Source organism: Candidatus Planktophila sulfonica (assembly GCF_002288065.1).
Taxonomy (GTDB): domain Bacteria; phylum Actinomycetota; class Actinomycetes; order Nanopelagicales; family Nanopelagicaceae; genus Planktophila; species Planktophila sulfonica.
Map to the genome: position 1 here is coordinate 227863 of NZ_CP016773.1, position 112061 is coordinate 339923.

At 48.7% G+C, this 112061-nt stretch carries 118 protein-coding genes, 2 tRNA genes and 1 other RNA gene (2 of these 121 only partly in view); 77 read left to right on the forward strand and 44 right to left on the reverse strand.

Annotated features, from left to right (window positions below; genetic code table 11):
* The 7 genes in view from A1sIA56_RS01110 to A1sIA56_RS01140 are tightly spaced (at most 46 nt apart) and all read left to right on the forward strand, a layout consistent with a single transcriptional unit that may run on beyond the window.
* On the forward strand, positions 1-381 hold the 3' portion of the coding sequence (locus A1sIA56_RS01110) for a M67 family metallopeptidase (RefSeq protein ID WP_095673130.1). 36 nt of this gene lie to the left of the window's left edge; 381 of the gene's 417 nt are visible here — the last part of the coding sequence; its start codon lies beyond the left edge, outside the window; its stop codon occupies positions 379-381.
* 46 nt (positions 382-427) lie between these two features.
* Complete coding sequence (locus A1sIA56_RS01115) at positions 428-700, forward strand: MoaD/ThiS family protein (RefSeq protein ID WP_095673131.1); 273 nt, start codon at positions 428-430, stop codon at positions 698-700.
* 2 nt (positions 701-702) lie between these two features.
* Positions 703-1653 (forward strand): PLP-dependent cysteine synthase family protein, encoded by a 951-nt coding sequence (locus A1sIA56_RS01120; RefSeq protein ID WP_095673132.1) that lies wholly within the window; start codon positions 703-705, stop codon positions 1651-1653.
* A gap of 26 nt (positions 1654-1679) precedes the next feature.
* Entirely contained in the window at positions 1680-2477 is a 798-nt protein-coding gene (murI, locus tag A1sIA56_RS01125) for a glutamate racemase (protein ID WP_095673133.1), read from the forward strand.
* 30 nt (positions 2478-2507) lie between these two features.
* Positions 2508-3233, forward strand: a complete 726-nt coding sequence (gene rph / locus A1sIA56_RS01130; RefSeq protein WP_095673134.1) for a ribonuclease PH — start codon at positions 2508-2510, stop codon at positions 3231-3233.
* Complete coding sequence (gene rdgB, locus A1sIA56_RS01135) at positions 3234-3851, forward strand: RdgB/HAM1 family non-canonical purine NTP pyrophosphatase (RefSeq protein ID WP_095673135.1); 618 nt, start codon at positions 3234-3236, stop codon at positions 3849-3851.
* 44 nt (positions 3852-3895) lie between these two features.
* Positions 3896-4792 (forward strand): histone H1-like repetitive region-containing protein, encoded by an 897-nt coding sequence (locus A1sIA56_RS01140; RefSeq protein WP_095673136.1) that lies wholly within the window; start codon positions 3896-3898, stop codon positions 4790-4792.
* 57 nt (positions 4793-4849) lie between these two features.
* Here the strand turns inward: A1sIA56_RS01140 and A1sIA56_RS01145 are convergent, their stop codons facing one another.
* The 4 genes from A1sIA56_RS01145 to A1sIA56_RS01160 form a co-directional block, all read right to left on the reverse strand.
* Positions 4850-6595 (reverse strand): acyltransferase family protein, encoded by a 1746-nt coding sequence (locus A1sIA56_RS01145; RefSeq protein WP_095673137.1) that lies wholly within the window; start codon positions 6593-6595, stop codon positions 4850-4852.
* 5 nt (positions 6596-6600) lie between these two features.
* Positions 6601-7452, reverse strand: coding sequence for a hypothetical protein (locus A1sIA56_RS01150; protein WP_095673138.1), 852 nt, complete (start codon positions 7450-7452; stop codon positions 6601-6603).
* 62 nt (positions 7453-7514) lie between these two features.
* Complete coding sequence (gene trhA, locus A1sIA56_RS01155) at positions 7515-8177, reverse strand: PAQR family membrane homeostasis protein TrhA (RefSeq protein WP_223298448.1); 663 nt, start codon at positions 8175-8177, stop codon at positions 7515-7517.
* A gap of 10 nt (positions 8178-8187) precedes the next feature.
* Positions 8188-9399 (reverse strand): MFS transporter, encoded by a 1212-nt coding sequence (locus A1sIA56_RS01160; protein ID WP_095673140.1) that lies wholly within the window; start codon positions 9397-9399, stop codon positions 8188-8190.
* A 224-nt stretch (positions 9400-9623) separates the two neighbouring features.
* Here A1sIA56_RS01160 and A1sIA56_RS01165 point away from each other — a divergent pair, with 224 nt between their 5' ends.
* The gene (locus A1sIA56_RS01165) at positions 9624-10385 is read left to right on the forward strand and encodes a bacteriorhodopsin-like (protein WP_095673141.1); all 762 of its coding nucleotides are present in this window, start codon (positions 9624-9626) and stop codon (positions 10383-10385) included.
* Between the two features lie 63 nt (positions 10386-10448).
* Positions 10449-10700, forward strand: a complete 252-nt coding sequence (locus tag A1sIA56_RS01170) for a hypothetical protein (RefSeq protein WP_223298449.1) — start codon at positions 10449-10451, stop codon at positions 10698-10700.
* Between the two features lie 5 nt (positions 10701-10705).
* On the opposite strand, the gene A1sIA56_RS01175 is transcribed toward A1sIA56_RS01170, so the two are convergent.
* The 5 genes from A1sIA56_RS01175 to A1sIA56_RS01195 form a co-directional block, all read right to left on the reverse strand.
* The gene (locus A1sIA56_RS01175) at positions 10706-11038 is read right to left on the reverse strand and encodes a helix-hairpin-helix domain-containing protein (protein WP_095673142.1); all 333 of its coding nucleotides are present in this window, start codon (positions 11036-11038) and stop codon (positions 10706-10708) included.
* Between the two features lie 17 nt (positions 11039-11055).
* A tRNA-Leu gene (locus A1sIA56_RS01180) sits at positions 11056-11137 on the reverse strand.
* A gap of 72 nt (positions 11138-11209) precedes the next feature.
* On the reverse strand, positions 11210-12433 hold the full coding sequence (locus tag A1sIA56_RS01185) for a sugar ABC transporter permease (RefSeq protein WP_095673143.1): 1224 nt from the start codon (positions 12431-12433) through the stop codon (positions 11210-11212).
* On the reverse strand, positions 12433-13182 hold the full coding sequence (locus A1sIA56_RS01190) for an ATP-binding cassette domain-containing protein (protein ID WP_095673144.1): 750 nt from the start codon (positions 13180-13182) through the stop codon (positions 12433-12435). Before A1sIA56_RS01190 ends, A1sIA56_RS01185 begins: the two co-directional genes overlap by 1 nt.
* 144 nt (positions 13183-13326) lie before the next feature.
* Positions 13327-14403 carry a sugar ABC transporter substrate-binding protein gene (locus A1sIA56_RS01195; RefSeq protein ID WP_095674161.1) on the reverse strand — a complete coding sequence of 359 codons (1077 nt, stop codon included), beginning with the start codon at positions 14401-14403 and terminating at the stop codon, positions 13327-13329.
* Positions 14404-14594: 191 nt separating this feature from the next.
* On the opposite strand from A1sIA56_RS01195, the gene argS reads away from it, so the two are divergent.
* The 22 genes from argS (at position 14595) to A1sIA56_RS01305 (ending at position 35587) form a co-directional block, all read left to right on the forward strand.
* Complete coding sequence (gene argS / locus A1sIA56_RS01200; protein WP_095673145.1) at positions 14595-16241, forward strand: arginine--tRNA ligase; 1647 nt, start codon at positions 14595-14597, stop codon at positions 16239-16241.
* Positions 16242-16243: 2 nt separating this feature from the next.
* Positions 16244-17584 carry a diaminopimelate decarboxylase gene (gene lysA / locus A1sIA56_RS01205; RefSeq protein WP_190277017.1) on the forward strand — a complete coding sequence of 447 codons (1341 nt, stop codon included), beginning with the start codon at positions 16244-16246 and terminating at the stop codon, positions 17582-17584.
* Between the two features lie 4 nt (positions 17585-17588).
* The gene (locus tag A1sIA56_RS01210) at positions 17589-18884 is read left to right on the forward strand and encodes a homoserine dehydrogenase (protein WP_095673146.1); all 1296 of its coding nucleotides are present in this window, start codon (positions 17589-17591) and stop codon (positions 18882-18884) included.
* Positions 18884-19978 carry a threonine synthase gene (thrC, locus tag A1sIA56_RS01215; RefSeq protein WP_095673147.1) on the forward strand — a complete coding sequence of 365 codons (1095 nt, stop codon included), beginning with the start codon at positions 18884-18886 and terminating at the stop codon, positions 19976-19978. The genes A1sIA56_RS01210 and thrC overlap by 1 nt, the downstream gene beginning before the upstream one ends.
* A gap of 26 nt (positions 19979-20004) precedes the next feature.
* On the forward strand, positions 20005-20931 hold the full coding sequence (gene thrB / locus A1sIA56_RS01220; protein ID WP_095673148.1) for a homoserine kinase: 927 nt from the start codon (positions 20005-20007) through the stop codon (positions 20929-20931).
* Between the two features lie 142 nt (positions 20932-21073).
* Positions 21074-22642: a transcription termination factor Rho gene (rho, locus tag A1sIA56_RS01225; protein ID WP_095673149.1), complete on the forward strand. Its 1569-nt coding sequence runs from the start codon at positions 21074-21076 to the stop codon at positions 22640-22642.
* A gap of 130 nt (positions 22643-22772) precedes the next feature.
* On the forward strand, positions 22773-22982 hold the full coding sequence (gene rpmE, locus A1sIA56_RS01230) for a 50S ribosomal protein L31 (protein WP_095673150.1): 210 nt from the start codon (positions 22773-22775) through the stop codon (positions 22980-22982).
* A gap of 103 nt (positions 22983-23085) precedes the next feature.
* A complete protein-coding gene (gene prfA / locus A1sIA56_RS01235; RefSeq protein WP_095673151.1) occupies positions 23086-24168 on the forward strand; it encodes a peptide chain release factor 1 in 1083 nt (360 codons plus the stop codon).
* A gap of 9 nt (positions 24169-24177) precedes the next feature.
* The gene (prmC, locus tag A1sIA56_RS01240) at positions 24178-25032 is read left to right on the forward strand and encodes a peptide chain release factor N(5)-glutamine methyltransferase (protein WP_095673152.1); all 855 of its coding nucleotides are present in this window, start codon (positions 24178-24180) and stop codon (positions 25030-25032) included.
* A gap of 2 nt (positions 25033-25034) precedes the next feature.
* The gene (locus tag A1sIA56_RS01245) at positions 25035-25676 is read left to right on the forward strand and encodes an L-threonylcarbamoyladenylate synthase (RefSeq protein ID WP_095673153.1); all 642 of its coding nucleotides are present in this window, start codon (positions 25035-25037) and stop codon (positions 25674-25676) included.
* Between the two features lie 34 nt (positions 25677-25710).
* On the forward strand, positions 25711-26973 hold the full coding sequence (locus A1sIA56_RS01250) for a serine hydroxymethyltransferase (RefSeq protein ID WP_095673154.1): 1263 nt from the start codon (positions 25711-25713) through the stop codon (positions 26971-26973).
* 16 nt (positions 26974-26989) lie between these two features.
* Positions 26990-28078: an MraY family glycosyltransferase gene (locus A1sIA56_RS01255; protein ID WP_095673155.1), complete on the forward strand. Its 1089-nt coding sequence runs from the start codon at positions 26990-26992 to the stop codon at positions 28076-28078.
* Positions 28062-28496 (forward strand): Cg1360 family ATP-synthase-associated protein, encoded by a 435-nt coding sequence (locus A1sIA56_RS01260; RefSeq protein ID WP_095673156.1) that lies wholly within the window; start codon positions 28062-28064, stop codon positions 28494-28496. Before A1sIA56_RS01255 ends, A1sIA56_RS01260 begins: the two co-directional genes overlap by 17 nt.
* Entirely contained in the window at positions 28477-28680 is a 204-nt protein-coding gene (locus tag A1sIA56_RS01265; RefSeq protein ID WP_095673157.1) for a hypothetical protein, read from the forward strand. The genes A1sIA56_RS01260 and A1sIA56_RS01265 overlap by 20 nt, the downstream gene beginning before the upstream one ends.
* A 178-nt stretch (positions 28681-28858) precedes the next feature.
* Positions 28859-29647: a F0F1 ATP synthase subunit A gene (atpB, locus tag A1sIA56_RS01270; RefSeq protein ID WP_095673158.1), complete on the forward strand. Its 789-nt coding sequence runs from the start codon at positions 28859-28861 to the stop codon at positions 29645-29647.
* Between the two features lie 46 nt (positions 29648-29693).
* Positions 29694-29903 carry an ATP synthase F0 subunit C gene (locus A1sIA56_RS01275; RefSeq protein ID WP_190277026.1) on the forward strand — a complete coding sequence of 70 codons (210 nt, stop codon included), beginning with the start codon at positions 29694-29696 and terminating at the stop codon, positions 29901-29903.
* A 47-nt stretch (positions 29904-29950) separates the two neighbouring features.
* On the forward strand, positions 29951-30487 hold the full coding sequence (locus tag A1sIA56_RS01280; protein ID WP_190277027.1) for a F0F1 ATP synthase subunit B: 537 nt from the start codon (positions 29951-29953) through the stop codon (positions 30485-30487).
* 27 nt (positions 30488-30514) lie between these two features.
* Positions 30515-31348 carry a F0F1 ATP synthase subunit delta gene (locus tag A1sIA56_RS01285; protein WP_095673160.1) on the forward strand — a complete coding sequence of 278 codons (834 nt, stop codon included), beginning with the start codon at positions 30515-30517 and terminating at the stop codon, positions 31346-31348.
* An 11-nt stretch (positions 31349-31359) separates the two neighbouring features.
* Positions 31360-33000, forward strand: a complete 1641-nt coding sequence (gene atpA, locus A1sIA56_RS01290) for a F0F1 ATP synthase subunit alpha (protein WP_095673161.1) — start codon at positions 31360-31362, stop codon at positions 32998-33000.
* Between the two features lie 3 nt (positions 33001-33003).
* Entirely contained in the window at positions 33004-33915 is a 912-nt protein-coding gene (locus A1sIA56_RS01295; protein ID WP_095673162.1) for a F0F1 ATP synthase subunit gamma, read from the forward strand.
* Positions 33915-35333, forward strand: coding sequence for a F0F1 ATP synthase subunit beta (gene atpD / locus A1sIA56_RS01300; protein WP_095673163.1), 1419 nt, complete (start codon positions 33915-33917; stop codon positions 35331-35333). Before A1sIA56_RS01295 ends, atpD begins: the two co-directional genes overlap by 1 nt.
* 2 nt (positions 35334-35335) lie before the next feature.
* On the forward strand, positions 35336-35587 hold the full coding sequence (locus tag A1sIA56_RS01305; protein WP_095673164.1) for a F0F1 ATP synthase subunit epsilon: 252 nt from the start codon (positions 35336-35338) through the stop codon (positions 35585-35587).
* Here the strand turns inward: A1sIA56_RS01305 and murA are convergent, their stop codons facing one another.
* On the reverse strand, positions 35588-36853 hold the full coding sequence (murA, locus tag A1sIA56_RS01310; protein ID WP_095673165.1) for a UDP-N-acetylglucosamine 1-carboxyvinyltransferase: 1266 nt from the start codon (positions 36851-36853) through the stop codon (positions 35588-35590).
* Positions 36854-36881: 28 nt separating this feature from the next.
* On the opposite strand from murA, the gene A1sIA56_RS01315 reads away from it, so the two are divergent.
* Positions 36882-37454 carry a cob(I)yrinic acid a,c-diamide adenosyltransferase gene (locus A1sIA56_RS01315; RefSeq protein WP_095673166.1) on the forward strand — a complete coding sequence of 191 codons (573 nt, stop codon included), beginning with the start codon at positions 36882-36884 and terminating at the stop codon, positions 37452-37454.
* Here A1sIA56_RS01315 and A1sIA56_RS01320 read toward each other — a convergent pair whose 3' ends face one another.
* From A1sIA56_RS01320 to A1sIA56_RS01335, 4 genes are read right to left on the reverse strand one after another with little or no spacing between them, the layout of a single operon-like run.
* Positions 37455-37745: a hypothetical protein gene (locus A1sIA56_RS01320; protein WP_223298452.1), complete on the reverse strand. Its 291-nt coding sequence runs from the start codon at positions 37743-37745 to the stop codon at positions 37455-37457.
* 32 nt (positions 37746-37777) lie between these two features.
* Complete coding sequence (locus tag A1sIA56_RS01325; RefSeq protein WP_223298453.1) at positions 37778-38593, reverse strand: PT domain-containing protein; 816 nt, start codon at positions 38591-38593, stop codon at positions 37778-37780.
* Positions 38536-39327 carry an ABC transporter permease gene (locus A1sIA56_RS01330; protein ID WP_095673168.1) on the reverse strand — a complete coding sequence of 264 codons (792 nt, stop codon included), beginning with the start codon at positions 39325-39327 and terminating at the stop codon, positions 38536-38538. The genes A1sIA56_RS01325 and A1sIA56_RS01330 overlap by 58 nt, the downstream gene beginning before the upstream one ends.
* The gene (locus A1sIA56_RS01335; protein WP_095673169.1) at positions 39320-40174 is read right to left on the reverse strand and encodes an ABC transporter ATP-binding protein; all 855 of its coding nucleotides are present in this window, start codon (positions 40172-40174) and stop codon (positions 39320-39322) included. The genes A1sIA56_RS01330 and A1sIA56_RS01335 overlap by 8 nt, the downstream gene beginning before the upstream one ends.
* A 47-nt stretch (positions 40175-40221) precedes the next feature.
* Here A1sIA56_RS01335 and A1sIA56_RS01340 point away from each other — a divergent pair, with 47 nt between their 5' ends.
* Positions 40222-40539 carry a hypothetical protein gene (locus tag A1sIA56_RS01340; RefSeq protein ID WP_095673170.1) on the forward strand — a complete coding sequence of 106 codons (318 nt, stop codon included), beginning with the start codon at positions 40222-40224 and terminating at the stop codon, positions 40537-40539.
* Here A1sIA56_RS01340 and A1sIA56_RS01345 read toward each other — a convergent pair.
* The gene (locus A1sIA56_RS01345; protein ID WP_095673171.1) at positions 40536-42014 is read right to left on the reverse strand and encodes an aldehyde dehydrogenase family protein; all 1479 of its coding nucleotides are present in this window, start codon (positions 42012-42014) and stop codon (positions 40536-40538) included. The two genes, A1sIA56_RS01340 and A1sIA56_RS01345, sit on opposite strands and share 4 nt — an antisense overlap.
* Before the next feature lie 23 nt (positions 42015-42037).
* Here A1sIA56_RS01345 and A1sIA56_RS01350 point away from each other — a divergent pair, with 23 nt between their 5' ends.
* Positions 42038-42748, forward strand: a complete 711-nt coding sequence (locus A1sIA56_RS01350) for an alpha/beta hydrolase (protein WP_095673172.1) — start codon at positions 42038-42040, stop codon at positions 42746-42748.
* Between the two features lie 14 nt (positions 42749-42762).
* On the opposite strand, the gene A1sIA56_RS01355 is transcribed toward A1sIA56_RS01350, so the two are convergent.
* Positions 42763-43878 carry an AI-2E family transporter gene (locus A1sIA56_RS01355; protein WP_095673173.1) on the reverse strand — a complete coding sequence of 372 codons (1116 nt, stop codon included), beginning with the start codon at positions 43876-43878 and terminating at the stop codon, positions 42763-42765.
* A gap of 32 nt (positions 43879-43910) precedes the next feature.
* Here A1sIA56_RS01355 and A1sIA56_RS01360 point away from each other — a divergent pair, with 32 nt between their 5' ends.
* The 3 genes from A1sIA56_RS01360 to A1sIA56_RS01370 are packed head-to-tail and all read left to right on the forward strand — an operon-like array spanning position 43911 to position 47237.
* The gene (locus A1sIA56_RS01360) at positions 43911-45158 is read left to right on the forward strand and encodes a DUF4032 domain-containing protein (protein ID WP_095673174.1); all 1248 of its coding nucleotides are present in this window, start codon (positions 43911-43913) and stop codon (positions 45156-45158) included.
* Positions 45159-45171: 13 nt separating this feature from the next.
* On the forward strand, positions 45172-46032 hold the full coding sequence (locus tag A1sIA56_RS01365) for a tetratricopeptide repeat protein (RefSeq protein ID WP_095674164.1): 861 nt from the start codon (positions 45172-45174) through the stop codon (positions 46030-46032).
* Positions 46032-47237 carry an MFS transporter gene (locus A1sIA56_RS01370; RefSeq protein WP_095673175.1) on the forward strand — a complete coding sequence of 402 codons (1206 nt, stop codon included), beginning with the start codon at positions 46032-46034 and terminating at the stop codon, positions 47235-47237. The genes A1sIA56_RS01365 and A1sIA56_RS01370 overlap by 1 nt, the downstream gene beginning before the upstream one ends.
* Here the strand turns inward: A1sIA56_RS01370 and glgB are convergent.
* From glgB to aceE, 3 genes are read right to left on the reverse strand one after another with little or no spacing between them, the layout of a single operon-like run.
* On the reverse strand, positions 47234-49171 hold the full coding sequence (gene glgB, locus A1sIA56_RS01375; protein ID WP_095673176.1) for a 1,4-alpha-glucan branching protein GlgB: 1938 nt from the start codon (positions 49169-49171) through the stop codon (positions 47234-47236). The genes A1sIA56_RS01370 and glgB overlap by 4 nt on opposite strands.
* Positions 49172-49179: 8 nt before the next feature.
* Complete coding sequence (locus A1sIA56_RS01380; RefSeq protein ID WP_095673177.1) at positions 49180-51144, reverse strand: alpha-1,4-glucan--maltose-1-phosphate maltosyltransferase; 1965 nt, start codon at positions 51142-51144, stop codon at positions 49180-49182.
* Positions 51141-53861 (reverse strand): pyruvate dehydrogenase (acetyl-transferring), homodimeric type, encoded by a 2721-nt coding sequence (gene aceE, locus A1sIA56_RS01385; protein ID WP_095673178.1) that lies wholly within the window; start codon positions 53859-53861, stop codon positions 51141-51143. The genes A1sIA56_RS01380 and aceE overlap by 4 nt, the downstream gene beginning before the upstream one ends.
* Before the next feature lie 111 nt (positions 53862-53972).
* On the opposite strand from aceE, the gene A1sIA56_RS01390 reads away from it, so the two are divergent.
* From A1sIA56_RS01390 to A1sIA56_RS01400, 3 genes are all read left to right on the forward strand, one after another.
* On the forward strand, positions 53973-54353 hold the full coding sequence (locus tag A1sIA56_RS01390; protein WP_095674165.1) for a DUF3052 domain-containing protein: 381 nt from the start codon (positions 53973-53975) through the stop codon (positions 54351-54353).
* Between the two features lie 9 nt (positions 54354-54362).
* Positions 54363-54821: a peroxiredoxin gene (locus tag A1sIA56_RS01395; protein WP_095673179.1), complete on the forward strand. Its 459-nt coding sequence runs from the start codon at positions 54363-54365 to the stop codon at positions 54819-54821.
* An 85-nt stretch (positions 54822-54906) separates the two neighbouring features.
* Positions 54907-54978, forward strand: a tRNA-Val gene (locus A1sIA56_RS01400).
* On the opposite strand, the gene A1sIA56_RS07040 is transcribed toward A1sIA56_RS01400, so the two are convergent.
* The 3 genes from A1sIA56_RS07040 to A1sIA56_RS01410 are packed head-to-tail and all read right to left on the reverse strand — an operon-like array spanning position 54938 to position 56437.
* Positions 54938-55573 (reverse strand): HEAT repeat domain-containing protein, encoded by a 636-nt coding sequence (locus tag A1sIA56_RS07040; RefSeq protein ID WP_474116971.1) that lies wholly within the window; start codon positions 55571-55573, stop codon positions 54938-54940. The genes A1sIA56_RS01400 and A1sIA56_RS07040 overlap by 41 nt on opposite strands.
* A gap of 15 nt (positions 55574-55588) precedes the next feature.
* Positions 55589-56065, reverse strand: a complete 477-nt coding sequence (locus A1sIA56_RS01405; RefSeq protein ID WP_095673180.1) for a VOC family protein — start codon at positions 56063-56065, stop codon at positions 55589-55591.
* A gap of 21 nt (positions 56066-56086) precedes the next feature.
* The gene (locus tag A1sIA56_RS01410) at positions 56087-56437 is read right to left on the reverse strand and encodes an iron chaperone (protein WP_095673181.1); all 351 of its coding nucleotides are present in this window, start codon (positions 56435-56437) and stop codon (positions 56087-56089) included.
* An 85-nt stretch (positions 56438-56522) separates the two neighbouring features.
* Between A1sIA56_RS01410 and A1sIA56_RS01415 the strand changes: the two genes are divergently transcribed.
* The 4 genes from A1sIA56_RS01415 to rnpB all read left to right on the forward strand — a co-directional run bounded on the left by A1sIA56_RS01415 (position 56523) and on the right by rnpB (position 59583).
* On the forward strand, positions 56523-57251 hold the full coding sequence (locus tag A1sIA56_RS01415) for a zinc ribbon domain-containing protein (RefSeq protein ID WP_095673182.1): 729 nt from the start codon (positions 56523-56525) through the stop codon (positions 57249-57251).
* A complete protein-coding gene (locus A1sIA56_RS01420) occupies positions 57251-58336 on the forward strand; it encodes a bifunctional RNase H/acid phosphatase (RefSeq protein ID WP_095673183.1) in 1086 nt (361 codons plus the stop codon). Before A1sIA56_RS01415 ends, A1sIA56_RS01420 begins: the two co-directional genes overlap by 1 nt.
* Entirely contained in the window at positions 58333-59211 is an 879-nt protein-coding gene (locus A1sIA56_RS01425; RefSeq protein WP_223298454.1) for a TerC family protein, read from the forward strand. Before A1sIA56_RS01420 ends, A1sIA56_RS01425 begins: the two co-directional genes overlap by 4 nt.
* 23 nt (positions 59212-59234) lie before the next feature.
* Positions 59235-59583, forward strand: an RNA gene (gene rnpB / locus A1sIA56_RS01430) — RNase P RNA component class A.
* Here the strand turns inward: rnpB and A1sIA56_RS01435 are convergent.
* Together A1sIA56_RS01435 and A1sIA56_RS01440 are read right to left on the reverse strand one after the other, a co-directional pair.
* The gene (locus tag A1sIA56_RS01435) at positions 59581-60129 is read right to left on the reverse strand and encodes a hypothetical protein (protein ID WP_095673184.1); all 549 of its coding nucleotides are present in this window, start codon (positions 60127-60129) and stop codon (positions 59581-59583) included. The genes rnpB and A1sIA56_RS01435 overlap by 3 nt on opposite strands.
* Positions 60130-60144: 15 nt before the next feature.
* Complete coding sequence (locus A1sIA56_RS01440; RefSeq protein WP_095673185.1) at positions 60145-60612, reverse strand: SRPBCC family protein; 468 nt, start codon at positions 60610-60612, stop codon at positions 60145-60147.
* Between the two features lie 61 nt (positions 60613-60673).
* Between A1sIA56_RS01440 and A1sIA56_RS01445 the strand changes: the two genes are divergently transcribed.
* From A1sIA56_RS01445 to A1sIA56_RS01470, 6 genes are all read left to right on the forward strand, one after another.
* Positions 60674-60886: a DUF4287 domain-containing protein gene (locus A1sIA56_RS01445; RefSeq protein ID WP_095671791.1), complete on the forward strand. Its 213-nt coding sequence runs from the start codon at positions 60674-60676 to the stop codon at positions 60884-60886.
* A gap of 32 nt (positions 60887-60918) precedes the next feature.
* Positions 60919-61245 (forward strand): DUF2200 domain-containing protein, encoded by a 327-nt coding sequence (locus A1sIA56_RS01450; RefSeq protein WP_095673186.1) that lies wholly within the window; start codon positions 60919-60921, stop codon positions 61243-61245.
* Between the two features lie 13 nt (positions 61246-61258).
* The gene (locus A1sIA56_RS01455) at positions 61259-61591 is read left to right on the forward strand and encodes a YciI family protein (protein WP_095673187.1); all 333 of its coding nucleotides are present in this window, start codon (positions 61259-61261) and stop codon (positions 61589-61591) included.
* Between the two features lie 18 nt (positions 61592-61609).
* Entirely contained in the window at positions 61610-61954 is a 345-nt protein-coding gene (locus tag A1sIA56_RS01460) for a zinc ribbon domain-containing protein YjdM (protein ID WP_095673188.1), read from the forward strand.
* A 3-nt stretch (positions 61955-61957) separates the two neighbouring features.
* Positions 61958-62446, forward strand: a complete 489-nt coding sequence (locus tag A1sIA56_RS01465; protein WP_095673189.1) for an SRPBCC family protein — start codon at positions 61958-61960, stop codon at positions 62444-62446.
* A 185-nt stretch (positions 62447-62631) separates the two neighbouring features.
* Positions 62632-62955 (forward strand): YciI family protein, encoded by a 324-nt coding sequence (locus A1sIA56_RS01470; protein ID WP_095673190.1) that lies wholly within the window; start codon positions 62632-62634, stop codon positions 62953-62955.
* 34 nt (positions 62956-62989) lie between these two features.
* Here the strand turns inward: A1sIA56_RS01470 and A1sIA56_RS01475 are convergent, their stop codons facing one another.
* Genes A1sIA56_RS01475 through A1sIA56_RS01515 form a run of 9 tightly spaced genes read right to left on the reverse strand, consistent with a single transcriptional unit; the run spans position 62990 to position 72695 of the window.
* Positions 62990-63352, reverse strand: a complete 363-nt coding sequence (locus tag A1sIA56_RS01475; RefSeq protein ID WP_095673191.1) for a TipAS antibiotic-recognition domain-containing protein — start codon at positions 63350-63352, stop codon at positions 62990-62992.
* Between the two features lie 10 nt (positions 63353-63362).
* Positions 63363-64259, reverse strand: coding sequence for a DMT family transporter (locus A1sIA56_RS01480; RefSeq protein WP_095673192.1), 897 nt, complete (start codon positions 64257-64259; stop codon positions 63363-63365).
* Positions 64260-64263: 4 nt separating this feature from the next.
* Positions 64264-65271, reverse strand: coding sequence for an inositol 2-dehydrogenase (gene iolG, locus A1sIA56_RS01485; protein ID WP_095673193.1), 1008 nt, complete (start codon positions 65269-65271; stop codon positions 64264-64266).
* Between the two features lie 36 nt (positions 65272-65307).
* Entirely contained in the window at positions 65308-66330 is a 1023-nt protein-coding gene (locus tag A1sIA56_RS01490; RefSeq protein ID WP_095673194.1) for a Gfo/Idh/MocA family protein, read from the reverse strand.
* A gap of 9 nt (positions 66331-66339) precedes the next feature.
* Positions 66340-67392 (reverse strand): transaldolase family protein, encoded by a 1053-nt coding sequence (locus A1sIA56_RS01495; protein WP_223298456.1) that lies wholly within the window; start codon positions 67390-67392, stop codon positions 66340-66342.
* A 29-nt stretch (positions 67393-67421) separates the two neighbouring features.
* The gene (locus A1sIA56_RS01500) at positions 67422-68336 is read right to left on the reverse strand and encodes a sugar phosphate isomerase/epimerase family protein (RefSeq protein WP_095673196.1); all 915 of its coding nucleotides are present in this window, start codon (positions 68334-68336) and stop codon (positions 67422-67424) included.
* A 10-nt stretch (positions 68337-68346) separates the two neighbouring features.
* Positions 68347-70260 carry a 3D-(3,5/4)-trihydroxycyclohexane-1,2-dione acylhydrolase (decyclizing) gene (gene iolD, locus A1sIA56_RS01505; protein WP_095673197.1) on the reverse strand — a complete coding sequence of 638 codons (1914 nt, stop codon included), beginning with the start codon at positions 70258-70260 and terminating at the stop codon, positions 68347-68349.
* Between the two features lie 12 nt (positions 70261-70272).
* Positions 70273-71181: a 5-deoxy-glucuronate isomerase gene (gene iolB, locus A1sIA56_RS01510; RefSeq protein WP_095673198.1), complete on the reverse strand. Its 909-nt coding sequence runs from the start codon at positions 71179-71181 to the stop codon at positions 70273-70275.
* A 23-nt stretch (positions 71182-71204) separates the two neighbouring features.
* The gene (locus tag A1sIA56_RS01515; protein WP_095673199.1) at positions 71205-72695 is read right to left on the reverse strand and encodes a CoA-acylating methylmalonate-semialdehyde dehydrogenase; all 1491 of its coding nucleotides are present in this window, start codon (positions 72693-72695) and stop codon (positions 71205-71207) included.
* Between the two features lie 202 nt (positions 72696-72897).
* Between A1sIA56_RS01515 and A1sIA56_RS01520 the strand changes: the two genes are divergently transcribed.
* The 3 genes from A1sIA56_RS01520 to A1sIA56_RS01530 are packed head-to-tail and all read left to right on the forward strand — an operon-like array spanning position 72898 to position 74634.
* On the forward strand, positions 72898-73896 hold the full coding sequence (locus tag A1sIA56_RS01520; protein WP_095673200.1) for a TerC family protein: 999 nt from the start codon (positions 72898-72900) through the stop codon (positions 73894-73896).
* Positions 73877-74128, forward strand: coding sequence for a PGPGW domain-containing protein (locus A1sIA56_RS01525; protein ID WP_095673201.1), 252 nt, complete (start codon positions 73877-73879; stop codon positions 74126-74128). The genes A1sIA56_RS01520 and A1sIA56_RS01525 overlap by 20 nt, the downstream gene beginning before the upstream one ends.
* Positions 74129-74136: 8 nt before the next feature.
* Positions 74137-74634 (forward strand): GNAT family N-acetyltransferase, encoded by a 498-nt coding sequence (locus A1sIA56_RS01530; protein WP_095673202.1) that lies wholly within the window; start codon positions 74137-74139, stop codon positions 74632-74634.
* Here A1sIA56_RS01530 and A1sIA56_RS01535 read toward each other — a convergent pair whose 3' ends face one another.
* Complete coding sequence (locus A1sIA56_RS01535) at positions 74635-75081, reverse strand: GNAT family N-acetyltransferase (RefSeq protein ID WP_095673203.1); 447 nt, start codon at positions 75079-75081, stop codon at positions 74635-74637.
* The gene (locus A1sIA56_RS01540) at positions 75082-75666 is read right to left on the reverse strand and encodes a DUF4389 domain-containing protein (protein WP_095673204.1); all 585 of its coding nucleotides are present in this window, start codon (positions 75664-75666) and stop codon (positions 75082-75084) included.
* Between the two features lie 34 nt (positions 75667-75700).
* Here A1sIA56_RS01540 and A1sIA56_RS01545 point away from each other — a divergent pair, with 34 nt between their 5' ends.
* Both A1sIA56_RS01545 and A1sIA56_RS01550 read left to right on the forward strand, forming a co-directional pair.
* Positions 75701-76459, forward strand: coding sequence for an SDR family oxidoreductase (locus A1sIA56_RS01545; protein ID WP_095673205.1), 759 nt, complete (start codon positions 75701-75703; stop codon positions 76457-76459).
* 15 nt (positions 76460-76474) lie between these two features.
* The gene (locus A1sIA56_RS01550) at positions 76475-77644 is read left to right on the forward strand and encodes an MFS transporter (RefSeq protein ID WP_095673206.1); all 1170 of its coding nucleotides are present in this window, start codon (positions 76475-76477) and stop codon (positions 77642-77644) included.
* Here the strand turns inward: A1sIA56_RS01550 and A1sIA56_RS01555 are convergent.
* Positions 77631-79067, reverse strand: coding sequence for an aminotransferase class I/II-fold pyridoxal phosphate-dependent enzyme (locus tag A1sIA56_RS01555; RefSeq protein ID WP_095673207.1), 1437 nt, complete (start codon positions 79065-79067; stop codon positions 77631-77633). The genes A1sIA56_RS01550 and A1sIA56_RS01555 overlap by 14 nt on opposite strands.
* Positions 79068-79137: 70 nt before the next feature.
* Here A1sIA56_RS01555 and gabT point away from each other — a divergent pair, with 70 nt between their 5' ends.
* From gabT to zwf, 6 genes are all read left to right on the forward strand, one after another.
* Positions 79138-80478 carry a 4-aminobutyrate--2-oxoglutarate transaminase gene (gene gabT, locus A1sIA56_RS01560; RefSeq protein WP_095673208.1) on the forward strand — a complete coding sequence of 447 codons (1341 nt, stop codon included), beginning with the start codon at positions 79138-79140 and terminating at the stop codon, positions 80476-80478.
* An 87-nt stretch (positions 80479-80565) separates the two neighbouring features.
* Entirely contained in the window at positions 80566-83172 is a 2607-nt protein-coding gene (locus A1sIA56_RS01565; RefSeq protein ID WP_095673209.1) for a LuxR C-terminal-related transcriptional regulator, read from the forward strand.
* A gap of 20 nt (positions 83173-83192) precedes the next feature.
* Complete coding sequence (locus A1sIA56_RS01570; RefSeq protein ID WP_095673210.1) at positions 83193-83750, forward strand: GNAT family N-acetyltransferase; 558 nt, start codon at positions 83193-83195, stop codon at positions 83748-83750.
* Positions 83747-84478, forward strand: a complete 732-nt coding sequence (pgl, locus tag A1sIA56_RS01575) for a 6-phosphogluconolactonase (protein ID WP_190277018.1) — start codon at positions 83747-83749, stop codon at positions 84476-84478. Before A1sIA56_RS01570 ends, pgl begins: the two co-directional genes overlap by 4 nt.
* A gap of 98 nt (positions 84479-84576) precedes the next feature.
* Positions 84577-85569: a phosphogluconate dehydrogenase (NAD(+)-dependent, decarboxylating) gene (gene gnd, locus A1sIA56_RS01580; protein ID WP_095673212.1), complete on the forward strand. Its 993-nt coding sequence runs from the start codon at positions 84577-84579 to the stop codon at positions 85567-85569.
* Positions 85569-86957: a glucose-6-phosphate dehydrogenase gene (gene zwf, locus A1sIA56_RS01585; RefSeq protein WP_095673213.1), complete on the forward strand. Its 1389-nt coding sequence runs from the start codon at positions 85569-85571 to the stop codon at positions 86955-86957. The genes gnd and zwf overlap by 1 nt, the downstream gene beginning before the upstream one ends.
* Here zwf and tgt read toward each other — a convergent pair whose 3' ends face one another.
* Positions 86958-88214, reverse strand: coding sequence for a tRNA guanosine(34) transglycosylase Tgt (gene tgt / locus A1sIA56_RS01590; protein ID WP_223298457.1), 1257 nt, complete (start codon positions 88212-88214; stop codon positions 86958-86960).
* A gap of 34 nt (positions 88215-88248) precedes the next feature.
* On the opposite strand from tgt, the gene A1sIA56_RS01595 reads away from it, so the two are divergent.
* The 7 genes from A1sIA56_RS01595 (at position 88249) to A1sIA56_RS01625 (ending at position 96435) form a co-directional block, all read left to right on the forward strand.
* Entirely contained in the window at positions 88249-89115 is an 867-nt protein-coding gene (locus A1sIA56_RS01595; protein WP_095673214.1) for an alpha/beta fold hydrolase, read from the forward strand.
* Positions 89116-90336, forward strand: a complete 1221-nt coding sequence (locus A1sIA56_RS01600; protein ID WP_095673215.1) for an MFS transporter — start codon at positions 89116-89118, stop codon at positions 90334-90336.
* A gap of 107 nt (positions 90337-90443) precedes the next feature.
* Positions 90444-91406: an ABC transporter permease gene (locus A1sIA56_RS01605; protein WP_095673216.1), complete on the forward strand. Its 963-nt coding sequence runs from the start codon at positions 90444-90446 to the stop codon at positions 91404-91406.
* A 132-nt stretch (positions 91407-91538) separates the two neighbouring features.
* Positions 91539-93293, forward strand: coding sequence for an ABC transporter substrate-binding protein (locus A1sIA56_RS01610; RefSeq protein WP_095673217.1), 1755 nt, complete (start codon positions 91539-91541; stop codon positions 93291-93293).
* Positions 93294-93419: 126 nt separating this feature from the next.
* The gene (locus tag A1sIA56_RS01615; protein WP_095673218.1) at positions 93420-94424 is read left to right on the forward strand and encodes an ABC transporter permease; all 1005 of its coding nucleotides are present in this window, start codon (positions 93420-93422) and stop codon (positions 94422-94424) included.
* Positions 94421-95455, forward strand: coding sequence for an ABC transporter ATP-binding protein (locus A1sIA56_RS01620; protein ID WP_095673219.1), 1035 nt, complete (start codon positions 94421-94423; stop codon positions 95453-95455). The genes A1sIA56_RS01615 and A1sIA56_RS01620 overlap by 4 nt, the downstream gene beginning before the upstream one ends.
* Positions 95455-96435 (forward strand): ABC transporter ATP-binding protein, encoded by a 981-nt coding sequence (locus A1sIA56_RS01625; protein WP_095673220.1) that lies wholly within the window; start codon positions 95455-95457, stop codon positions 96433-96435. Before A1sIA56_RS01620 ends, A1sIA56_RS01625 begins: the two co-directional genes overlap by 1 nt.
* 59 nt (positions 96436-96494) lie before the next feature.
* Here A1sIA56_RS01625 and A1sIA56_RS01630 read toward each other — a convergent pair whose 3' ends face one another.
* Together A1sIA56_RS01630 and A1sIA56_RS01635 are read right to left on the reverse strand one after the other, a co-directional pair.
* Positions 96495-97025, reverse strand: a complete 531-nt coding sequence (locus A1sIA56_RS01630) for a hypothetical protein (protein WP_095673221.1) — start codon at positions 97023-97025, stop codon at positions 96495-96497.
* A 16-nt stretch (positions 97026-97041) separates the two neighbouring features.
* On the reverse strand, positions 97042-98994 hold the full coding sequence (locus A1sIA56_RS01635) for a M13 family metallopeptidase (protein ID WP_095673222.1): 1953 nt from the start codon (positions 98992-98994) through the stop codon (positions 97042-97044).
* A 72-nt stretch (positions 98995-99066) separates the two neighbouring features.
* Here A1sIA56_RS01635 and A1sIA56_RS01640 point away from each other — a divergent pair, with 72 nt between their 5' ends.
* Positions 99067-99549 (forward strand): MarR family winged helix-turn-helix transcriptional regulator, encoded by a 483-nt coding sequence (locus tag A1sIA56_RS01640; protein WP_095673223.1) that lies wholly within the window; start codon positions 99067-99069, stop codon positions 99547-99549.
* 84 nt (positions 99550-99633) lie between these two features.
* On the opposite strand, the gene A1sIA56_RS01645 is transcribed toward A1sIA56_RS01640, so the two are convergent.
* From A1sIA56_RS01645 to panB, 3 genes are all read right to left on the reverse strand, one after another.
* A complete protein-coding gene (locus A1sIA56_RS01645; protein WP_095673224.1) occupies positions 99634-100095 on the reverse strand; it encodes a hypothetical protein in 462 nt (153 codons plus the stop codon).
* Positions 100096-100319: 224 nt separating this feature from the next.
* Positions 100320-101588, reverse strand: a complete 1269-nt coding sequence (locus A1sIA56_RS01650; protein WP_095673225.1) for an MFS transporter — start codon at positions 101586-101588, stop codon at positions 100320-100322.
* 85 nt (positions 101589-101673) lie between these two features.
* Positions 101674-102495, reverse strand: a complete 822-nt coding sequence (panB, locus tag A1sIA56_RS01655; RefSeq protein ID WP_095673226.1) for a 3-methyl-2-oxobutanoate hydroxymethyltransferase — start codon at positions 102493-102495, stop codon at positions 101674-101676.
* Between the two features lie 77 nt (positions 102496-102572).
* Here panB and A1sIA56_RS01660 point away from each other — a divergent pair, with 77 nt between their 5' ends.
* From A1sIA56_RS01660 to A1sIA56_RS01685, 6 genes are all read left to right on the forward strand, one after another.
* Positions 102573-104240 carry an NAD+ synthase gene (locus A1sIA56_RS01660; protein ID WP_095673227.1) on the forward strand — a complete coding sequence of 556 codons (1668 nt, stop codon included), beginning with the start codon at positions 102573-102575 and terminating at the stop codon, positions 104238-104240.
* 61 nt (positions 104241-104301) lie between these two features.
* On the forward strand, positions 104302-105594 hold the full coding sequence (locus A1sIA56_RS01665; protein ID WP_095673228.1) for a glutamine synthetase family protein: 1293 nt from the start codon (positions 104302-104304) through the stop codon (positions 105592-105594).
* Between the two features lie 36 nt (positions 105595-105630).
* The gene (gene heR, locus A1sIA56_RS01670; protein ID WP_095673229.1) at positions 105631-106395 is read left to right on the forward strand and encodes a heliorhodopsin HeR; all 765 of its coding nucleotides are present in this window, start codon (positions 105631-105633) and stop codon (positions 106393-106395) included.
* A 146-nt stretch (positions 106396-106541) separates the two neighbouring features.
* Positions 106542-108257: a 2-isopropylmalate synthase gene (gene leuA / locus A1sIA56_RS01675; RefSeq protein ID WP_095673230.1), complete on the forward strand. Its 1716-nt coding sequence runs from the start codon at positions 106542-106544 to the stop codon at positions 108255-108257.
* Positions 108258-108271: 14 nt separating this feature from the next.
* Positions 108272-109018, forward strand: coding sequence for a DNA repair protein RecO (gene recO / locus A1sIA56_RS01680; protein WP_095673231.1), 747 nt, complete (start codon positions 108272-108274; stop codon positions 109016-109018).
* 10 nt (positions 109019-109028) lie between these two features.
* Positions 109029-109739, forward strand: coding sequence for an isoprenyl transferase (locus tag A1sIA56_RS01685; protein ID WP_095673232.1), 711 nt, complete (start codon positions 109029-109031; stop codon positions 109737-109739).
* Positions 109740-109779: 40 nt separating this feature from the next.
* Here A1sIA56_RS01685 and A1sIA56_RS01690 read toward each other — a convergent pair whose 3' ends face one another.
* Positions 109780-110145: a Fur family transcriptional regulator gene (locus A1sIA56_RS01690; protein WP_095673233.1), complete on the reverse strand. Its 366-nt coding sequence runs from the start codon at positions 110143-110145 to the stop codon at positions 109780-109782.
* Between the two features lie 2 nt (positions 110146-110147).
* Positions 110148-110897, reverse strand: a complete 750-nt coding sequence (locus A1sIA56_RS01695; protein ID WP_095673234.1) for a ZIP family metal transporter — start codon at positions 110895-110897, stop codon at positions 110148-110150.
* Positions 110898-110962: 65 nt separating this feature from the next.
* On the opposite strand from A1sIA56_RS01695, the gene A1sIA56_RS01700 reads away from it, so the two are divergent.
* Together A1sIA56_RS01700 and A1sIA56_RS01705 are read left to right on the forward strand one after the other, a co-directional pair.
* Positions 110963-111232: an antibiotic biosynthesis monooxygenase gene (locus A1sIA56_RS01700; RefSeq protein ID WP_095673235.1), complete on the forward strand. Its 270-nt coding sequence runs from the start codon at positions 110963-110965 to the stop codon at positions 111230-111232.
* Positions 111233-111332: 100 nt separating this feature from the next.
* A protein-coding gene (locus tag A1sIA56_RS01705; RefSeq protein ID WP_095673236.1) for a glycine--tRNA ligase crosses the window boundary here: on the forward strand, positions 111333-112061 show its 5' portion. 651 nt of this gene lie beyond the right edge of the window; the window shows 729 of its 1380 coding nt (coding positions 1-729); the start codon lies at positions 111333-111335; its stop codon lies off the right edge, out of view.

Below are 112061 nucleotides of genomic sequence, written 5' to 3' on the forward strand. Positions count from 1 at the left end.
ATTCTCGAACAGTCACGCGCTGAATATCCTGATGAATGCTGCGGAGTAATCCTTGGACCAGCTGGTTCAGATAAAGCTCTTCGCCATAAGCCGATGCTTAATGCAGCGCACTCACCAACATTTTATGAATTTGATCCGAAGGATCTCCTTGCGCTCTATCGCGAAGTCGATGACAACGATGAAGAGATTGTCGTCATCTATCACTCACACACTGAGACTGAGGCCTACCCATCTCGCACAGATATTGCCTATGCCGGAGAACCAGGTGCGCATTATGTGCTGGTCTCTACACGCGAAGAGATTGCACCTGCAACAGAGTTTCGTTCATATCGCATCATTGACGGCGTAGTTACCGAGGAACCCGTCACAATTACCGACTGATATTTTCAATTAGAGTTCACGGCTCTTTTTCGACATAATTACCACTATGCCAATCGACGTACGTATCCCAACAATTTTGCGCCCATATACCAAGGACCAAAAGTCCGTTGAGGCATCCGGTGCAACCCTCTCCGCAGTTATTGCAGATCTCGATGCGCAGTACGCCGGTCTCGGAGAACGCCTTCTTGAAAACGGAGCACTCCGTCGCTTCATCAACGTCTACGTCAACGATGAAGATGTTCGTTTTCTTGGTGGACTTGAAGCGCAGATTAAAGATGGCGATTCCATAACAATTTTGCCTGCAGTCGCTGGCGGATAATTTTGGCTCGCTACGACTCTCTCGAATCGTCGGTAGGTAACACACCACTTATTGGCCTTCCTCGACTCTCACCAGCTCCCAATGTTCGTCTCTGGGCAAAGATGGAAGATCGAAATCCAACTGGTTCAATTAAAGATCGCACAGCAATCTCAATGATTCAGGCTGCAGAGAAAGATGGCTTACTCAAGCCTGGCTCAACAATTCTTGAACCAACAAGTGGCAACACAGGAATCTCACTCGCCATGGCGGCAAAGGTGCGAGGTTACAAACTCATCTGTGTGATGCCAGAGAACACAAGCCCTGAACGTCGCCAACTGCTTGAGATGTGGGGAGCAGAGATCATCTCTTCACCTGCAGCTGGCGGTTCAAATGAAGCGGTCCGTGTTGCAAAAGAAATTGCAGCGCAGAATCCAAGCTACGTATTCCTGTATCAATATGGAAACCCTGCAAATACAGCAGCGCATTACAACGGCACTGGCCCGGAAATTTTCAAAGATCTTCCAACAATCACTCACTTTGTTGCAGGTCTTGGTACCACCGGAACTCTTATGGGCGCAGGTCGCTATCTTCGCGAACAGAATCCAGATGTTCAGATCATTGCAGCTGAACCTCGTTATGGAGAACTTGTATACGGACTTCGCAATATTGATGAAGGCTTTGTTCCAGAACTTTATGATGCAACTGTATTAACTCGTCGCTTCTCTGTGGGCGCAGAAGATTCAGTGAAGCGCGTACGTGAATTACTTGAAGTTGAAGGAATTTTTGCAGGCATTTCAACAGGTGCAATTCTTCATGCAGCTATTGCTATGGGCAAGGAAGCAATTCGCGATGGACGAGATGCAGATATCGCATTCATCGTCTGCGATGCAGGCTGGAAGTACTTATCTACAGGCGTTTATGGCTCGCAGATCGAAGAGGCAACCGAAGGGCTCGACGGCACTCTTTGGGCTTAACGCCTTCTCGCGGTTAGACTTATTCCATGAGTAACGCGCCAATCGGTATCTTCGATTCAGGCGTCGGCGGACTCACGGTAGCTCGCGCAATTCTCGATCAACTTCCCAACGAATCAACTCTCTACATCGGCGATACCGCTCGCGGACCATATGGCCCTCGTCCCCTTGCTGAAGTTCGTGACTTTGCACTCGAGACTCTCGACTTCTTGGTTGATCAAGGCGTGAAAGCTCTGGTTATTGCTTGCAACACTGCAAGTGCTGCGATGTTGCGCGATGCACGCGAGCGTTACTCGGTTCCAGTTGTTGAAGTTATTCAGCCTGCTGTTCGTCGAGCTGTAGCGGCTACTCGCTCAGGGAAGGTTGGAGTAATCGGAACTAGAGCAACTATTGAATCAAAGGCTTATCTCGATGCATTTGCTGCAGCGCCCCAGCTATCTATTGAATCGATTGCCTGCCCACTCTTTGTTGAATATGTCGAACGCGGTGAAACATCCGGAGATGCAATCACCAAGGTTGCCCGCGAATACTTGCAGCCGATGATTGATGCCGAAGTAGATACCTTGGTTCTAGGATGTACTCACTATCCACTCCTTACCGGTGTCATTTCTTATGTAATGGGTAATGGAGTTTCACTCGTTTCCAGCGCCGAAGAGACGGCAAAAGATCTTTACCGGGTTCTTGTTGAAAATTCACTCTTGCGTCAGCCATCGGAGACTCCTGCTACACACCGTTTTCTCGCTACTGGCGATGCCAAAGCTTTTGAAGTACTTGCACGACGCTTCTTAGGACCTGAAGTAGGTTCTGTTCAACATCAAGTTCTCTAATATCAATACATTCAGAAAATGGGGCATGACATGGCACGCAACGACGGACGATCAGTAGATCAGCTTCGCGACATCAAGATCACACGAGGTTGGCTCGATCATGCCGAAGGTTCTGTGCTTGTTGAATTTGGAAAGACTCGCGTTCTCTGTGTTGCATCCTTTACTCCTGGTGTTCCTCGCTGGCTTAAGGATTCAGGCAATGGTTGGGTTACATCTGAATATTCAATGCTCCCACGCGCAACACACACTCGTTCAGATCGTGAAAGCGTAAAGGGCAAGTTGGGCGGACGCACACAAGAAATTTCTCGCCTCATTGGACGTTCATTGCGCGGCATCGTGGATATGAAGGAACTTGGCGAAAATACAATTGTTATTGACTGCGATGTTTTGCAGGCAGATGGCGGAACTCGCACAGCAGCAATTACAGGTGCATACGTTGCACTGGCTGACGCAATTTCATGGGCGCAAAAAGAAGGCCATGTGAAGGCAGGGGCAAAGCCACTTGCTGATTCAGTTGCAGCAGTAAGCGTTGGCATTATTGATGGAGTTCCAATGCTTGATCTCTGTTACGAAGAAGATGTTCGCGCTGAAACAGATATGAACGTTGTCTGTTCAGGCGATGGTCGCTTTATTGAAGTACAAGGAACTGCAGAAGGTGCACCATTTGATCGCGCCCTCCTTGACTCACTACTTAACTTGGCAGTTGCAGGATCTGCAACCCTTACAGAACTCCAGAAGCAAGCTCTCGCGAAGTAAATGGCACATAAGCTCTTACTTGCAACGCGCAATAAAGGAAAGATCGAAGAGTTCCGCCGCATCCTTGATGCTGTTGCTCCTGGAGAGATAGATCTAGTAGGTCTTGATCAATTCCCAGATTTACATGATGTCGTCGAAGATGGAACAACCTTCGAAGCTAACGCTTTGAAGAAGGCACGCGAAATGTCTATTGCAACCGGAATTCCTGCAATTGCTGATGACAGCGGACTCTGTGTCGATGCACTTAATGGAGATCCTGGAATTTTCTCAGCTCGATGGGCTGGAAACCATGGCGATGATGCAGCCAATACTGCGAAGGTATTAGAACAATTAGCAGATATTCCAGATGAGAAGCGAAGCGCTCACTTCACCTGCGTCGCTGCTCTCTATCTTCCTGATGGCAGAAGCCATTGCGAAGAAGCCCACTTCGATGGCTGGATTCTGCGCGCACCAATTGGCGAACAAGGATTTGGCTACGACCCAATATTTAGACCAGATGGATTGCAGCTCTCCAGCGCACAAATGAGCGCAGAAGAGAAGGATGCGATTAGCCATCGAGGGAAATCACTCCGAGCAATAGCACCGCATGTGATCACTTTGCTCAAATCCCTAGGTTAAACTTTCCTTATATTCCACCGTTTCATAACTCAAGGAGATATACCGTGGCAGTAAAGAAGAAGTCAGCAGCCAAGAAAGCTGCACCTAAGAAGGTTGCTAAGAAGTCTGTAGCCAAGAAGTCTCCTGCAAAGAAGACGGCTGCGAAGAAGAAGTCAGTGGCCAAGAAGACCACAGCTAAGAAGTCAGTAGCGAAGAAGTCGACTGCGAAGAAGGCAGTTGCAAAGAAATCTGTAGCGAAGAAGAAGACCACAACCAAGAAGGCAGTTGCGAAGAAGGCAACAGTTAAGAAGGCTGTGAAGAAGTCTCCTGCGAAGAAGGCAGCGACAAAGCTTGTTGTTCCTCCAGTTCCAGCAACTGGTTCAGCACGCGTCAATGTTTCAACAACACCAACTCCAGCTAAGCCTGCTGCTGCAAAGGCGCCAGCAAAGCCATCTGCAGCACCACGCCAAGGATCTTCAAGTAAGACTCTCCTTGCAGTACTTGTCGGAGTAGTTCTTCTTGCAGCGATCGTTATCTCTAACTCAAGCAAAGATTCTGATGATGCAGCACCTGCTGTAGAGCCTTCGATTGAAGCATCTGCAGAGCCAATGGCGACAGAGTCTGCAGAAGCTACAGATCCAGAAGCGACTTCAACAGAAGCAGCTCAGGTTGCATCAGGTGAAGCTCCATCACGTTTCATTGGAAATTGGAAAGATAGCTCGAAGTCAGTAATGGTCATTACATGGAAGGCGCCAGCTGGAGATGTAAAGGGCTACAAGGTTGAGACTCGCTCAAACATGGGCGCATGGAACGTTATTTCAGAAGTTTCAGCTACAACACTTTCATCTGAGTTTGCGAAGACTTCAGAAGATGGTTCAACATCATTCCGTGTCACTGCAGTTTATGCAGATGGCGCTGAAGGTGCTGCGAAGGCATTTGGATTCGCAGGTCAGTTCGAATAATTCAAAAGAAAAAATCCCCATCCGATGACCGGGTGGGGATTTTTCTTTGCATCAAAATTACTTGAGCGACTTCACTATCTCTGCTACATAAACAGAAACACCTGTCGGCACGAGGTGCACTCCATCAGGAGCGAAATATTCAGGATGGCCATCAGAGATTGCACTCCAATCAACAACAGTTGCATTTGAGTATTGAGAAGCAACCTCATTGATGAGCTCGTTATTGGCCTCACGCCATGGGCGTGGAACTGCCGTATTTACAACGATAATTTGAGGCTGGTTCTTTACTAGTTCAAATATCTCACGTACCTGTTCGCGGCCTAGAGCATTGTTATTGCCAAGATTGAAGATAACGGGGGAGTCAGCTGCGTTGGCTAGATCAACCTTCATCACCTCAAGAAGCTCGCCAGCTTGCCTACCGATGCGAGCATTCATAATGGCAATCGGAGCGTTCTCACCAAGTGATGCGCGAATACCCAGGATCACTGAGTCACCTGTCACCCAGAGCCCGCCTGTATTTACTTGTTCTGTTGCGATGGGTTCTGAAGTCAGTGAAGCTTCTAGCTTTTCACGCTGATCATTGGCGATACCGATTGCACGGACGCTAATGACTGCAGCAATAGCAATGACTACAACGGTGAGAATCGCAAAAGAGCGAGTTTGTACTGTTCGCTCTTTCTTGGTTCGATACTTAAGACCTTTATACCAATATTGAATAACGCCACGTCGAATTGGAAGTTCGACATAGCGAAGCGAGATATCACTGAGCGCAAAGACAATCAAAATGCGCAGTGCGTAGAGAGCCCACTCTTGTCCTGCAAGATCGACAGATGGTCGAGTTACTTGGAAGATTACCCAGTGCCATAAGTAGATTGCATAAGAACGTTCACCGATCCAGAGAAATACTGGGTTCTGCAATACCGGTGCAAAGCGTGATGCAGGGTGAACGACCGACATCACAATTGCAGCACCGCAGATACCTGCAAGTGGGAAGGCAATTTTGTAGAGCGTTGGCTGACTCTCATCAATCAATAGGAACGCTGCGATGATTCCGAAGAATCCAAGAAACCCAACTGCATCGATAAAGTCTTGGGCCTTCTTCGATACGGACTTTGTGAAGTTCTGAGGAATCCAGCTCACTGCAAGGGCGGCGCCCAAGAAGAGTCCGATGCTATGTGTATCTGTTCCAAAGTAGACATGGCTTACCTTCGAAGCGTTTGATGCATCGAGTGAGAAAGAGACAAGGAGAAGTGCGGCACCAGATGCCGCAGCAATAATGAGAGATGCAGCAGGAATGTGTTTCTTCCCAAATTTTTTAAGTATGAAATAGAGAATCAGCGGCCAGAACAGATAGAACTGTGCTTCAACTGCAAGTGACCATGTGTGCTGCAAGAGCGGAGGTCGACCGATACTTTCAAAGTAATCCTGATGGCGGGCAACAAGCCACCAATTCATAGTGCCGGTTAATGAGAATGGGGTATCAGTCAGAAGTCTCTTGATCGTATCGGGCGCCCAAATTCCAATAGCAATTGTCGTTGAAACAATCATGAAAATGAGAGCGGGCAACAAGCGACGAGCGCGGGCTAGATAGAAGCCCCGCAAATCAAGGCCACCGCTTTGTGCGATGGAATCAAGTAATAGGCGCGTGATGACGTAGCCAGAGATAACGAAGAAGAGATCAACGCCGAGGAAGCCACCTGGAATCCAAGGGAAGCCCAAGTGATAGAACATCACTGCAATTACAGCTATGGCGCGAAGGCCATCGATTGCAGGAATGTATTGGATACCGCGATTGGTAGCCATAGAAATTACTTACGCTTTGCGGCCGGCTTTTTAGAGGCTGACTTCTTTGCAATCGCTTTCTTCTTCGCCGGCTTCTTTGGCGCTGCGATTGCAGGACGAGTGCGCTTGCTTTCGACTTTAATGGGAGCAGATTTCTTGACTGTTCCATCTGAATTGAGTGAATCGTTAACAACAGCTTGCATCTTGTTGAGTCGCGCAAATGCCGAATCCAACTTTTCGCGAGATGCTGCTATGGCGGTTTCAGCAGCTGTGAGCGCACTTGCTTGCGAACGGTAAAGGCGCTCAGATTCAGCGATGATATCTGCAAGCCATGCTCGGTATTCGACAACATCTTCTGCAGCTTCTGAAATCACGCGCTCTGCTTCGCGGCGAGCGGCTGTAGTAAGTGCAACTGCTTCGCGGCGCTTACCATCAACAACGGATTCAGCTTCGCGGACCTTTGCATCTGCAATTGTTGATGCTTCACGACTTGCATCTCGAACAATCTCAGAGGCTTCGACTTCAGCAGCTGAAATGTATTTGCGTCCACGAGATTCGGCACCGGCAAGAATGCTGCGAGCTTTATTCTCAGCACTTTCAATCGCGTCTTGAGCCGTGCGGGTGGTTTCATTAACGAGTCGTTCGGCTGCAGCATGAGCTTTAGCTTCACGCGCTTGCGCCGACTTGATCATCGACATAGCCGTTTCGGTAGCTAGGATTTCAAATTCTTCGCGGCTTAAGCCGGTGATATCGCGGCGAGACTTGAGGTCAGCAAGTTGAGATTCGAGTTCGCGAATGCGATCGACAGGGTTAGCTATTGGTGCGCGCTCTGCTTCATCGCGAAAACCAACCCAGTTGCGGAAGCTCTTCTCAGCCATTGTCTAACTCTCAATCAAATCTCGGGGATATTGGTGCAAGAGCCCAAGATTAGAGCATCAGGCTACTTTCGGTAAATGGCGAATGAGACCGCTAAGTACTGCGATATCCATGCGGCAAGCACAAAGATATGAAAGAGCTCGTGGAAGCCGAAGTACTTTGCATTACGCCCCGGCAATTTAAGCGCATAGAAGATGGCGCCAATTGAGTAGAGAAGGCCACCGATGAGAATAGGCAGAATCACCCACAGTCCACCCTCTTTATAGAGCTGTGGTGTGTAGATGACTGCGACCCAGCCAAGTAGTAGATAGTTGGCGACATAGAGAAAACGTGGGGCTCCAACCCAGAAAACGCGAAGCGCTACTCCGATCAGAGCTCCTGTCCAAACAACTGCAAGAAGAACGTTGCGATCTCGGTCATCAAGGAGTGCGACAGCAAATGGTGTGTAAGAACCTGCAATCAGCAAATTGATGTTTGCATGATCCCAGCGTCGCCAAATTTTTTTCTTACGTGGAACCCACGGAACGCGGTGATAAATCGCAGAGACGCTAAAGAGCATGATTGCAGTGAGTGAGTAGAGAGCCACAGCCCACTTAAATGATTCACCGCTAAGAATGAAGAGTACGAGTGAAGCGATGATCACTAGAGGTGTTGCAGCTAAGTGAAACCAGCCACGCAACTTCGGAGGCAACTGGTTTGGTTCGATGGGCATTGGCTCCGTACTCATGCCCGTAAGCCTAATCGTTTCTTAGGTTTCGAACCGACGGAACCAAAAGAGATGCAATAGATGCCACCAGTGTCACGCCTCCGGTAACGAAGAGAATCGTATTAACGCCAAAGTGCATAGCTAGAGGGCCGGCAAAGACAATGCCAAGCGGAGCTATTCCATATGAGCCCAAAGTGTCATAAGAGCTGACACGTGAGTAAGACTCTTCCGGGACATGACTTTGAAGTGAGGTATTCCAAGTAACCATAAATACTTCAAGGCTGATACCTGAAATAACTGATGCCAGAACAGAAAAGATGATGTGCGAATCAAAGGCGAGAGTGAAATCCCAAACAGCGGATAACGCAATCAAAATCATGGCAAGAAAGAGTGGGCGTCCAATCTTTACCTTCAGCACCCAGATACCACCAATGAGCATGCCGACCGAAAGTCCGGCAAGGTTGTAAGACCATTGCTTAGGACCGCTGACTGGATCATTAAAGTTAAGTGGACCTAGTACCGAGAGCATGGATTCAAATGCCATATTGATGAGCGCGAATGAAAGCACCATTGCAATAACCCAAGAGCGCGAGATGAATTCTTTCCACCCTGCTGCAAGATCGTGAATGATTCCTGGGCTCTTATCTTTCACTTTTCCGATGATGGGTAAGTTCCAAACAATCGCACCAGCAATAAAGAATGAAATTGCATCAACAAGTAAGCCCCAACCAGCGCCCACTGTTGATACGAGAATTCCGCCGCCAAGCGTTCCGAGGATGTATCCAAAGTTGGTAGTTAATCCAATTACCGCATTACCTTCTTGCAACTTCTCTTTCGGCAATATTTCTGGCAGAACTCCAGACATCGCGGGCCACCAGATAGCGTTAAGAATTCCAAAGAGCGCTCCCATCAGCGCAAGCAACCAGGTACTTGAGAAACCAACAATGAGCGAGATCGCGCTAAGCGCTGCAAGGAAGCTACCAATCATGTCGCTTCCACCAACTAGACGATTGCGTTGGAATCTATCGGCGATGACTCCACCAAAGAGCATGAATGCAAGCAGTGGAACAAAACGTGCAGCCATGACGATAGAGAGATCTTTACCGGTTGAGTTAGGAAGGCTGAGTACTCCGTAGGCAAGTGCAATGGGGGAGACGCCATTTCCTACATTCGAAATAAATCGAGAGATGGCCAAACTGGTGAAGCCCGGATACCCCCGGACATCTCGCAACTGAGTCAGCATCCGAGAAGGATACCTACCCTCGAGTAATAAAAATTGAGCGTAAATCGGCCTCTCATCTCCAAAAATAATCCCCGAAATTAACCAGTTTGGTGATGCAAATTCCTCGCAACAGGCGCACACTTTCTTCTGTCGGCGATCACTGAGGCTCCTCGAGGACTTCATGGGTCACTGAACTTACGAATCAAACGATTCGCACTGATATAGCACTCACGGAGGCTTACTACATGTCAGTAACACTCGACAGCAACCAATGGAACCTCGTTTACGCGGTCTTCTCATTTGGTTTAGTTTCAATGCTCGCATGCACTGTGTACACCCTCGTATCACAGTCACGAGTTCTAGCTAAGTACCGCAATGCTCTAGTGATGTCATCAATGGTTACATTCATTGCCGCATACCACTACTGGCGCATCTTCAACTCATTCACTGAATCTTCAGAAGGAATGGTTGTAAACGTTTCAGGCGAGCAGGGCGCATTCAACGAGGCATACCGCTACGTTGACTGGCTACTTACAGTTCCACTACTTCTTGTTGAAGTAATTGCTGTTCTTGCACTTGCTGCAGCAGTTGCAAAGTCACTCATTATGCGACTAGTTCCAGCAGCAGCAGCGATGATCGCACTTGGTTACCCAGGTGAAATTTCATCAGACCAGAACACACAGGTTCTTTACGGTGTTCTTTCAACAATCCCATTCCTTTACATCCTCTACGTACTATTCGTAGAGCTTGGAAAGTCATTGGAGCGCCAGCCAGCAGGTGTAGCAGAGACTGTAGGACGTCTTCGTCTTCTTCTTATCGCTACATGGGGCGTATACCCAATCGCGTACATCTTCAACATCGTTGGTGATGCTTCAGCATCATCATTCGTAACTGTTCAGGTTGGATACACAATCGCTGACGTTCTAGCGAAGTGCGTATTCGGTCTCACAATCTTGAAGATCGCACGCATGAAGTCACATGCTGAAGGCATGCCAGCAGATCACTAATTATTTAACGTAATTAGGGAAGGGCGTCGGGAAACCGGCGCCCTTCTGCTTTACCCTTTACATATGAATATGCAGCGCATTAATAATTTTCGTATGGGTGCATATGCAGCCCTTGCAGCAGGTCTCATCAATCTCCGTTACCAGACAGGTAGCGATAGCAATATGCCCAAGAGCTTGCTGCTAATAATTCCTGGATCAATTGTTCTTGGTCTCTCATTGACAACTGCAGGAAAGAAACTTCTTGATAGTAAGAGTGCCGCCGCCGTGGGCATGACAGTGGGCTTACTTCTATTTATTTATAGCTTTGTTGTGTAACAGGATTACTTTCTAAAGGAGAGATCTGCCTTCTTCATCGCAGTCGTTAGGATGCGAATTGCGTTAGGTCCCATGCCGTGAAGCGATTTCACTTCATCAAGCGAAGTTTTCCGAAGGTCACTTAACTTGTAGTACCCATCATCAATGAGCGCTCTGCGAGCAGGGGCTGCCAAACCAAGTTCGCGCCAAGGGCCATCAACGGCTGCATAGGCGTCGAGATCGACTTCTCCACGGGTAACTTCGCAATTGCTCATGGCTCGTTGCGCCTTGCGAGCAGCTGCAGCGCGCATAGCTTCGCCACGTAACTTCTTTGCTTTTGCTGGAGATTGTTTAGCCATGGTGATGAAAGCCCTTCTGGTGCGGGAGGCGGGACTTGAACCCGCACGCCGAAGCACAAGTTCCTAAGACTTGCGTGTCTGCCATTTCACCACTCCCGCTGGAGTTGCATCACGAAGGTTACGCGCCTTTCGCTGATGCAACAAATCCGTGCGTAACTACTCGGTGAAGCGCTAGTTAGTAAGCGCTCCACGACGAGAAATTGCATCGACTCCTGCTGATACGAGCAAGACCGCACCAGTTACTAGGAATTGAATTCCTGCGCCGTATCCAAGAAGTCCCATGCCGTTATCGATGACAGCAACAACAAGACCTCCGAGGATTGCATCGCGCATGCGACCCTTTCCACCGAAGAGTGAAACGCCACCGATAACTGCTGCACCGACTGCATAGAGCAGAGTTGATGATCCACCTGTTGAAGGCGAGATTGAGTTCATGCGGGATGCAAAGAGCATTCCGGCAACAGCTGCGAGAGAAGAACAGAGAACGAATGCAATTGTGCGAACGCGCTTTACATTGATACCCGCACGTCGTGCAGCTTCTGCATTTCCACCAACTGCGTAGATATGACGACCGAATGCAGTCTTTGAAAGTAAGAATGTTCCCGCGATAAGAATTATGAGAATAAGTGGAGTTACGTAAGGAACACCCTTAGTGCTGTTGGTCTCTGACAATCCACGTTCTTGGTTGAGCTGGAAGACGGCAACACCAGTGATGATAAGTAGTGCAACTGTTTTCATCGCCCAGAGCTGAGTAAGTTCAACAACGAGACCTGCCTTGCGACGTGAATTGATGCGACGAAGTCCGCTGAGTACGTAGAGCGCAGAAGCTACTGCCCACAAGATCCATCCCTGCATCGGTGTCATATTGCTATTTTCAACAGCCAAGATAGTTTCATCAGCGATTTGAATTGTTCCGCCTTCACCAGCAAGGAGAAGGAGGATGCCCTGGAAAGCCAAGAAGGCAGCCAAGGTGACAACGAATGAAGGAATTCCAAGTCGTGAAACAAGGATTCCGATAAATGTTCCAAGCGCTGCACCAACGACGATGCTCATACCGAGTGCGGTGTACCAGCTCCAACCGTGGTCGGTAACAAGAAGAACGAGAACAGCGCCGCATACACCGGATGCGTAACCGGCCGAGAGATCGATTTCTCCAAGCAAGAGCACGAATACAAGGCCCATGGCAATCACCATTACCGGAGCTGCTTGAGTGAGAAGGTTTGCAAAGTTGCGATTGGTGAGGAAGTACTCAGACATAAAGCCGAATACTGCGATCAGCGCAACAAGGCCAAGTACGGCAGGAAGTGAACCGATATCTCCTGATTTGATTCGAGAGAGGTAATTCGATGCTGCCCCCTTGAGGGATTCTTTCTCTAAAGTCGCTTGAGTAGTCATTACTTTGTCACTCCTTCAGATTTACCAGTCGTAATAAGTTCGATGACTTGATTTGTTGTCACATCAGTCTTCTTTACCTGTGCAGCCATATTTCCGAGATAGAGAGCGGCAATATTGTCTGCAACTTGGAAAATATCGTTGAGGTTGTGGCTGATAAGCACAACAGCCAAGCCCTTATCGGCAAGGCGACGAACAAGGTTAAGTACCTGTTCTGTCTGTGCAACACCAAGGGCTGCCGTTGGCTCATCAAGAACAACAACCTTTGAGTTCCAAAGCACTGCGCGTGCGATGGCAACTGTCTGACGCTGTCCGCCTGAGAGAGATGAAACTGTCTGACGAATTGATTTCACAGTTCGTACATTGAGGCCATCAAGAGTCTTACGTGCGAGTGACTCCATTGATGTCTCGTTGAGTGTGATGCCCTTCTTCTCTTCGCGACCAAGGAACATATTGTGAACAATGTCGAGGTTGTCGCAGAGAGCGAGATCTTGATACACGATTTCAATGCCGAGCGCAGTGGCAGCTCGTGGACCATCAATATCGACCTTATTACCTTCAAAGATTATTTCGCCGCTTTCTGGTGTGTAGATACCAGCGATACATTTGATGAGAGTCGACTTACCTGCACCGTTATCTCCGACGAGGGCTGTTACTTGCCCTGGGTGAATGTCTAGGTGAACATCTTTCAATACGTGGACCGGACCAAAGGATTTATTGATTCCTTTAAGCGATAGCAACGGTGTGCTCATGAGCGCCTCTCGATAAAAATTTCATTGAGTGAATTAACTTTAATAATGCGAATCCGGTCCGAGGTAACCCCCGGACCGGATCCTTAAGCATTTGCTATATGAAGCAAGGTAAAGCTTTGGTTTCTAATGCTGCTAATTAAAGCCTTAGATACCGTTTGCCTTACAAACAGCTTCTGTTGCAATCTTGCAAACATCAGCACGCTTCTGGAAGCCATCAGCGATGACAACCTTGACGTTAGCCTTTGTGATTCCAACTGGTACGAGAAGAACTGATGGAACATCACGCTTTCCATCGTTTGTCTTGCCCTTTGCAGTTGTGACCTTCTTGCCCTTTACCAATGCAACTGCGAGATCTGCTGTTGCGTTAGCTTGTGCCTTAATACCCTTGTAAACAGTATTTGAAAGGTCTCCTGTAAGTACTGCTGCAAGTCCGTCTGCTGTTGCATCCTGACCTGAAACGCATACCTTGCCGTTAAGTCCGTTCTTCTTAAGAACAGCTACTGCTGCAAGTCCTAGACCTTCGTTAGCTGATACAACTGCATCAAGCGTTCCGCCTGCCTTTGTGAGCTGCTGCTCGAAGATAACTCCACCCTTTGCGTTATCCCAGTCTGGGACAGCCTGATCGTCAACAAGTGTGTATGCACCTGACTTGATTGATGGGCGAAGAACTGAGTCGTAACCCTGCTTGAAGAGTGTTGCGTTGTTATCTGTTGGTGAACCGTTCAAGTAAACGATCTTTGCTGACTTCTTACCAGCTGCATCGAGGCAAGCCTTGATTCCCTGGCCTTGAAGCTTTCCAACAGCTACGTTGTCGAATGAAACGTAGTATGAAGCTGAACCAGCAAGTGTTAGACGATCGTAGTCAATTGTCTTAACGCCAGACTTTGCAGCCTTCTTCTGGATTGCAGCTGTTGATGGTGAATCAAGTCCAGCCATGATCAAGACCTTGACGCCCTTTGCGAGCATCTGATCTGCGATTGTTGCGAACTTTGCCTTATCTCCGTTTGCATTCTGAATGTCAGCAGTTACGCCAGCCTTCTTAAATGCAGCTGCGAGGAAGACGCGGTCTGCTGTTTCCCAGCGAGCTGATGAAGCAGCATCAGGAAGGATTACGCCAACCTGTACGCCAGCAGCTGTTGCTGATGATGCAGACACGAAGCCTGTGAGTGCGAGGGCAGCTGATGCGATGACCGCTGCTACTGCGCTACGACGCTTTGTCATATATGTAGTGACCTTTCGAAAAAGTCGAAGACCAGGAGAGAAGATTTTTCTCATCCTTTTGCGGTCTCTGACGGGTGATGTAAAGGTATTAGCGTGTTCAATAAATGGCGATACTTCTCAGTTAACGATTAGGTAACGCTTGGCGCTGATTTGGGCGTCCTCACGCGTGCGTGAGCGGGTAACCTTGCCTAATGCCCAGCCTTGCCGACCAGCTCGCAGCCGATATTCAGGCTGCCCTTGCCGAGGCATTTTCCAAGGGGCTTATCGAAGGTAGCGCCCCTGAAAGCATCACCCTCGAGCGCCCTAAGAATCGCGACCATGGCGATTACGCCACTTCTATTGCGCTCCAGTTAGCGAAGGCGGCCGGCAAGAATCCGCGCGAGATCGCGACCATCCTGCAGGGCGCAATTGCTTCCATCGCAGGAGTCGCCAAGGTAGATATAGCAGGTCCCGGTTTTATCAACATCACATTGGACCGCGCCAGCCAAGCTGAACTTGTTCGCACCATTCTTACTAATAAATATGAATACGGTCGTGGCCTTGCGCTCGCCGGCGTAAAGATCAACCTCGAATTTATTAGCGCCAACCCAACTGGGCCTTTGCACTTAGGTCACACTCGTTGGGCAGCAGTCGGTGATTCACTCGGTCGCGTTCTTAGCGCAGCAGGTGCACAAGTCACTCGCGAGTTTTATATCAACGATCGTGGTCGTCAGATGGATCTCTTCGGTCAATCTGTTCAAGCTGCCGCTCTAGGTAAGCCAATTCCTGAAGATGGTTACCAAGGAAATTACATCGCAGACCTTGCGAAAGAAGTTGTCGCTGCAAACCCAGCTATTTCAACGAGTGAAGAATTTCGCGAAGCTGCTTACAAAGTTCAGCTCACGCAACAGCAGAGTGTTCTCGAAACTTTCCATACTGTCTTTGATGTTTGGTTCTCTGAGCGCTCGCTCCACGAATCAGGAGCCGTTGAACACGCTCTCGAAAAACTTCGCCAACAAGGCCACGTCTTCGAACAAGATGGCGCTGTCTGGCTACGTACAACAGATTTTGGTGATGATAAAGATCGCGTAATTCTTAAGGAAGATGGCGACCTCACATACTTCGCATCAGATACTGCTTATTACATCAATAAGCGCGAACGTGGCTTCGATATCTGTATATATATGTTGGGCGCAGATCATCATGGATATATCCATCGACTTAAAGCAACTGCTGCATGTGCAGGAGATGATGCTAATTACAACGTGGAAATCATGATTGGTCAGCTTGTAAAAATTATGGAAGGCGGCGAAGAACTTAAGCTTTCAAAGCGCGCCGGCACCATCATTACTCTTGAAGAACTCGTTGAAAAAGTTGGCGTTGATGCAGCGCGCTACACCTTGATTCGCTACCCGGTAAATACGCCGATGGTGATGGATATCGATATCTTGCGTCGCAATACCAATGAGAACCCTGTCTATTACGTGCAGTATGCACATGCACGAATTGCAGCAGTTCTGCGTAACACTGCCGAACTTGGAATCAAATCTGATCTTGGCTCATTTGATCCTTCACAACTTTCGCATGATCGCGAGAATGAATTACTTGGAGCACTCGCCGAGTATCCAAACGTGGTTGCTAGCGCTGCTGAATTCCGCGAGCCACATCGCGTAGCTCGTTACCTCGAAGAACTTGCCGGTGTTTATCACGGCTTCTATGCAGATTGCCGCGTCCTACCAATGGGCGATGAAGCGATCGCACCTATTCACTCTGCACGTGCTGCACTCTGCGCAGCAACGATGCAAGTTCTTGCAAATGGTCTTGATCTACTTGGTGTTTCTGCACCGGAGAGGATGTAACGATGTCGCAGAACGTCTCAACAAATATGTGGTCGAAGAATGCATCCCTTGATGGCGGAACCTTGAGCCTTGCTGGAATTCCTGCTGCTCAATTAGCAAAAGAATTCGGAACACCTGCATTCTTCCTCGATGAAGATGCTTATCGTTCACGCGCACTTGCCTGGCAGAACGGATTGCAATCCGAGTTCGGTGCCCATGCCGGAACTATTTATTACGCCGCAAAGTCGTTTATCTGCACTGCCGTAGCTCAATGGATTGCCGGAATCGGAATCGGTATCGATGTCTGCACCGGGGGAGAATTGGCAGCGGCTCTTGCTGGTGGAATCGACCCACAGAAAATCGAAGTTCACGGAAACAATAAATCAGTCGCTGAAATTGATCGCGCAGTATCTGTTGGCGTAAAGACAATCGTGATGGATTCACTCTTTGAAATTGAGCGCGTTGCCGCAGCTGCAAAGAAGCACGGTGTTCGCCAGGCAGTAATGCTCCGCTTAACACCAGGCATTGAAGCTCATACACACGAGAAGATTTCGACAGCTCATGAAGATGTGAAGTTTGGTTTCTCTATTGCATCCGGGGCTGCATGGACCGCAGTCGAGGCTGTTGCAACACATCCTGAACTCGAACTCCGTGGAGTGCACTGCCACATCGGTTCACAGATCTTTGGTTCAGAGGCACATGAAATTGCAACAGATCGCTTAATGGGCTTTATGGCTAAGTACCGTGATGCATACGGTGCAGAACTTCCCGAACTCGATCTTGGTGGTGGATTTGGAATCTCTTATGTGAACGGAGATGTCACAGTCGAACCAGCTGATGTCTTGCCGCAGATTCATGCCGCAGTAAAGAAAGCATGTGCGACCTACAACCTTGCAATGCCACTTGTTTCACTTGAACCAGGTCGCAACATTGTTGGACCAACCATGTTTACTTTGTATGAAGTAGGAACTGTTAAAGATGTTGTCATCGAAGGTGGCAAGGTGCGCAAATATGTATCTGTCGATGGCGGCATGAGCGATAACGCACGTACTGCGCTTTACGATGCCGAATACACCGCAGTGATTGCACAACGTGCATCAACTGCGCCTGTCGCACTCACTCGTTTAGTCGGAAAGCATTGCGAAACTGGCGACATCATCATCAATGAAATTCAACTTCCATCCGATATTGCACCCGGAGATCTGGTTGCGACTCCTGCTACAGGTGCATATGGCCGCAGCATGGCGAGCAATTACAACCATGTGCCTCGACCACCTGTTGTTGCAGTAAAAGATGGAAAAGCCCGCGTAATCGTGCGCCGAGAAAATGAGGCAGACCTGCTCTCACTTGATGTGAAAGAATAGGTATATGAGCCCCGCAGATAAACCAGTTCGCGTTGGCATGCTCGGCTGCGGCGTTGTCGGAAGCCAAGTAGCCCGCCTGCTCCTTGAAGATACTGCCGAGCTCTCAACTCGCGCCGGAGTAAAGATTGAACTTACTCGTATCGCAGTGCGCTCCATTAAGGATTACCCAGGTCTAGACCCTGCTCTCTTCACAACAGATCCATTCTCCATTGTGAATGACCCTGAAATCGATTTGATTGTTGAGGTTATGGGCGGCATCGAACCTGCTCGTGAATTAGCGATGACTGCAATTAACAATCGCAAATCAATTGTTACGGCTAATAAGGCGCTCCTTGCTAGCCACGGTGCAGATCTCTTTACAGCGGCATATGCCAAGGGTGAAGATATTTATTACGAGGCATCAGTAGCTGGTGCGATTCCAATCATTCGCCCACTTCGCGATTCATTGGCTGGTGACTTCGTCACTCGCTTAATGGGAATCGTTAACGGAACAACAAATTACATTCTCACAAAGATGCATGAAGATAACCGCGAATTCGCTGATGTTCTCAAAGAGGCACAGGCGCTCGGTTACGCAGAAGCTGACCCAACTGCAGATATCGAAGGTTTCGATGCAGCAGCTAAGGCGGCAATTCTTTCTGGTCTTGCATTCCACACCCGCGTAACTGTCGATGACGTTTACCGCGAAGGAATCTCAAAGATCACTCTTGAAGATGTGGCAATTGCTAAATCAATGGATCACGTCATTAAGTTACTTGCCATCGCAGAGCTCACACCCGCAGATGAAATCTCTGTGCGCGTTCACCCTGTCATGATTGATAAGAGCCACCCACTTGCATCTGTCCGCGATGCATTTAACGCCGTTTTTATCGAAGCCGAATCAGCTGGACCACTTATGTTCTACGGTCGTGGCGCAGGTGGACAGCCAACGGCTTCTGCAATCTTGGGCGATATCGTTGCTGTTTCTCGACATATTGCGCTCAACTCAATTGGTCAGCGTGAAACAGATTATGCAGATCGCGATATTGCACCGATTGAAACCACAAAGACTAAGTTCCTTATTCGCCTTGAAGTCGAAGATAAATCAGGTGTATTGGCCGCAATCGCAAAGGTATTTGCTGATCAAGGCGTATCAATTCAGACCGTTGATCAGAACGGCCGCAACGATGATGCTGAACTCATCATCGTCACCCACCGCGCAACTGAAGGCGAACTCAAGGCAACAGTTGAAGCGCTTAAGAAGATGTCAATGGTCACCAAGATTTCAAGCGTTATCCGTGTAGAAGGAGCAATCTCGTAATGGGAATCTTTACTAAGAAGTCAGGCGCACATCAGTGGCGCGGAGTGATCGAGGAATATCGCGATCGCCTACCTGTTTCTTCAAAGACTCCTGTCGTCACATTGCGCGAAGGCGGAACACCACTTATCTATGCATGCGTTCTCTCAGAAATGCTCGGCAACAATGTCTGGGTAAAGTTTGAAGGAATTAACCCAACTGGTTCATTTAAAGATCGCGGAATGACAATGGCGATCTCGAAGGCTGCTGAAGATGGCGCGAAGGCTGTTATCTGCGCATCCACCGGAAATACATCTGCCGCAGCTGCAGCGTATGCAGTTAAAGCAGGAATGATTCCTGCCGTACTTATTCCTGAAGGCAAGATTGCAATGGGCAAGTTGGCGCAAGCTGTTGTACATGGCGCAAAGCTTCTGCAGGTTGATGGAAACTTTGATGATTGTTTAGTTCTTGCTCGCGATCTTTCAGAGCACTATCCCGTTTCACTTGTTAACTCAGTTAACCCATATCGCATCGAAGGCCAGAAGACTGCAGCGTTTGAAGTTGTAGACATGCTTGGCGATGCTCCAGATATTCACACTCTGCCGGTTGGTAATGCAGGAAATATCACTGCATACTGGAAGGGCTACAACGAATATCGCAAAGACAAGATTTCAAAGAAGTTGCCACAGATGTGGGGATTCCAAGCCGCAGGTGCTGCTCCACTAGTTACAGGTAAGCCAGTTGCCAAGCCTGAAACAATTGCAACTGCAATCCGCATCGGAAATCCAGCTTCATGGGATCAAGCAATTGCTGCTCGCGATGAATCAGGCGGATTGATCGATTCAGTAACTGATGAAGAAATTCTTGCCGCCTATCACTTGCTTGCATCAAAAGAAGGAATCTTCTGCGAACCATCTTCAGCTGCTGGTCTTGCAGGTCTTATTAAATATAAGAATTCTGGAAAGCTTCCAAAAGATAAGACAATCGTTATTACATGCACAGGTAACGGCCTTAAAGATATTCCGTGGGCACTTGAAGGTGCAGCAGATCCCGTCGTCGTTCCTGTTAACGCAGATGCGGCAGCACTAGCCCTAGGTTTGACTAGGCTCTTGGCTTAGTGAAGAACTAAGGAAAGAATTGCCCCATGGCCAAGCCAACTTTTAAAGCTAATCCGATTCAGGTACAGGTTCCTGCAACCTCTGCCAACTTAGGTCCTGGCTTTGATTCATTTGGTTTAGCTTTTGGAATGTATGACCGATACGTCGCACAGATTCTTGATGAAGGTGGCCTCGATATCGATGTCACCGGCGAAGGCGCCGATGAAGTTCCCCGTACAGATAAAAACTTGCTCGTTAAGGCGATGTATAAAGGATTTGATTTCTTGGGTGGAAAGCCAAAGGGAGTCGCAGTTCGCGCACTCAACGTGATTCCACATGGTCGTGGACTTGGCTCATCTGCATCAGCAATTATTGGCGGGCTAGTTCTTGCTCGCTCATTGGTGCTCACTGGCACAGACAAGATGAGCGATGAAGCGCTTCTCAATCTTGCGAATGAGATGGAAGGCCACCCAGATAACGTGGCTGCAGCACTTTATGGTGGAGCAACAGTTGCTTGGCAAGATGTTGTTAAAGGCAAGGCAGTTGCACACGCTGTTCATCTACCGGTTGATCCGCGCATCAAGGTAATGGCATTCATTCCTTCAACACCGCTGGCTACTAAGAAGGCGCGCACTATGTTGCCTGAAACTATTCCCTTTGCAGATGCGCTTCGAAATTCATCGAATGCTGCGTTGCTGACACAAGCGCTCACAATTCGCCCTGATCTACTTTTCACAGCGACAGAAGATTTCTTACATCAGTCATATCGCCAGGAAGCGATGCCAGCTTCATTTGCACTTATGACAAAGCTTCGCGCAGCAGGAATTGCTGCATTTATCTCAGGAGCTGGTCCAACTGTTCTCGCACTCCACACTGAAGGCGATGAAGAGAGCATCCAACTTTCACGTGCTGGCGGAGCGAAATTTGAGGGTAAATCTCTCGAAATTGCTAGCCGCGGAGCCACCCTGCTATAGTTTTGCCATCAGTTCGAACCCGGTAAGTAAGGGTGAAAATTAAGAATTGATAATCACAGAAGTAAAAATCAAAAAGTAAAACCCCTGATTAATAAACCCAGGGCTTAACTCATACGTTTAGCCCCAAAGTGAAAAGAAATACATGACAACAACAGAACCAGTTCGTTCTAGCAGCCCAGAACTTTCAAGCATGACCCTTCCTAAGTTAAAGGAAGTTGCGTCACAGCTCGGTATCGAGGGTGCAGCGAAGCTCAAGAAGGATGATCTCGTTACAGCAATTGCAGATCTCCAGGCAGCCAACCGCGAAGCAGCGAAGGCAGAGCGTGAAGCTCGCCGTGAAGCTCGCAATGCTAAGAAGAACAACCGCGATAACAACGCAAAGAATTCAGATGACTCTTCAGATGAAGGCGACGATGAAGATGATTCATCAGATAATGCACCTTCTAGTAACGACCGTGGAAACGATCGTGAAGACCGTGGCAGCCGTAACCGCCGCGATCGCAACCGTGGACGCGATCGCAACCGCGACCGTGGAAACCGCGAAGAGCGCGAGCCAGTAATCGGCGAAGATGATGTCTTGGTACCAGTTGGTGGCCTCGTAGACATCATGGATAACTATTCATTTATTCGTACAGGTGGATACCTTCCAGGTCCTAACGACGTCTACGTTTCACAAGGCCAGGTACGTAAGTACGGTCTTCGTAAGGGAGATGTTGTAACAGGTCAGGTTCGCCAGCTACGCGAAGGCGAAACTCGTCAGAAATACAACCCACTTATCTCTCTCGAGACAATCAACGGATTGCCATATGAAGAAGCACGTGGCCGCGTTGAATTTGGAAAGCTTGTTCCTCTCTACCCACAAGAGCGTCTTCGCCTTGAGACAGAGCCAAACATTCTTACAACTCGCGTCATCGACTTGATCGCACCAATCGGTAAGGGCCAGCGCGGACTTATCGTTTCGCCTCCAAAGGCCGGTAAGACCATGGTCTTGCAATCAATTGCAAACGCAATCACAACAAACAATCCTGAATGTCACTTGATGGTTGTTCTCGTTGATGAGCGCCCTGAAGAAGTTACGGATATGCAGCGCAGCGTTAAGGGTGAAGTTATTGCTTCTACCTTCGACCGCCCTGCAGATGACCACACAACAATCGCAGAGCTCGCTATCGAGCGCGCAAAGCGCCTCGTTGAAATGGGCCACGATGTAGTTGTTCTTCTCGACTCAATCACACGTTTAGGTCGCGCATACAACATCGCAGCACCTGCATCAGGCCGCATCCTTTCTGGTGGTGTTGATTCAGCTGCTTTGTATCCACCAAAGAAGTTCTTCGGTGCTGCTCGTAATATTGAAGATGGTGGATCACTCACCATTCTTGCAACAGCTCTAGTTGATACCGGATCCCGTATGGATGAAGTTATCTTCGAAGAGTTCAAGGGCACAGGAAATATGGAGCTCATCCTCGATCGCAAGATGGCTGATAAGCGCATCTTCCCTGCGGTTAACGTTGTTGCATCAGGAACTCGTAAGGAAGAAATCCTTATGGGAACTGAAGAACTCAACATTGTCTGGAAGCTTCGTCGCGTTCTTCACGCACTCGAACCACAGGCTGCACTCGAACTCTTGCTCGAGAAGATGAAGGGCACTAAGTCCAACGTCGAATTCTTGATGCAGATTCAGAAGACAACAGCTGGGCCAGACGACAGCAAGTAACCAGATTTTCCCGCACGGATTTGGAGTATTTCAGGCCCTGCGAGAGGATTAACCCCTATTGCCACACCTTATGGCGATGACCTGGTTCACCAGTACTGCTGGACCCAGACTCAAGAAAAGGAATATGAATATGAAGAAAGATATCCACCCAGAGTACAAAGATACTCAAGTAACTTGTGGTTGCGGTGAAAAGTTTGTTACCCGCTCAACAGTTGCAAGCGGTTCGATCTATGTTGAAGTTTGTTCAGTCTGCCACCCGTTCTACACAGGCAAGCAGCGCATCCTCGATACCGGTGGACGCGTCGCGAAGTTCGAAGAGCGTTTCGGTAAAAACAAGTAGCTTTCTAAAGAGACCGCATCGCAACCCATTAGTGGTTGCGGGGCGGTCTTTTTATTCCTCCAAAGAAAATTTAGTTTCACAGAGATAGAAGGGATGAAGTCATATGGCTAACGATCGTTTCGCATCGGCACATGAGATGGTGCGCGAGTATCAAGAGCTCGAAGCAAAGATGGCTGACCCTTCTATTCATGAAGATCAGGGCAACGCCCGCAAACTCGGTCGTCGTTATGCACAGCTCGGTCCTGTAGTTGCAGGCTTCAATGCCTGGAAGTCAGCAGCTGATGACCTCGAAGCTGCAAAAGAGATGGCTGCAGAAGATGCTTCATTTGCATCAGAAATTCCTGCAATGGAAGTTGCCGTTGAAGCTGCTGCCGATAAGTTGGAAGAGCTACTACTTCCACGTGACCCTAACGATGATCGCGATGTCATTATTGAAGTTAAGGCCGGAGCCGGTGGCGATGAATCAGCGCTCTTTGCTGGCGATTTGGTTCGCATGTATCAGCGCTATGCAGAAAAGCGCGGCTGGAAGATTGAAATCATCGATATGACTGAGTCAGAACTCGGCGGATATAAAGATATTTCTATGGCTGTGAAATCAAAGGGAACTCCAGAACCTGGAACAACACCGTACGCACGACTTAAATTTGAAGGTGGCGTTCACCGCGTACAGCGCGTTCCTGAAACAGAGAGCCAAGGACGTATCCATACATCTGCAGCAGGTGTACTTATTCTTCCTGAGGCAGAAGAAGTAGATGTTGAATTGAATATGAACGATGTGCGCGTAGATGTGTATCGCTCATCAGGTCCTGGAGGCCAGTCTGTTAACACCACTGACTCTGCAGTTCGCTTGACCCACGTTCCAACCGGAATTGTTGTCTCGTGTCAGAATGAAAAATCACAGCTACAGAATAAGGAATCAGCACTTCGTATTCTTCGTGCCCGTCTTCTCATGGATGCGCAGGAGAAGGCAGAAGCGGCTGCCATGGCAGAACGTAAGAGCCAGGTTCGTACCGTCGATCGTTCAGAGCGCATTCGCACATATAACTACCCTGAAAATCGCCTCAGCGATCACCGCGTAAATTACAAGGCGAATAACCTTGACTCTGTTCTTAATGGCGAACTCGATGAAGTTGTGCAAGCGCTTCTCGATGCTGATCGTGCTGCAAAGCTTTCATCAACGAACTAACTCACTGCTATGGAACTGACCTTTAAAGAATTCTTGCGAGGCGGCAAAGAACAGTTGGCGACGGCTGGATTTCCTGAAGTAGAAGCAGAACATTTACTAGCCCACACCTTGGGCCTTTCACGGATGGATCTACATAATCCACTCACCGTTGAAAATGCACTCGCCGCCATTGGCGATATGACTATCGTTGAAGAGACTTTCTGGAAATTACTCGACCGACGTTGTGCTCACGAACCGTTGCAATATCTGACTGGCGTTGCATATTTTCGCCACCTTGAATTAAAGGTAGGACCCGGAGTATTGGTGCCACGTCCTGAAAGCGAACTCCTTGTTGAAGCGGTGTTGACTCACATTGAGAAGTTAAGCGGCGCGGTAAGTGTTGTTGATTTGGGTTCTGGTTCAGGCGCACTTGCACTCGCCATTGCAACGGAAGCACCACAGACACATGTGATTGCGGTTGAAAAGAGCGCTGAAGCAATTCATTGGCTGAAAGAGAATGTCTCCTTTATCGACGAAAAGGTCCGTATTCTCGAAAGCGATGTTGCTACTGCCCTCGAAGGCGTTAAGTGCGATGTTGTCATTGCCAATCCTCCATATATTCCTGACGCCCAAGAACTTCCTCGCGATGTCGCAGATCACGAGCCTGCAGTTGCTTTATTTGGGGGAGCAGATGGCATGAAAGCGCCTCGCCTCTTTATCTCAACAGCGGGGCGCCTCTTGAAGCAGGGCGGATTCCTGGCAATCGAACATCATGAAGATCAAGGTGGCGCGATTGCCGATGTACTCAGCGCAGATTTCACAGATATTCTTCTGCATCAGGATTTAACCGGCCGCCCAAGATTTACGACAGCAGTGAGGAGATAGCGATGCCACGCATTGACCTCAAGCAGGGCGAACAGAAGAAGCATGTTGCTCGCGCACTCAAAGAGATTCGCGCCGGATATGTCATCGTTGCTCCACTTGAACATGGCTATGTTTATTTAGCAGATGCATTCTCTCCCTTTGCTGTTCGCGCAATGCATGTACTTCGCGGAGATGAAATCGGAGTGGCTGCCCAAGTCCTTGCATATTCATTGGACACCGTTAAAGGAATTTCTCGTTCAGTTTCTCCAAGCACGCAGGATCTCTGCAAGAAATTCTGGCCCGGACTTCTTTCGGTAACTCTGCAACCAAGTTCACTTCTGAGTTGGGATCTGGGCGATAATAAAGAGCTCGATTGGTTTAACGTCCGAGTACCAAAATCTAAATTTGTACGTGCGCTCTTGAAAGAGTCGGGTCCACTTGCAGTAGCAAGTGCATCAGGTGCGGGGCACGAACCGATGTTGAAAATTGATCGCGCAAAGGTAAAGGATTGGGATGTCGCAGCAATCTTCGATACCGGCGCTCTGAAATCCGGCCCACGTTCGACCATCATCGAAGCCGACGCTGTAGATCTACGCCTCGTGCGCGAGGGAGCTATTTCATTTGATGAGATGGAAAAGGTCGCACCGAACATTTCTTACATATAAAGCAAAAGGGGGCCCGAACTATTAGGCTGGGCCCATGTCCGAAACTTTCTATGGCCCTGATTTCAACCTTCTCTCCAAGCAAGATCCAGAGATCGCAGCGGTGCTCTTATCTGAGCTCAAGCGTCAGCAGAACAACCTGCAGCTGATTGCATCAGAGAACTTCACTTCACGCGCAGTTCTTGCCGCTCTCGGTTCAACTCTCTCTAATAAGTACGCCGAGGGATATCCAGGAAAGCGCTACTACGGCGGATGCGAAGAGGTAGATAAGGCCGAAACAATCGCGATTGATCGCGCAAAGGATTTATTCGGCGCAGAACATGCAAATGTGCAGCCACACTCAGGTGCCAGCGCAAATATTGCTGTCTACCAAGCTTTCACAAAGCCGGGCGATACCGTCCTTGCCATGTCACTTCCACATGGTGGCCACCTGACTCACGGTTCGAAGGTCAACTTCTCAGGTAAGTGGTTCAACATTGTTTCTTACGGCGTACGCCAAGATAACGAACTCATCGATTACGACGAACTTCGCGAATTAGCGATTGCTAATAAGCCAAAGATGATCTGTTCTGGTGCAACTGCTTACCCATCACTGATTGACTTCGAGAAAGTTCGCGCAATCTGTGACGAAGTCGGCGCAATCATGTGGGTCGATGCAGCGCACTTCATCGGACTAGTTGCAGGTAAGGCGATTCCTTCACCGGTTCCATATGCAGATGTTGTCTCATTTACAACACATAAAGTTTTGCGCGGTCCACGTGGCGGAATGATCTTGTCGAAGGCAGAGCACGCAGCTGCAATTGATAAGGCAGTCTTCCCTGGAATGCAGGGCGGACCAATCATGTCTGCAGTTGCAGGCAAGGCGATTGCACTCGCTGAATGTGCGACACCGGCTTACCAAAAGTATGCAAAGGATGTCATCATCAATGCGCAAGCACTTGCTGCAGCTCTTGAAGGCGAAGGCATGCGCGCAGTATCTGGTGGCACTCAGACCCACCTCGCACTTATTGATATTCGCTCAACAGGCGTTAACGGCAAGGTTGCTGACGAGCGTTGTGGCGCTGCAGGAATTGTTCTTAATAAGAACTCGATTCCTTACGATCCAGAAGCACCTTCAGTCACATCAGGTATTCGCGTAGGTACACCTGCAACAACTACCCAGGGAATGGGCGTTGAAGAGATGAAGACGATTGCATCCCTGATTGCACGTGCCATTAAGACTGATGATGCAGCTGCTCATGCTGCGATTAAATCTGAAGTCCACGCACTTACTTCACGCTTTCCTATTTATCAGGCGTAAAGACAACTCTTAACAGATGCGCGAGTACCTGGTCACCCTGCTTCTTGCAGCAGCGCTCTGTTACGTAGTCACTCCTTTTGTTCGTACCTGGGCGCTGAAGTTCGGTGCAGTTGCCCAAATTCGTACTCGCGATATTCATACAACCCCAACTCCACGCTGGGGTGGCTTAGCAATGTGGATCTCAATGGCGCTCACCTTTGCCATGGTCAGTCACTTGTCCCTTGTTGGAAAATCATTTGGTCGAGAAGCGCTCGGTATTTTCTTAGCAGCAACGCTGCTTGTTGCAATTGGACTCGTTGATGATCGCTTCGAACTCGATGCACTTACCAAGTTAGCTGGACAAGCACTCGCTGCCGGAATCTTGTTGCTCTTTGGAATTCAAGTTCTCTGGTTGCCGATCAATGGCGTTATTACTTTGCCGCCAAGTATTGGGCAGTTAGTAACTGTCTTAATTGTTCTCATCACGATTAACGCCGTTAACTTCATCGATGGCCTTGATGGGTTGGCTGCCGGAATTGTCGCAATTTCAGGCGCTGCCTTCTTCGCCTTTGCCTACCTATTGGCAGTTGTTTACGGCTTTAGCCGTGCAGGTGCTCCATCACTTATTACTGCAGTAATTATTGGCGTCTGTATTGGCTTTCTGCCTCATAACGCCCATCCAGCAAAGATCTTTATGGGCGATTCAGGCTCGATGTTCTTGGGGCTTCTCCTTGCAGCATCTGCAATCACACTGACCGGACAGATTGATCCCAATGCAATTTCAGCAGAGAAGTTGGGGCCAACGTTGCTTCCTTTGATGCTGCCATTTGCAGTTCTAGCAATTCCTCTAATCGATCTCTTCTCTGCAATCATTCGTCGTCTGCGCGCAGGTCAATCACCATTTAGTTCCGATAAGGAACATATGCACCACCGCATTCTCCGTGCGGGTAATTCTCATCTTCGTACTTCGATCATCATGTATCTATGGACTGCAACGATTGCATTTCCTGTAGTTGTTTCAGCATTTGCACCGTTGTGGGTTGCCGCCATTGTTGCGGGCGCGATGTTGGCATTCACTCTCTATTACGCAAAGAGCGGAGTGAGAGAAAATGTCTCAGCAAAATAATTCAAGCAATGAAGCACAGTTGTTGCGCGGCGCCCTGACGCCTACATTTATTGTCGGCATTATTGCAATTGGATTTGCTACCGCGCTTCAGGGGCGACCAGGATTATTGGCGGCACTTCTTGCACAAGTAATTGTTGTTATCTACTTCCTTGTTCATATTGGGGTTTCACGAATTTCGCGCGACCTTGACCCCATGAGCACTATGGCGATTGCGATGTTTTCGTACTTCGCCAAGTTCTTGCTCCTCGGAGTCTTCTTCTGGGCGCTGGGCCAATTTGTCTCGGATGAGAACCTTGATCGCAAGACCTTCGGCATCACAGCCGTTGCGCTCACCTTCGCCTGGTTAGGCGGGGAGATAGCTAGTTATCTAAAGCTGAAAACTCATCTACCATTGCCGCATGACCGACCACAAAGCTAACCGCCGCGACGAGAACGCCCTTTGGACGATCTTCGGCTACCTACTCTCAGGGCTTCTTTTCTGGGGTGGAGTCGGCTTCGCCGCCGATAAGTTCTTCGGCACCAGCATGTTGACCCTCGTTGGCCTGCTCGTAGGTATGGGCGGCGCCCTTTACCTCGTCTGGCTCAGATTCGGACGAGAGTAACGAGTCCGACAGATTGGCTAGCGGGCGCGAGTAAATCTGCTCTACCCAGAGTGACCAGCCCCACCCAAAACCCCTGAATTCCGATTTCACAGCCGAGAGGTTTTCCCCATAAGGTTGCCCTGCTTTACCGCTTCCCCAGCGATTGGTCTATAAGCCCTTTTAGTATCAAGGAGAGTGCGTGCGCGCCTTTGTTCGTCTGAGCTCCGAAGGTGAAGGATTCGTCCCACCTAGCGCTAACGACTTCGTCCTCCCTCCAATTTTCGAGAATATTTCTTGGTTCACTAAACCAATTCTTCTTGTATTTCTCTCAGTAGTAATCATCTCTGTCTTCTTTATTCTCTCTTCACGCAAGGCTGCTGTCGTTCCATCGAAGATGCAGTTTGCTGGAGAAAGCGTCTACGGATTTATTCGCGACGGGCTTGCTAAGGATGTTCTTGGCCCAGAGTTCATGCGCTTTGTTCCGTACCTATTTACCCTCTTCACATTTGTACTTGTAAATAACTTATTCGGAATTGTTCCGCTATTGCAGTTCCCATCTTTCTCTCGCGTTGGTTTCGCTTACGCGCTCGCGATCATCACCTACTTGGTTTACCACTATGTTGGAATGAAGCGTCAGGGAGTCGGTCACTACCTCAAGGGCATTGCATTTATGCCAGGAGTGCCAAAGCCAATTTATGTTCTTCTTACACCGATTGAAATCGCAACATTCTTTATCGTGCGTCCATTTACTCTCGGTCTTCGTCTCTTCGCAAATATGTTTGCGGGACACCTTCTCCTTTTGGTCTTTATCCTCGGTGGAGAGCACCTCTTGCAGGGTGTAATTGGACTCAAGCTCGTGAGCCCATTTGCATTCACAATGGGAATCGCGCTTACCTTCTTCGAGTTTATGGTCCAGTGCCTACAGGCATATATCTTTACTCTTCTCACCGCCCTCTATATCGCCGGATCACTCGCCGACGAGCACTAACAACTAACTTTGGGAAGGTAACTTCGCCTCCTCAAGCATGAAAGGTATAAACATGACAGGCTCACTTAACGTCATCGGTTACGGCATTGCTGCAATCGGACCTGCAATCGCAACAGGCATGATCTTCGCCGCATACATCAGCGGAGTTGCTCGTCAGCCAGAGTCACGCAGCGTCCTTCAGCCAATTGCGTTCCTTGGTTTCGCGATGGCAGAAGCTCTCGCACTCTTCGGCCTCGTACTCGCATTCGTTCTCTAATCGATTACCTCTACACACCAATATTGGTAACGATTTAAGGAGAAATGATGCAACGAATTAATATTTTGTCAGGCGAAGGGAGCTTGAATCCGCTCATCCCTCACACAGCTGAGATTGTCGTCGGATTTATCGCTTTCACACTTCTCTTCCTTGTCCTCAAGAGCAAAGTCGTGCCTATGTTTGAAAAGGCATATGCAGCACGCACTGAAGCTATCGAGGGTGGAATCGAACGTGCTGAAAAGGCGCAGCTCGAAGCACAACGTGCACTTGTTCAGTACAACGAACAACTTTCGTCAGCACAGGGTGAAGCATCAAAGCTTCGTGAAGATGCTCGCATTCAAGGCGCAGCAATTCTCGAAGAACTTCGCACAAAGGCTCAAGAAGAAGCAGCTCGCATCACAGCAGCAGCTCACGCATCTATCGAGGCAGAACGTCAGCAGGCAATCACTTCACTTCGTAACGAAGTTGGTGCACTTGCAGTTGAACTCGCTTCAAAGATTGTCGGAGAAGCACTTGATGACCAGGCCCGTCAATCACGGATCGTGGACCGCTTCATCGAAGATCTCGAAAAGTCCAAGAAGTAACCGAAGTAAGCAAACAGAAAGAAGAGAATGAGAATCCATCTCGGAGGCAGTAGCCGTCAGTCACTCGTGGCTGCACGCGCGAAGCTCGATGCTGCCGTAAAGGGCGCAACCGCTGCATCTGCAACTGAGCTCTCATCTCAACTCTTCTTCGCAGCAGACGTTCTTTCAAAGAACACTTCAATCCGCCGCGCCTTTGCCGATCCTTCACGCGATGCAGCCTCAAAGGGCGCACTCGTTAAGGATCTCTTCGGAAAGACTCTCGCAGCTACAGCGCTAGAAATACTCACAGATGTCTCAACACTTCGTTGGTCATCTGCAGGAGACCTAGTCCATGTGCTCGAGCAGCTGGCGATCGAAGCTGAAGCATCTTCTGCAAATATCAACAATGAACTCGATCGCGTAGAAGATGAACTCTTCGAAACATCACAGCTCGTTGTCGATAACTTTGAATTACGTAAAGCACTTGTCGGAGCCGGTACACCAGAGGCTAAAGCAGCTCTCATTACCGAAGTTCTTTCAAAGAAGGCATCTGCATCAACTGTGAAGCTTGCAGTTGCTCTCGTCGGAAGCCTTCGCGGACGTAGCATTGAAGCGGCATTTGCTGACTATCTCTTTGGTCTAGCTAACCGTCGCAATCGTTTAATCGCGGTAATTCGCGTGGCATCAGAAATTACAGATGCTCAGAAGTCTCGTCTTGCAACTGCGATTGAAAAGCAGGTTGGTCAGCCAATCCGCGTCAATATCGAAGTTGAGCCAACGCTCCTCGGTGGAGTTTCGGTCAAGTTTGCAGATGAACTCGTAGATGGAAGCGTTTCAAATCGACTTGCAAGTGCCGGACGCGCACTTGCTGGAAACAAATAAAGGGGAAACTCATGGCAGAGCTCAAGATCCAACCGAATGAAATTCGGGATGCCTTAGCGAACTTCGTTAAGTCATACGATCCAGGCACAGCGGCTCGTGATGAAGTCGGAACAGTTAGCCAGGCAGGCGATGGAATCGCTCGCGTTGAAGGTCTTCCTTCAACAATGGCAAACGAACTTCTTCAGTTCGAGAACGGAACACTAGGTCTTGCACTCAACCTCGACGTGCGCGAAATCGGTGTTGTTATCTTGGGCGATTACGCAGGCATTGAAGAAGGAACATCTGTACGTCGTACAGGTGAAGTTCTCTCAGTTCCTGTCGGCGACGGATTCCTCGGTCGCGTTGTTGACCCACTTGGTCGACCAATCGATGGCAAGGGCGACATCACCCCAGATGCACGTCGTGCTCTAGAACTTCAGGCTCCTTCAGTAGTACAGCGTCAACCTGTTAAGGAACCAATGGCTACAGGTATCAAGGCAATCGATGCGATGACAGCGATCGGTCGCGGTCAGCGTCAGTTGATCATTGGTGACCGTCAGACTGGTAAGACAGCAGTTGCTATCGACACAATTATTAACCAGCGCGAAAACTGGCTATCAGGCGATAAGAAGAAGCAGGTTAAGTGCATCTACGTCGCTATTGGTCAGAAGGGTTCAACAATCGCATCTGTTAAGGGTGCTCTTGAAGAAGCTGGCGCAATGGAATACACAACAATCGTTGCATCTCCTGCATCAGATCCAGCAGGCTTTAAGTACCTCGCTCCATACACCGGTTCTGCAATTGGTCAGCACTGGATGTACAACGGCGAGCACGTTCTTATCGTCTTTGATGATCTCTCGAAGCAGGCTGAGGCATACCGTTCAGTCTCACTTCTTCTTCGTCGTCCACCAGGCCGCGAAGCGTACCCAGGAGACGTTTTCTACTTACACTCACGTCTTCTCGAGCGCTGCGCAAAGCTCTCTGATGAATTGGGCGGCGGTTCAATGACGGGCTTGCCAATCATTGAAACAAAGGGAAATGACGTTTCAGCGTTTATTCCTACAAACGTAATTTCAATTACTGACGGTCAGTGCTTCCTTGAAACAGATCTCTTTAACGCAGGCGTTCGCCCAGCAATTAACGTAGGTATCTCTGTTTCACGTGTTGGTAGCTCTGCGCAGACAAAGGCGATGAAGAAGATTGCAGGACGTCTTCGTCTTGACCTCGCTCAGTACCGCGAACTCGAAGCATTCGCTGCTTTCGGTTCAGATCTTGATGCTGCATCAAAGGCTCAGCTCGAGCGCGGTGCGCGAATGGTTGAACTCCTTAAGCAGGGTCAGTACTCACCTTATTCAGTAGAACGTCAGGTTGTTTCAATCTGGGCAGGTACAACAGGCAAGCTCGATGATGTTGCTGTTGCTGATATCCGCCGCTTCGAATCTGAACTTCTCGACTTCATTGCTCGCGAACGTAAGGACATCTTCACAGTGATCTCAGAGACTAAGCAGCTCGAAGATGACACTGTTGCAAAGATGGAGACAGCAGTTGCTGACTTCAAGAAGCAGTTCAAGCCATCTGTTGCTGCAGCTGTTAACGAGGCGCCTGCACAGGCTCTCGAAGGCGAAGGCGCAGAAGCAATTACAAAGCACGTCCCACCGGCGGTGAAGAAGTAACTCATGGGTGCTCAACTTCGCATATATCGCCGACGGATGCGTTCCGTTAAAGCGACTAAAAAGATTACGAAAGCTATGGAGTTAATCTCTGCTTCTCGTATCGTTAAGGCGCAGCAACGTGTTTCAGCATCGACTCCTTATGCAAATGAGTTAACACGTGCGGTATCTGCAGTTGCTTCATACTCTTCAACAAATCATCCGTTGACTACAGCACACGACAACCCACGTCGCGCAGCGATTTTGATCATCTCTGCAGACCGCGGTATGGCTGGCGCTTACTCAACTAACGCGATTAAGGAAGGCGAGAAGCTCGCTGCCCTACTTCGTGAACGTGGTTTGCAGGTCTCTAACTTCCTCGTGGGCCGCAAGGCAGTGAACTACTACAAGTTCCGTAACCGCGAGATGGCTGGAACATGGACAGGTTTCTCAGATAACCCAACATATGAAAACGCAAAGGAAATTGCAGATGCACTTCTGTCAGCATTCCTTGCAGATTCAACTGAGGCAAATGGCGTCGATGAAATTCACATCATCTTTACGCAATTTAAATCAATGTTGACTCAGGAAGCCACAGCTAAGCGCATGATCCCTCTCGAAGTTGTCGAGTCATCTGCGCCAGTTCCAACAGGCTTGCTTCCAATGTATGAATTCGAGCCAAATGCAGGAGAAGTTCTTAACGCTCTTCTTCCTCGTTATATCGAAGCACGTATCTTTAACGCGATGTTGCAATCTGCAGCTTCAGAGCATGCAGCTCGTCGTCGCGCTATGAAATCAGCAACTGACAATGCTGAGGATCTCATCAAGTCGCTCACACGACTTGCGAACGCTGCCCGTCAGGCAGAAATTACCCAGGAAATCAGTGAAATTGTTGGCGGCGCAGATGCGTTGGCCTCAGCTAGTGCAGGGAGTGAATGATGTCAGCAACAGGTAAAGGCCGCGTAGCCCGAGTTATTGGACCGGTGGTGGATATTGAATTCCCCGCAGATTCAATGCCTTCGATCTTCAACGCGCTTCACGTAGAGACCACCATGAGTGGCACTACTCGTACCTTGACCCTCGAAGTAGCACAGCACATTGGTGACAACCTCGTGCGCGCTATCTCGATGCAACCTACAGACGGAATGGTGCGCGGTGCTGAAGTAACAGACACTGGTTCAGCTATCTCTGTCCCAGTCGGTGACGTCACAAAGGGCCACGTCTTCAACACTCTCGGAGAATCCCTCGACGTTCCAACATCATCACTTGATATCAAGGAGCGTTGGTCAATTCACCGTAACGCACCTGCATTCGATCAGCTCGAGTCAAAGACTGAAATGTTCGAAACAGGTATCAAAGTTATCGACCTACTTACACCTTATGTAAAGGGTGGAAAGATCGGTCTCTTCGGTGGTGCAGGTGTAGGTAAGACTGTTCTTATCCAGGAAATGATTTATCGCGTAGCTGAAAACTTCGGTGGTGTTTCTGTATTCGCCGGTGTTGGTGAGCGTACTCGTGAAGGTAACGACTTGTTCCTCGAAATGACTGAGACGGGCGTTATCAATAAGACAGCCTTGGTCTTCGGTCAGATGGATGAGCCACCTGGCACGCGTCTTCGTGTTGCTCTGTCAGCACTCACAATGGCTGAGTACTTCCGCGATGTTCAGAAGCAGGACGTTCTCCTCTTCATCGATAACATCTTCCGCTTTACTCAGGCAGGTTCTGAAGTATCAACACTTCTCGGCCGTATGCCATCTGCAGTGGGCTACCAGCCAACACTTGCAGACGAAATGGGTCAGCTTCAGGAGCGTATTACTTCAACACGTGGTCACTCGATTACATCTATGCAGGCAATTTACGTTCCTGCAGATGACATCACCGACCCAGCTCCACACACAACATTCGCCCACTTGGATGCAACAACAGTGTTGTCTCGTCCGATTTCAGAGCTTGGTATCTACCCAGCTGTGGATCCGCTCGATTCATCATCTCGTATCCTCGATCCTCGCTACATCGGCGAGCACCACTTCCGTGTTGCTAACCGCATTAAGCAGATCTTGCAGCGCTACAAAGATCTTCAGGACATCATTGCAATTCTCGGTATCGATGAATTGTCAGAAGATGACCGCGTTCTCGTAGGTCGTGCACGTCGTATCCAGCGCTTCTTGTCACAGAACACATTCGTGGCGAAGGTCTTTACTGGTATCGACGGTTCATTCGTCCCACTTGCAGACACAATCGCAGCATTCGAAGCACTTGCTGATGGAAAGTACGATCACATTCCAGAACAAGCATTCTTCATGTGCGGTGGCCTCGACGATGTCGAGCGCAATGCAGCTGAATTGGCGAAGAAGTAAAAATGGCTCTTAACGTCGCACTAGTATCGCCAACACAACAGGTGTGGTCAGGCGAGGCAACTTTTGTCTCTGCTCGCACCACTGAAGGTGATCTTGGAGTTCTTCCAGGTCACTCACCTTTGTTTGGCGTACTAGTCGACGGAGCTGTAAGCATCAAAGGCACCGACGGAACAACACAGGAATTCCAAGTTCGCGGAGGCTTCTTATCTGTCTCTAACGACCGCGTTTCGATTCTTACTGAATCAGTCGGCTAGTTATTCTCTAGAAACTTTTGCGCCGAGGCTCACTAATTGCTCGGCGAAGTTCGGATAGCCACGATCGATATGGAATGCGCCATCTACGGTTGTTTCACCGTCGGATACGAGCGCTGCTAATACAAGACCAGCACCGGCACGGATATCAGTTGCCTCAACTGGAGCTCCAGATAGCTGTGGAATACCGTCAATAGAGGCGTGGTGGCCGTCTACGGTGATCTGAGCGCCAAGGCGCATGAGTTCATTGACAAACATAAAGCGTGATTCAAAGACGTTTTCAGTGACGATTGAGTGGCCATCTGCAACAGCATTCATGCCGATGATGAATGGAAGTAAGTCGGTAGCAAATCCTGGGTAGGGAAGTGTTGCAACATCGATAGCGCGTGGGCGCTGATTCATTTGTACGCGAATTCCATCTTGTGTTGATGTAACTATTGCACCGGCGTGAGTAAGTTTTTCGAGCATGACTTCCATGTGGTCGGCGCGCCCACCGTGGATGGTGATATCGCCTTGTGTCATGGCTGCTGCAAATGCCCATGTTCCGGCGATGATGCGGTCGGTAATAGTGGTGTGATCAGTTGGCTTTAACTCTTTAACACCAGTGATGGTGATGAGCGGTGAACCAAGTCCATCAATCTGTGCGCCCATTCCAATAAGGAATTCACCAAGGTCGACAAGATCTGGTTCGCGCGCTGCGTTATCAATTGTTGTCACACCTTGAGCAAGAACTGCAGCTGTCATCAAGTTCTCGGTTGCACCCACTGATGGGAAATCTAGTTCTATTGCTGTTCCGGTTAAGCCGTTAGGCGCTTCGGCGATGACGTAACCATGTTCAACGTGCGCAGTGGCTCCGAGTGATTCAAGGCCCTTGATATGAAAATCTAATCCGCGAGAGCCAATTGCATCTCCACCAGGGAGCGCGACTTCTGCTTTTCCAACGCGTGCAACGAGTGGACCAAGTACGTTGATTGATGCGCGCATCTTGCGAACGAGATCGTAATCAGCGCGGTGGAGGGGAGCAGCAGGAACTTCGATCGTGACGACAGAACCTTCATGTTTGACGGTGCAACCAAGACGAGTAAGAAGGTCGGCCATGATGTCGACATCTGCAATATCTGGAACATTGTGGATAGTTGTTGTGCCAACCGCCAGAAGGGATGCTGCCATCAGTTTCAGGACTGAATTCTTAGCGCCGGTAACCGTTACTTCGCCCTCAAGACGGCAGCCCCCGGTGATCCGGAAGCGGTCGAGCGACGAAGATGCCATATCCGAAGTCTACTTATAGGCTACGGACATGGTTAATTTAACGCGTATTTACACAAAGACAGGCGATGACGGAACTACATCTCTTGGAGATATGAGCCGTACTTCAAAGAATGACCCTCGTCTTGAAGCATATGCAACAGTTGATGAAGCGAACTCCACCATTGGTGTTGTTCTTGCAACTGATGAATTAACCGATGAAGTTCGCGCCCTCTTGGTGCGCATTCAAAATGACCTCTTCGATGTGGGCGCTGACCTCTGCACCCCAGTAGTTGATTCACCTGCATTTGAGCCACTTCGCGTACTCGAATCGCAGGTTGTCTACCTTGAAGAGCAGATCGATCACTTTAATAAGGATCTTGAAGCACTTCGCTCATTCGTACTTCCATCAGGCACACCAGCTGCTGCCCACCTTCACGTGGCTCGCACAGTTGTTCGTCGCGCAGAGCGCCGCACATGGGCTGCTATTCACGCATTTGGTGGCGGCGTAAACCCACTGACAGCCAAGTACCTCAACCGTTGTTCAGATCTACTCTTTGTTCTTGCTCGCGTTGCCAATAAGAAGATTGGCGATCAGCTCTGGGTTCCTGGAGCTAATCGTTAACTAGAAGCTTTTGAGATGAGCGCGAGCAGCGCTCTCTTCTTCAGGAAATACAAAGATGCGTGGCCCAACTTTTGTCTGCGTCAGCGTTGCCTTAATACCTACGGCAATTAATCTCTGTCGCAGAATCTCACCTTCGATGTGATTGGAAGGTTGTGCAACCGCGACCAAAGTTCCGTATTCATCTTCATCGCCTGCAATTGGTTTGCGCGCAATAAGTGATGAACCTTTTGCTGAAGTCCACTTAAGAATGAGGATGAGGAAAAATACGACAGGAAATCCTGCCAAGCTCATGAGGAAGAGTTTGTTATCGACTCCACCCAGCATTAGCTACCGACCTTGGTAAATGTGACTGTCTGAGTTCCTTCAGGTTTTGCTTCCTGATGGCAGACCACTTCAATACTCGAAACGTACTCAAGGGATGAAAGCGGTTCGGGGGAGATAAGAAGAATCGTCTTCAATTCACGCGCAACGCTGGCGCCAGAAATAGTGCGCAGGTTGCCGATGAGATCTCTATTTTGCGCATAAACCTTTGAATTTACTTCCCACCAGACGCATCCTTGTTCAGAGGCAACCTGCACTGCGCCACAGATAAATGTGCGGCAGGCAGCTACTTGGGAAGCCAAGTTGCCCTTGGCAGAGATAACGCCGACAAGTTCTTTACTCGTAGGAATCTTTGCGTAGATTCCTGATTCATATTCAAAACCAACTGGTGGCCACTTTGGCTTTGGTGACGGAGTTACCTTCACCTTCTTACGTGGCTTTGGCTTTGGTTTCGGCTTTGGCTTTACCGAAGCTTTTGCTGTCGGTGCCGCAGTTGAAGTCGATGTGGAACTCGCTGTTGGTTTTGCAGTGGCCTTCGCTGTTGGTTTTGCAGTGGCCTTAGCAGTTGGTTTCGCAGTGGCCTTAGCAGTTGGCTTCGCTGTCGCCTTAGCAGTCGGCTTCGCTGTCGCCTTAACCGTTGCTTTCGCTGTCGCCTTCGCTGTCACCTTTGTTGTGGGCGTTGGCGTCGGCTTCTTTGTTGCAGCGATAGCCGAGCTTCCTGAAACTGTGAGAACGAGAGCCAGGAGAATCGCGAGATTGCTTAGTCGCGCTCCCACTTGAAGCTTCGAACTGCCCAGATAATTCCGACTACGAGCCATGCCGTAATAATGGCAAAGGTACGGCCAGTTTCCCAATTGCCGGCTACTTCACGCGTAGCAAAAGAGTCAGGAAGGAAGATTGAGCGAGCTCCTTGTGTCATCCACTTCAGAGGGAATATCGCTGCCACTTGCTGCATCCATTGTGGAAGATCTGTGAAGATAAAGAAGACACCGCTAAAGAATTGAAGAACGATGACAACAGGTGAAACAACTGCCGATGCCCCACGTCCACTCTTTGGAACATTAGAGAATGCAATTCCAAGAACTGTTGAACATGCGCTGCCAAGAACAAGGAGTACAACAAGTAGCAACCACTTATCGGCACCAGTTGGGAGATTGACTCCGAAGAATGCAACGCCTGCTGCGAGAAGTAAGAAGACTTGAATCAACATGCTCAGCGTTACAAGTATTGCCTTACCGATGAAGTAGCTGCTTGCCGGCATTGGAGTTCCGCGTAAACGCTTTAGAGTGCCGAATTCGCGTTCCATGGGAATCATGATGGCTAGCTGCTGGAAGCCAGTATTAACAAGGCCTGAAGCAATCATTCCGGCGACGAAGTACTGGCTAAATGTGACGCCTTCAGCAATCGAATTTGAAAAGACGGAGCCAAAGATTGCCAGCAAGATAAGCGGGAAGAGCATGGTGAAGACGACGGATTCGCGTTGGCGCATAAATTGTTTGATCTCAAGGCCGCCACGTTGGATACCAATCGAGAGCGCAGTTGGCTTACTCATGGGTGCCTCCAATCATTTCGAGGTAGATATCTTCAAGGGATGCTCGCTTTACATTGAGCTCTGGAACTTCTCCACCGAATTGTGACGAAAGCTGATTCACGAGTTGTGTTGGGTTTGCTGACTTCTCGCTGCGAAGCTCTGAACCATCGCGCCATGAGACCGTTGCGAGAGAAGTGGCACGACCACCAAGGAGCGCCGGAGTTGAGACTTCAATAATCTTTCCGCGATTGATAACTGCGACTCGATCAGCAAGTGCTTCAGCTTCATCGAGATAATGGGTGGTCAGAAGAATTGTTGCGCCTTCATCACGAAGTTTGCGAATCAACTGCCAAAATGCGCGACGCGCTTCTGGATCAAAACCTGTAGTTGGTTCATCAAGAAAGATGAGTTCGGGGCTACCGATAATTCCGAGCGCAACATCGAGTCGGCGACGTTGCCCGCCTGAAAGTGTGCGACCTAATGCATCTGCTTTCTCAGTTAACCCAACTAACTCAATGACTTCTCGTGCATCTTTTGGATTCTCGTAATACTTTGCAAAGTGCGAGACAGATTCGTAGACAGTTAAATCACCAGCATCAGCAGTAGATTGCAGAACGATTCCAATGCGATCACGCCAAGCTTGACCAGCGCGCCCCTTTGTCGATGGATCAAAGCCCAGTACCTGAACCTCACCTGAATCTCGGTCGCGGAAGCCTTCGAGAATTTCAACTGTGGTGGTCTTGCCGGCGCCGTTGGGGCCAAGGAGTGCAAAGATTTCGCCCTGTTTGATATCGAGATCGAGGCCATCGACTGCCTGGTTGGCTCCGTAGCTCTTGCGAAGCCCCGAAACGCTGATGACTGTGCTCATACGGCTATCTTGTCACTGAGTCGGTAAAAGTGCGAGAAAATAGCGCCATGAGCCCGCGTAAGAATTATCCCAAAAAACGTAGGCCTAAAAGTGGCGATGATGAACCAATCACAATCGCTTCTAATCAAAGTTTTGAAGAAGATGACAATGGTTTGTGGATCGTTAGAAAGTTAACCGGATCTGCTGCAAATAAACCGTATCGCTGTCCTGGTTGCGACCAAGTAATTCCGATGGCAACGCCACACACAGTTGCATGGCTTGATGGCGATGAAGATAACCGCAGACATTGGCACAACGCTTGCTGGACCAAGCGAAACAATCGCCGCCCACGCACTGAACGCACGCGCAACGCTCCTAGATATTAACCGAGGCGTCCCTTTAGCAATTTAGTTACCTTCACAATTAACTTATCGCTTCCTGCCGTACGAGAGAAACTTGTAAATGCAATCGGCAATTGGAATCTGGCACGCACAACAGTGCGCGGATAAGTGAATTCGAGAATTCCTTCAGGGCCGTGGATACGTCCGTAGCCGCTATCTTTCACGCCACCGAATGGCACTGAATCAACAGCTGCAAATGAGATCACAGAGTTAATGGCAACCATGCCAGTGTGAAGCTGTGAAGCAATGTGCTTGCCGCGACGCTTCGACCAGACTGCAGCCCCAAGTCCATATCGGCTGTCATTGGTCAGGCGAATCGCTTCAGCCATTGTTTTCACGCGATTGATTGCAATTGTTGGTCCGAAAGTTTCTTCAGTCATTGCAATCGAATCTTCGGGAACATCGCAGAAGATCACTGGCTCAACAAAGGGAGCCTTTACCGATCCAGAGCCACCCATCAAAACTGTCGCACCACGTGCGATTGCATCATCGATATGAGATTGAATAATCGGAATCTGCTTGGGCATTGTGGTTGGCCCATATTTTCCATCTCCTGGTGCACCTGGACGTATATCTTTCGCAATCTCAAGGACTTTCTCAATGAACTTATCTGCAACTCGTTCATCAACATATACGCGCTCTGCGCCGATACATGTCTGGCCGGCATTGGAAAAAGCTGACCAGACTGTGGCATCAGCAGCACGCTTGATATCAGCATCGTGAGCGACGATGACAGGATCTTTACCGCCGCATTCAAGGACAACGGGGGTCATGTGGGCCGCGCAGGTTGCGGCAACAATCTTTGCGGTTCTCGTTGAACCTGTGAAAGCTAACTTATCGATGCCACTTTCGCAGAGGAATTTTCCTGTTTCACCAAGACCGGTAATGCAGGTAAATACATCGGCAAAGAGAGATGAATCTATAAATGATTGTGCGAGGTATTCACCGACTGCTGGCGTGTATTCACTTGGTTTGAAGACAACGGTATTGCCGGCGGCGAGTGCATAAGCGATAGAACCAAGGGGAGTAAAGACGGGATAGTTCCAAGGTCCGATGACACCAACGACTCCCACAGGAGATCTTTCAACAGTTGCTGACATATTTGCCATCAGTAAACCAGGAGAGCGATGAGAGGTGCGCATTACAGATTCTGCGTGACGTGCAGCCCACGCAATGTGACCTGCTGCAAGGGAAGCCTCGAGCTTTGCATCACTAACTGGCTTTCCAGTTTCGAGTGAGACTAGCTCTGAGAGTGAATCAATATTGTCGAGCAGATCAGTGCTCCACTTGAGCAAGACTTTGCGACGTCCACGAAAACCCAGATCGCGCCATTCGCGTGAAGCTTCACGGGCACGTTCAACGGCAGCAACGACGGCTGTCTCGTTATAAATCTCGTGAGAAGAGATCACTTCATTTGTTACTGGATTATGCGAATCGAATGTTGTCGTTGAGTCAGCCATGAGCAAAGACTAGACTCCCAACTATGTCGGAACCAATCCGCCCCAGCACAATTCTTCCGGGTCTACGCACACCTTTTACGGTGACCACCGAAGATGGCCAGACTTTAATCGGCGAAGTAAGCGCACCGCTAGATAACCCAACTGCTGCAATTCTCTGTTGCCATCCCAACCCAACAGGTGGCGGAATGATGGATAGCCATATCTATAAAAAGGCTGCCAACCGCCTACCTGGAATGGCTGGCATCACCGTTGTTCGTTTTAATACTCGTGGCACAACCAGTGAAGCCGGAACAAGTACCGGTACATACGACAATGGTCGCGCAGAAAAATATGATGTGGAAGCAATGATTCGCTACTGCTTCGATACTTTAAAACTCACGCAGCTCTGGGTTGTTGGTTGGTCATTCGGAACCAGCATTGCAATTAGCCATGCCCGCGATCCACGCGTTAAAGGACTCATTCTCTTAAGTCCCACACTTCTCGATATCGTCGATGGCGACCTTGAATTCTGGGCTCACGATGGAAGACCAATCACAGCGCTTATTCCAGAACATGATGATTACTTAAAACCTGATCAAGCAAAGGTTCGATTCGCGGTTGTTCCACAGATCAATCTCATTGCAGTTGATGGTGCAAAGCACTTATGGGTTGGCGAACCTTATGTTCATCGCGTTCTATCGGAAATTACTCAGATAGTGGCGCCGGAACGACTTCCGTTACCAACTGAGATCTAGCGATTGAAAGCTAGTTAAGACTTCTCAGTGCGAGGATAGACAACTTCTTCCAGGATAAGGATGATCGAAGCAGCGACAGGTACTGCCAAGAGTCCACCAACTAGACCAAGAAGTGATGTTCCCAAGAGTGCAGCAATGATTGTGACTGCGCCCGGAACATTGAGTGTGCGCTTCATAATCTTGGGAGTCAGAATGTAATTTTCGACTTGGACGTAAACAACGTATCCAACGAAGGCAATGACACCGACTGTGACAGATTCAGTCAGAGCAATGATGGTGAAGATTGCCGAACCAATAAAGTGGCCAATCAAAGGAACCAATCCACAGATGAAGATGATGATTCCGATTGCAATAGGGGATGGCAGGCCAAGGAGTGCTCCAAAGATTGTCATAAAGAGAGCTGCAAAGAAGGAGACCAGAATCTGGCTACCAACGAAGGCGCCCACGCGGGAAATAATCGCTTCGGTAAGAGCTGCTACACGTGGTCTGCGGCTTGCAGGAACAAGCTTCAAACCAAGCTCAGTTGCTTGTGGCAACGATGTGATGAAGTAGAGAGTGAGAACCAAGATTGTGAGCGCAGTAAATGTTCCAGAGAGAACAGACTTTCCAACACCGATTACTCCACCAAATGCTGTAATCAGAAGCGTTCCATCAGAAGTAACACTATTTAACTTCTTCTGAAGAGAATCGATAACACCATATTGATCATTGAGGTTTGCAATAGTTGTGTTGTTCTTGAGGTTCTCAAGAAGTGCGGGCGCTGTCTCAATCAGGTGTGTTCCTTGCGTGACTAGCGGCGGAACTACGAGAGCTGCAAAGAGTCCGACAAAGGCAATGACTGCAACGAAAATAACTGTAACTGCGCCCGCTCGAGATAGTCCGCGTCGACGAATTGCTTCGACAGCAGGATTAAGGCCAGTTGCCAAGAAGAGTGCAACGAGAATCAATACAAAGACGCCGGAAGCGCTAGCAAGTGCTCGCATCATGACAAATGCGGTGAGAGCCCCCACTGTTGCCACAAAACCGAAATAGAAGGGATGTCCGCGGTCGATAGGTGCGCCAGCGGCACCAAAATCAGGAGTTGCGGGTGATTCTTTTGGTTTTCTCTTCATGCGCTCTGAAATGGCCATGCTTTATTGTAAAGGTACGAGAGAATAACCCCATGGCCTTACGGATAACTGGACTCGGCGAAGAAATCGCAGCAGTCACAGGCCTACCGTGGAATGTGCCTCTGGAAGAGTGGCCCGAAGACCCAATGCTCGCCGAGAAGCGCGGAATCTCGCGCCACATCGTGCGCTTGGTCCGTTCTACCGATGATCCTGACTCTGAGGTCTATGCGGTTAAAGAGACTGTCTCTGAATTCGCTAACCGCGAATACAAAATTCTTCGCGAGCTAACACACCTTGATTCTCCAAGCGTGCAATCGATTGCCGTAATTGAAGGTCGTACCGATAAGAATGGCGAAGAACTTCCTTGCGCACTCGTTACTCGCTTCTTGCCTTACTCACTTCCATATCGCGTAGTTCTGAGCGACAAGACTGTGACTGCAGAAGATGTCACCTTGATGGCTAATGCGCTAGCGCTTCTACTTGTTCGCCTGCACTTGCTTGGTTTTTGGTGGGGCGACTGTTCACTTTCCAATACGCTCTTCCGCCGAGACGCTGAGGCGTATGCGGCATATCTTGTAGATGCTGAGACTGGTGAGTTCCAAAAGACTTTGACTGCCGGTCAACGCGAACACGATCTAGAAATCGCACACTTCAACGTTGCGGCAGAACTTGAAGATTTGCAGCTGTCTGGAGTTCTTTATCCAGGAATGGATCCAATCCGTGCAAGTACCGCACTCATTAAGCGATACCACCGTCTTTGGTCTGCACTGAAAGATCGCCAAGTACTCGACCCAACTGATCGCCACGCAGTTGAACGCGCAATGCGCCAGTTGCATGACCTTGGCTTTGCAGTGGAAGAAGTATCTGTATCGATGGAAGAGGGCGAGAACGAAGGCAAGTTGGTCTTCCAGCCCAAGCTTGTTGCTGCCGGGTATCACAAGAACCGTCTTCGTGAGTTGATGGGTCTTGAAACTGAAGAGCTACAGGCAAAGCGACTGCTTGCATCATTCGATCGCTTTAGAGGCCGCGAAAAATCTCCTAAGCCACCGATGCATGATTCAGCAAAGCGTTGGCTCGATGAAGTATTTCGTCCGACAGTAAATTTGATTCCACCAGAGCTAGAAGGACGAATTGAACTTGCTCAATTTTTCCATGAAGCCCTTGAACACCGCTGGTATTTGAGTGAGCGCGCAGGCCACGATGTTGGACTAGAGTTTGCTGCGAAGTCATATGTAACAGAAGTTTTGCCATACCGTCGCGACTCTGGAGTCGATGTACGCGTTGATGGCGCGATGCAATAGCGAGGAAGATGCCATGAGTTTGCCACCTAATTTTTCACAAGCGTTTGATCTCAGCTCACTTGGAAAGCCAAAGGCAGATACATCAACTCCAGCTCCAGGCCTCGAAGTAACCGCGCAAAATTTACAGACCGAAATTCTTCCGCTCTCGGAAACCAAGCCAGTTGTCATTTTATGTTGGACTCCTCGCTCTATTGAATCCCTCGAACTTCTTCGCACTCTAGGAAAACTTGAAGCAGAAGATGCAGGAAAGTGGGTCCTTGCTTACGTCAATATCGACGAACAGGCGCCAGTGGCTCAAGCTTTGCAAGCGCGAACAATTCCTTACGGTGTTGTCTTCATCGGAGGACAAGCAATTCCATTCTTAGAACAACCGCTGAGTGAAGCGCAACTTCGCGAAGTTATTCTGAAAATTCTGACTGTCGCAGCCCAACAGGGAATCGGTGATGAACCAGTCGAAGCGACTGAACCTGAAGAGGATGAAGCACTTGCGGCCCTTGATCAAGGTGATTACGCAACTGCCGAGGCTGCATATAAGCGATTGCTCGCCAGAAAACCAAACGATAATTATGCAAAGTTAGGCCTTGCCCAAGTTCAACTTCTTGCACGCACTCATGGCGTCGATGCAGCGAAGGTAATGGAAGAAGCCGTAAAGAACCCTGACGATATTGAACTTCAGATCCAATGTGCCGACGTTGAAGTAATGAGCGGCTATCTCGAGCCAGCATTTGATCGTTTGCTTCGGCTCTTGGTTCTCTTTGACGGAGACGAACAGAAGCGCATTAAAGATCGCCTCCTCGAGCTCTTCGCCCTGGTTGACCCAGCAGATCCACGCGTTATTAAGGCTCGAAATCAGCTTGCGAATGCCCTTTTCTAATGGCTAAAGATATTCACCATAGGTTAGAGCAGAGACTTCTACATACGGTCTTCTTCCTCTTTGGCTTTGGAATCATGGCGTGGGTTCCGCGTTTTCCTGAAGTTAAGGCAAATCTAGGTCTACAAAATGGTGCATTCGGTTCATTGATGAGTACCGGTTCCATCGGAGCATTCTTTGGTCTGCTCACAGTTGGCCACATCATCCATAAATATGGCGCTCTTAAAGTAACAATCGCATCGATACTCATTCTCTTTTCAAGCTTAGGTGTGCTCGTTCACCTCAATTCAAGTTTCTTATTCCTTATCTTCAATATCGCCTTTGGTTTCGGAATTACGGCTGTGCATGTATGTCTAAATAGCCAGGGCTTTCACTTCTTAGAGCGCAGCAAAATCAATCTGATCACAAGCACTGCCGGATACTGGAGCGCAGGTGCACTCAGCACAGCAATTCTTTCGGGTGTTTTAGTCGGCCGAGTTGGTCTCGTAGCTCACGTCAACTTCTTATGTGTAGCACTTACAATCGCAATGATTGCAATCGTCTTAAGACTTCGTCCTGTCTTGCTTGAATCCAATACAGATTCTGATCATGATTACTCGATCAAAGATATCTTCACCGGTTTCAGAATTGATTGGCCGGTAAGTCTTGGAATGGCCTGCGCTGTCTATCTTGAATTTGCGATCGGTGACTGGGGAACAATCTTTACAAAAGATCGCCTCGATATCGATGCGGGCCTCAGCACTGCGCCATACATTGTCTTTACAGCGATGATGATCTTTGGTCGTCTTCTTATCCATCGACTAATTCCTCGTGCGCCACTAGATCTCTGGGTTAAGCGCGCTGCGTTATTAGCTGGCGCTGGCTTCGGAATCTGCATCATCACTGCAACTCACTTGCCTGCAACTCTGAAGTGGTGGTCTTACGGCCTCTTCGTTCTAGCCTTCTTCTTCGCAGGCTTGGGCTCATCATTCTTAGGACCTTCCTTCTTTGCCGCAGCAAACCGCCGCTCATCCCTTCCTAGCGCTGTAGTTGTGGGCCAATTTGGCGTCGTCAATAACGTGCTGCTCTTTGGAATAAAATGGATTGTTGCTTGGACAATTCAATTCACGGGATCAATTGCGCTAGCGATGATGATTCCAACGGTAATGATGTTGGCAACTGTCTTCTTTGCAGATTCACTCAAAGAAAGCTCAAAGTCTAAAGTTTAAACGCGCTCAAACCAGACTGTGGCAAGAGGCGGGATTCTCACCTTTGCATACAAGTTGGTATCAACATCGACAGCAAATGAGTTGTTGGTAATTCCGCTGCCGCCATATTTAAGATCATCTGTATTTACGACTTCACGCCATACGCCTGAAACCGGAAGTCGAAGTGAATATTGCTCGTGTGGAACAGGTGAGAAGTTAGTTACGCAGACAACCGGAATTCCCTTATCTGACCAGCGCACAAATGCAAGAGTGTTACCGGCTCCATCATCGCCAACGATCCACTGGAATCCATCAGCGAAGATATCTTTCTCCCACATCGATGGAAGCCCTTTGTAACTCATGTTGATATCGGCAAGAGCTTTCTGGACACCGTTATGTTCTGCAAATTCGGTGAGGTACCACTGAAGCCCTACTTCTTGGTTCCACTCATTGTTCTGTGCAAACTCTTGTCCCATAAAGAGCAACTTCTTACCTGGGTGCGCCCACATAAATCCATATAGTGCGCGAAGTGTTGCCAGCTTCTGCCAGCGATCTCCTGGGAATTTATTGACCAGGGAACCTTTACCGTGAACAACTTCATCGTGAGAAAGCGGCAGCATAAAGTTTTCAGACCACGCATAAAGAATCGAGAAGGTAATTTCATTGTGGTGGAACATGCGGTGAATGGGTTCGTGCTGCAGGTATTCGAGAGTGTCGTGCATCCAACCCATATTCCATTTAAATCCAAAGCCAAGGCCGTTACTCGAAGTCTCTTTAGTGACTCCACCCCAGGCAGTTGATTCTTCGGCGATCATCATGATGCCTTGGTGGTGCTTGTAAGCAGTTGAAGTCGCCTCTTGTAGAAGCTGAACTGCCTCGAGGTTTTCTCGTCCGCCGAACTTATTTGGCAACCATTCGCCTTCTTTACGTGAGTAATCGAGATAGAGCATGGAAGCCACTGCATCAACGCGAAGGCCATCGATATGGAACTCTTCTAACCAGTACAGAGCGCTAGCAACAAGGAAGTTACGTACTTCATTGCGACCAAAGTTAAAGATGAGAGTGCCCCAGTCAGGGTGTTCTCCTAAACGAGGATCGGCATGCTCGTAAAGTGCTGTGCCATCAAACTTTGCCAGCGCCCATTCATCTTTAGGAAAGTGCGCTGGAACCCAGTCGAGAATGACGCCAATGCCTGCTTGGTGAAGGGCATCAACAAGGAAGCGGAATTCATCCGGTGAACCAAAACGAGAAGTGGGTGCAAAGAAAGAAGTAACTTGATATCCCCATGAAGGCGAATATGGGTGTTCGGTAATTGGCAGGAATTCAACGTGAGTAAAACCTTGTTCAAGTACATATGCAACAAGTTCATCGGCCATCTGTAGGTAAGAAAGACCTGGTCGCCATGAACCAGCATGGACTTCATAGACCGAGACAGGGGAGCGCCAAGGTTGGTAGCTCTTTCTCTTTTCCATCCACTGTGAATCGTTCCAGTTGTAATTCGATTCAGTGACAACAGATGCTGTGCGCGGAGGATGTTCTGTGGCACGCGCCATTGGGTCTGCGTGATCTACCCAGGTGCCATTGATGGTGCAGATTGCAAACTTGTAACAAGTATTTGGTCCAACGTCTGCCACAAAGATTTCCCAAATTCCTGTCGAACCTGCGCGCACCATTGGGTGTGTATTGCGATCCCAGAAGTTGTGATCGCCAACAAGGCTGACCGCTTGGGCGTTGGGAGCCCAGACAGAGAATGCTGTTCCGATAAGTGAGCCATCTGCATCGCGCTTGATGTGAGCTCCGAGTACATCCCACAAGCGTTCGTGGCGACCTTCAGAGATGAGATGGAAGTCGAGTTCACCCAGAGTTGAATATGGATTGAGGTATGAACCCTGAGGAAGATAGTTATTTTCTTCACCCGCTGCATTGCTCTTAAAGAGGCGGGAGAAAAAAGACATGCGTAATCTTAAAGCTTTACCTGCGCAATGTGAACGACTTTGCCAGACAACCTTGTCGGATCAAGGCGGACATAGGTGTGTGCTGACCAGTTATATGAGGCTCCATCAATTAAATCCGTTACCTCAAAGTTATCGTGGTGCAATCCAAGGTCGCTCATATTCCAATGAACTGTTGTCTCTTGAGCAAATGATGGATCTAGGTTGATAACGATAAGAATGAGGTTATCTCCCTCGCGCTTTGAGTACGCGATGATTGAATCATTCTCAGTTGTATGGAAACGAAGGTTGCGAAGACGTTGAAGAGCAACGTTCTTCTTGCGAATCAAGTTCAATTGAGTGATAAATGGCGCAAGGGTCAGCTTCTTCTTTGTAGCGCCATCCCAGTCGCGGACCTTGATTTCATACTTTTCAGAGTCAATATATTCTTCGCCGCCTTCTTTAAAGCGACGGTGTTCATACAGTTCATATCCTGCATACATTCCCCAAGAAGGAGTCAGCGTTGCAGCAAGAGCTGCGCGAATAGCAAAGATTGCTGGATTTCCTGATTGCAGATGGAAAGGCAAGATATCGGGAGTATTGACCCAGAAGTTCGGTCTGAAGAATGCGCTGGTCTGCTGCGAAACTTCGGTTGCATATTCAGTCAGCTCTTGCTTGCTGGTGCGCCATGTGAAGTATGTATAGGACTGGTGGAAGCCTGCCTTGCCCAAAGCATGCATCATCGATGGCTTAGTAAATGCTTCGGCCAAGAAGATGACATCAGGGTGTTCGGCGTGAATAGTCTTCATGATCTCAGCCCAGAAGTGGACTGGCTTTGTATGTGGGTTATCTACGCGGAAGATTGAAATTCCCTTTGAGATCCAGAGACGCAAGATGCGAAGTGATTCAGCAACGATTGCGTTGTAATCGTTATCAAAGTTAATCGGATAGATATCTTGATACTTCTTTGGAGGATTTTCTGCGTATGCAATCGTTCCATCAGGACGGGTTGTAAAGAATTCAGGATGCTCAGTTGCCCATGGGTGATCAGGTGAAGCTTGAAGCGCAAAGTCCATCGCTACTTCAAGACCCTGCTTCTTTGCGGTCTTTACGAAGTTTTCAAAGTCAGACATCGTGCCAAGTGCTGGGTTAATCGCATCGTGGCCACCTTCTTTATTGCCAATTGCCCAAGGAACACCTGGGTCGGTAGCTGTAGGTGTCAGAGTGTTGTTCTTACCTTTACGAAACTTAGTTCCGATGGGATGAACAGGTGGGAGATAGAGGATGTCAAAGCCCATAGCAGCAACTGCAGAAAGGCGAAGTTCTGCAGTCTTGAAAGTTCCGCTTACAACGTTTCCATCGGTGCCAACTTTGGCACCTTCACTGCGTGGGAAGAATTCATACCAAGAACCGACCAACGCGCGTTCGTGATCTGCGCGGATTGGATAGTGAATAGTTGATGTGACAAGGCGACGCAATGGATTGGCGGTGAAGTAGTCGCGAATCTCTTCTGTGGAGGTCTGTGAGAAGCGGTTCATGGCAGAGAGCGTTGTATCGCGCAGAATCTTGATAGCCGCAGTGAGCATTGATTTTGCAGATGGGTCTTCTGCTAACTTCTCTTCAAAGATGATACGCCCGATGGTGCACATGAGTTCAGCATCGATATCGGCAGGAATTTTGATTTCTGCATCGTGAATCCATGTTGCAAATGGATGGTCATAGGAGTCGATGGTGAATGTGTAATCGCCCTGTGCTGGAATGCGTACAGAGCCTTGATAACGGTCTCCGCCATGCCATTCTTCACGCATAACTGAGCGGGAAAGCTCTTTGCCTTGCGAGTTATAAAGGACTACATCAGCGCCAAGAAGATCGTGGCCTTCGCGAAATATTGTTGCACTTACAGGAATCTCTTCACCGGCGATCGCCTTTACAGGAACGAAATCTCCCCCAAAAAATACTGTGGGGGAGATGTCGGTGACGGGGATTCTATTGATCAACCTGAACCTTCAGTGTTGCCAGCATCTGCTGAACGTACATCGAAAATACGATACTTATCAATAGCTTCTTGAACTACAGATTCCTTAACTTCTCCTGCCTTTGCTAGCTCTGCAAGAGTTGCAACGACGATTGATTCTGCATCGACCTTGAAGTGGCGACGAAGCGCACCGCGAGTATCTGAAAGACCGAAGCCATCGGTACCGAGTGAGTGGAATGCGTTCGGTACCCATGGAGCAATCTGATCCTGCACAGCGCGCATGAAGTCAGAGACTGCAATGACTGGGCCTTCAGTTCCCTTGAGCTTGTCATGAACGTAGGCAGTCTTCTTATCCTTCGGATTGAGCATGTTGTGACGATCTACTTCGAGACCATCGCGACGAAGTTCATTCCATGAAGTTACTGACCAGACTGAAGCTGAAACGCCCCAATCTTCTGCAAGAAGTTTCTGTGCCTTGATGGCCCAGTTAACTCCAACGCCTGATGCCAAGAGCTGCGCGTTCTTCTTGCGCTGCTTTGAACCAGGTGCGTAGAGATAGATTCCCTTAAGCAGACCTTCGAGATCCAAGTTATCTGGTTCAGCTGGTTGCATATATGGCTCGTTATAAACGGTCATGTAGTAATAAATGTTCTCGCTGTTTTCACCGTACATGCGTCGCAGACCATCTTTAAAGATATGTCCGACTTCGTAAGCAAATGCTGGGTCGTATGAAACGACTGCAGGGTTAGTTGCAGCAAGTAGGTGTGAATGGCCATCTTCGTGCTGCAAGCCTTCGCCGTTAAGCGTTGTGCGTCCTGCAGTTGCACCCAATACGAATCCACGGACCAACTGGTCTGAGGCTGCCCAGAAAGCATCGCCTGTGCGCTGGAATCCGAACATTGAGTAGAAGATGTAGATCGGAATCATTGGTTCGTTATGTGTTGAGTATGAAGAACCGACAGCGGTAAAGGAAGCAACGGAACCTGCTTCGTTAATACCTTCGTGAAGAATGACACCAGCTGTTGATTCCTTGTAAGACAACATCAATTCGCGGTCTACTGCCATGTACTGCTGACCATGTGGTGAGTAGATCTTCAGTGATGGGAACAATGAATCGAGACCGAATGTGCGAGCTTCATCAGGAATGATTGGAACAAGGCGGCTGCCAAGTCCTGGATCCTTGATGAGGTCCTTCAACATACGAACAAATGCCATCGTTGTGGCGACTTCTTGCTGCCCTGATCCACGGCGCACTGATTCGTAAGCTTCATCAGATGGCTGTGTCAGTGGGCGAGAAACCTTGCGACGGCTTGGAATTGATCCACCGAGTTCGCGACGACGCTCTTCGAGATACTTCATCTCTGCAGAATCTGCAGGAAGCTTGTAATAAGAAGGTGTGTACTTATCCAAAGCACTATCTGGCAATGGAATCTCAAGGCGATCGCGGAATTCGATGATGTCTTCAAGAGTCATCTTCTTCATCTGGTGCGTTGAGTTACGTGCTTCGAAGTGCGAACCGAGAGTCCAGCCCTTAACTGTCTTAGCCAAAATTACTGTTGGACGACCATTCTTTTCAGTTGCAGCCGTATAGGCAGCAAACAACTTGCGATAGTCGTGTCCACCGCGCTTGAGGTTCCAGATCTGATCATCAGACCAACCAGAGACCATTGATGCAGTGCGTGGATCCTTATTGAAGAAGTGTTCGCGAACAAATGCGCCACTTTCAGCCTTAAATGTCTGGTAATCACCATCAAGAGTGGTGTTCATCAAGTTAACAAGTGCACCTTCACGGTCTTGAGCTAGGAGTGGATCCCAACCGCGACCCCATACAACCTTGATGACATTCCAGCCTGCACCACCGAAGATTGATTCGAGCTCTTGAATAATCTTGCCGTTACCGCGAACAGGGCCATCAAGACGCTGCAAGTTACAGTTAACAACGAAAGTAAGGTTGTCGAGCTTCTCACGAGATGCAAGACCGATTGCACCCAATGTATCGACTTCATCCATTTCACCATCGCCAAGGAATGCCCATACGTTCTGATCGCTGGTGTCCTTGATGCCACGGTTGTGGAGGTAGCGGTTAAAGCGCGCTTGATAAATTGCATTGAGTGGTCCGATACCCATAGACACTGTTGGGAATTGCCAGAAGTCCGGCATCAAACGTGGGTGTGGGTATGAAGATAATCCGCCCGCTGTATGTGAAAGTTCCTGACGGAATCCATCGAGCTGATCTTCTGAGAAACGTCCTTCAAGGAATGCACGTGAGTACATACCTGGAGATGCATGACCCTGGAAGAAGATTTGATCTCCGCCGCCTGGGTGATCTTGTCCGCGGAAGAAGTGGTTGAAACCAACTTCATATAACGCAGCAGAAGATGCATAAGTAGAGATATGTCCGCCTACGCCGATTCCTGGGCGCTGTGCACGGTGAACCAAGATTGCTGCGTTCCAACGAACTGCTGCGCGGATACGACGCTCAATATCTTCGTCTCCTGGGAATTCTGGTTCGTTCTCTGGAGAAATAGTGTTGATGTAATCAGTTGTGCGAAGTGAAGAGAGTCCGATGTTCTTCTCGTGCGCTCGCTTGAGAAGTGACAACATCAAGTAACGAGCACGGACTGGGCCAGCAGCGGTCAGAGCTGCGTCAAAGGACGCCTGCCATTCAGCTGTTTCAGAAGGATCTGTATCTACTAATTGGTCGATTATCTGATCTGGCGATCCAGCGAATTCGGTCATGCCCGTATTCTCGCGCCAAAGGGGGATGAGCGCAAAAAAATCGGCTGTGAGGCAGGTTAAACCCTTGTAAATATCCGTCTCATCCGTTGGACTTATCCCGTGGCAATGCGCATGGGTTTTGCTAAAGGAGAGCTCATCCTCGAGATCGGCTACGGGCCTGATTGTGATGATGCTCTACGCGCCGATATCAAGAAGATTGTGGCCACTGATTTCCATGAAGATACAACCACCGAAGTCGTCGATGCCGTTCTCCTCTGGTTCCGTGATGGAGATGGCGATCTCGTCGATGAATTGATGGATGCAAGTACATACCTTTCTGAGACAGGACCTATCTGGGTGCTCACCCCGAAAGTCGGCCGTGATGGCCACGTTGAGCCAAGTGATATTCAAGATGCAGGACCTACATGTGGATTGAGCCAGACATCAACGATTGCTGTTGCTAAAGATTGGACTGCAACTCGTCTAGTGGCACGTAAGGCGGGCAAGCGATAGATTCGCGCCATGACACTACAAATAGGCGATGCAGCACCAGATTTCGAATTGAAAGATCAGAACGGAAATAAAGTTCAGCTCTCTTCATTTAAGGGCAACAAGAACGTAGTAGTTCTCTTTATTCCTTTCTCATTCACCGGAACTTGTACAGGCGAACTCTGTGCAATCCGCGATGACCTTGCTGCATTCCAGAATGACAACGTTCAGGTGCTTGCAATCTCTTGCGACTCAATGCACACACAGCGCATTTTTGCTGAGCAAGAGGGATACAAGTTCCCAGTTCTCGCAGACTTCTGGCCACATGGTGCAGCTGCAAAGGCATATGGAATCTTCAATGAAGATCTTGGTTGCGCAATGCGCGGAACTTTCATCATCGACAAAGAAGGCATCATTCGCTGGACTGTCGTAAATGGCCTTGGCGATGCTCGCAACAATGGTGATTACAAGACTGCGATTGCAGCGCTCTAATCACGCATACTTCACGCACGATTTTCGTTCTTTCGCGTATATAAAGTAGTATTCGCAAGTCCGAAAGCCAGCTCACGCTGGTACCGGGTGGTTAGCTCAGTGGTAGAGCGCCTCGTTTACACCGAGGATGTCGGGGGTTCGAAACCCTCACCGCCCACAGTTCTTTTCTTAACTGTCTCTAGCTTCATCTCTTGATATCTCATCAACGTAAATTGAGCATGCAGAACAACCTCATCCTTCGCAGATTTCGTTGCTGCATTGAGCGGTTCGACTATGCAGTCACCTAAGGCGCAGAGAAACCTAGTCAGATCAAATTGCACATCGGAATTTCCTCGACCCAGTTGGGTTAGCAAAATACTGGTCAAAGTAGATTTCTCATCCTCTGGCACTAAAACAGAAGCAGCACGCCAAGCAGTAACTGCCACCTTGTCATTTGAATCAAAGAGATGCTCGTGTCTGATGAGTGCATAGAACTGCTTGTCAGCAATCTTGGTAAGCGTGTGCAGCGCCTGACTTTTTGCTTGAGGATTTTCAGAGATCAATTCAGGCTTAAGGCGTTCAACCACTTTAGGAACTTCATTTCGCATGAGCGCCCAAGTGAGTGTGTCTCGCACAAAGAAATCAGGTTCGAGAGCGCATTGTGAAACTAAGACATCGATGTATTCAGGCTTAGGAAAAGTTCCTGCTGCAAGCGCTGCCTTGAGCCGCACAGATTGATCGGGCGATTCCAAATGTGCCTTGAGAGTCGCCATAAGAAACGGGTGTAGTTACTTACCTTCGTAGGCGTTCTTCATCGTAGCCAGATCAATCTTCTTCATTTGAAGCATTGCTTGTGTAGCGCGCTGCGAACCTTCGGAATCTGAACCACCCAAGTACTTCATTATTTCAGGAGAAGTGACCTGCCATGAGATTCCGAACTTATCTTTAAGCCATCCGCACTGGCTTTCTTGACCACCATCTGCGGTAAGGATCTGCCAGTACTTATCGATTTCTGCTTGATCTGAGCAAGGAATTTGGAAAGAGATTGCCTCCGAATGCGGGAACTGTGGACCGCCATTGAGGCCAATGAAGTTCTGGCCAAATATTTTGAAGTTAACAACGATCTCTTCACCCTGCTGATTTCCAGGGGTATCAGTTGGTGCAATCCAATTATCTGAAACTGAACTGTTGGGGAAGATGCTTGTGTAGAAGTTGGCCGCTTCGCGAGCATTTCCGTTGAACCAGAGGCACGTTGTCATTTCCATGCGAGGAGAATAGCCGACTGTTTACTGGTTGATACGGGCCTTAATGAGCTTCTTAATCAGCCCTTTAGCAAGTGGCTTATCTATTGGGATATGGATGGCGCTCTTGGTGGTGGAGTACTTCGCCAGTTCATCAGGAAAGAGATGAAGAATCGAACCACTAAATGGGTAATAACCAACATGCTTCTTATTCGCTAGCAATCCGGCGACGATGACATCATCGACCCTAAATGCGGGCATTCCGTAACTGACAATCTCTTCTGCTGCAGGAACAATTTCAAGAATTCGATCGCGCATTTCCAACATTGTTTCGCGATGCGGCGATGGAGCTGTGGCATAGATCTTCTTAACTGCTGCCGGAATCGCCTTTGCCATGCGTGAATATTACAAGTGAGGTGGATATCAAGTAAGGTTTGCTCAAGAATTACATATCGAGCCCACTTATCTTGAGGAGTACGCCGTGAAAGCCAGCGTCAGCGACCAGCGTTCTATCCTCGATATCCAGAAGTTCGATCTCCAATCCGCCACCTTGCGCAATAAGGCAGCAACCTTGCCCGAGCTCGCTGAACTCTCATCAACAACTATTAAGCAGAACAATGTCCGCGATCTGCGTATTGCAGCCGAGACAGAACTCAACGATGTAAAGCGCGAACTTGCTCGCGCCGAAGGCGATGTTGAGCAGATTGTCACTCGCATCGAGCGAGATGAAAAGCGCCTTGCGTCAGGTACTGGAACGCCAAAAGAGCTAGAGCAGACTCAGCATGAGCTTGGCACGCTGGGTGCGCGTCGTGCTGAACTTGAAGAAGTCGAACTCGAAATCATGATGCGCGTTGATGGAATCAAAGAGCGCATCACAGTTCTTTCGGGAGAAGAAAACGAACTAGCCGCCGTTATTGCCGACCTCAATATCCGCAAAGAGAACGCACTTGCGGCAGTTCATACTGAACTTGAAAGCATCGAGTCAGATCGCAAAGCGACAACACAATCTGTTGGCCCAGAAATTCTTGCTCTCTACGAGAAGATCCGCGAAGCCAATAACGGTATTGGCGCAGCTGCTTTAGCTGGCAATCAGTGCAAGGGCTGCAACCTGACTCTGAACACCATCGAACTTCAACGTATTGCGGGCCTGGGCGCAGATGAAGTTGTTCGCTGCGAGGAGTGCCGTTGTATCTTGGTGCGTGATCACTAGTGGCACGTCACTTCAAACTTACTGCTGATGGCGGATCTCGCGGAAACCCAGGTCCTGCGGGCTATGGAGCTGTGGTCACTGAAAGTGGAAAGATTGTTGCTGAACTCTTTGATGTAATCGGCATTGCCACCAATAACGTAGCTGAATACAGCGGATTACTTGCAGGTCTTTCACACATTAATAAGTTAGACGCTCAAGCAACTGTAGAAGTCGCTATGGATTCGAAGTTAGTTGTCGAGCAGATGTCTGGTCGCTGGCAGATTAAGCACGCAGATATGCGCGATTTAGCTAAGCAATGCCGTGATGCCCACCCAGCCTCACTTGTTACATATTCATGGATTCCGCGCGATGAGAATTCACATGCAGACCGCCTAGCCAATAAAGCACTCGATGGTGGAAGCGCACATAAACCAGCACCAGTTATTCAACAGAATTTCCTCACGGATCGCTTACGTAGCGCAGAGATTCCTACCTTTATCTACTTCGTTCGCCATGGCGAAACTGTTTTAACGCCTGCTCGTAAGTTTTCAGGCACTGGTTCACTTGATCCAGAGCTGATGCAAGAAGGCCTAGATCAAGCAGATCTGGTTGCAGAAGAGTGCGCAAAGCTAGGCGCAGAAATTCTTATTGCATCACCTCTAAATCGCACCCGCCAAACAGCAGAAGCCATCTCTCGAGCAACTGGACTTGAAATCATCTTTGATAAAGCTTGGTACGAACTTTCATTCGGTTCATGGGATGGAAAAGCTATTGAAGAGGTAAGGGAAGAAGAGCCAGATAATTACCAGGCTTGGATTAACTCATCTTCTTACGCACCTCCTGGCGGGGGAGAGTCCTATGACGAAGCTTCAATTCGCATCGAAGAAGCTCTCGAAAAATTAGTCGCTGAGTACCCTGGCAAGAAGATCATCGTGGTCACTCACAACGGAATCGTTAAAACTGCCGCTAAATTGGCAGTTGGTGGCCCTAGTGACGCCGTGTTTCACATGGATGCAACACCTTGTTCGATATCTTCTATCTCTATTTGGCCATCCGATGGTCTTCGCGCCCTGCGATCATTTAACGAAAGAGGACACCTCCGTTGATTTCATCTACCGAATGGCTCGTCACAGTTGGCGTGCTCGGCGCCGTTATCGTCTTCGACCTCATCCTTGCTATCGCACGTCGCAATAAAGAGACAACGTCTCGCGAAGCGATTGGTTGGACTCTCTTCTACGTAGTTGCAGCGATTGCTTTCGGTTACTTACTTCCCAACTGGGCTCCTCAGGAATACCGCAAGGAATTCATCGCAGGATGGCTTACTGAGTACTCACTCTCAGTAGATAACCTCTTCGTATTCATCATCTTGCTCGCTAACCTCAAGATCAAGAAAGAGTCTCAGCAGCTCGTTCTTCTTTACGGAATCATGATTGCGATTGTTCTTCGCGTCATTCTCATCTTCCTTGGCGTAGCACTCGTAACTCGCTTCACTTGGGTCTTCTTCTTCTTTGGTGGCTTCCTTATCTTTACTGCTTACAAACTGGTCAACGAGAAGGAAGAAGTCGAAGGCGATGAAGCCAAGCTCGTCGGCTTCTTGCGCAAGCGCGGATTCAGTAACTTTGGAATCGCACTCGTCGCACTCGGCGTTACAGACCTCATCTTCGCGCTCGATTCAATCCCAGCAATCTTGGGTCTAACAACAAGTAGCTACGTCGTTATCACTGCAAACATCTTTGCTCTGATGGGACTTCGCCAGCTCTACTTCTTACTCCAGGGACTCATGGATCGCTTGATTCACTTATCTCGTGGCCTTGCATTTATCTTGGCATTCATCGGCGTGAAGATGGTTCTCCACGCGATTCACAGCCTTGGCGTCCACGTTCCTGAGGTGTCACTCGAACTCAGTTTGGCTGTAATCATCACTACGCTCACTGTTACAGCGATTACTAGCCTCTACGCCACACGGAAATCTGTTAAGTAATCTCGCGTACCATTAGGTAACGAAGAGTCGCCCGGATCACCGCGTTGCAGAAATGCACCGAGGAAAGTCCGGACTTCACAGAGCAAGGTGGTGGGTAACGCCCACCTGGAGCAATCCACGGGAAAGTGCAACAGAAAGTAAACCGCCAATAGCAATATTGGTAAGGGTGAAACGGCGGTGTAAGAGACCACCAGTACGAGTAGCAATATTCGTAGCTATGTAAACCCCACCTGAAGCAAGACCAAGAAGATAGTGCGTTGCTCGCGCAAGCTATCGGGTAGGTTGCTTGAATCTGTAAGTAATTACAGATCTAGATGGATGGTGATCGGTTCGCAAGAACTACAGGATCCGGCTTATAGGGCGACTCTTCTACTTAATTGAATTTTGCACGAAGCCAGCAATCGGCAAGATGTACTTCAAGACAAGTCCAAGTCCGAGAGTTGTCAGCAAAGCACCTGATGATCCATATACGTGATACTGAGCCTCAGGATCGACAATCACTTTAGAAGTGATGAACCATGCAAGCGACCAAGCCACCGCAGTGCTGAAGGCCCAGATAGTTACAAATTTAGGATCTCGTGTCTGCGACAGTGACTGAGCAATTCCGATGAGAAGCCCAGCGACCAAGCCAGATCCGGCTAAAGATGCAGAATCGAACTTAAAGGAAAATGCATAAGAATTAATCAGGGCTGCAACAGTTGCTGCGATAGCTGTAGCCGCTATCCACGAAGTTGAAATTCCATACTTCTTGAGTGACAAGTACTGGATGAGTCCTACGACCAAGCCAACGATTAATCCGCCGCCAACAGATCTTGCGACCGAGCTCGCTGGTCCGAAGATCAATTTGGCGAGCAGCCCACCAATTGGGAAGGCAAGGAATGTAGGTGTCCAGCGAAGTAAGAGTTCAGTCATTTTCATGCACAAAATTTTAAACTAACGGGCAAGAAAAAGAGCTAACGACTCAAGGTAGCTATTCATGCCTGCCTGAGCCATTTCTGCTTGGCCGTCTGGGAGTTCTCCAAACTGAGAAAACTTCGACCATGAGTTAGATCCACGATTCTCGAATTCAATTCGGATTAAGTGCGATTCAGTTGTGAAATCTTTTGCCGCAAACTCTTCAGGCGACGTCGTGTAGTGCAATGTGTGCTCAATCAATATGCTCTTCTCAATTGCTGAGTACTTTCCAAAGAAGTAGGCAGTGAAGCCTTGCTCAGGTACTTCGACTCCACAAGTCCAGAGCCCACCAATAGTTAGATCTGAAACAGTTGCACCTTTGGTGGAACCTAGATCAGTCGGGAAATACCAGGATTCAAGTTCGGACGCGTCAGTCCATGCCTTCCAAAGTCGATCTATTGAAACGGGATACTCGCGCTCTACCGAATACAGAAATGCATGGGTCATAGCCCAACTTTATCAGCCGCAATTCCTGGCTCTGAGAAGAGCTCTCTCTTACAATTAATTCATGGCAGAGAAGAAAGTAATGGGACCGGCTTCGTATTTTCCCTCGATTGAGAAGAAGTATGGAAAACCAATCGAGCATTGGATGAAGGAACTCAAGAAAGTTTCAAAGCTTGCCCACATGGAACAGGTCGCTCACCTCAAGGAGAAGTTTGAAATGGGTCATGGCCATGCAAATGCAATAGTGGCAGTTTTTAGACAGAAGAACGGTCTTTAGTCTTGGCAACAAGAGAGCAGAAGATTTATGAGATGCCCGTGGCTGATGTTTATGTTCACTATGTAAATAAGGTGGAGCGCAAAGATCGAACCGAGGCTGAGCTAATTAAAGTCATGTGCTGGCTGACGGGCTTTGACAGTAAGACGCTTAAACAGCACCTAAAGAACCAAACTTCATTCAGGGATTTCTTCAAAGCTGCGAAAATTCACCCCAATGCCAAGCTGATAACAGGGTCCATTTGTGGCGTGAAGATTGCAGATATCGAGGATCCTCTGATGAAGAAGATTCGCTATATGGACAAGCTCGTTGACGAGATTGCTAAGGGACGCCCAATGGAGAAGATTCTTCGGGAAGCCTAAGTAGACTTAGGAAATGGCTAGATACATTATTTATTTCAATCAACAGTGGGTGGGCGATCACCCGGCTGAATGGTATGAACCACGCGGTCCGCTTGCTCGCGCTGTAGTCGCAGAGATGGAAGAAGCGGGTGTTCTAGTTTTTGCAGGTGGCCTCGTAGAAGAAATCGAAGAAGCATTTGGGTCAGATGAAAATGGAGTCATTAGCGGTCCAATCACAGCTGATGGAGAATTTCTTGGGGGAATGACCATTATCGATGTAGCTACAGATGAAGATGCAAAATTCTGGGGCTCAAAAATCGGAATCGCTTGCGGTTGGCCTCAAGAGATTCGTAAATTTAAAGGATAAGTAAATAGACTTCAGGACATGAGCGATCAACTTCCTCCATGTCCTGAATGTAAATCTGAATACTCATACGAAATGGGCGAACTACTCGTCTGCCCTGAATGTGCTCACGAGTGGAACCCGAATGACATAGAAGTCGAGACTGTTCGTGTCATCAAAGATGCTTCGGGAAATGTCCTTGTCGATGGCGATGATGTAACTATCGTGAAGGATATGAAGGTCAAAGGAAGCTCAAATACTTTGAAAGTCGGAACGAAGGTACGAGGAATTCGTCTTGTAGATGGTCCAGGAGATCACGATATCGAGGCGAAGGTTGATGGTTTTGGGCCGATGAATTTGAAATCAAGCATTGTGAGAAAGGCTTAAACGATGACTGAAGGCAAGATTCGATCTGAAATTCTAGAAACAGGTAATCCCAAGATAAAATCTGCACGCATTGTCGTTGAGGCGTCTCCAGCAATAATTTTTGCAATCCTTGCGAACCCAAAGCGCCATAAAGATATTGACGGAAGCGCAACGGTCACTGCGAATGTCAGCGGTCCAGATGCATTAGTCCTAGGGTCAAAATTTGGTATGAAGATGCGCCTAGGAATCACGTACTGGATTAGAAATACAGTTGTGGAATACAAACAGGATGAGTTAATTGCTTGGCGACATTTTGGCCGTTGGAGATGGCGATACGAACTCGTGGATCTAGGTAATGGCTCAACTCAAGTTACTGAAACCTTCGACGGCTCCTTTGCACCCGAACTTGCTCAGAGATGGCTCAACTTCCGCAAGGCTTATCCATGGACCCAGCTCGCTGTTGCAAAGTCATTGGTCCGCTTGAAGGCAGTAGCAGAAAGAGAGGAAAAGTAATGAATGGAATAAGGAGCTTCTTGCTCAACATATTCGCGATACTTTTTGGAGCGCTAGCGATTATCTCGGGCGAAGCCGATGATTCACCTGGGCTTCAAGGGATTGGCCTGATCGTCTTGATTATCGTTTTTGTAAAGTCATTCAAGAAATGGCAGAATTTAAGAAAGAGCAAGTAAAGGGATCCCATGAAATTTCTTATCTCAGTAATCGATGATCTCTCTAACTCAGGCACACCTGCTGAGATGGAGGCAATTAACGCCTTTAATGATGGACTTCGCAATAACGGCCAGTGGATCTTTGCTTGGGGACTTCAAGCTCCCGAAACTGCAACAGTGATTGATAATCGCAATGGCGCAAATACCGAGACAGGTAAGCCGCTATTCGAGGCAAAAGAGAACTTCAGCGGCCTATGGCTTATCGAAGCTGCAGATGCAGAGACAGCCAAGAAGCTCGCTTATGACGCATCAAAGGCTTGCAATAGAAAAGTTGAGCTTCGACCGCTTCACTAACTAGTTGAAGAAAGCGATGAGTTAATCGTGGGTGTTACTGAGCCATGATTGCATCGTGTACATATTGCGCTAAGCCGTTTACGCGACCGTCGTAATACTTCTTAAATCGAGGATCTTGCACATACATAAGCGCGAGGTTCTTCTGCATCTCTACTGAACATTCGTAGAACCATTTGGAGATAGCTTCTCGATGAGCGACAACGGCTCTTTGTGCTTCGGGGGCATGAATTGAAATGCTATTTCCGAATGCATAAACAAAGAGTTCAGTTGCTGCCTCTTGATCGACCTTTGCGGCAGCGAAGTCGGCGTGGGTGTACTTAGAAGTCCGGGACTGAGATTGGGCATAAGCCTCGGTATCTCCCCAGCGCTCCTGGACCTCGTTTTCGTACTGCTCCATGATCGAGAGGTTACCTTTTATTGACGTTGGACAGCGCCCACAAAACGCAGAGAACAATGCCGATGGCAGATAGAACCATTGTCAGAGTTACGGATTCGCCGAGCAAAAGTGCAGACCAACCCAAAGTCATGATTGCTTGTAGTTGCTGCACCTGAGACCCATGGGCAACACCGAAATCACGAAGTCCGCGATACCAAGCAAAGAAACCTAAGTACATGGATGAGAAACCGATGGCGAGTAAGCCAAAGAGCGCATCACCGTGGAAATCGTAAGAAGTGTTCGTCTGGGCATACACAATCGCTGATGCTGGAATCGCAATTGGCATACTGACAACAACAACCCATGAAATAACCTGCCAGCCGGGCATGTAAGAAGTCAGTGAAGCGCCTTCTACGTAGCAATAAGAAGAGGCAATCACCGCACCGATGATTAAGAGATCGGTGAATAAATCAGAGTCAGAAGTGCCGCCTCGGGTAATTGAGAAAGCGATGAGCAGAACGGTTCCAAGACTTGAAGCGACCCAGAAAGATATGCCTGGATGCTTTCTATGCTTAATCACCGCGATGATTGCAGTTACAAGAGGCATCACTGCTGCAATAACTGAGACGTGCGCAGATGTGGTCCGTTGAAGAGCGAGTGCAATTAAAATTGGCCACCCGAAGACTGCGCCAAGTGCCGTGAATGCAGTTGGTCGCCATAGTTCTCGTGGAAGTTTTGGAACTTTTGCAATAATCATCAGCGGAATTGCCAGGCTCGCTGCAATGACTGGGCGAGCAAAGGCAGTAAATAGTGGGTCAAAACTCTTGAGCGCTAGCTTGGTAAAAGGGAGAGAAAGTGAGAATGCAAAGATTCCAAGGAAGGCAAAGAAGAGACCGCTTCGCTGAGTTTTAGTAAGTGAAGCGGCCATCTACTTAGTTGAGATTTACCTTTACTGATTTTCCAGTGCGAGCTGACTCGTGAGCTGCATCGGCAAGGATTAACGCTGCGCGGCCATCGTCGTAGGTAGATCCAAGGACCTTGCCAGTCTTAATTCCTTCAACGAAGAGCTTGAGTTCATTGCGGTATGAATCTGCGTAGCGCTCGAGGAAGAAGTCCATAAACGGTTCTCCTGCAGTCGTTGCATCCTTAGTAAATGACTTCACTGTCGAGTCAGAGAGGTTGCTAATCTGAAGCATTCCCTTATCGCCGAAGATCTCAGCACGTTGGTCATATCCAAATGCTGCGTGGCGTGAATTCACGATAGTGACAAGCTCGTTATTTGCACCCTTCATGACAACGCTGACGTTATCGAAGTCGCCTTCTTCTTTGATGTAATCACAGAAGCTATTGGCACCAAATGCAGTTACTTCAAGGATATTTGGCACAAAGTTACGCGCCATATCGAAGTCATGGATTGTCATATCGCGGAAGATTCCGCCAGAGACAGCAATGTAAGCCTGTGGAGCAGGTCCTGGGTCGCGGCTAGTAAGGATTACTTGCTCGATAGTTCCGATAGTTCCATCGACAACTTTTGCCTTAAGTGCCAAGTATTGAGGATCTTGACGTCGGTTAAATCCAAGAGTGATGTTGATCTTCGCCGCATTTGCTTGCGCGCGGAACTCTTCAACGTTCTTGATATCAAGATCAAGTGGCTTCTCGCAGAGTGCGTGCACGCCAGCGGCAATACATTCACGAATGAGTGGAATGTGTGTTGCAGTTGGTGAGCCAATGATGACCGCATCAACTTCACCTGAAGCGATAACTGCTGAAGGGTCGCTTGAAACCTTGCCACCGAATGCAGCAGTTACCTTCTTGGCATTCTCTTCAAAGGGATCAACTACATAGACAAGCTCAAGTTCGGGGGTGTCATTGACGCTTCCAGCATGGACATAACCAATACGCCCTGCGCCAATAATTGCGATTCTGATTTTCTGAGTCATTGCGTGAGCCTATTCCTTGATTCGTAGTTGGTGAACTTACTTGTAGCGAGTCCCGATGAGATTGCCAATCTCAAGAACGGTCTTGATATTAGAAAGTGAATCGTGGTGGGTATAGAGAGGTCCCTCAAGAAGTCCCTGTTCAACATATTGAGCAAAGGCATGCACTTGATAGATAAGGCCGAGATGCTCGGGGATTCCAAGTTCATCCACCCACGTGGTCTGCGCTCCGTTGAATGTGGATTCATGGAAGGTAATCGAAGATGGGGTAAACCAAGGTGTTCCAAAGGTGATTGCACCCTTTGAGCCAGATACGCCAGCCCAGTGTGGAAGCGTTGTACGAGCTGAAAGAACGAAGTTAGAACGTGATCCATTGGCAAAGCGCATAAATGCGTGGGTCTCTTCATCAATATCGTTGGGATGTAACTTTCCAAAGGCGTGAATCTCAGTTGGATTACCAAGGAACTGCTGCGAAAGAGCTGCTGGGTAGATTCCCATATCGATGATGGGATTTCCGCCGCCCAAGGTGAAGAGACGTGTCACTTCGAGATTGTTCTGGCAGAAGTTAGAGACAACGAGCTCGACATCTCCGAGGGCGCCATCAGCAACGAGTTGGCGCGCAATATCCATCTGCGGCAAGAAGCGAGTCCACATTGCTTCCATCGCAAGGACCTTCTTCGCCTTTGCTGCGGCATAAATCTGCTCAGCTTCTGCGTAATCCATAGTGATGGGCTTTTCGATGAGAACATGCTTGCCAGCGTTGATAGCAACGAGTGCAACTTCTAAACGATCAGATGGCAGCGTGCCGATATAGATTGCATCGATATCTTCGCGCGCTGCTAACTCTTCATATGAGTTGTGGAATGAATCAAGGTTCCACTTCTGTGCAAATGCCTCGGCCTTACCTGGTGTGCGTGATGCAACAGTAACAAATTGCTGAGTTGAATTAAGTTGCGCAGTCTTGACCATCGCATCTGAAATCCACCCTGCACCAAAAATTCCCCAGCGAAGTGGCTTTGAATCAGCTGCTGAAAACACATGTGGCTTTGGAAGTGCGGTCATTGCTTCACCTTACTTATCTGGGTTAGGAACGGTTACATCGCGAACAAAGGATTCGAGGTCGTTAACTGATTGCAAGAACCCGCGAAGAGTGCGAAGAGTTCCACCGAAGTTGGTGAACTCTTCAACCTTGAGACCATCAACGTCATACATCTTTCTAAACTCTGGGAAGTTTTCGAGAAGTGGCTCAAGGATGCGCGATTCAATGGGTTCATTAACGCTATTGAGGTTGGGCGTAATGCCCATCTCATTGATCTTTACCTGCCATGCATATGGGGGAGAGATAACTGAATCTCCACCAAGAATTTCTGACCAGTGCATGTGATTGCGGAAAGCAGCAGACAATAAACGGGTGCGATATCCGCGCTCGGTATAAACCTTGTGAGCATGTCTAAAGACAGCAACGCCAGCCCACTCAAGAATCTCAGGATCGACTTTGGCGCCCATCTTTTCAGCGCCAACTTTTACCCAGTCATCTACGCGACCGACCATGATTGTGCAGACAGGTCCCATCTGAGAAATATCTAAACCTTCAGCTTCGCGACGCTTTAACCCGCGCTCGATTGCTTCAGCAACAGCGATTGTCTGTGCAACTGAGAATGAAACGGTCGCATTGAGGCTAACGCCTTGGTAAGTCGCTTCTTCAAATGCAGTGATTGCCTCACTTGTTACTGGAATCTTGACGATGATGTTCTTAGCAAGCTTTGAGAATTCAACAGCCTGATCAGTGAGCGCCTTTGCATTGCGATAAAGGCGTGGATCTGTCTGAATAGATAAGCGGCCATTACGCCCGTTGTACTTTTCGAATTCACCTTCGAATAGCTTGGCAGCGTTGACCGAGAGCTCTTTCACCATCGCCCAGCCGATTTCATCTTCGGTAGCAAGTGGATTCTTCTTGGCGTAATCCTTGATGCGTTCAACCCAATGTGGTGCATCTGCCTTAATTGCAGTCAGTGCAATAACAGGATTACATGTTGCACCAACGATTCCCCAGTTAAGCGCATCGGTGAGCTCTTTGGGGTCTGCTGAGTCATTCCAGAGAACAGTCTTCGAGTTCTCCTTCATATAAAGAAAAGGTGATTGGCTCATCTCAATTACTTCACTCGTGCAGCGCGAGTTGCAGCAAGGATGTGCTCGCGGGTGCGCTGTGCAATAGGAAATGGCATATCAACTGGGCAGCCATACATATCTTGCTCAATGATTGCGAAGATTTCTGGATTGATCTCAAGTGCGCGCTCAATAATTGGTGCGAACTTTGGAACACCTTCAAAGCCCGGCTCTGTCATAACACCCTTGGCTACTGCATCTCCGAAGGGAACGTCATTCTTTAAAGTCTCAGCCAAGATATCGGGATGCACTTGCTTAAGGTGCAAATAACCAATGCGCTCTGGATATGCATTCATCATCTTGAGGTTGTCACCTAAGTAATAAGCAAAGTGTCCTGTATCGAGGCAGAGATTTGAGTAGAGCGGATCTGTCTCTTGTAAGTAGCGCTCTACTTCTTGATAGGTACCGATATGGCTATCTGCATGTGAGTGGAATTGCTGGTGAATTCCGAACTCTTCGAGAAGTGCCTTGCCAAGCTTGTTATGTCCTGCAGCAAGACGCTTCCACTGTTCATTAGAAAGTGTGCGTGGCTCGCGTGCTTGGCCGGTCTTGTCATCGCGCCAGAGATCAGGAATAACGACTAGGTGTTCAACGCCTAACTTAGAGACAAGGTTTGCAACTGCAAGTGCCTGATCCCATGCGCGTTGCCACTGGCTCTCATCTTCTTTATGGAAACCTGTAAATACAGTTCCAGCAGTCATCTTGAGATTGCGCTTACCAAGTTCATCTTCAAGCTGCTTTGGGTCAGTAGGAAGGTATCCATAAGGTCCAAGCTCAATCCAGTGGTAACCCGCCTCAACAACTTCATCAAGGAAGCGATCCCATGGAACCTGGTGGGGCTCACTTGGAAACCAGACGCCCCATGAATCAGGTGCTGTGCCTACGCGGATTTGCTGTGTCATGGATGTGCTCCTATTTCTTATCTTCTACGCCGTTACCAAGCAACGGACGTTGCTGTGCAATCTCTGTTTTGTACTGGGCATATGCATCTTGGGTGCTCTTCAAGTTTGAAACGGGGGCGATAGGAACATCCCACCAACCTTCTCCGCCAGGTGAATAGAGCAGTGGATCGCTATTGATATGAATAAGTGTTGATGTTGCCGCTTTCTTTGCAGTCTTTACCGCTTCATGAAGATCTGCAATTGCGCTTACTGTCTGCTTGATATCGATGACGTTGATGCCAAGGCTTGCCGCATTTGCCGCAAGATCAACCGGAAGTTTTTCGCCGTTCTCAAAGTTATTGCCAACTTGGTCTTTAAAGCGATATTGCGTGCCGAAGCGTTGCGAACCAATATCTTCAGAGAGATGGCCGATGGATGCAAAGCCATGGTTCTGAATCAGAACAATGATGACCTTGAGTCCTTCGGCAACAGCGGAAACAATTTCCGTATGCATCATCAAATAGGAACCATCACCGACCATCACGATAGGTGTGGCTCCTGCGCGAGCTGCGCCAAGACCTGCGGCGATTTCATATCCCATACATGAGAACGCATATTCAACGTGATACCCAAGAGGTGAACGCACGCGCCAGAGTTTGTGGAGATCGCCCGGCAATGAACCAGCTGCGCAAATAACGGTATCTGTTGTATCCGTTGCTGATTGCACTGCATGAATGATTTCAGTTTGGCTTGGAAGTGCGAGCTTTTGATCTACAAAAGCCGCATCAACAACTGCATCCCACTCGGCCTTATCGCTTGTGTACTTCTTCTGATACTCAGGTGAAGTTGAGAATCCGCTCAGAAGTTGAGTCAGCTCTGTCAGAGTCTCGCGGGCATCGGCAACAACCGGAAGGGCACTTCCATGCTTATAAGCATCGAATGAGGCAATGTTGATATTGATAAAGCGAACATCGGGGTTCTGGAAGGCAGTGCGGCTTGATGTCGTGAAGTCGCTGTAGCGCGTACCAATACCGATAACAACATCAGCGTCATGAGCTGCTCTATTTGCGGCAGTTGTGCCAGTTGCACCTACAGAACCGAGAAGTTGTGGGTGATCCCAATTGAGTGAACCAACGCCCGCTTGTGATGTTCCAACAGGGATCTTGGTCTGTTCAACAAATTTCTGCAGCGCATCATGAGCATCGGAGTAAATAACTCCACCACCCGCAATGATTAATGGGTTCTTTGCGCCAGCAATTACTCTTGCAACGCTTGCAAGAAGAGCAGCTTCTGCACGTGGGCGACGGATATGCCATTCGCGATCTGCTAGAAATTCTTCAGGCACATCAATAACTTCTGCCTGTACATCTTCTGGAAGTGCGATGGTGACTGCACCTGTTTCAGATGGATCTGTAAGAACACGCATTGCACTTAAAAGTGCTGAGAAAACTTGTTCAGGTCGCTGTACTCGATCAAAGAAACGAGAGAGTGGCTTAAATGCATCGTTCACAGAGAGCGTTGCATCATGTGGCATCTCGAGCTGTTGTAGAACTGGATCTGAAGAACGATTGGCAAAGGTATCTGAAGGAAGAAGAAGTACAGGTAAACGATTTGTGGTTGCAACCGCTGCACCTGTGAGCATATTTGTAGCTCCTGGACCGACGGATGCTGTGCATGCGAAGGTGGCGCGACGGCGCTTCATGCGAGCAAATGCAGTTGATTCGTGAACCATGGCTTGTTCATTGCGCGCTTGGAAGTAAGGCATAACTGATGGATCTTCAACAGAGAGTTGCTTGAGCGCTTGACCGATACCAGCAACATTTCCGTGGCCAAAGATTCCGAAGACACCTTGAATAGTGCGTTCGCGGTGATCGCCATCAACTGTGTATTGGTGTGAAAGGAATTCAACAATTGCTTGGCTAACTGTCATTCTGCGAGTGGCCATATCAATTCCTTCCTAAGCTCCGTAGGGCAATCTTGGGTCTGTTTGCTGCGATTGCCAAGTGTCACGAATCCAAGCCTGGTCGGGATGATCCGTTGCATTCCATGCGCGTTCTGGATCTGGTCCGGCCATCACATTGAAGAAGTAAAGGTCATATCCAGGTCCTGCTGCAGCTGGTCCATGCCATCCGTAAGGAACGAGTGCAACATCGCCTGAATGAATCTCTTCATTAACATCGTAAGGGCGTGAATCGGCAGAAGTTCCGCGGAAATAACCAAATGGTGATGATGTTTTTGGCGTTGTTGCTCCGCGAGTAACGGCGCTTTCAAAGTAGTAAATCTCTTCTAGGTTGGATTCTTTGCCGGCAATATATGCATCGTGCTTATGTGAAGGAGAACCTGACCAGTTTCCAGCCGGGACTATTACTTCGCAGACAATCATTCGATCAGCATCAAGAGTCTCGGGCATTCCTAAGTTATGTACTTGGCGAGTTTCGCGACCTGCTCCGCGAAGAGTTACTGAAACATCTTCTTTACGAGTGAAGCAAACTTCTTTCGCAACAGATGCAGGAGTTTCACCAACTGCGATTCGTCCAACACCTGTGATTGATGCTGAAGTGTTGATGGGTAGATAGATGCAATCAGATGGTCCGTGAAAAACAGATTTGCGGCCACGCAGTACTTGGTTTGAACTTGCTCCGTTGTGTTCGTACTCAACGAGAAATTCTTCGCCTTCTAAAGCGAAGATGATGCGCTCGTTGGAATCACTTGGAAGTGAAAGAGCGGCGCCTTGTGAAAGTGTTCCAACGCGAAGGCCTGTGAATTTCCAGCCCGCAACAGGCGGGTTCTGCGGATCAACATGGATATCCCAAGCGCCCTGAGCTAACTCAGCTTTCTTGAAATACCACTTGCCTGCAGAGGACATCTCATCGATTAATTCTGTTTGGATTAATTCTGTGGGAAGCCGAGGTTAATTCCACCGTGGCTTGGATCAAGCCAACGTGAAGTAATTGCCTTTCCACGTGTGAAGAAGTGAACTCCTTCAACTCCGTGCGCCTTGGTATCACCGAAGAGTGATTGCTTCCATCCACCGAAGGAGTAGTAAGCAACAGGTACAGGAATAGGAACGTTGATTCCGACCATACCTACTTGAATTTCATTCTGGAAGCGACGTGCTGCGCCACCATCGTTGGTAAAGATTGCTGTTCCGTTTCCGAAAGCACCGCTATTAATAAGTGCAACACCCTCGTCGTAGCTCTTTACGCGCACGATAGAAAGTACTGGCCCGAAGATTTCTTCGGTGTAAACCTTTGATGTTGTCGGTACCTTGTCGACCAAAGTTGGTGCAAGCCAGAATCCATTGGCATCGCCATCAACCTGTGGGTTGCGGCCATCAACGACAACTGTTGCGCCATCCTTTTCAGCGATATCGATATAGGAAGCAACTTTGTCGCGGTGTTCGCGAGTAACAAGAGGACCCATATCGCAGCCGCGGCGGCCATCGCCGGTGCGGAGCTTGCCCATGCGCTCGACAATCTTTGGAATCAACTTATCGGCAACTGGTTCGACAGCTACGACAACAGAGATAGCCATGCAACGCTCGCCGGCGCTACCGAAACCGGCATTGATTGCAGAGTCTGCAACGAGTTCAAGATCTGCATCTGGAAGAACGAGCATGTGGTTCTTTGCACCACCGAGCGCCTGTACGCGCTTACCTGAACGAGAAGCGTTCTCGTAAATATATTGTGCAATCGGAGTTGAACCCACGAATGAGATTGACTCGACATCTGGGCTATTGAGCAATCCGTCTACAGATTCCTTGTCGCCGTTGAGAACGTTAAATACGCCGTCCGGAAGTCCAGCTTCTTTCCAGAGCTTTGCAATCCACATTGATGCACTTGGATCTTTTTCAGATGGCTTAATGACTACGGTATTACCTGCTGCAATTGCAATTGGGAAGAACCACATTGGCACCATTGCTGGGAAGTTAAATGGGCTGATGATTCCGACAACGCCAAGTGGCTGACGTGTTGAATACACATCAACGCCAGTTGAAGCGTTCTCTGTGTAGAAACCTTTAAGTAGGTGAGGAATACCAGTCGCAAATTCAACAACTTCTTGGCCGCGGGTAATTTCTCCGAGCGCATCTGAGAGGACTTTTCCATGCTCGCTTGTGATGATTTCTGCGAGTTCGCCCTTGCGAGAGTTAAGAAGTTCGCGGAAGGAAAAGATGATCTGCTGGCGCTTAGCGAGTGATTCATCGCGCCACTTTGGATATGCATCCTTTGCGGCCTTAATAGCGGCATCAATTTCTGTCTGGTTAGCGAGAGCTACACGCTTTGTTTCGGTTCCAAGAGCGGGGTCGTAGACCGGTGAAGTTCTTCCTGAAGTGCTGACGAATTCTGCGCCATTGATCCAGTGGTTAACGACAGTGCTCATTTATTCCTCCTCGAAGCCAGACTGCGATACTAGGGGAGAAGTTGCTGTACCTGGAAGTCACATCTAGAATTCTCATCATTAAGGGGAGTACCTAGATACAGCCACCTCGTCAATACGGTGTAAAAACCCGGGGCGCTGGCCGCAGTGCGGTTAGGAAGACCTTGACCACGTTACTACTTACGCGCGTCAAGGAGAATAAATCATGGATGTATCACTACTCGTTTGGTCAGTTACGGTCGGAGCAATTCTCCTACTCGTTATTGCTGATCTACTCACCGTCAGTGCAAAGCCCCACGAAGTAAAGTTTAGAGAAGCTGCGGGCTGGTCAATTTTCTATATCGGAATCGCAATCGGTTTCGGCATCTGGGTCTGGCAACAATATGGAAGTCAGATGGGAACAGAATTCTTTGCCGCTTATCTTGTTGAGAAATCTCTCTCCGTAGATAACCTCTTTGTCTTTGTCATCATCCTCGCTCAATTCGCGGTGCCGAGTGCGTTCCATCAGCGCGTACTTCTCATCGGCGTAATTTTAGCGCTCGTACTTCGCGCCATCTTTATCGCAGTGGGTGCCGCAGCACTTCAAGCATTCGCATTCACATTCGTTATCTTCGGAGCAATCTTGATCTGGACCGGTGTTGGTCTCTTCAAGCATTGGGATGAAGATCCTGAACCAGGCGATAACGCAATCGTGAAGCGTATTCGTAAGCGCATCACGATGGTCGATGAATTCCATGGCACAAAGCTCTTCATCCGCCAGAACGGCAAGCGCATTGCAACACCTATGTTCTTAGTGATGATTGCTATCGGTTCAACAGACTTGCTCTTTGCTCTGGACTCAATCCCTGCAACATTCGGCGTCACTTCTGAGACCTTCTTGGTTTTCTCAGCTAACGCTTTTGCGCTGCTTGGGCTGCGAGCTCTCTACTTCCTCGTGAAAGGCTTGCTAGACAGACTTATCTATCTATCTCTTGGCCTCTCAATAATCTTGATGTTTATCGGGGTTAAGTTGATCATGACTTATCTTCATGAAGAATTCACTTCTATCCCGAAGATTTCCACACCTGTCGGCTTGGCCGTCATTGGTACTATTCTTGTTATCTCGACAGTTGCTAGTTTGATTAAGACAAAGTCTGATCCGACAGCAAAGGCACATGCTGGTCGTGTAACAGGAAGCAAGGACAATGAAGGCGAAGATAGCTAAGGCGTGGAAAGCTCTTCCAGGCCCCGTCCGTAAAACAATTGTGTTGGTCGTTGGATCAACTCTGATTATTCTCGGATCACTTCTTGTTGTACTTCCAGGTCCATTTACTTTGCCACTGATCATCCTTGGGCTCTTTGTACTTGGCCTCGAATTTGCATGGGCGCAGAGAACTCTTGAGCAAGTAAAAGCACAAGGTTCGAAGCTCAATCCTAAGAAGTTGTTTAAGAAGTAATTCTGGGCATGCATCAAACTCTCACCGTTGAAGAGTTGCACGAAGATAAGTGGGCTCGTTACAGAGATATCCGTCTTGCTGCACTTGAAAACGATGGTCATGCGTTCGGCGGAAATCTAGAATCTGAAAAAGCTTTCACCGAAGAGGAATGGCGATCAAAGGCGCGGCAATACATTGCCTTAGTCGCAGTAATTGATGGCAAAGATATCGGCATGATGACTGTCGAAAATCTCAGCGGAGATTTCGGAGCCACATGCTGGGTTGGAAGTTGCTGGGTGAATTCAGAATTTAGAAAATTCGGAGCGCTACGCGCACTCTTTGAATATCTCGATAAGGATGCCGCCCAAAGAGATTGGCTTATTCAGGGGCTAGGCGTCTGGGTTGATAACGAAATTGCGATTAAAGCCTACGAAAAAATTGGTTTTGCATTGATGGGGGAGAAGCAAGAAAGCACGCGCAAGCCTGGAATGTATTACCAGCGGATGATTAGGAAGACGCCTAACTAGTTACGAAAGTTGAACTCGGTACTGACGCTTGCCGGATTCAAGAACGTAGGTGTCATAGAGCCCGCGCGCTACTTCGTTATCTGCGTCCGTATTCCAATAAAGACGTGAACATTTCATTTCAAGCGCGAAGGCTTTGACGTAATCGATAAGCGCTCTGCCCGCACCTGAGCCGCGAACTTCTGGATCAACGAATAAATCTTCGAGGTAGCAATGCCCGTTGGGAGACCAGGTTGAATTTTGAAGGTTGTAGGTCGTGAAACCAACAACCGTTCCATCAAGTTCTGCAACGGCACATTTCATATTGAATTCAGGATCCATGATGCGAGTCCATGTGCGCTCAGTCTGTTCAGCAGGGACAGCTGTCTTATAGAAGTCGAGATATCCCTGCCATAGAACGAGCCAGCGCTCTTTATCGCTTTGAGCGATTGGTCGAATTGAAATAGTCATTTAGAGTTTAAATGAAGGGTACTTATCTGAAACTAGAAGGAATGCATAACCATTTACTCGGTTCCAGAATCGAAGTGTTGAAAGTACAAACTTTCCAGCCCACTTCGGATACTTACCTGTAGACCATGTCATGATCCAAGCGACGAATGTCATTCCAAGGGCGATGATTGAGTAAATCAATCCAACGATGATGAGTGGAATTGCAAGGAACCACTTCACCAATGGCAGCCAACGATTGAGAGTCTTTCCACCCTTGATATCCGGGAAGATGACTGCAATATTCTTGTTGCGTTCAATGGAAGGGTAATCATCAGTCAGAAGAAGAACGTAGGCGATGACGCGAGTTTCTAGCTCGAGAAGAGCGTGGTTGAAAGTTAAAAGGTAACTTGGGTAAACCTCGCGGAAGAGAAGAGCAAGCAGTGCAGGCATGATGATGAAGCCTGTAGCCCATCCTGCGTTGCTATTGATCGAAAATGCGCCTAGGAATATCGCTACTGGGAAGACCAGGATTCCACGCCAGAAAACTGTGGCTTTATTGCGCTTCTTATATTCGATTTCTACTTCAGTTTTAATTTGTTTGCTCATGGTCTAATCCTAGCCTCGCATATACCCTTTCCCAATGACATCACGCGAATATGCAGTTATTACTGGAGCAAGTAGCGGAATCGGCGCAGCAACTGCACGAGCGCTAGCGGCAAATGGATATCACGTGATCGCTGCTGCAAGACGAGTCGACAAATTAACCGCTCTTGCATCTGAATCACCACACATCGAAGCGGTTGAACTCGATGTCACAGATCAATCCAGCGTCGACGCACTTGTAGCGCATCTAGGAAATGCACCTGTTTCTGTCTTGGTACATAGCGCTGGTGGTGCATTCGATGCCGATTCAGTGATGGATTCAGATCCAGAGCTTTGGCAGAAGACTTTTGATATCAACGTTGTTGGCGCAGTGCGCATGGTTAAAGCGATTACTCCGCTCTTTCGCGAACATCGCAAAGGCCACATCGTTCTTATTACATCTACCGCCGCGCATCGCACTTATGAAAATGGTGGAAGCTACGCAGCAGCTAAATTTGGTGAAGCATCTCTTGTAGATACCTTGCGCCTTGAACTCAACGGCGAGCCCATTCGAATTACCGAGATCGCTCCTGGCATCGTAAAGACAGAAGAGTTTGCGAAGATTCGCTACAAAGGCAATGTTGATGCGGCGGCAAAGATTTATGAAGGTATTGAAAAGCCACTGGTTGCCGATGATGTTGCTGAGGCAATCCGTTGGGTTGTTATGTTGCCAGATCACTTCAACGTTGATTCGATGATGATCAAGCCACTAGCGCAGGCAGTTTCACACAAGGTCTATCGCAAGCCAATTCGTTAAAGGGAGTCAAGACTGATGTTCTCTGATCTCAGCATTAAGCGCGCCCGTGTGGGAGTAACTCTCTCTTTTCTTACTCTCGGGTTTAGCGCAGGGAATTTCGTATCTCGTATTCCTGATATCAAAAGCAAGCTCGAACTTTCAAACTCTGCGCTCGGTATTTGCTTGCTCATGATGTCTGTAGGAGTGCTCGCGGCGCTTGGACCCGTGGGTAAATTTGCCGCAAAGTTGGGTAGCGCTCAGACACTTAAAGTTGCTACCGCAGCTCTCTTACTTGTACAGCCCTTCGTTGGTTTGGCTAACTCTGTCGTAACTCTTTCTGCAGCGCTCTTTATCTTCGGCATGACTGTTGCTTCGCAAGATGTATCAATGAATACACATGGAGTGACCCTGGAACAGAAATCTGGCCTGCGCTATATGAGCAGATTCCACGCCTTCTGGTCTGTCGGCGGTCTTATCGGAAGTATTTTTGGTGGTTTATTCGCGCAAGCTGAGGTAAGTGTTTTTATCCATATCATCGTTGTGTCGATTGTTAGTGCCATTGTCACTGTCATTGGGTCTCGACTACTTCTTTCTGCAGATGCAGATAAGCACATTTACACAGAAGAGCAGAAGGCTAAGAAAAAGCGCCCACCACTAATTCTCATCATGGGACTACTTGGTATGGCTGCATCTGTCGGCGAAGGCTCGACAGGCGATTGGGGAGGCGTGCTTGCGCGCGAAACTTTTGGCGCATCTGCATTCGTCAGCACAATTCCATTTATTGCATTCTCATTCACCATGGTCGTCGGTCGTTTCTTTGGAGATCAACTTGCGACAAAGTTTGGCCCCAATCGCATCCTTAAAGTTGGCGGATTCATTGGTGGAATCGGTTTAGCTACGGGTCTCATTGTTGGCGGAACTGGTGGAGTTATCTTCGGTTGGTTGCTTTACGGAGCAGCACTTTCTGCCGTAATTCCGCTTCTCTTTAGCGCAGCAGGCTCAATGGCCAATAAGCGATTTGCTGGAAGTATTTCACCAGCTGAAGCGGTCGCAATGATCTCGGGAATTTCTTACTTTGGATTTATTGTTGGCCCACCATTAATGGGATTTGTTGCAGACTTGATCACACTGCGTTGGGCGATGCTTATTCCGGCAGTGCTCGCCATCATCATTTCGGCAAGCTCTCGAATCTTTACGAGCGATTAACGACTCTGTAATTTTCTAGCGTTGAATCGGTTGCATATGCGATTCGAACTCCCGCAGCACGAGAAGCGCTAAGGCCTTCAACAATCTGCTTAGTCAGAACTTCACCAGGAGCAACAACTGCGACTCCAGGTGGGTATGGTGCAATCAAATCTGCAGAGATTCGTCCGACGGCATGTGCGGCAGAGACTATCTCGGTTTCCGCAAAGTAAGCATCACGCATTGAAGTAGCGCGTTGTGGAACAACGGACCAGCTGAGCGCTGTTGCACTTTCGCGACGTTGTTCTTGGCGCTTCTTTAAAATCGGAATAAGAGCATCGGCTAGCGCATCAAAGTCAGCTTCAGAATCTGCAATCGTTGCAAGGAAGACGATGGTGTCGCGATCTGCCATTTCCACGCGAATTCCCTTCGCTTGCAGATCTTTTTCGATTTCAACGCCTGATGTGCCAAGCTGCTGAACGCGAAGAACAATCTTCGACGGATCAAAGCGTCCTGCTGGGAAATCTGACGGATAGAGAAAAATCGGTAGCGCGAATTCTGCTTGCACCATCTCTTTAAATCGGTGAATGTTGTTGAGAAGCTTGCCAATAAGTTCTTCGCCTCGAGTTTCAAGTAGTGCGCGAACTCCATCGATTGATGCAAGAGGTGCTCCTGCGGGCGATGTCGTATGTGTTGTCTCAAAACTTTGTTCGAGTCTTTCGGCGCTCAGAAGCGTTGTGCGTGCAAGCAGTAGGGCAGAGGCGCTGTATCCAGGAAGTGCTTTATGTGTACTGGTAATGAGTGCATCGGCACCAACTTGGAATGCATGGCGGGGAAGATCTGAGTGGAAACCAAAGTGACCACCCCATGCCGCATCGAGAATCACCGGAACCTTCACTGCATGTGCAGCTTCGATGAGCGCAGGAAGATCTGAAATCGTTCCGAGGTAACCAGGTTCGGTCAGCAGAACCGCAATTGGTTTTTCGTTCAGTGCGCGCTTTAGCTCTGCGATTCCGATTCCGATTGGCACACCGGTTGCTTCATCAATCTCAGGTGACATCCAGATTGGTTCGAGTCCTGCCAGAACGAGTGCGCTTAGAACAGAACGGTGAGCAGTGCGTGAGACGGCAACTTTGTCGCCAGGCTTTCCGAGAGCGAAGATGATCGCTTGATTTGCGTGGGTAGAACCTCCGGTTGAGAAGCGCGCATAGTCAGCGCCCCACAACTTCGCAGCCAGTGCTTCAGCTTTCTTTAAGGTCTGATTGGTTAACTTGATTTCATCGAGGCCACCATAGAGAGGTGTATCGGAATCAACGACTGCGCCTAAACCAGCGTCGAGCGCGCTGGTCTTCTGCTTGTGGCCAGGAATCGTGAATGGTGTTCGAGCGCTCTCGAAGTATGAGAGATAGGCATCAAGAAGTGGTGCGCTGTCTCGGAGATTGCTCATGTGGCAAGCCTAACTTGTACAGAGCCATGGTTGGGCTCGCATCAGAAAATGATGGGCTTAGACTTTCACCATGACATCAAAGGACCCCCTCCCACAATCACGCCACTTGGCCACTGAAATTCCAGGGCCACTATCAACTGCAGCAATGCAGCGACGTAAAGAGGCTGTATCTGGGGGACTAGGAACTGCGATGCCGGTGATTGTCAGCCGCGCACATGACGCAATTATTGAAGATATCGATGGCAACCGCATCATCGATATGGGTTCAGGTATCGGAGTAGTTAACGTTGGAAACTCTGCACCTCGCGTTGTAAAGGCAGTGCAAGAAGCTGTCGCAAACTTTACGCATACAAACTTCACCACTGTTCCTTACATGGGGTACATCGAAGTATGCGAAGCGCTCAATCGCCTGACTCCAGGAAAGTTTAAAAAGAAGTCGATCCTGCAAAACTCAGGTGCAGAAGCCGTTGAGAATGCAATCAAGATTGCTCGTCACTACACAAAGCGTGCGGCTGTTGTTGTCTTTGAACATGCGTATCACGGTCGCACCAACCTCACTATGGCACTGACTGCAAAGAACATTCCTTACAAAGATGGCTTTGGTCCATTCGCTAATGAGATCTATCGCATGCCAATGCCTTACACATATCGCTACAACGGCAATCCTGCGACTATCGCTGAAGATTCACTCGCAGCTGTTATTTCAAAGATTGAGAAAGAGATTGGCGCACATAACGTTGCGGCAATCTTGATCGAACCTGTTGTTGGCGAAGGTGGATTTATCGTGCCACCAGTTGGCTTTATGCCAGGACTTCAGAAATTTGCTACCGAAAACAAGATTGTCTTCATCGCTGATGAAGTTCAGTCAGGCTTTGCTCGCACAGGAAAGATGTTTGCTGTAGAGCATGAAAATATGGAACCAGACATGATCATCTCTGCGAAGGGAATCGCTGGCGGAATGCCGCTTGCAGCAGTTACTGCTCGCGCTGAAATTATGGATTCATCTCATGTGGGTGGACTCGGCGGAACATACGGTGGAAACCCTGTGGTCTGTGCTGCAGCTCTTGCCGTAATTGAAACCATTGAAGAAGAGAAGCTCGTGGATCGCGCTGCGCATATCGGCACGATTCTCGTGGACTCACTCAACGCCCTTAAGGCTAAGTACCCAATCATTGGCGATGTTCGTGGTCGTGGTGCAATGGTTGCAATCGAACTCGTTCACGCTGGTACTAAGGATCCAAATCCTGAAGCGATGGCTAAGGTCATCAAGTACTGCCAGAGCAAGGGTGTTCTCATCCTTACTGCGGGAACTTACGGCAACGTAATTCGCTTCTTGCCACCATTGGTTATTACAGATGAACTTCTTAAGGATGCCCTTGGTGTTCTTGCAGAAGGCTTCGCAACTCTCTAATCCACGCGTAAGAATCACCGCGTTATCTCACCCCTAATGGGGTGATTTTGGCTTCACATCCCCCCGCTTTTCCATCACCCTAACACCATGGCAACGGCAAAGGGTGAGGCAGCGGAGTTCGAGGTAGCTCCCGGAGTGACACTTTCGCGCACTCTCATTCCAACCTTGCCGCCAAATTACTTATCCCGAAAGCATCTATTTCCTCTTCTTGATAATTCGTCACCAAGTACGACAGTTGTCATTGCACCTGCCGGGTACGGAAAGACTTCCGTCGTTGCCGAATGGGCGCTCGCGCATCGTGATCGCGTTATCTGGTTAACAATTACCGAAAGTGATTCGCTTGAAGATATGGCGGCGCTCTTTATTCAGGCGACAAGAAACATTCTTCCAGGCTTTGCGCCGTGGTTTGAAGGCGAAGCAAGCGTTCGCCCAGTCGAAGTAGTTCGCCGTTGGGGCAATGAACTTCTTGCAACAGGTAAAGATTACATTTTTATCATCGACAATCTTCGTGAACATACCAATCGCGACGTCGATATTGCTTCGCGCCTTGTTGAGCAATTTCCCAAGAACATTCAATTCGTAACAATCCGCCGAGATTCTTTAGAAACGGTTTATGCCACATTCGCTTCACGTGGTGCGCTCTCAGTTGTCACTGCCAATGATCTCCAATTTTCTGACAATGAGATTGCAACTCTGGCAGCAATGCACAAATTAGATTATGAGGATAGCGAAATTCGGCAATCTCTCGAAGGAGCACATGGTTGGCCGGCAGCTGTCTCAATGCTCGTCTATCAAATATCTAAGAATAAGAAGCCGGTAGATTTTGAGAAGTTGGTTTCTTCTCAATCCGAACCTCTAAGGGCTTTAGCTTCATCCGTAATTAACTCGCTGGATGATCAGACACGATCCCTGATTACTTCCCTTGCTGTCGTTCAAGAATTTACCCATGAAATGGCTGAAGTTATCCTCGGCGATGATTATTCCTATGATGGTATTAACCAGATAGCACTTGATGGCAACTACTTCACTCAAACAGGATCTCCAGAGCAGAGCTTTGAATTTTCGACACTTGTGCGAGAAGTTCTTCTGACTGAGCTTCGAAAAGATAAGTACAAGAAGATGAGAATTCACTCGGCGCTTCTTGCATTTCATGAGAATCGCAACGAACCGAACCTCGCCCTAGAGCACGCCTATCTCGCAGGCGATTTTGAGAAAGTCGCAGAAATTTTCCCTGATGCTGCTCGAATCTTGCAGTCAACAGGTCGCGGGCGCGAACTGATTCGCTGGTCCATCTTTGCCGGCGACAATTCAGAGTTAGGTCTACTCAAACGTGCGACTGTTGAACTAGCAGGACGTTTAGCCAATCAAGAGTATGACTCTGTTTTCAGCATGATTGATCAGATGAATTTCGATGCGCAAGGAACGGTGCTGGAAGGATTCATCAAGCAACTCACATATGGATCCAGAGCGTACGTAGAAATGGCGTTAGGGCGTTTTGATGAGTTCGATCAGAGTTATGCGATTGCGATGGCAAATAATGAAGGTCCAATTACATTTGGAATTGAAGAGCAGATTGGCTTATTGCGCCTGGCCGCGATGAAGAGCTTTATTCTGGATGAGACTGAATCGGTAGAAGCTTTATATGAAGAAGCGAAAGCGCTAGCCAATAAATCTAAACTTCCCAATAACCACCTCTTGCTCTCATCTATGAATGCGATGGCGCTTTTTCAACGAGGCGACTACCGCAGAGCGTATGAAGCTGCCTCGGTTACCTATTCTCAGTTCACCAAACGTGGTTATGTCGGAATCTTTGGTCCGCTAGATTCGATGTTCATCATTGCGCGCTGCCATCTTGAATTTGCAAGACCTCGCGAGGCCTTTGAGGTCTTTGGACAGATCAGAAACCTAGGAGAGCAGTGGCAGCAATGGGCTTGGCATTTCTTTGCCGACGGTTACTTTGCTCGCGATCTTGTGATGCGCGGGATGGTGACTGAGGCGCTCGACAATATTAAGCGGGCCAGAGAACGGGCCAGTGAAATTGAATTTTCAGAAGGCCTTGTTTCAATTATTGATCTGAGCGAACTCTTCATTCGATTTACTGTTAAAGATAATGAACGCTTAGGGGCACTCTTAGAACGTGCGCCGAAACTTCGATTTGTGCAACAGATAAAGCTTGCCTATGACGAGCGCATGGGTAAGAAATCGGTTCGAGAAGAAGTGAAGAACCTACCTGCGCGAACTCCTCGCGAAAAGATTTGGAAGCATCTCGCTGACGCTCACGAAGTAATTGATCAGGAGAATTTGGCGATGAAGGAGATGAAGAAGGCTCTCGAAATCGGAGCCACAGTAGGTGCGAAAGAAACTTTCCTTCGTCAATCATCGGAAATGGGGAACCTCATCTTGAAAATTGCTGGCGAGAATCCAACTGTCTATCTTGAAGATCTAGCCTCTAGCGTCGCCGAGCGCATTAAGTCAGATGCCAACCGACCATCAGAATTTGCTTCATCGCTGACTAAGCGCGAACTCGAAGTCTTGCGACACCTTTCAACGGATCGCCCAATCAGTGCAATTGCTGCCTCACTTCATATCTCGCTGAATACGATGAAGACTCACCTCAAGAATTTGTACCGAAAGATGGAGGTAGACGGCCGCGTTTCTGCCGTTGAGAAAGCAAAGGCTCACTTCATTCTCTAGCGTCGTGCGATACTTCGCATGTGTACGAGAAGGTAATTGATACTCCGCGTCTAGAACTTCATCATATTTCTGCGCAGGGCATCATTGAGTTATATGAAAACAAGGATGATGTCATAGCGATAGCGGGCCGAGACTTCACAAACCCACATCAGAATCTTGTTATAGAGAGCGGTCCATTGGGTTGGCGTGTTCCGCAGGTGAAAGTTGATCCATCAGTAAACAAGTGGTTTGTCAGATTTATAGTTCTCAAAGAGAGCAAGGAAATTATTGGCAGCACTAGTTTTCATGGAGTGCCTGATTCCGAAGGAATGATGGAGATTGGCCTTGGCATCGAAGAGGCTTTTCAAGGCAATGGATATGCCAAGGAAGCTCTTAAAGGCATGTGGAGTTGGGTCTGTACCTTTCCTGAGGTAAAAACTCTGCGATACACCGTGAGCCCAAATAATCTGCCATCCATCGCTGTGATTAACTACTTTGGTTTCGACTACAAGGGCCAGCAGATTGATGAGGAAGATGGTCCAGAAAACATCTACGAGATGAGTACTTCTGAATTTAAGAGTAAATGGGGGAAGCAATGAGCGATGACTTCGATGCAATCGTTGGGGATATCGATGACGAACTCGACCTCACGCTCTATGCAGATGCTGCCGAACTTGCTGAAGAGGTAACTGTTCAGATTCTGGCTGCGATTGAAAAAGGACTTAAGTTAAAGAGCCAATTTCATTTGGTGCTCACCGGTGGCACCCTAGGCGTGCAGATCTCAGAAGCGTTAGTCAATGAATTCAATGCCGATTCAGATGGCTTTGCCGGCCTTCATATCTGGTGGAGCGATGAACGTTTTGTTCCTGCAGATAGCGTTGAACGAAATGCTTTCCCATTTCACAAAACTGTGACCAATACAAAAATCGTAATTCACGAAGCCCTTGCATCAGATGTCGCAAAGAGCATTGATGAAGCGGTGAGTGATTACGACTTAGCGCTAGAAAATGTAGATATCGATCTCAATGTTCTGGGTCTGGGCCCTGACGGTCATGTGGCTTCACTCTTTCCGGGAATTGCAGATATCGATGATCATAGAAAAGTATTTGCAATCACTGATTCACCAAAACCACCGGCGGTTCGCGTTTCATTCACGATGTCATTAATCAATAGCGCTGCAGAAGTTTGGATCGTTGCAGCGGGTGAAAGTAAGGCCGATGCGGTCACAAAGATTATTGAGGGAGATCTCTCGATACCGGCGAGTTATGTTCGTGGAAATTCACACACTCGACTCATCGTTGATACAGAGGCCTTCTTTTCAGAATAATTTCACCTGAAATTTGCCTGGATTCGAAAGTTAAACGCTGCCTCATATAGACTACGAGCCTCAACGTTGAGCGTTTTCTACAGCGAATAGGCATATTCATGACAACTACCAATTTCGGAATGGTCGGCCTTGGCCGCATGGGCGCAAATATCGTCCGTCGCCTGGCTCGTCACAACATCACATCTGCCGTCTATGACGTCAGCCCTGATGCTGTTAACGCTCTCGCTGCTGAAGGCGCACTCGGTGCAACCGATATGGCTCACTTAGCCTCACAACTTTCAACACCTCGCACCATCTGGATCATGGTTCCGGCATCAGTAACTGACTCAACAATCGCAGCGATGGCAGAACATCTTTCTTCGGGCGACACCATCATCGATGGCGGAAATAGCTATTACAAGAATGACCTCAAGAACGCCGAACTTTTGAAGGCAAAAGGAATTAATTTTGTTGACGTCGGAACATCAGGTGGCGTTTACGGTCTAGAGCGCGGTTACTCGCTCATGATTGGTGGCGACGATGCAGTCGTGAAGTCACTGGATCCAATATTTAAAGCACTGTGCCCAGGAGTTGAATCCGCAGAACGCACACCAGGACGTACAGGTGAACCACAGCAAGCTGAATACGGATATTTGCATTGCGGTCCGGTTGGTTCTGGCCACTTCGTCAAGATGATTCACAATGGAATCGAATACGGAATGATGGCGGCATTCGCAGAGGGCCTTGCAATCTTTGAAGCGGCAGATGAGATGACTCCTGCATACGATCTTGATATTCCAGCAATCACCGAAGTCTGGCGCCGCGGAAGCGTTGTTGCCTCATGGCTTCTCGATCTCACAGCACAAGCGCTTGTTGAGTCAGAAGAACTTACAGAGTATTCAACACAGGTAAGTGATAGCGGTGAAGGTCGCTGGACAGTGCAGGCAGCAATCGAAGCTGGCATCCCTGCCCATGTCTTGAGCGCTTCGCTATATGCACGCTTTGCTTCACGTAACAACGACGAATTTGCTAACCGAGTCTTAAGCGCAATGCGTTACAAGTTCGGTGGACATAATGAGAAGCCCCAGTCATCTTCAAATAAGGGAAATTAATGAAGGCAGATGCTTTAGTTCTATTTGGCGCGACCGGAGATCTTGCAAAGAAGAAGTTATTTCCAGCTCTCTATGACCTTGAAGACCTTGGCGAACTTGATGTTCAAATCTTTGGCGTTGCATCTTCTAAGTGGACGCAAGAAGTCTTTAAAGAGAATGTAGAGCAAGCAGTTCGTGCTCGTAAGCCTGATGTAGATGAAGCAGCGCTCGGTAAGTTGCTCAATGAGATGCAGCTGATTGTTGGCGATTATGAAGATCCACAGACATTCGTCGCCCTTGCTGAAGCGATCAAAGACTTCAAACTTCCAGTAATTTACTTAGCAATTGCTCCTGAATATTTTGCTCGTATTACTGAAGCTCTTGCGACGGTCGGAATTACTCGCCGGGCACGTGTAGTCGTTGAGAAGCCATTTGGTCGCGATCTAGAGAGCGCCAAAGCACTCGATCTTGAGTTAAAGAAGTTACTTCCTGAAGAGCAGATCTACCGCATCGACCACTATCTCGGTAAAGAAGCAGTAGAAGATCTTCTGGTCTTCCGCTTTGCCAACACTCTCTTTGAACCAGTGTGGAACCGAAATTACGTATCAAATATCCAGATCACAATGGCAGAAAGCTTTGGTATCGATGGACGAGGAAAGTTCTATGACGGAGTGGGTGCTACCCGCGATGTATTGCAGAACCACATCTTGCAGGTGCTCACGATGCTGACGATGGAACCACCTATTGATATGGGTTCTGATGCAATGCAGAACGAGAAGATGAAGGTTCTTTCTGCAATTCGCGATATCAATAAGACAGATGTTGTGCGTGGCCAATTCGAAGGCTTCCTTGATGAAGATGGCGTTGCGCAAAATTCAGATACTGAAACTTTTGTGGCGATGAAGTTATTTATTGATAACTGGCGTTGGGCTGGCGTACCTATCTATCTTCGTACAGGTAAGAAGATGCCTGAGACCGTCCTTGAAGTTATTGTTGAATTTAAGCAACCTCCACGTGCGCTCTTCGGAAAGAGTCAATCAAACCAAGTGCGCTTCCGGCTTGGCGCTAAAGATGGCGTAGATATCTCACTTCAAGCGAAGAAGCCTGGAACAAAACTTGTTACTGAGACAGTCGATCTCTCAGTTGAATTCGTAGCTGAATTCGGAGATCGCCAAGGACCTTACGAGCGACTTCTACGCGCTGCGATGTTGGGAGATCACTTCCGCTTCACACGAATCGACTCAGTGCTGCACTCATGGCAGATTCTTGAAGATTTGTTAAAGAATCCAAATCCCGTTATTCAATATGAAGGCGGCACATGGGGACCAGCTGAAGCGCAGGATCTGGTTCCTGGCGGTTGGGCACCTGTTGGTTCTGAAGCAGATTCTTTAAAAGATCTACACCAGTAATTAATCGCGGGCTTGCCCCGATTTATGTTTGTAGCGTCCCATAAACTCTGTCTTCATTTCTTGGAAAGTTCCATCAACGAGCGCTTGGCGCATCTGATCGACAAGGCGCACAATAAATCGCTCATTGTGAATTGTGGCGAGCGTTCCTGCGAGCATCTCTTTTCCGCGGAATAAGTGACATAGGTATGCGCGGGTGTAGTTCTTGCAGGTGTAGCAATCGCATTCATCATCAATCGGATTAAAGTCGCGCACAAATGGCGCATTGGAAACATTGAAGCGGCCCGTCATTGTGTAGACCGAGCTGGTGCGAGCAATGCGCGAAGCAAGTACGCAATCGAAGGTATCGACGCCATTTTCCACCCCAACAAAGAGATCTTCAGGTGCGCCAATACCGAGCAAGTGTTTTGGCTTATTTTCAGGAAGAGTTGAATTGACCCAACCAACAATCGTGCCGAGTGAATCTTTATCGAGCGCTCCACCAATTCCAAAGCCATCGAATTCGATTCCGGAAGAACTCATTGAACCAAGATCAGATGAAGCCTTCTTGCGAAGATCTTCATATTGCGCACCTTGAATGACTCCGAAGAGAGCTTGGTAAGGCTTTTCAGCGCGTGATTCGGTAAGACGTTTATGTTCATCGAGGCAACGGATTGCCCAATCGTAAGTACGTGACATCGCTAGCTCTTGATAAGGGCGAGTGTTGTGAAGGGTTGTGCACTCGTCGAAGGCAAACATGATGTCAGCGCCCAGTTGATGCTGAATCTGCATCGATACTTCAGCGGTAAAGCGATGCATCGAACCGTCGAGGTGGCTCTTAAATGTCACGCCTTCATCATCAACGTGAGCCAGACGTTCTTTATTTTTAGCAATCACTTGATCGGAGCGGAAAGTCTGCGCATCCATAGCAAGGACCTTCTTAAAACCAACGCCCAGTGAGAGAACTTGGAATCCACCGCTATCGGTAAATGTTGGCTTATCCCAGTTCATAAATTTGCCGAGCCCACCTGCTTCATCGAGAACGCTAGGACCAGGTTGGAGATAGAGGTGATAGGCATTAGCCAGTAAAGCCTGTGCGCCAAGTTCTTCCATCGCTTCAGGAAGAACGGTCTTTACATTGGCTTTGGTGCCGACAGGAATAAATGCAGGAGTATGAATTTTTCCGTGGGGAGTTGTGATGACCCCGGCGCGCGCTAAACCGGATTCAGCGGCATGGGTAATCTCATATGAGAAGCCCTTATTTGATGTAGCTGAATCCATGTTGCATATTGTGTCAGAGTAATAGACTGACCAAATGCCTCAATTTAAACTCAAAGATGGTCGCGAACTCGAGATTCTCGATAATGGAATCAACTCTGAAAACGCAATCATTTTTCATCATGGAACTCCGGGCCATGCCAGCGCTTGGTCTGACTGGTTAGAGGCGGCAGCATCAGCAGGAATTCGCGCACTTTCCTATAGCCGCGCAGGTTACGGAACCAGCGATCGCAACCCTGGACGTAGCGTTATCAGTATCAACAACGATATTGCGCAGCTACTTGATGCAAAGAACATCACCAAGTTTGTTTCTATTGGTTGGTCAGGTGGGGGACCGCACTGCATCGCAAACACATTTGAGCCACGCAACGTGGGTGCAATTTCGCTCGCTGGCGTCGGAGCTTTTGGTGTTGATGATTTAGATTTCCTCGAAGGCATGGGTCCAGAAAATCACGATGAATTTGGGGCTGCGCTTAAAGGCGAAGCAGTTGTTGATCAATGGATGAATGACAATGCAGGTCCCATGAAATCTGTAACCGGAAACGAAATCCGAGAAGCATTTGGTGGATTAATTGGTGATGCCGATAAAGCAGTTCTGGAAGGCGAAGCCGCAGATCAGATGGCAGCAACAATGCGAAGTGGGTTAGCAGTCAGCTTTGATGGTTGGATTGATGACGATTTGGTCTTTGTAAAGCAATGGGGATTTGATCTAGCGGACGTCACTAAGCCTGTCTTCTTATGGCAGGGCGATGATGATTTTATGGTTCCGCATGCGCACTCATATTGGCTGGAAAAGCACATTCCAACTGCAACGCTTTCATTTAAACCAGGCGAGGGCCACATATCGCTAGGCGTTAAATACCGAACTGAAATTCTTGCGCAGGCGCAGGGTTTATTGAAGTAAATGCTCTTTAAAGAATTTACCGTTCTGCTCAATCCGCAGTCACGGAAGCTAGTGATTGGCATGTGCCTCAACGCTATTGGCGGAGGTATGACGCTCTCGCTTTTACTTGTCTATCTCCACGATATGCGCGGCTTCACCAATACCTTCGGTGGCCTTTTGCTTTCCTATGGCGCAATTGTCAGCATCGTTGCCAGCACGCCAATGGGAGCTCTGGTCGATCGCATTGGCCCCAAGAAGGTAATGATTGCTGGACTAATCTGTAACTCAGCTGCTGCCTTTTCGCTCTCATTGGTAGAGACTCACTTTCATGCAATTCTTGCGCTGACATTTATCAATATTTCAGCACAAGCAGTCTGGCCTAGCCAGAGCGTGATTTTGACTCGCGTAACGCCTGAAGTTGATCGTCCTAAAATCTTTGGCTTTAACTTTATGTTGCTCAACCTTGGTCTTGGTATGGGTGGCTTGCTTTCATCTTTGATTATTCAAAAGGGTGACTTACTCTCATTCCAGATTATGTACTGGGTTGATGCAGCAACTTTCTTAATTTATCTACTCATTGTTTTTTCATTGCGTGGCGAACATGTCAACAAATACATTCCGAAAGAGCATGAACCCAAGCAGGGTTCCTATCGTGACTTGATGCAGATCAAACCGCTCATGTACCTAGGTTTTGCCGGAATCATTCTCTTCACCTTTGGTTACGGAACCATTCAGGCTGGTATTCCCGTCTTTGCTACACAGTTCCTAGAGCTTTCTCCTAAGTGGCTCGGAATTATCTTTGGAGTAAATACGATCTCTATCGTTCTCTTTCAACCACTTGTCATGCGCATTCTGGAAAAGTATTCGAAGTACACAGCACTTATTTCTATTGGAATTATTTGGGCGCTCTCTTGGGTCTTTGTCGGCGTATCTCCATATCTTCCAGTTCTTGCCTCAGGCATAGCGCTCTGCATGAGCCAACTGGTCTTCGCATTCGGCGAAATGGTGCAAGCGCCGACGATTCCGGTACTTGCCAATGAACTTTCCCCTGAACATATCCGTGGCCGCACCAATGCTCTGATGAGTTTGCAGTGGTCGGTCTCTGGAGTCCTTGGACCAGCCATTACCGGGCTGATGTTGGGGGCCGATCTGGCAACAGCCTGGGTTGTCGTCATGTTCCTCGGCTGCTTCCTCTCTATTCCGCTCTTTCTGGCGATGAAGAGGCTCGCTCTCAAGGGGTGAAATAGGTCTAAATCGGACTTATGGGGTTCCGTTTTCGCTCAAATGCGACTACCTTGCAGTACTCGCGGGTAGGTCTTGCCTGCGTCGAAGCTGAGGGAGCGTTCTAATTGGCTGAGTCCGTACTCAAGGAAGAGTCACAAGAGATTGTTCAGCGCACCCCAAAACAGATCGCTTGGGCGCGCTTTAAGCGCAACAAAGTTGGCGTTTATGCGGGATACACGACGATCTTCTTCTTACTCTGTTCAATTCTCGCACCTCTTATTACACGCGCATTCGGAGTAGATAACACAACTATCTACGAAGGCGTTCTTGACGAATTCGCAATGCCAATCGGTAAATGGGGCGGCGTGTCATGGGATCACCCACTTGGAGTTGAGCCAGGCGTCGGTCGCGACGTTTTCGCACTTCTTCTCTACGGTTCACAACTTTCATTCTTAGTGGCAGTCATTGCAACAACTGCATCAATCGGAATCGGCATGCTGATTGGAATTGCAACCGGCTACTTCAAGGGTCGCGTCGATTCAATTGTCGGACGTTTTGCAGATTTCCTTCTCTCATTCCCAGGTACCTTCATGATCATCGCGCTCTCACTTCCATTGGTGCAGCGCGTTGAAGCAACCGGTATCGCACATGAAAATGCTGCGCGTATCTTGGTTCTGGTTATCTTCTTGGTCTTCTTTGGTTGGACTGGTTTTTACCGACTTATCCGTTCGCAAGCTATGTCATTACGCGAACGTGATTTTGTTATGGCGGCGCAAGCAATGGGCGCATCAAGTTGGCGCATCATTGTGAAGGAGATTCTTCCCAATCTTTGGCCAACAGCAATCGTCTTCACTTCTCTATCGCTTCCTGCCTATATCGCAGCAGAAGCAACATTCTCTTTCTTGGGCGTTGGTGTACGACCACCGGCTTCAACATTCGGACTCGTGTTATCTGATGCCGTTGGTTACTGGCGTAACGACCCTGCATATCTTCTTATTCCATCAGTAATCCTGATTGCCATTGTGCTCTCGCTCAACCTCTTGGGTGATGCGATTCGCGATGCGCTCGATCCAAAAGCAGGACGATAGAAAGGCCCTAGATTTCCCATAGCAATATGGGAAAGAAGCTTCAGTGAAGAGATATCTCGCGAGTTTCTCTTAATGAAGTTTCAACTCTGATTCACGACCCGTGGACCAGAACCGCTTCTACAAGGAGGACACATGTCCGGTTTGAAAACTAGCCGTCGCATCCTTGCTTCAACAGCTGCAATCGCACTTGCTGTTGGCGTAACAGTTGCTGCAGGCTCAAGTGCAAACGCTGCAGAAAAGCCAGTTACTGGCGGCACTTTGTACTTCATTACACATCAAGAGCAGTTTGACCACGTAGATCCAGCCCGTGTTTACACAGGCCGCGATATCGCGTTCTTCAACTCATACATCTACCGCAACTTGGTTTCATACAAGCCGGTCCCAGGATCAGCAGGTTCATCACTCGTTGCAGACCTTGCAACAAACACTGGTGTTCCATCAAACGCTGCTAAGACATGGAAGTTCACACTTCGTTCAGGCATCACATGGGAAGACGGCTCAGCTGTTACCTGTGCTGACGTCAAGTACGGTGTTTCACGTCCATTCGCTGGCGATGTAATCACAGATGGTCCTCAGTACCTCGTACAGGCACTCGATATCCCTAAGGATAAAGATGGCGCATCTGTATACAAGGGTCCTTACAAGAAGACCGGACAGGCTCAGTTCGATAAGGCAGTTTCTTGCTCAGGTAACACAATTACCTTCAAGCTAAACCGCTCATTTGCTGACTTCAACTACGCACTTACTTACCCAGCAGGTGCACCAGTTAAGGCTTCAAAGGACACTGGAGATAAGTACGACCTCAAGCCATTCGCTAACGGTCCATACAAGATTGCTTCATACAAGATCGGCGATCAGATGGAACTCGTACGTAACGCTGCTTGGAAGAAGTCTTCTGACGCAATCCGTACTCCATACCCAGATAACATCGTTGTTCGCTTCGGTCTAGCTGAAGATGTTCGCGATCAGATCATGCTCGAAGATCAGATCCCAAACACAGCTTCACTTGATTCACTACAGCCAGCAAATACACGTGCATTCTTCGCTGACCCAACAAAGAAGGCTCAGCGCTTTAACGTGTACGACCCATACGTTCGCTACTCAGCAATGAACGTCAAGAAGGGCAAGATGGATTGCCTCGATGTACGTAAGGCTCTCTTCTTCGCGATCGACACACAGGCTCTCATCGACCTTTCAGGTGGACGTGAGTTCTACGGAGATCCAGGAGATAACCCTGTTAAGCCAGTTCTCGGTCTTGACTACACAAAGACAAAGGGCAACATTCACGATCCAAACTGGAAGATCACTGGAAATGCAACATATGCAGCTTCATTGATGGCTAAGGCAAAGACCTCATGCCCAGATGCATACGCTCGCGCGACATCTGCTGACAAGGGAATCGTTTGGGATATTGCACAGTCTGCAACAAACGAGAAGGCATCTGTATTGATTCAGAATGCTGCAAAGGAAGCTGGCATTGTTGTGAAGTTCAACTTCATTCCATCAGGTCAGTACTACTCAACAGTTCTCAACAACGACAAGCAGAATGACATTTCATCTGCTGGTTGGGGAGCTGACTGGGCAAACGCATCAACAGTTATTCCTGAACTCTTCACAAAAGAGGGTGGATTTAACTTGGCTCAGAACTGGGATGACCCTGCATACGCAGCATTCAAGAAGAAGTCAGATGCAGCAAAGGTAGAAACTAACCGCACCAAGCAGGCAGCGATGTGGAAGGAACTTTCACAGTACGTTATGGATCAGTACTGGATCATCCGCCCTGTCTTCTCAAAGACCCAAGAAGTTTGGGGATCTAAGGTCGGCGGCGTTTACTACTGGGAGCCACAAGGTAACTTCGGCTTCGGACAGATGTACGTAAAGAACTAATTAACCTCTAGAGAAATCTAAAGTTAATTAGCTATTCGTAGCTGGTTGCGGGCGGTTCAGAAATGAGCCGCCCGCAACTCCACGAAATCTAGAATTTTTAATCGTTTATTTTTAGGAGATATAAAGATGTTGAAGTACTTAGCTCGACGATTGAGTGCGACCTTTGTGGTCCTGACTCTCGTCAGCATGTCTGTATTTGGCATCTTCGCAGTACTTCCGATGGATCCGGCAGCTCTTACCTGCGGCAAGGCATGTTCGCCTTCAGTAATCGAAGCTAACCGCCATCGTCTCGGACTCGATGTCCCAGTGCATGTGCAATATGGAAGATTTGTTAAAGGTTTAGTAGCAGGACGCGAATATGGCGATGGCGCAGCGAAGATCGAATGCCCAGCGCCAGCTTTTGGATATTCATTTAACCGTCACGAGTGCGTGACCACACTTATCAAGGAAGCATTCCCAGTAACGCTTTCCATGGCCCTAGGCGCCTTTGTTCTCTGGATTTCGGTGGGTGTCAGCCTTGGAATTTTGGCGGCGCGAAGAAAGAACCAATGGCAAGATCGAGCGGCAACGGCATTCGTCCTTGTCGGTACATCTCTTCCAACATTTATCTCAGGAATTCTGATTCTTCTCTTCGTCGCACTTAAATTTAATTTGATTAACCCCATCGAGTTGGGACGCTGGGTCTCACCATATGAAGATCCCGTGGGATGGTTTAAGACTTTTATCTTCCCATGCATCACCTTGGCACTTCTCTATGCTGCCAACTACACACGCTTTACCCGTTCGAATGTCATCGAGACTTCTTCTGAAGATTACATCCGTACTGCGCGCGCAAAGGGCTTGCCTGAACGTGAAATCTTACGCAAGCACACACTTCGCGCAGCTCTTGCTCCGATTGTCACCATGGCCGGTCTTGATTTTGCTGGTTTGCTCGGAGGCGCAATCATTACTGAAAGTATCTTCAACTTACCTGGGCTCGGACGTCTATCAATTCGTGCCGTGCTCAATGATTATGACCTTCCAACAATTCTTGCCACAACTATCTTGGCAGCAACATTCGTTGTTGTCGCTAACTTGTTGGTGGATATCTTGTATGCCTATATCGATCCACGAGTGCGAGTTGCATCATGACCCGGAAGCCATTCCTCGAGGTTAAGAACCTTAACGTTGCATTTCCTACTGAAGATGGCCTCGTTCAGGCATCTAATGACATCTCATTTTCCGTCGCACGTGGTGAAACCCTTGCAGTCGTAGGCGAATCCGGTTCAGGGAAGTCTGTTACTTCGTTGGCTGTCATGGGTCTACACGACCGCAAGCGCACCCAAATTACCGGCCAAGCGCTTCTCAATCTTGAATCAGGCCCCGTCGATGTTATCTCTGCCGATGAAGAGGTAGTTCGTAAGCTGCGCGGCAAGGCGATGTCGATGATCTTCCAAGATCCAATGTCAGCTCTGCACCCTTATTACTCAATCGGCAACCAGCTCATCGAAGCGTGGTCTCTCTATAACGAGGGCGATAAGGCTGCCGGTAAGAAGCGCGCTATCGAGATGTTGGACCTCGTAGGAATTCCAGCTGCATCAAAGCGCGTCGATGAATTCCCACACCAATTCTCAGGTGGCATGCGCCAACGCGTAATGATTGCGATGGCATTGATTAATAACCCATCACTTCTTATCGCTGACGAACCAACGACAGCTCTCGATGTGACAGTTCAGTCACAGATTCTGCAGCTCATTCGAGATATGCAGAAAGAGTTCAACATGGCTCTTATCTTGATTACTCACGATCTTGGCGTTGTTGCTGAAGTCGCTGACCGCGTCAACGTCATGTATGCAGGAAAGATTGTCGAAAGCGGCGGAGCTGAAGATATCTACTACCGCCCAGATCATCCTTATGCGATCGGTCTTCTCAATTCGATTCCAAAGATTGGCGAACTCGAATCAAAGCGTCTCGTTGCGATTCCTGGTCAGCCACCATCACTGATCAATCTTCCTCAGGGTTGTTCATTCCGCGCCCGTTGCTCATTCTCAGATCGCGTTCCTGGCAATCTCTGTGCAACAACTGCGCCAACTCTTGATCAAAAGACAACTGATCACTTCTCACGTTGCCACCTCTCAGAGGCTGAGCTCGTCAAAGCCCGTAAAGAAATCGGTGGCAACTAATGACTCATCCAATTCTTAAGATTGAAGGACTACAGAAGCACTTCCCAACAACAACGGGTGGAGCATTCTCGAAGGTAAAGGGAACTGTTAAGGCAGTCGATGGCATTGACCTTGAAATTTATGCCGGTCAGACAATCGGCCTCGTCGGTGAATCAGGTTGCGGTAAGACCACAGCTGGTCGCACAATCTTGAAGTTATACGAACCAACGGGCGGCAAGATCACCTTCGACGGTCAGGACATCACCAATCTGACACCGAAGCAGATGAAGCCACTTCGTTCACAGATGCAGATGATCTTCCAGGATCCATTCGCATCCCTTAATCCACGTCAGACTGTTGGAAGCCTTATCGGCGCAGCATTTGAAATTCAGAAGATCACTCCTGAGGGCGGAATTGAGGCTGAAGTACAGCGCCTCATGGCTCGCGTGGGACTTAACCCTGAACATATCAACCGCTATCCACATGAATTCTCTGGCGGACAGCGCCAACGTATTGGTGTAGCTCGCGCGATTGCACTGAAGCCAAAACTTATCGTTGCTGACGAACCTGTTTCGGCTCTCGATGTTTCAATTCAGGCACAGGTCGTTAACCTTCTTGAAGATCTGCAAGATGAATTCAATATGGCTTACATCTTCGTCGCTCACGATCTTTCAGTTGTTCAGCACATCTCAGATCGCGTGATTGTTATGTATCTCGGCAAGGTGATGGAAGAGGCAGATAAGGTCGATCTCTTTACCCACCCACGCCATCCATATACAAAGGCGTTGCTATCTGCTGTTCCTGTTGCAGATCCAATTAAGGGACGTAAGCGCGAACGCATTATTTTGCAGGGCGATCTTCCAAGCCCAGTAAACCCACCAGCAGGTTGCGTATTTAATACTCGCTGCTGGAAGGCACAGGATAAGTGTCGTACAGAAGTTCCACAGTTGATGCAGATCGGCACCAATCACCGCATTGCTTGCCACTATCCAGAGGATTAATTGCCACAATAAGAAAGCCCCGACCAATTGGCCGGGGCTTTCTTATTTGCAATAACGAGTTAAGCGATCTTTCCATCTACCTGAACAGTTGATTCGCCGATGCGCACTGTCAGAGTAAGTGGTTCACCAGCTGCTGCTTGGCAACCTACGCCGTACTTGTAGCTGATTTCACCGCCTGCCTTGAGAGCTTCAGTTGGAGCTCCGTTGATATCGAGGTCACCAAGGACGTCGAAGCAGACATTGGCACCTGATACAGCTTCGAGTGAGACTGTGGTGAAATCAAGTGGAGTTGAACCACCGTTCTTGATGATGACATCGAATGCGTTAGAAGTCTTTGGCTTCTGATCGATATTTGTCATGAACGTTGTTGGTGTGAATCGAGTTGGAGCTGAGACAGTCACGAAGACGCCGTTACCGAGATCAAGCGGTGAGTCGAAGCCAATTGTTGCTGTTGGAGCTTCTTCTTGGACGAGGGTCGTGGTATCTGCAGGGAGTTCAGGGCCGCTATTGGTCGCTGAGCGAAGGATTGCTCCACCGATAAGGACGACGACAGCGATGATGATCCACTGCTTACGAGAAAGTTTTTTCATGGTCGCGATTCTACCTTTACCAAATCCGTACGCGCTCTTTAGGCGCTAGCCAGAGCTCATCTTTTTCAGTGACTGCGAATGCGTCGTAGAACTCCTGGACGTTACGCACGATTTGGTTGCAGCGGAACTCATCAGGGGAGTGTGGGTCGATTGCGATACGGCGGCGAACTTCTTCAGGGCGGTTCTTATTACGCCATGAATGCGCGTAAGAGAGGAAGAAGCGTTGATCGCCTGTAAATCCATCGATCACAGGGCTTTCGGCGCCCTTAAGGGCCAATTTGTAGGCTTTATAGGCGATTGCAAGGCCACCAAGGTCTCCGATGTTCTCACCGAGTGTGAAGGCGCCGTTAACGTGGATATCAGGTGTGCTTTCAGGTGAGAGAGCATCGAATTGCTTTACGAGAACGCTGGTGAGCTCTTCAAACTTTGCGCGATCTTCATCAGTCCACCAATCGACCATGTTGCCATCGCCGTCGTACTTAGAACCTTGATCATCAAAGCCGTGGCCGATTTCGTGGCCGATAGTTGCACCGATTCCGCCGTAGTTGGCAGCCATTTCGGCATCGAGGTCGAAGAATGGTGGCTGCAAGATTGCGGCTGGGAAGACGATCTCGTTGGCGAGCGGGTTGTAATAGGCATTCACAGTCTGAGGGGTCATATGCCATTCATCGCGATCGACAGGTGCGCCGATCTTTGCGATGGCATAGGCATGATCGAATTCAGCAATGCGCCAAAGGTTGCCTATTAAGTCATCTGCAGAAATTTCGAGAGTTGAATAGTCGCGCCACTTATCGGGGTAGCCGATCTTGGGAGTGAACTTCTTCAGCTTTTCAAGTGCCTTTTCTTTGGTGACATCAGACATCCACGGAAGTTCGAGAATGCTTAAACGATATGCCTCAAGGAGGTAATCGACCAAGACCTTCATCTCTTCCTTGGCTCGTGCAGGGAAGTGCTTTTCAACATAGACCTTGCCGATTGCTTCACCGAGAGCGCCTTGAGTCACTGAGACTCCGCGCTTCCAGCGATCACGGATTTGAGGAGTGCCTGAAAGAGTCTTGGCATAGAACTCGAAGTTCTGCTGGACGATGTCATCGGTTAAAAATGCAGCGCTTGCAGAGACGAGATTGAGTTTGAGCCAAGCTACCCATGATTCGCGGTTGGCATCGAAGTTGGCAAACATCGCGGAAACTGATTCAAAGAAAGATGGTTCGCAGACAACCAGGGTCTCAAATGCCTTTGCCGGCACCTTGGCATTGGTTGCCCAGGTATCGAATAAGAAGTGTGGGGCAAGGTCTTCAAGCTCTGCGCGGCTGTACTTGTTATAGGTCAGGGTTGCATCGCGATCCTTAACTTGATCCCAGTGGTGGGTAGCAATCTCGGTTTCAAGAGCCAGAATCTTTGTCGCTAGATCTGCGCCATTAGCGATTCCGACCAACGCGCACATCTTGGTGACGTGATCGATGAAGGCGGTGCGAATCGATGCGAATTGTTCTTCGCGATAGTAAGACTCATCGGGCAGTGAAAGTCCGCCCTGTCCGATGTACAAGATATTGGTATTGGAATCCATTGCATCGGGGTAGATAGCTGCCCCAAAGATTCCGCCGATGCCGCGCATCTCAAGGCGAGCCATGACGGTGATAAATTCTTGAAGATTGGTGATGCCATCGATGGCAGCGAGGTCATCGACTATGGGTGAAATTCCACGAGCCTTGATGGCGTCGGTATCCATAAATGATTTGTAGAGGTCGCCGATCTTCTGAGCTTCACCGGTACCTGATGAGGTTTCGATGATCTGGCGAACTTGTTCTTCGGCTTCATCATGAAGTTTGCGGAAGATTCCATCGCTTGAGCGGTCTGCTGGCATCTCGTACTCGCGGACCCACTTGCCGTTGTAGTGGCGGAAGAGGTCATCTTGCGGGCGGACCAGCTGGTCGAGCGAAGCGGTATCGATTCCTGATGTGAGGCTCATGTCATCCAATTCGGTTGTATGAAAAGTAGTTGAAAGTTCAACATATTCTACTTCTGCCGTACACTTCTATGCATGGCAGGGCAAAACGCTACAACACCACGTTGGTTAAACCCTGCCGAAATGAAGGCTTGGCGCCGCTACATCATCGCTAGCCGCCGCCTACTTGAGGCCTTGGATTACGACCTCGATCATCACGAACTTTCGATGGCAGATTATGAAGTTTTGGCTCAGCTCAGCGATGCCCCAGAGCGGAAGATGCGTATGAGTGAATTGGCTGATGTTGCCATGCTCTCAAGGTCGCGTCTTTCGCACAGAATTAAGGTGATGGAGAAGGCCGGCTGGGTGAAGCGAGAAGCCTGCCCTGACGATAAACGTGGCTACTTTGCTGTGATGACGGCCAAGGGATGGAAGGCAATTGTGGCTGCAGCCCCAGACCATGTCGATAGCGTTCGCACTCGGTTCTTAGATCACCTCACAAAGGAAGATCAACGAGTTCTTGCTGAAATTTTTGAACGCGTTACAGATTCATTGAAAGAGAATCCAATCGAGGAATAAACTCCAGAAGATTAACTTCCATTTATTTTCTTGCAATAAAAAACCCCGCCAGTTACCTGGCGGGGTTTTTTATAAGAGGTTAAATTACTTAGCCTTCTTAACTGCCTTCTTACGACGCTTTGGAGCAGCCTTCTTTGCAGCTGGCTTAGCAGCTGCCTTCTTGCGCTTTGGAGCAGCCTTCTTAGCAGCTGGCTTTGCAGCCTTCTTACGACGCTTCTTTGGAGCAGCAACTGTTGCAGCTGCAGCCTTCTTCTTGCGGCGCTTTGGAGCAGCCTTCTTAGCAGCTGGCTTTGCAGCTGCTGCCTTCTTGCGGCGCTTTGGAGCAGCCTTCTTAGCTGCTGCCTTCTTGCGGCGCTTTGGAGCTGCCTTCTTTGCAGCTGGCTTTGCAGCTGCCTTCTTGCGCTTTGGAGCTGCCTTCTTCGCAGCTGCCTTCTTACGACGCTTTGGTGCAGCTGCCTTTACAGCAGCCTTCTTACGACGCTTTGGAGCAGCTGTCTTAGCAGCTGCCTTCTTGCGCTTTGGAGCAGATTTCTTAGCTGCAGCCATGTGTTTATCTCCTAATCGGAAGGGTTCGGATCCGTCACCCAAACCTGTTTCGTAGATAAGTGTGACGGAATATTGAAAAAAATGCCACTACATAGTGAGAAATTTCGCAGTGCGTGTCGCTAATTATTTTTTTATTTTTAATGTGCTCTTTCGCATTTTCATTAACTTATTTTCTAAATTTTTTAATAAAAATCTGGCGAAAAAGTTAAATATTCGATTGAGAGTTAGGAATTTTCCCGATTTTTACGAATTTCTCGCTCTCGAACGGCAAATTCGTTCGTTTCGACGTCATATTTCCACATTTTCGGCAAGAAAATTGCCAAAAATCCGACCACAACGACGCACATCAGCCCTCCGGAAGTTACCGAAAAGGACAAGCTGGTAGCTGCAGCCATTGATGCGGCGCGAAGTTGTCCCGCTAATGGACCGACTGAATATGAAAGAAGTTCGATTCCAGCAAGCCGTCCGCGGAAGTTATCGGGGATGGTTTGGTTCCAAATATTTCCTCGGAAGAGGGCGCTGACCATGTCGAAGGCTCCGGCAATTGTTAAGAAGATCAGTACGAGGATCAGTGAGTTGCTCAAACCCGCAGCGGCAACTGCCAGGCCCCAACCCATCGCCGCCAAAATAACGGCCCGGCCATGGAATCGATAGGTGCGAGTCCATCCAGATGTCAGAGTGATGAAAACCGAGCCGACGGTAATTGATGCGTAGAAAAATCCGAGCGCCCAAGGTGCACCCAAATCATCTGCCCAAAATGGATAGAGGGCCATCGGCATTGCAAGTGTCATGGCAGCGAGATCAATAATGTAAGTGCCCAATAAATCTTGGCGCTTAAATGCATATCTCACACCATCTAATAACGCTGCCAGAGATGGCTTTTCGGCTTCCTTTGAAGGCGGGATGGATCGCACTCGCGCAAGGAAAAATAATGAAAGCAAATATGTTCCGATGTCGACAACGAATCCTGCACTTACTGACATCGTTGAGAAGATAACTCCACCAAGTGTTGGACCAACAATGACACCGAGCTGCCAACGCAAACTTAAGAGCGCACTTGCCGCCGGCAAATCTTCATGACTGACAAGGCGAGGCAACATCGCATCCATTGATGGGCGCTGCAATCCATCGACTACTGCAAAGAGAGCAGCAACGAGATAGATGGCAAGAGTTTTTGGGCTTCCAAGAAGTGAGTTCCCTAGAAGGACAAGAACAAGGACAAGAGCGCCGGCTTCGGTGGCCCAGACCATCTTCTTGCGATCGACTGAATCGGCTAGAACCCCGCCATAAAGTCCGAAGATGATGAGCGGAACGATTTCAACGACACCTAAAAGTCCGACCGCAAGGTAGGAACCGGTCAGCTCTTTGAGTTGGAAGGGCAGTGCAACGTAGGTAATCATCGATCCGAAGTAAGAAATGAGCCCCGCAGTCCAGAGATTTCGGAAATCGGGGTATTTCTTCAGCGGGGTGAGGTCGATCGCGAACTTTGCCACATCCGAACCTTAACCATCCTTTACGGGCAACTACGAAAACATGAGAAGAAAGAACACAGTTTTCTACATTGCCCGAAAAGGATTCCTAATGGAAGGTTTGGGTCGCAGTAGGGAACTGGCCCAATCGAACTTCCTCCGCGAATTCTTGGGTGGCATCGAATAATTCCTTGCGCAGATTTCGGTATGCCTTGGCCAGCTTTGGCGGATTGGCGGTGAAGCCTGCCATATCTGTCCAGACAAGAACCTGGGCATCGCAATTACTTCCGGCGCCGATTCCGATCGTTGGAATAGAAAGGGCTGCAGTAATTCGCGCCGCTAAATCGGCGGGTACTAGTTCTAGAACTATGGCAAATGCACCAGCTTTTTCCAGGGCGAGCGCCGCTTCCAAAATCGCATCTCCATCGGTTCGACCCTGCACGCGATAGCCACCCAGCTGATGAAGTGATTGCGGGGTAAGGCCCAAGTGGCCCATGACTGGAATGCCGGCAGAGGTTAACTTTTCAACAGTTGCCAGGTGAGCACCTTCAAGCTTTACCGCCATCGCACCTGACTCTTTAAAAAATCGCGTTGATGTCGCAAGTGCTTGTTCAGGAGAAGATTCATAAGAACCAAAGGGAAGGTCTGCAATTACTAGGGCGCGCTGTGAGCCGCGAACAACTGCGCGGGTCAGTGGAATCAAATCATCGACAGTGACAGGGATGGTGTTTTCTTCGCCAAAGAAATTATTGCCGGCGCTATCGCCGACGAGAAGGACGGGTATACCGGCCTCATCGAAGATGGAAGCGGTCATCTGTTCATAGCTGGTGAGCATCGCCCATTTTTCACCGCGCTCTTTGGCAGCGCGCAGGTCGAGGATGGTCACACGTCGGTGGGATGCGCCGCCATAAAGGGTCGTTGAAGTACTCATTTTTTATCTCCTGCCTCGAAGCCTCATGCGAGGTCCCCGGGTCTTCCATCAAATGGTACTCCCGTTACTCTTGAACTATGAAGTTGCGATTGGCGCTAGCTCAAATCAACCCCACGGTCGGAGACCTTGCGGGTAATGCTGCGCTGATTAAGCAATCGGTAGATCAGGCAGTTGGAGCGGGTGCGCATATCGCGATCTTCCCCGAGATGGTTCTGACTGGATATCCCGTTGAAGATTTGGCGCTCCGTCCTTCGTTTCAGATAGCGAGTAAGACAGCTCTTTCCGCGCTCGCTTCTCAATTAGATAAGAGCATCGTCTCCATCGTTGGTTACTTAGACCAGGTCGATGGCAAGCCCCAGAACATGGTCGCTGTTATTGCAGGCGGAGAAGTAAAGGCGCGTTATGCCAAGTGCCACCTACCTAACTACGGCGTATTCGATGAATTCCGAAATTTCGTAGCAGGGGATTCAACTCTGGTTGTTCGCATCCATGGCGTTGACGTTGGAATCGCAATCTGTGAAGACCTCTGGATTGATGGTGGAATCACGGCAAAGCTTGCAGCCCGCACTCCAGGACTTGTCATTGTTCCTAATGGTTCACCGTATGAACGCGCTAAAGATGACGTTCGTTTAAGCCTTGTTACCAAACGCGCTCGCGAGGCTAAGGCTCCACTTGCCTACGTCAATATGACTGGTGGCCAAGATGATTTGGTTTTTGATGGCGACAGCATTGTTGTAAATGCAGAAGGTGCGGTCATTGCACGAGCACCTCAATTTGAAGATGGCGTCATGATTGTTGATGTCGAAGCTGCAACTGGCACATCAAAGCCCGATGTCATCATCTCTGAGGATGCAGTCGAAATCGCAAAGCTTTCGATTCCTGGGATTGCGCATCGATTGGGCGATGAAGAAGAGATGTGGAACGCCATCGTTGTGGGCCTTCGCGATTACGTGACAAAGAATGGTTTCAAGTCCGTTCTCGTTGGGCTTTCTGGCGGAATCGATTCCGCACTCGTTGCAGCTCTTGCCGTTGATGCACTTGGTCCAGACCGCGTCTTTGGTGTGGGCATGCCAAGTAAGTATTCATCTGATCATTCGATTGCCGATGCCGAAGCGATGGCTGCACATACCGGCCTAGCTTTTCGCATCGTTGAGATTCAGAAGATGGTCGATACCTTCCGTGACCAGGTAGAACTCACCGGTCTTGCCGAAGAGAATTTGCAGGCACGTGTTCGCGGAACAACGCTGATGGGTCTTTCTAATCAAGAGGGTCACTTGGTTTTGGCCACAGGAAATAAATCAGAGCTTGCCTGCGGATATTCAACTTTGTATGGCGATGCCGTCGGTGGCTATGCGCCGATTAAAGATATTTATAAGACCGATGTCTGGGCACTTTCTCGTTGGCGCAATCAGGTGGCAAAAGAAGCTGGTGAAGTCCCACCGATTCCAGAGAACTCAATTACCAAAGAGCCATCTGCCGAACTGCGTCCTGATCAAAAAGATTCTGATTCCCTTCCTGAATATGAAATTCTCGATCAGGTCCTTAAGGCATATGTCGATGATGACCTAGGGCGCGATGCCTTGATTGCGGCCGGCTTTGATAAAGAGTTGGTGATGCGAGTAATCGCGATGGTCGATAAGGCTGAATACAAGCGCCGCCAATATCCGCCTGGCACCAAGGTTTCTAAGCGTGCTTTCGGTAAGGATCGACGTCTGCCAATGACCAGTAAGTGGCGAGAACTCTAATTTTGTAACACTGCCGTAACTTCTCTTTGGCACGATGGGGCACATGTCCCCAAGTGAAAATATGAGCAAGCAGCAAGAGTTTGTCCTTCGCACAATCGAAGAGCGCGATATCCGTTTTATCCGTCTGTGGTTTACAGACATTCTTGGAACTCTTAAATCTGTAGCGATTGCACCTGCTGAATTAGATAGCGCATTTGAAGAAGGAATCGGTTTCGACGGTTCGGCAATTCAAGGTTTCGCCCGCGAATTTGAATCCGATATGTTGGCAAAGCCAGACCCTGCAACATTTACGATCTTGCCGTGGCGCGCTGAAGCACAAGGTGCTGCACGTATGTTCTGCGATATCACTTTGCCGAGCGGTGAAGCATCTCCTGCCGACCCACGCAATGTTCTTCGTCGCACCTTAGATAAGGCCGCAAAGATGGGGTACACCTGTTACACCCACCCGGAAATTGAATTCTTCCTCTTTAAATCACAGCCAGAAAAAGGCGTTGCACCAGTTCCTGTAGATCAAGGTGGCTACTTCGATCACACACCTGCCGTTGTGGGCCATGACTTCCGTCGCCAAGCAATCACGTTGCTAGAAGCGATGGGAGTCTCAGTTGAATTTAGCCACCATGAAGGCGCTCCTGGTCAGCAGGAAATTGATCTTCGTTATGCAGATGCCTTGAGCACTGCCGATAACATCATGACTTTCCGCCATGTCATTAAGGAGGTTGCACTCAACCAAGGTTTCTTTGCATCCTTCATGCCAAAGCCATTTACCGAACATCCTGGCTCTGGAATGCACACACACGTCTCACTCTTTGATGGTGAGAAGAATGCTTTCTATGACGATAAGGCAGAGCTCAATCTTTCAACTGTCGGTCGTCAATTTATTGCCGGCATCTTGAAGCATGCTGCTGAAATCACTGCCGTCACCAACCAGTGGGTCAACTCTTATAAGCGTCTACAAGGCGGGGGAGAAGCACCTTCGATTATTAACTGGGGCCATAACGATCGCGGCGCACTTGTACGTATCCCTATGTATAAGCCAAATAAAGAGAACTCAACTCGTATCGAATTCCGCTCACCAGATTCTGCATGTAATCCTTACCTTGCCTATGCAGTGATGATTGCAGCTGGCCTTAAGGGAATTGAGAAGAAGTATGTTCTCGAACCATCAACGGATAACCAACTTCTTCCGTCAAACCTGGAAGAAGCGATCTTGGTGATGGAGAAGAGCGAGCTTGTCCGCGAGACTCTAGGCGAGCACGTCTTCGACTACTTCCTTCGCAATAAGCGTGCAGAGTGGCAGGACTATCGCCGCCAGGTCAGCGCCTACGAATTAGATCGCTATTTACCTGTCCTGTAACAGGTAATCGTGAGGAGTTCTTTGTAGCCTTTACCTATGGCTAAAGAAATCAACGCAGGATCTATTCGTCGCTACAACCTTATTGCTGGCTTCTTCCATCTCGTACAGATGATCGCAGTGCTTGCCCTTGCAAATGACTTCACCTTGCCGATTGTTGCGCGTTACATGGCAGGTCCTCCGGGAAGTGTCTTTGCTGAACCCGTTACTTTGCTCGAAGCGCCAATTGGACTAACCGTTGCGATATTTCTTGGTCTCTCCGCTTTCTTCCACTTCCTTGTTGCAAGCCCACAATTCTTTGGTCGCTATAGCGCAGGCTTAGCCGCACAACGCAATTACTTCCGCTGGGTTGAGTACTCCTTGAGTTCATCAGTGATGATCGTTCTGATCGCTCTGATTACAGGCGTATCTGATGTTGTTGCTGTTATTGCTCTCTTTGGTGTTAACGCTTCAATGATTTTATTTGGATGGCTTCAAGAGAAGTATGAGCAGCCAGGAAATGGTGGATGGCTTCCTTATATCTTCGGATGTATCGCAGGAGCTGTTCCATGGCTTGCGCTCTTGTTCTACGTTCTTGCAATTGGTGGTCCAGGAGATACCAAGGCGCCAGCATTCGTTTATGGAATCGTCTTCTCAATCTTCATTCTCTTCAACACTTTTGCCATCGTGCAGTATCTGCAATATAAAAAAGTGGGCAAGTGGTCGGATTACATTCGCGGTGAGAAGACCTATATAACGCTCTCACTCGTTGCTAAATCGGCCCTTGCTTGGCAGATCTTCTCTGGCACCTTGATTCCTCAGTAGAACTCGGGATATCCTTGGGCTCTATGAAACTCCGCGGACTCCTCCTTATCCGCCGTAGCGAGGCCTAACAACCGGTCTCCTCGCTGCGGAGTTTGGTGTTGCCGGTAAACACCGCAGGTAAACCAAACTAATGAGGAGCTAAGTAAATGAATTTCCCAAAGCAAACGCCTTCGAAGATGCCGGTGCATCGTTATTCACCATTCATCCCTGTAGAACTTGAAGATCGCACCTGGCCAAGCAAGAAGATGACCAAGGCCCCACAGTGGTGTTCAGTCGATCTTCGCGATGGCAACCAGGCGCTCATTGACCCAATGGATACCCCTCGCAAGCTAGCAATGTTCAAGTTGCTCGTTGCAATGGGTTACAAAGAGATTGAAGTGGGTTTTCCTTCAGCATCTCAGACTGATTTTGACTTCGTTCGCAAGATCATTGATGAAAACCTAATTCCAGATGATGTCATCATCCAGGTGCTTACTCAGGCACGCGAACCGCTTATCCGCCGAACCTATGAAGCCATCAAGGGTTCTAAGCAGGCAATCGTTCACCTTTACAACTCGACATCTACTTTGCAGCGCCGTGTTGTATTCGGCCTTGATAAAGATGGCATCAAGAAGATTGCAACAGATGCGGCTCAACTCTGCCTTGATTTAATGGCAACAGTTCCTGAGACCAAGGTTTCATTTGAATATTCACCAGAGTCATATACCGGCACTGAACTCGAATTCGCTGTCGAAGTCTGCAACGCGGTCAATGATGTCTGGAAGCCAACGCCACAGTGGAAGACCATCATGAATCTTCCTGCAACTGTCGAAATGGCAACGCCCAATGTTTATGCCGATTCCATCGAGTGGATGTGTCGCAACCTCAACAACCGCGACAGCGTTATTGTTTCGTTGCACCCACATAACGACCGTGGAACAGGTGTTGCAGCCGCAGAACTTGGCTACTTAGCAGGAGCAGATCGCATCGAAGGAACTCTGTTCGGTAACGGAGAACGCACTGGAAACGTATGTCTTGTAACCCTTGGCATGAATATGGTTTCTCACGGAATTGATCCACATATCGATTTCAGCGATATCGATGAGATTCGACGTACCGTCGAATACGGAAATCAACTCCGTGTTCCAGAACGCCACCCATACGGTGGAGACCTTGTCTTTACAGCTTTCTCTGGATCACACCAGGATGCAATTAAGAAGGGCTTCGAACATCTCGAGCGCGATGCAAAGGCTGCAGGAAATACAGTCGATAACCACACTTGGGCAGTTCCATACCTTCCGATTGATCCAAAAGATATTGGCCGTTCCTACGAAGCAGTGATTCGCGTGAATTCACAATCAGGTAAGGGCGGAGTCGCATACTTGATGAAGAACGAGCACCATCTCGATCTTCCACGTCGCCATCAGATTGAATTCTCGAAGATTGTTCAGGCAAAGACAGATAACGAAGGTGGCGAAGTAACTGCAGAGCAGCTGTGGCATATCTTCGAAGATGAGTATCTGCCAACAGATTCAGCACCGTGGGGTCGTTTCCGCCTTAAAGGAATGTCACAAGTTTCTGTGATGGGTGAAGATGTTCAGCTCACTGTGAAGATGACGGATCGTGGAGAATCGGTTGAGTTAGCCGGGACGGGTAACGGACCAATTGCGGCGTTCTGTCATATCTTGCAGAACTATGGCGTTGATGTTCGCGTTCTAGATTTCCACGAGCACGCACTCTCATCTGGAGGCGATGCATCAGCTGCTGCCTACCTCGAGTGTGCGATTGCAGGAGATGTCTTCTGGGGAGTCGGAATCGACCCTAATACAACGACTGCTTCTCTTAAAGCGGTCGTGTCTGCAATCAATCGCGCTATTCGCTAACTATCGTACGCAGTATGTCTGCGCCTCAAACAAAGCTCTATCGCGATGAGGCAATCATTCTGCGCACGCAGAAGTTAGGCGAAGCAGATCGCATCATTACTCTGCTCACCAAAGAGCATGGCCGTATTCGCGGCGTAGCAAAAGGCGTTCGTCGCACTATGTCGAAGTTCGGCGCACGCCTTGAACCCGGCAGCCATGTCGATATTCAGATGCATGCCGGAAAAACCTTCGACACCATTACTCAAGTAGAAGCAATTATGAATTACGGCGAAGCGCTCACTGAGGATTACCAGCGCTGGACAATTGCTCACGCAATTCTGGAAACAGCAGAACGTTTTACTCAACAAGAAGAAGAGCCAGCAGCGCAAGAGTTTCATCTTGTTGTCGGTGGCATGAAAGCACTCGCCGAAAACCGCTACGACTCATCTCTGATTCTTGATGCATTCTTGCTTCGCTCACTTTCCATTGGTGGATACGAACCATCAATGACTGCATGTTCTCGCTGCGAAAAGCCAGGACCTCACCGTTACTTCTCATTGGTCGGCGGCGGATCTGTCTGCATGGATTGCCGCCCCTCTGCATCAGCAACAGCTTCAAGTGAAGCCCTTGAATTAATGCAGGCCTTGCTTAAAGGTGATTGGGATACGGCAGAAAAAAGCGAACCAAGACATCGCCGAGAGGCTAGTGGTTTGGTAACTGCTTACCTACAATGGCACCTTGAACGCGGACTACGAAGTTTGCCGATGGTCGAGAGGGCTTAGTTAGACACTGATGGCTAAGAAGATTGAGATTCCCCAACACATCGCAATCGTGATGGATGGAAATGGGCGATGGGCCAAAGACCGTGGCCTTCCACGCACAGCGGGACATCAGGCCGGCGAAAAGGTTCTCTTCGATATCGTTGAAGCCGCCATTGAATTCGGTGTGAAAGAGATCAGCGCATATGCATTCTCAACAGAGAACTGGAAGCGCAGCCCTGAAGAAGTGAAGTTCTTGATGGGCTACAGCCGCGAAATGCTGCGCACCCGTCGTGATCGCCTCAACGAGATGGGCGTAAAGATCAATTGGTTGGGTCGCCCACAGCGCTTATGGAAATCAGTGATTTCAGAGCTTGAAGAAGCAGAAGAGCTCACCAAGAAGAATAAGAAGCTCACTCTCAATATGTGCGTTAACTATGGTGGGCGTGCAGAGATCGTTGATGCCGCTGCTGAATTAGCTCGCGATGTAAAGCGTGGAAAAGTGAAGGCTGATGCAATCACTGAGAAGACTTTAGAGAAGTACCTTTACTCACCAAAGATGCGCGATGTCGATATGTTTTTGCGTTCATCAGGTGAACAGCGCACCAGTAACTTCTTGCCATGGCAATCGTCATATGCCGAGTTCGTCTTCATGGATGTTTTGTGGCCAGATATGACGCCAAAGCTTTTGTGGAAAGCGATCGAGATTTACTCAGAGCGTGAGCGGAGATTCGGAAGTGCGTAGCTAATTCCGAATTGAAGAGATTGCGGTAGCGCTTAGAGAATTAGCACTTGCTGCAGAGGCCAAAGATTTCTGCCGTGTGTCCTACTTCGCGAAAGCCGTGTTCTTCTGCCATTACTTTCGCCCATTTTTCAATCGCGCCACCTTCGATTTCCACGGTAACACCGCATGATTTGCAGACTAAGTGATGATGGTGGGCTTCTCCGCAGAGGCGATAGATAGCTTCACCATCTTCGCGGCGTAATACATCGACAATCTTGTCATTGACCAAACTTTGCAATGATCGATAAACAGTGGTCAGACCAATGCTTTCACCTTCTCGCTGCATGAGTCTGTACACCTCTTGTGCGCTAGCAAATCCGCCGGCGCGCTCGAGAGTACTTAAGACTCGAGGGTTGGAACGAGACATTCTTATTCCATGCCGTGAAGGAATCCGACAAGAGCCCACATCACGAGCACGCCGATAATCGTTGCCATGATTGTGTATCGAGACTTATGTCGTGAATGTGCTTCGGGCAGAATGTGTGATGTTGCTAGGTAGATAACAATTCCGGCAAAGAGAGCTAGATAAAGCCCAACGAAGTTATCGTTAACGGCAAAGCTGGAACCGATTGCTGCACCACTGATACGTGCAACTGCATCGACTCCAAGCAGCCAGACGCCCTTCTTGCCCCAAGAACCACTCTTGATCAAGAATGAAACGGTATTGAGTCCATCAGAGAATGCGTGAACGAGAAGTGCGATAAATACAGCAACACCAAGATTGTTACTGACAGAGAATGCAACACCGAGTGCAACGCCATCAAGGAATACGTGGCCACCCATCGCTAATGCGCCAAATGCACCTGCAATATTGGATGAGTGATCGTGGTCGTGACCGTAATCAGATTCAGCTGGCTCGTGAGAACCGAAGATCTGTTCGTAGAAGTGAAGAAGTAAGAACCCGGCAACGAGCGCGATTGATGCAGCAGGTGCGTGGAGAAATTCCTGAGTGTTAAGTTCGAAGATTTCAGGAAGAAGATCGAATGCAACAAGGCCAAGAAGTAGTCCGGCAGAGAGCCCAAGGACAAGATGAAGGCGATCCTTTGACTTAATTGCTAAGTAGCCGCCTGTGGTTGTTGCGATTGCAGTCGATGCCGCCAAGATGATTGCGATGTTCATAGCCAGAAGGTATCACAAATGAAAATGATTTTCATTTCCGTTGCCCAGCACCCTAGGCTCACCTCATGATTGCGATCGCACGATTCCAGGTTCCCATGAGCGAATCAGCCTCATTCCGCGCAGAGATTGAACTGGCCCGCGATGTTTTGGCCCAGGCGGCCGGATATCTCTCAGGAACTGTTGGCCAGAATCTCGATGAGCCAACGCTCTGGGTTTTAAGCACTGAATGGGAGAACGTGGGCTCATATCGCAGAGCTTTAAGTTCTACTCGCGCAAAGTTAGAAGCGATTCCTGTACTTGCTCGCGCGATCGATGAACCCGGAGCCTACGAGTAAACTAAGCACACGATTACAACGACCGTTGTTATTCGCCGACAGCCAGCCGGACTATCTCAATTTCACCGGCTAAGTAAATTAGCCGAATGAGGATTGTGAAATGGCCGTAGACCGTCTTGAAAATATTGTTTCGCTATCAAAGCGTCGTGGATTTGTATTCCCCTCATCAGAAATTTACGGAGGCCTTCGCGCTTCTTGGGATTACGGCCCACTCGGAGTAGAACTCAAAAATAACGTGAAGCGCCAGTGGTGGAAGTCAATGGTTATGGGTCGCGAAGATGTTGTCGGTATCGACTCCTCAGTGATTTTAGCTCGCGAAGTCTGGGAAGCATCAGGACACGTTGCAACATTTAGCGATCCGCTTACCGAATGTACTGCTTGTAATAAGCGTTACCGCGCAGACCACCTTGAAGAAGCTTATGAAGCCAAGCATGGAAAGCCACTTGCATCCCTTGCAGATATGAACTGCCCGGCATGTGGCAATAAAGGTCAATTCACAACACCGAAGCAGTTCTCAGGTTTGCTCAAAACCTTCCTTGGACCAGTCGAAGATGAATCAGGCCTTGCCTACCTTCGCCCAGAAACAGCGCAGGGAATCTTTATTAACTTTGATCAGGTCATGACTACATCTCGCAAGAAGCCACCTTTCGGTATCGGCCAGATCGGTAAGTCATTCCGTAACGAAATTACTCCAGGAAACTTCATCTTCCGTACTCGTGAATTCGAGCAGATGGAGATGGAATTCTTCGTCGTTCCTGGAACAGATGAAGAGTGGCACCAATACTGGATCGATACTCGCCTTGCTTGGTACAAGGATCTTGGAATCAAT

What these genes read in the sequence shown, in the direction of transcription:
- argS (WP_095673145.1), top strand. Translation starts at nt 14,595, where the DNA reads ATGCCCAGCCTTGCCGACCAGCTCGCAGCCGATATTCAGGCTGCCCTT.
- atpD (WP_095673163.1), top strand. Translation starts at nt 33,915, where the DNA reads ATGTCAGCAACAGGTAAAGGCCGCGTAGCCCGAGTTATTGGACCGGTG.
- A1sIA56_RS01395 (WP_095673179.1), top strand. Translation starts at nt 54,363, where the DNA reads ATGACACTACAAATAGGCGATGCAGCACCAGATTTCGAATTGAAAGAT.
- murA (WP_095673165.1), bottom strand. Translation starts at nt 36,853, where the DNA reads ATGGCATCTTCGTCGCTCGACCGCTTCCGGATCACCGGGGGCTGCCGT.
- A1sIA56_RS01455 (WP_095673187.1), top strand. Translation starts at nt 61,259, where the DNA reads ATGGCTAGATACATTATTTATTTCAATCAACAGTGGGTGGGCGATCAC.
- A1sIA56_RS01365 (WP_095674164.1), top strand. Translation starts at nt 45,172, where the DNA reads ATGAGTTTGCCACCTAATTTTTCACAAGCGTTTGATCTCAGCTCACTT.
- A1sIA56_RS01160 (WP_095673140.1), bottom strand. Translation starts at nt 9,399, where the DNA reads ATGCTGACTCAGTTGCGAGATGTCCGGGGGTATCCGGGCTTCACCAGT.
- A1sIA56_RS01315 (WP_095673166.1), top strand. Translation starts at nt 36,882, where the DNA reads ATGGTTAATTTAACGCGTATTTACACAAAGACAGGCGATGACGGAACT.
- A1sIA56_RS01150 (WP_095673138.1), bottom strand. Translation starts at nt 7,452, where the DNA reads ATGGCTGAGAAGAGCTTCCGCAACTGGGTTGGTTTTCGCGATGAAGCA.
- A1sIA56_RS01330 (WP_095673168.1), bottom strand. Translation starts at nt 39,327, where the DNA reads ATGAGTAAGCCAACTGCGCTCTCGATTGGTATCCAACGTGGCGGCCTT.
- A1sIA56_RS01480 (WP_095673192.1), bottom strand. Translation starts at nt 64,259, where the DNA reads ATGGCCGCTTCACTTACTAAAACTCAGCGAAGCGGTCTCTTCTTTGCC.
- A1sIA56_RS01255 (WP_095673155.1), top strand. Translation starts at nt 26,990, where the DNA reads ATGCGCGAGTACCTGGTCACCCTGCTTCTTGCAGCAGCGCTCTGTTAC.
- gnd (WP_095673212.1), top strand. Translation starts at nt 84,577, where the DNA reads ATGACAACTACCAATTTCGGAATGGTCGGCCTTGGCCGCATGGGCGCA.
- A1sIA56_RS01405 (WP_095673180.1), bottom strand. Translation starts at nt 56,065, where the DNA reads ATGGAAATGACAACGTGCCTCTGGTTCAACGGAAATGCTCGCGAAGCG.
- A1sIA56_RS01185 (WP_095673143.1), bottom strand. Translation starts at nt 12,433, where the DNA reads ATGACTACTCAAGCGACTTTAGAGAAAGAATCCCTCAAGGGGGCAGCA.
- A1sIA56_RS01550 (WP_095673206.1), top strand. Translation starts at nt 76,475, where the DNA reads ATGTTCTCTGATCTCAGCATTAAGCGCGCCCGTGTGGGAGTAACTCTC.
- A1sIA56_RS01695 (WP_095673234.1), bottom strand. Translation starts at nt 110,897, where the DNA reads ATGAACATCGCAATCATCTTGGCGGCATCGACTGCAATCGCAACAACC.
- A1sIA56_RS01245 (WP_095673153.1), top strand. Translation starts at nt 25,035, where the DNA reads ATGCCACGCATTGACCTCAAGCAGGGCGAACAGAAGAAGCATGTTGCT.
- A1sIA56_RS01165 (WP_095673141.1), top strand. Translation starts at nt 9,624, where the DNA reads ATGTCAGTAACACTCGACAGCAACCAATGGAACCTCGTTTACGCGGTC.
- zwf (WP_095673213.1), top strand. Translation starts at nt 85,569, where the DNA reads ATGAAGGCAGATGCTTTAGTTCTATTTGGCGCGACCGGAGATCTTGCA.
- A1sIA56_RS01520 (WP_095673200.1), top strand. Translation starts at nt 72,898, where the DNA reads ATGGATGTATCACTACTCGTTTGGTCAGTTACGGTCGGAGCAATTCTC.
- trhA (WP_223298448.1), bottom strand. Translation starts at nt 8,177, where the DNA reads ATGAGTACGGAGCCAATGCCCATCGAACCAAACCAGTTGCCTCCGAAG.
- A1sIA56_RS01295 (WP_095673162.1), top strand. Translation starts at nt 33,004, where the DNA reads ATGGGTGCTCAACTTCGCATATATCGCCGACGGATGCGTTCCGTTAAA.
- A1sIA56_RS01360 (WP_095673174.1), top strand. Translation starts at nt 43,911, where the DNA reads ATGGCCTTACGGATAACTGGACTCGGCGAAGAAATCGCAGCAGTCACA.
- A1sIA56_RS01645 (WP_095673224.1), bottom strand. Translation starts at nt 100,095, where the DNA reads ATGGCTGCAGCTAAGAAATCTGCTCCAAAGCGCAAGAAGGCAGCTGCT.
- pgl (WP_190277018.1), top strand. Translation starts at nt 83,747, where the DNA reads ATGAGCGATGACTTCGATGCAATCGTTGGGGATATCGATGACGAACTC.
- A1sIA56_RS01665 (WP_095673228.1), top strand. Translation starts at nt 104,302, where the DNA reads ATGAGCAAGCAGCAAGAGTTTGTCCTTCGCACAATCGAAGAGCGCGAT.
- heR (WP_095673229.1), top strand. Translation starts at nt 105,631, where the DNA reads ATGGCTAAAGAAATCAACGCAGGATCTATTCGTCGCTACAACCTTATT.
- A1sIA56_RS01390 (WP_095674165.1), top strand. Translation starts at nt 53,973, where the DNA reads ATGGGTTTTGCTAAAGGAGAGCTCATCCTCGAGATCGGCTACGGGCCT.
- A1sIA56_RS01175 (WP_095673142.1), bottom strand. Translation starts at nt 11,038, where the DNA reads ATGGCTAAACAATCTCCAGCAAAAGCAAAGAAGTTACGTGGCGAAGCT.
- A1sIA56_RS01285 (WP_095673160.1), top strand. Translation starts at nt 30,515, where the DNA reads ATGAGAATCCATCTCGGAGGCAGTAGCCGTCAGTCACTCGTGGCTGCA.
- A1sIA56_RS01250 (WP_095673154.1), top strand. Translation starts at nt 25,711, where the DNA reads ATGTCCGAAACTTTCTATGGCCCTGATTTCAACCTTCTCTCCAAGCAA.
- rpmE (WP_095673150.1), top strand. Translation starts at nt 22,773, where the DNA reads ATGAAGAAAGATATCCACCCAGAGTACAAAGATACTCAAGTAACTTGT.
- rdgB (WP_095673135.1), top strand. Translation starts at nt 3,234, where the DNA reads ATGGCACATAAGCTCTTACTTGCAACGCGCAATAAAGGAAAGATCGAA.
- A1sIA56_RS01410 (WP_095673181.1), bottom strand. Translation starts at nt 56,437, where the DNA reads ATGGCAAAGGCGATTCCGGCAGCAGTTAAGAAGATCTATGCCACAGCT.
- A1sIA56_RS01635 (WP_095673222.1), bottom strand. Translation starts at nt 98,994, where the DNA reads ATGAGCCTCACATCAGGAATCGATACCGCTTCGCTCGACCAGCTGGTC.
- A1sIA56_RS01115 (WP_095673131.1), top strand. Translation starts at nt 428, where the DNA reads ATGCCAATCGACGTACGTATCCCAACAATTTTGCGCCCATATACCAAG.
- A1sIA56_RS01210 (WP_095673146.1), top strand. Translation starts at nt 17,589, where the DNA reads ATGAGCCCCGCAGATAAACCAGTTCGCGTTGGCATGCTCGGCTGCGGC.
- A1sIA56_RS01335 (WP_095673169.1), bottom strand. Translation starts at nt 40,174, where the DNA reads ATGAGCACAGTCATCAGCGTTTCGGGGCTTCGCAAGAGCTACGGAGCC.
- atpA (WP_095673161.1), top strand. Translation starts at nt 31,360, where the DNA reads ATGGCAGAGCTCAAGATCCAACCGAATGAAATTCGGGATGCCTTAGCG.
- A1sIA56_RS01535 (WP_095673203.1), bottom strand. Translation starts at nt 75,081, where the DNA reads ATGACTATTTCAATTCGACCAATCGCTCAAAGCGATAAAGAGCGCTGG.
- A1sIA56_RS01435 (WP_095673184.1), bottom strand. Translation starts at nt 60,129, where the DNA reads ATGAAAATGACTGAACTCTTACTTCGCTGGACACCTACATTCCTTGCC.
- A1sIA56_RS01195 (WP_095674161.1), bottom strand. Translation starts at nt 14,403, where the DNA reads ATGACAAAGCGTCGTAGCGCAGTAGCAGCGGTCATCGCATCAGCTGCC.
- glgB (WP_095673176.1), bottom strand. Translation starts at nt 49,171, where the DNA reads ATGTCTTTTTTCTCCCGCCTCTTTAAGAGCAATGCAGCGGGTGAAGAA.
- A1sIA56_RS01325 (WP_223298453.1), bottom strand. Translation starts at nt 38,593, where the DNA reads ATGGCTCGTAGTCGGAATTATCTGGGCAGTTCGAAGCTTCAAGTGGGA.
- recO (WP_095673231.1), top strand. Translation starts at nt 108,272, where the DNA reads ATGTCTGCGCCTCAAACAAAGCTCTATCGCGATGAGGCAATCATTCTG.
- A1sIA56_RS01555 (WP_095673207.1), bottom strand. Translation starts at nt 79,067, where the DNA reads ATGAGCAATCTCCGAGACAGCGCACCACTTCTTGATGCCTATCTCTCA.
- A1sIA56_RS01190 (WP_095673144.1), bottom strand. Translation starts at nt 13,182, where the DNA reads ATGAGCACACCGTTGCTATCGCTTAAAGGAATCAATAAATCCTTTGGT.
- A1sIA56_RS01445 (WP_095671791.1), top strand. Translation starts at nt 60,674, where the DNA reads ATGGCAGAGAAGAAAGTAATGGGACCGGCTTCGTATTTTCCCTCGATT.
- A1sIA56_RS01525 (WP_095673201.1), top strand. Translation starts at nt 73,877, where the DNA reads ATGAAGGCGAAGATAGCTAAGGCGTGGAAAGCTCTTCCAGGCCCCGTC.
- A1sIA56_RS01565 (WP_095673209.1), top strand. Translation starts at nt 80,566, where the DNA reads ATGGCAACGGCAAAGGGTGAGGCAGCGGAGTTCGAGGTAGCTCCCGGA.
- A1sIA56_RS01350 (WP_095673172.1), top strand. Translation starts at nt 42,038, where the DNA reads ATGTCGGAACCAATCCGCCCCAGCACAATTCTTCCGGGTCTACGCACA.
- A1sIA56_RS01615 (WP_095673218.1), top strand. Translation starts at nt 93,420, where the DNA reads ATGTTGAAGTACTTAGCTCGACGATTGAGTGCGACCTTTGTGGTCCTG.
- A1sIA56_RS01355 (WP_095673173.1), bottom strand. Translation starts at nt 43,878, where the DNA reads ATGGCCATTTCAGAGCGCATGAAGAGAAAACCAAAAGAATCACCCGCA.
- A1sIA56_RS01600 (WP_095673215.1), top strand. Translation starts at nt 89,116, where the DNA reads ATGCTCTTTAAAGAATTTACCGTTCTGCTCAATCCGCAGTCACGGAAG.
- A1sIA56_RS01545 (WP_095673205.1), top strand. Translation starts at nt 75,701, where the DNA reads ATGACATCACGCGAATATGCAGTTATTACTGGAGCAAGTAGCGGAATC.
- A1sIA56_RS01340 (WP_095673170.1), top strand. Translation starts at nt 40,222, where the DNA reads ATGAGCCCGCGTAAGAATTATCCCAAAAAACGTAGGCCTAAAAGTGGC.
- A1sIA56_RS01470 (WP_095673190.1), top strand. Translation starts at nt 62,632, where the DNA reads ATGAAATTTCTTATCTCAGTAATCGATGATCTCTCTAACTCAGGCACA.
- A1sIA56_RS01345 (WP_095673171.1), bottom strand. Translation starts at nt 42,014, where the DNA reads ATGGCTGACTCAACGACAACATTCGATTCGCATAATCCAGTAACAAAT.
- A1sIA56_RS01475 (WP_095673191.1), bottom strand. Translation starts at nt 63,352, where the DNA reads ATGGAGCAGTACGAAAACGAGGTCCAGGAGCGCTGGGGAGATACCGAG.
- A1sIA56_RS01145 (WP_095673137.1), bottom strand. Translation starts at nt 6,595, where the DNA reads ATGGCTACCAATCGCGGTATCCAATACATTCCTGCAATCGATGGCCTT.
- A1sIA56_RS07040 (WP_474116971.1), bottom strand. Translation starts at nt 55,573, where the DNA reads ATGGCGACTCTCAAGGCACATTTGGAATCGCCCGATCAATCTGTGCGG.
- A1sIA56_RS01440 (WP_095673185.1), bottom strand. Translation starts at nt 60,612, where the DNA reads ATGACCCATGCATTTCTGTATTCGGTAGAGCGCGAGTATCCCGTTTCA.
- A1sIA56_RS01630 (WP_095673221.1), bottom strand. Translation starts at nt 97,025, where the DNA reads ATGAAAAAACTTTCTCGTAAGCAGTGGATCATCATCGCTGTCGTCGTC.
- gabT (WP_095673208.1), top strand. Translation starts at nt 79,138, where the DNA reads ATGACATCAAAGGACCCCCTCCCACAATCACGCCACTTGGCCACTGAA.
- A1sIA56_RS01610 (WP_095673217.1), top strand. Translation starts at nt 91,539, where the DNA reads ATGTCCGGTTTGAAAACTAGCCGTCGCATCCTTGCTTCAACAGCTGCA.
- A1sIA56_RS01500 (WP_095673196.1), bottom strand. Translation starts at nt 68,336, where the DNA reads ATGACACAGCAAATCCGCGTAGGCACAGCACCTGATTCATGGGGCGTC.
- aceE (WP_095673178.1), bottom strand. Translation starts at nt 53,861, where the DNA reads ATGACCGAATTCGCTGGATCGCCAGATCAGATAATCGACCAATTAGTA.
- A1sIA56_RS01595 (WP_095673214.1), top strand. Translation starts at nt 88,249, where the DNA reads ATGCCTCAATTTAAACTCAAAGATGGTCGCGAACTCGAGATTCTCGAT.
- A1sIA56_RS01260 (WP_095673156.1), top strand. Translation starts at nt 28,062, where the DNA reads ATGTCTCAGCAAAATAATTCAAGCAATGAAGCACAGTTGTTGCGCGGC.
- A1sIA56_RS01530 (WP_095673202.1), top strand. Translation starts at nt 74,137, where the DNA reads ATGCATCAAACTCTCACCGTTGAAGAGTTGCACGAAGATAAGTGGGCT.
- A1sIA56_RS01540 (WP_095673204.1), bottom strand. Translation starts at nt 75,666, where the DNA reads ATGAGCAAACAAATTAAAACTGAAGTAGAAATCGAATATAAGAAGCGC.
- thrB (WP_095673148.1), top strand. Translation starts at nt 20,005, where the DNA reads ATGGCCAAGCCAACTTTTAAAGCTAATCCGATTCAGGTACAGGTTCCT.
- tgt (WP_223298457.1), bottom strand. Translation starts at nt 88,214, where the DNA reads ATGGATTCAGCTACATCAAATAAGGGCTTCTCATATGAGATTACCCAT.
- A1sIA56_RS01625 (WP_095673220.1), top strand. Translation starts at nt 95,455, where the DNA reads ATGACTCATCCAATTCTTAAGATTGAAGGACTACAGAAGCACTTCCCA.
- prfA (WP_095673151.1), top strand. Translation starts at nt 23,086, where the DNA reads ATGGCTAACGATCGTTTCGCATCGGCACATGAGATGGTGCGCGAGTAT.
- A1sIA56_RS01370 (WP_095673175.1), top strand. Translation starts at nt 46,032, where the DNA reads ATGGCTAAAGATATTCACCATAGGTTAGAGCAGAGACTTCTACATACG.
- A1sIA56_RS01700 (WP_095673235.1), top strand. Translation starts at nt 110,963, where the DNA reads ATGATTGCGATCGCACGATTCCAGGTTCCCATGAGCGAATCAGCCTCA.
- A1sIA56_RS01450 (WP_095673186.1), top strand. Translation starts at nt 60,919, where the DNA reads ATGCCCGTGGCTGATGTTTATGTTCACTATGTAAATAAGGTGGAGCGC.
- A1sIA56_RS01620 (WP_095673219.1), top strand. Translation starts at nt 94,421, where the DNA reads ATGACCCGGAAGCCATTCCTCGAGGTTAAGAACCTTAACGTTGCATTT.
- iolG (WP_095673193.1), bottom strand. Translation starts at nt 65,271, where the DNA reads ATGACTCAGAAAATCAGAATCGCAATTATTGGCGCAGGGCGTATTGGT.
- panB (WP_095673226.1), bottom strand. Translation starts at nt 102,495, where the DNA reads ATGAGTACTTCAACGACCCTTTATGGCGGCGCATCCCACCGACGTGTG.
- A1sIA56_RS01320 (WP_223298452.1), bottom strand. Translation starts at nt 37,745, where the DNA reads ATGAGCTTGGCAGGATTTCCTGTCGTATTTTTCCTCATCCTCATTCTT.
- A1sIA56_RS01515 (WP_095673199.1), bottom strand. Translation starts at nt 72,695, where the DNA reads ATGAGCACTGTCGTTAACCACTGGATCAATGGCGCAGAATTCGTCAGC.
- A1sIA56_RS01490 (WP_095673194.1), bottom strand. Translation starts at nt 66,330, where the DNA reads ATGACCGCACTTCCAAAGCCACATGTGTTTTCAGCAGCTGATTCAAAG.
- thrC (WP_095673147.1), top strand. Translation starts at nt 18,884, where the DNA reads ATGGGAATCTTTACTAAGAAGTCAGGCGCACATCAGTGGCGCGGAGTG.
- rph (WP_095673134.1), top strand. Translation starts at nt 2,508, where the DNA reads ATGGCACGCAACGACGGACGATCAGTAGATCAGCTTCGCGACATCAAG.
- A1sIA56_RS01660 (WP_095673227.1), top strand. Translation starts at nt 102,573, where the DNA reads ATGAAGTTGCGATTGGCGCTAGCTCAAATCAACCCCACGGTCGGAGAC.
- A1sIA56_RS01280 (WP_190277027.1), top strand. Translation starts at nt 29,951, where the DNA reads ATGCAACGAATTAATATTTTGTCAGGCGAAGGGAGCTTGAATCCGCTC.
- lysA (WP_190277017.1), top strand. Translation starts at nt 16,244, where the DNA reads ATGTCGCAGAACGTCTCAACAAATATGTGGTCGAAGAATGCATCCCTT.
- A1sIA56_RS01265 (WP_095673157.1), top strand. Translation starts at nt 28,477, where the DNA reads ATGACCGACCACAAAGCTAACCGCCGCGACGAGAACGCCCTTTGGACG.
- murI (WP_095673133.1), top strand. Translation starts at nt 1,680, where the DNA reads ATGAGTAACGCGCCAATCGGTATCTTCGATTCAGGCGTCGGCGGACTC.
- leuA (WP_095673230.1), top strand. Translation starts at nt 106,542, where the DNA reads ATGAATTTCCCAAAGCAAACGCCTTCGAAGATGCCGGTGCATCGTTAT.
- iolD (WP_095673197.1), bottom strand. Translation starts at nt 70,260, where the DNA reads ATGGCCACTCGCAGAATGACAGTTAGCCAAGCAATTGTTGAATTCCTT.
- A1sIA56_RS01495 (WP_223298456.1), bottom strand. Translation starts at nt 67,392, where the DNA reads ATGAAGGAGAACTCGAAGACTGTTCTCTGGAATGACTCAGCAGACCCC.
- A1sIA56_RS01465 (WP_095673189.1), top strand. Translation starts at nt 61,958, where the DNA reads ATGACTGAAGGCAAGATTCGATCTGAAATTCTAGAAACAGGTAATCCC.
- iolB (WP_095673198.1), bottom strand. Translation starts at nt 71,181, where the DNA reads ATGTCCTCTGCAGGCAAGTGGTATTTCAAGAAAGCTGAGTTAGCTCAG.
- rho (WP_095673149.1), top strand. Translation starts at nt 21,074, where the DNA reads ATGACAACAACAGAACCAGTTCGTTCTAGCAGCCCAGAACTTTCAAGC.
- prmC (WP_095673152.1), top strand. Translation starts at nt 24,178, where the DNA reads ATGGAACTGACCTTTAAAGAATTCTTGCGAGGCGGCAAAGAACAGTTG.
- A1sIA56_RS01685 (WP_095673232.1), top strand. Translation starts at nt 109,029, where the DNA reads ATGGCTAAGAAGATTGAGATTCCCCAACACATCGCAATCGTGATGGAT.
- A1sIA56_RS01170 (WP_223298449.1), top strand. Translation starts at nt 10,449, where the DNA reads ATGAATATGCAGCGCATTAATAATTTTCGTATGGGTGCATATGCAGCC.
- A1sIA56_RS01640 (WP_095673223.1), top strand. Translation starts at nt 99,067, where the DNA reads ATGGCAGGGCAAAACGCTACAACACCACGTTGGTTAAACCCTGCCGAA.
- A1sIA56_RS01305 (WP_095673164.1), top strand. Translation starts at nt 35,336, where the DNA reads ATGGCTCTTAACGTCGCACTAGTATCGCCAACACAACAGGTGTGGTCA.
- A1sIA56_RS01690 (WP_095673233.1), bottom strand. Translation starts at nt 110,145, where the DNA reads ATGTCTCGTTCCAACCCTCGAGTCTTAAGTACTCTCGAGCGCGCCGGC.
- A1sIA56_RS01460 (WP_095673188.1), top strand. Translation starts at nt 61,610, where the DNA reads ATGAGCGATCAACTTCCTCCATGTCCTGAATGTAAATCTGAATACTCA.